General features: G+C 46.8%; 115 protein-coding genes and 1 pseudogene (1 of these 116 only partly in view). 38 read left to right on the top strand and 78 right to left on the bottom strand.

What is annotated here, in order from left to right:
* Window positions 1-178 precede the first annotated feature (178 nt).
* From DX130_RS21455 to DX130_RS21395, 15 genes are all read right to left on the bottom strand, one after another.
* Window positions 179-457: a hypothetical protein gene (locus tag DX130_RS21455; protein ID WP_133297964.1), complete on the bottom strand. Its 279-nt coding sequence runs from the start codon at window positions 455-457 to the stop codon at window positions 179-181.
* A 238-nt stretch (window positions 458-695) separates the two neighbouring features.
* Window positions 696-1,124, bottom strand: a complete 429-nt coding sequence (locus DX130_RS21450) for a hypothetical protein (RefSeq protein WP_240644645.1) — start codon at window positions 1,122-1,124, stop codon at window positions 696-698.
* Between the two features lie 81 nt (window positions 1,125-1,205).
* Entirely contained in the window at window positions 1,206-1,631 is a 426-nt protein-coding gene (locus DX130_RS21445; protein ID WP_116048856.1) for a hypothetical protein, read from the bottom strand.
* Window positions 1,628-1,774 carry a hypothetical protein gene (locus tag DX130_RS26595; protein WP_165861398.1) on the bottom strand — a complete coding sequence of 49 codons (147 nt, stop codon included), beginning with the start codon at window positions 1,772-1,774 and terminating at the stop codon, window positions 1,628-1,630. Before DX130_RS26595 ends, DX130_RS21445 begins: the two co-directional genes overlap by 4 nt.
* 49 nt (window positions 1,775-1,823) lie before the next feature.
* Window positions 1,824-1,973, bottom strand: a complete 150-nt coding sequence (locus DX130_RS26590; RefSeq protein ID WP_165861397.1) for a hypothetical protein — start codon at window positions 1,971-1,973, stop codon at window positions 1,824-1,826.
* 44 nt (window positions 1,974-2,017) lie between these two features.
* Entirely contained in the window at window positions 2,018-2,914 is an 897-nt protein-coding gene (locus DX130_RS21440) for a hypothetical protein (RefSeq protein WP_116048855.1), read from the bottom strand.
* A 5-nt stretch (window positions 2,915-2,919) separates the two neighbouring features.
* Window positions 2,920-3,855, bottom strand: coding sequence for a type II secretion system F family protein (locus tag DX130_RS21435; protein WP_240644630.1), 936 nt, complete (start codon window positions 3,853-3,855; stop codon window positions 2,920-2,922).
* 2 nt (window positions 3,856-3,857) lie between these two features.
* Window positions 3,858-5,213: an ATPase, T2SS/T4P/T4SS family gene (locus DX130_RS21430; protein WP_116048852.1), complete on the bottom strand. Its 1,356-nt coding sequence runs from the start codon at window positions 5,211-5,213 to the stop codon at window positions 3,858-3,860.
* Entirely contained in the window at window positions 5,210-6,076 is an 867-nt protein-coding gene (locus DX130_RS21425) for a P-loop NTPase family protein (RefSeq protein WP_240644629.1), read from the bottom strand. Before DX130_RS21425 ends, DX130_RS21430 begins: the two co-directional genes overlap by 4 nt.
* Window positions 6,054-6,881 (bottom strand): SAF domain-containing protein, encoded by an 828-nt coding sequence (locus DX130_RS21420; RefSeq protein ID WP_240644628.1) that lies wholly within the window; start codon window positions 6,879-6,881, stop codon window positions 6,054-6,056. Before DX130_RS21420 ends, DX130_RS21425 begins: the two co-directional genes overlap by 23 nt.
* Before the next feature lie 150 nt (window positions 6,882-7,031).
* A complete protein-coding gene (locus DX130_RS21415) occupies window positions 7,032-7,382 on the bottom strand; it encodes a type II toxin-antitoxin system PemK/MazF family toxin (RefSeq protein ID WP_087569551.1) in 351 nt (116 codons plus the stop codon).
* A gap of 3 nt (window positions 7,383-7,385) precedes the next feature.
* Window positions 7,386-7,667 carry a CopG family ribbon-helix-helix protein gene (locus tag DX130_RS21410; RefSeq protein WP_116048851.1) on the bottom strand — a complete coding sequence of 94 codons (282 nt, stop codon included), beginning with the start codon at window positions 7,665-7,667 and terminating at the stop codon, window positions 7,386-7,388.
* A gap of 223 nt (window positions 7,668-7,890) precedes the next feature.
* Window positions 7,891-9,078 carry an alanine racemase gene (alr, locus tag DX130_RS21405; protein WP_116048849.1) on the bottom strand — a complete coding sequence of 396 codons (1,188 nt, stop codon included), beginning with the start codon at window positions 9,076-9,078 and terminating at the stop codon, window positions 7,891-7,893.
* 157 nt (window positions 9,079-9,235) lie between these two features.
* Window positions 9,236-10,411 (bottom strand): LolA family protein, encoded by a 1,176-nt coding sequence (locus DX130_RS21400; RefSeq protein WP_116048848.1) that lies wholly within the window; start codon window positions 10,409-10,411, stop codon window positions 9,236-9,238.
* Window positions 10,412-10,636: 225 nt separating this feature from the next.
* Complete coding sequence (locus DX130_RS21395; RefSeq protein ID WP_116048846.1) at window positions 10,637-11,659, bottom strand: DUF3137 domain-containing protein; 1,023 nt, start codon at window positions 11,657-11,659, stop codon at window positions 10,637-10,639.
* 624 nt (window positions 11,660-12,283) lie between these two features.
* On the opposite strand from DX130_RS21395, the gene DX130_RS21385 reads away from it, so the two are divergent.
* Window positions 12,284-12,781, top strand: coding sequence for a hypothetical protein (locus DX130_RS21385; protein ID WP_133297963.1), 498 nt, complete (start codon window positions 12,284-12,286; stop codon window positions 12,779-12,781).
* Between the two features lie 394 nt (window positions 12,782-13,175).
* Here DX130_RS21385 and DX130_RS21380 read toward each other — a convergent pair whose 3' ends face one another.
* Window positions 13,176-13,526, bottom strand: coding sequence for an ArsR/SmtB family transcription factor (locus tag DX130_RS21380; RefSeq protein ID WP_116048840.1), 351 nt, complete (start codon window positions 13,524-13,526; stop codon window positions 13,176-13,178).
* Between the two features lie 112 nt (window positions 13,527-13,638).
* Here DX130_RS21380 and DX130_RS21375 point away from each other — a divergent pair, with 112 nt between their 5' ends.
* From DX130_RS21375 to DX130_RS21360, 4 genes are all read left to right on the top strand, one after another.
* Window positions 13,639-15,003, top strand: a complete 1,365-nt coding sequence (locus DX130_RS21375; RefSeq protein WP_240644627.1) for an MFS transporter — start codon at window positions 13,639-13,641, stop codon at window positions 15,001-15,003.
* 182 nt (window positions 15,004-15,185) lie between these two features.
* Complete coding sequence (locus DX130_RS21370; RefSeq protein ID WP_116048839.1) at window positions 15,186-16,298, top strand: metallophosphoesterase; 1,113 nt, start codon at window positions 15,186-15,188, stop codon at window positions 16,296-16,298.
* A gap of 158 nt (window positions 16,299-16,456) precedes the next feature.
* Window positions 16,457-16,663, top strand: a complete 207-nt coding sequence (locus tag DX130_RS21365) for a helix-turn-helix transcriptional regulator (protein WP_116048837.1) — start codon at window positions 16,457-16,459, stop codon at window positions 16,661-16,663.
* Window positions 16,664-17,149 (top strand): hypothetical protein, encoded by a 486-nt coding sequence (locus DX130_RS21360; protein WP_116048835.1) that lies wholly within the window; start codon window positions 16,664-16,666, stop codon window positions 17,147-17,149.
* A gap of 273 nt (window positions 17,150-17,422) precedes the next feature.
* Here the strand turns inward: DX130_RS21360 and DX130_RS21355 are convergent, their stop codons facing one another.
* Both DX130_RS21355 and DX130_RS21350 read right to left on the bottom strand, forming a co-directional pair.
* Window positions 17,423-19,078, bottom strand: coding sequence for an FAD-binding dehydrogenase (locus tag DX130_RS21355; protein ID WP_116048834.1), 1,656 nt, complete (start codon window positions 19,076-19,078; stop codon window positions 17,423-17,425).
* An 82-nt stretch (window positions 19,079-19,160) separates the two neighbouring features.
* Complete coding sequence (locus DX130_RS21350) at window positions 19,161-19,874, bottom strand: DUF4163 domain-containing protein (protein ID WP_116048832.1); 714 nt, start codon at window positions 19,872-19,874, stop codon at window positions 19,161-19,163.
* 297 nt (window positions 19,875-20,171) lie between these two features.
* Here DX130_RS21350 and DX130_RS21345 point away from each other — a divergent pair, with 297 nt between their 5' ends.
* Window positions 20,172-20,393, top strand: a complete 222-nt coding sequence (locus DX130_RS21345) for a PspC domain-containing protein (RefSeq protein ID WP_116048831.1) — start codon at window positions 20,172-20,174, stop codon at window positions 20,391-20,393.
* 39 nt (window positions 20,394-20,432) lie between these two features.
* On the top strand, window positions 20,433-21,110 hold the full coding sequence (locus DX130_RS21340) for a PspA/IM30 family protein (protein WP_116048829.1): 678 nt from the start codon (window positions 20,433-20,435) through the stop codon (window positions 21,108-21,110).
* 54 nt (window positions 21,111-21,164) lie between these two features.
* Here the strand turns inward: DX130_RS21340 and DX130_RS21335 are convergent, their stop codons facing one another.
* A complete protein-coding gene (locus DX130_RS21335; protein WP_116048828.1) occupies window positions 21,165-22,922 on the bottom strand; it encodes a sensor histidine kinase in 1,758 nt (585 codons plus the stop codon).
* Between the two features lie 9 nt (window positions 22,923-22,931).
* Window positions 22,932-23,669 (bottom strand): response regulator transcription factor, encoded by a 738-nt coding sequence (locus tag DX130_RS21330; RefSeq protein WP_116048826.1) that lies wholly within the window; start codon window positions 23,667-23,669, stop codon window positions 22,932-22,934.
* Window positions 23,670-23,887: 218 nt separating this feature from the next.
* Between DX130_RS21330 and DX130_RS21325 the strand changes: the two genes are divergently transcribed.
* Window positions 23,888-24,919 carry a M23 family metallopeptidase gene (locus DX130_RS21325; protein WP_240644626.1) on the top strand — a complete coding sequence of 344 codons (1,032 nt, stop codon included), beginning with the start codon at window positions 23,888-23,890 and terminating at the stop codon, window positions 24,917-24,919.
* Between the two features lie 69 nt (window positions 24,920-24,988).
* On the opposite strand, the gene DX130_RS21320 is transcribed toward DX130_RS21325, so the two are convergent.
* Window positions 24,989-25,759 carry an SDR family NAD(P)-dependent oxidoreductase gene (locus DX130_RS21320; RefSeq protein ID WP_116048825.1) on the bottom strand — a complete coding sequence of 257 codons (771 nt, stop codon included), beginning with the start codon at window positions 25,757-25,759 and terminating at the stop codon, window positions 24,989-24,991.
* Between the two features lie 183 nt (window positions 25,760-25,942).
* Here DX130_RS21320 and DX130_RS21315 point away from each other — a divergent pair, with 183 nt between their 5' ends.
* Both DX130_RS21315 and DX130_RS21310 read left to right on the top strand, forming a co-directional pair.
* Window positions 25,943-26,719: a TSUP family transporter gene (locus DX130_RS21315; RefSeq protein WP_116048823.1), complete on the top strand. Its 777-nt coding sequence runs from the start codon at window positions 25,943-25,945 to the stop codon at window positions 26,717-26,719.
* A 214-nt stretch (window positions 26,720-26,933) separates the two neighbouring features.
* Entirely contained in the window at window positions 26,934-28,265 is a 1,332-nt protein-coding gene (locus DX130_RS21310) for an FAD-dependent oxidoreductase (protein WP_116049037.1), read from the top strand.
* Between the two features lie 483 nt (window positions 28,266-28,748).
* On the opposite strand, the gene DX130_RS21305 is transcribed toward DX130_RS21310, so the two are convergent.
* Window positions 28,749-29,279: a type 1 glutamine amidotransferase domain-containing protein gene (locus tag DX130_RS21305; protein WP_116048821.1), complete on the bottom strand. Its 531-nt coding sequence runs from the start codon at window positions 29,277-29,279 to the stop codon at window positions 28,749-28,751.
* 223 nt (window positions 29,280-29,502) lie between these two features.
* On the opposite strand from DX130_RS21305, the gene DX130_RS21300 reads away from it, so the two are divergent.
* The 5 genes from DX130_RS21300 to DX130_RS21280 all read left to right on the top strand — a co-directional run bounded on the left by DX130_RS21300 (window position 29,503) and on the right by DX130_RS21280 (window position 33,045).
* Window positions 29,503-30,741: an SPFH domain-containing protein gene (locus tag DX130_RS21300; protein ID WP_116048820.1), complete on the top strand. Its 1,239-nt coding sequence runs from the start codon at window positions 29,503-29,505 to the stop codon at window positions 30,739-30,741.
* Between the two features lie 7 nt (window positions 30,742-30,748).
* The gene (locus DX130_RS21295) at window positions 30,749-31,471 is read left to right on the top strand and encodes a hypothetical protein (RefSeq protein ID WP_116048818.1); all 723 of its coding nucleotides are present in this window, start codon (window positions 30,749-30,751) and stop codon (window positions 31,469-31,471) included.
* Between the two features lie 18 nt (window positions 31,472-31,489).
* The gene (locus DX130_RS21290; protein WP_116048817.1) at window positions 31,490-31,945 is read left to right on the top strand and encodes a hypothetical protein; all 456 of its coding nucleotides are present in this window, start codon (window positions 31,490-31,492) and stop codon (window positions 31,943-31,945) included.
* Between the two features lie 133 nt (window positions 31,946-32,078).
* Complete coding sequence (locus DX130_RS21285) at window positions 32,079-32,543, top strand: hypothetical protein (RefSeq protein ID WP_116048815.1); 465 nt, start codon at window positions 32,079-32,081, stop codon at window positions 32,541-32,543.
* A gap of 64 nt (window positions 32,544-32,607) precedes the next feature.
* Window positions 32,608-33,045, top strand: a complete 438-nt coding sequence (locus tag DX130_RS21280) for a hypothetical protein (RefSeq protein WP_116048814.1) — start codon at window positions 32,608-32,610, stop codon at window positions 33,043-33,045.
* Between the two features lie 748 nt (window positions 33,046-33,793).
* On the opposite strand, the gene DX130_RS21270 is transcribed toward DX130_RS21280, so the two are convergent.
* A complete protein-coding gene (locus DX130_RS21270) occupies window positions 33,794-34,480 on the bottom strand; it encodes a M50 family metallopeptidase (RefSeq protein ID WP_116048811.1) in 687 nt (228 codons plus the stop codon).
* A gap of 233 nt (window positions 34,481-34,713) precedes the next feature.
* Here DX130_RS21270 and DX130_RS21265 point away from each other — a divergent pair, with 233 nt between their 5' ends.
* On the top strand, window positions 34,714-35,586 hold the full coding sequence (locus tag DX130_RS21265) for a DUF4358 domain-containing protein (RefSeq protein ID WP_116048810.1): 873 nt from the start codon (window positions 34,714-34,716) through the stop codon (window positions 35,584-35,586).
* 52 nt (window positions 35,587-35,638) lie between these two features.
* Here DX130_RS21265 and DX130_RS21260 read toward each other — a convergent pair whose 3' ends face one another.
* The 8 genes from DX130_RS21260 to DX130_RS21225 all read right to left on the bottom strand — a co-directional run bounded on the left by DX130_RS21260 (window position 35,639) and on the right by DX130_RS21225 (window position 44,036).
* Window positions 35,639-36,985: an LLM class flavin-dependent oxidoreductase gene (locus tag DX130_RS21260; protein ID WP_116048808.1), complete on the bottom strand. Its 1,347-nt coding sequence runs from the start codon at window positions 36,983-36,985 to the stop codon at window positions 35,639-35,641.
* 96 nt (window positions 36,986-37,081) lie between these two features.
* Window positions 37,082-37,906 carry an ABC transporter permease gene (locus DX130_RS21255; protein ID WP_116048806.1) on the bottom strand — a complete coding sequence of 275 codons (825 nt, stop codon included), beginning with the start codon at window positions 37,904-37,906 and terminating at the stop codon, window positions 37,082-37,084.
* Complete coding sequence (locus tag DX130_RS21250) at window positions 37,903-38,667, bottom strand: ABC transporter permease (protein WP_240644644.1); 765 nt, start codon at window positions 38,665-38,667, stop codon at window positions 37,903-37,905. The genes DX130_RS21255 and DX130_RS21250 overlap by 4 nt, the downstream gene beginning before the upstream one ends.
* A gap of 128 nt (window positions 38,668-38,795) precedes the next feature.
* Window positions 38,796-39,800, bottom strand: coding sequence for an aliphatic sulfonate ABC transporter substrate-binding protein (locus DX130_RS21245; protein ID WP_116048803.1), 1,005 nt, complete (start codon window positions 39,798-39,800; stop codon window positions 38,796-38,798).
* A gap of 30 nt (window positions 39,801-39,830) precedes the next feature.
* Window positions 39,831-40,607 (bottom strand): ABC transporter ATP-binding protein, encoded by a 777-nt coding sequence (locus DX130_RS21240; protein ID WP_116048802.1) that lies wholly within the window; start codon window positions 40,605-40,607, stop codon window positions 39,831-39,833.
* A 207-nt stretch (window positions 40,608-40,814) separates the two neighbouring features.
* Window positions 40,815-41,423, bottom strand: coding sequence for a TetR/AcrR family transcriptional regulator (locus tag DX130_RS21235; RefSeq protein ID WP_116048800.1), 609 nt, complete (start codon window positions 41,421-41,423; stop codon window positions 40,815-40,817).
* 41 nt (window positions 41,424-41,464) lie between these two features.
* The gene (locus DX130_RS21230; RefSeq protein ID WP_116048798.1) at window positions 41,465-43,207 is read right to left on the bottom strand and encodes an ABC transporter ATP-binding protein; all 1,743 of its coding nucleotides are present in this window, start codon (window positions 43,205-43,207) and stop codon (window positions 41,465-41,467) included.
* Complete coding sequence (locus tag DX130_RS21225; protein ID WP_116048797.1) at window positions 43,197-44,036, bottom strand: MerR family transcriptional regulator; 840 nt, start codon at window positions 44,034-44,036, stop codon at window positions 43,197-43,199. The genes DX130_RS21230 and DX130_RS21225 overlap by 11 nt, the downstream gene beginning before the upstream one ends.
* 215 nt (window positions 44,037-44,251) lie before the next feature.
* On the opposite strand from DX130_RS21225, the gene DX130_RS26735 reads away from it, so the two are divergent.
* The gene (locus DX130_RS26735; RefSeq protein WP_240644625.1) at window positions 44,252-44,560 is read left to right on the top strand and encodes a hypothetical protein; all 309 of its coding nucleotides are present in this window, start codon (window positions 44,252-44,254) and stop codon (window positions 44,558-44,560) included.
* Between the two features lie 116 nt (window positions 44,561-44,676).
* On the opposite strand, the gene DX130_RS21215 is transcribed toward DX130_RS26735, so the two are convergent.
* The 5 genes from DX130_RS21215 to DX130_RS21195 all read right to left on the bottom strand — a co-directional run bounded on the left by DX130_RS21215 (window position 44,677) and on the right by DX130_RS21195 (window position 51,069).
* Window positions 44,677-45,264, bottom strand: coding sequence for a hypothetical protein (locus tag DX130_RS21215; RefSeq protein ID WP_116048795.1), 588 nt, complete (start codon window positions 45,262-45,264; stop codon window positions 44,677-44,679).
* Window positions 45,265-45,379: 115 nt separating this feature from the next.
* Window positions 45,380-46,360: a CobW family GTP-binding protein gene (locus DX130_RS21210; protein WP_116048794.1), complete on the bottom strand. Its 981-nt coding sequence runs from the start codon at window positions 46,358-46,360 to the stop codon at window positions 45,380-45,382.
* Window positions 46,361-46,384: 24 nt separating this feature from the next.
* Window positions 46,385-47,719: an extracellular solute-binding protein gene (locus DX130_RS21205; RefSeq protein WP_116048792.1), complete on the bottom strand. Its 1,335-nt coding sequence runs from the start codon at window positions 47,717-47,719 to the stop codon at window positions 46,385-46,387.
* A gap of 39 nt (window positions 47,720-47,758) precedes the next feature.
* Window positions 47,759-49,294 (bottom strand): response regulator, encoded by a 1,536-nt coding sequence (locus DX130_RS21200; protein ID WP_116048790.1) that lies wholly within the window; start codon window positions 49,292-49,294, stop codon window positions 47,759-47,761.
* Window positions 49,291-51,069, bottom strand: a complete 1,779-nt coding sequence (locus tag DX130_RS21195; RefSeq protein WP_116048789.1) for a cache domain-containing sensor histidine kinase — start codon at window positions 51,067-51,069, stop codon at window positions 49,291-49,293. The genes DX130_RS21200 and DX130_RS21195 overlap by 4 nt, the downstream gene beginning before the upstream one ends.
* A 180-nt stretch (window positions 51,070-51,249) precedes the next feature.
* On the opposite strand from DX130_RS21195, the gene DX130_RS21190 reads away from it, so the two are divergent.
* From DX130_RS21190 to DX130_RS21175, 4 genes are read left to right on the top strand one after another with little or no spacing between them, the layout of a single operon-like run.
* On the top strand, window positions 51,250-51,882 hold the full coding sequence (locus tag DX130_RS21190; RefSeq protein ID WP_116048787.1) for a helix-turn-helix transcriptional regulator: 633 nt from the start codon (window positions 51,250-51,252) through the stop codon (window positions 51,880-51,882).
* 24 nt (window positions 51,883-51,906) lie between these two features.
* Complete coding sequence (locus DX130_RS21185) at window positions 51,907-53,031, top strand: alanine racemase (RefSeq protein WP_116048786.1); 1,125 nt, start codon at window positions 51,907-51,909, stop codon at window positions 53,029-53,031.
* A 27-nt stretch (window positions 53,032-53,058) separates the two neighbouring features.
* The gene (locus DX130_RS21180; RefSeq protein ID WP_116048784.1) at window positions 53,059-54,669 is read left to right on the top strand and encodes an N-acyl-D-amino-acid deacylase family protein; all 1,611 of its coding nucleotides are present in this window, start codon (window positions 53,059-53,061) and stop codon (window positions 54,667-54,669) included.
* A gap of 36 nt (window positions 54,670-54,705) precedes the next feature.
* Window positions 54,706-55,170, top strand: coding sequence for a RidA family protein (locus DX130_RS21175; RefSeq protein WP_116048782.1), 465 nt, complete (start codon window positions 54,706-54,708; stop codon window positions 55,168-55,170).
* Between the two features lie 123 nt (window positions 55,171-55,293).
* On the opposite strand, the gene DX130_RS26255 is transcribed toward DX130_RS21175, so the two are convergent.
* The 4 genes from DX130_RS26255 to DX130_RS21155 all read right to left on the bottom strand — a co-directional run bounded on the left by DX130_RS26255 (window position 55,294) and on the right by DX130_RS21155 (window position 58,498).
* Window positions 55,294-55,473, bottom strand: a complete 180-nt coding sequence (locus DX130_RS26255; RefSeq protein ID WP_133297962.1) for a hypothetical protein — start codon at window positions 55,471-55,473, stop codon at window positions 55,294-55,296.
* 119 nt (window positions 55,474-55,592) lie between these two features.
* Window positions 55,593-56,210, bottom strand: coding sequence for a hypothetical protein (locus DX130_RS21165; RefSeq protein ID WP_116048779.1), 618 nt, complete (start codon window positions 56,208-56,210; stop codon window positions 55,593-55,595).
* A gap of 52 nt (window positions 56,211-56,262) precedes the next feature.
* Entirely contained in the window at window positions 56,263-57,213 is a 951-nt protein-coding gene (locus DX130_RS21160) for a M23 family metallopeptidase (RefSeq protein WP_165861396.1), read from the bottom strand.
* Window positions 57,203-58,498 carry a TolB-like translocation protein gene (locus DX130_RS21155; RefSeq protein ID WP_116048777.1) on the bottom strand — a complete coding sequence of 432 codons (1,296 nt, stop codon included), beginning with the start codon at window positions 58,496-58,498 and terminating at the stop codon, window positions 57,203-57,205. The genes DX130_RS21160 and DX130_RS21155 overlap by 11 nt, the downstream gene beginning before the upstream one ends.
* A 384-nt stretch (window positions 58,499-58,882) precedes the next feature.
* Between DX130_RS21155 and DX130_RS26585 the strand changes: the two genes are divergently transcribed.
* Entirely contained in the window at window positions 58,883-59,020 is a 138-nt protein-coding gene (locus DX130_RS26585) for a hypothetical protein (protein WP_165861395.1), read from the top strand.
* Between the two features lie 1,214 nt (window positions 59,021-60,234).
* Here the strand turns inward: DX130_RS26585 and rodA are convergent.
* Entirely contained in the window at window positions 60,235-61,365 is a 1,131-nt protein-coding gene (rodA, locus tag DX130_RS21145) for a rod shape-determining protein RodA (protein WP_116048774.1), read from the bottom strand.
* A gap of 113 nt (window positions 61,366-61,478) precedes the next feature.
* A complete protein-coding gene (locus DX130_RS21140; RefSeq protein WP_240644643.1) occupies window positions 61,479-62,540 on the bottom strand; it encodes an LCP family protein in 1,062 nt (353 codons plus the stop codon).
* Between the two features lie 187 nt (window positions 62,541-62,727).
* Here DX130_RS21140 and DX130_RS21135 point away from each other — a divergent pair, with 187 nt between their 5' ends.
* Complete coding sequence (locus tag DX130_RS21135; RefSeq protein ID WP_116048771.1) at window positions 62,728-63,375, top strand: DUF1232 domain-containing protein; 648 nt, start codon at window positions 62,728-62,730, stop codon at window positions 63,373-63,375.
* Here the strand turns inward: DX130_RS21135 and DX130_RS21130 are convergent.
* Window positions 63,326-64,018, bottom strand: coding sequence for a helix-turn-helix domain-containing protein (locus DX130_RS21130; RefSeq protein ID WP_116048769.1), 693 nt, complete (start codon window positions 64,016-64,018; stop codon window positions 63,326-63,328). The two genes, DX130_RS21135 and DX130_RS21130, sit on opposite strands and share 50 nt — an antisense overlap.
* 215 nt (window positions 64,019-64,233) lie before the next feature.
* Here DX130_RS21130 and ytaF point away from each other — a divergent pair, with 215 nt between their 5' ends.
* Together ytaF and DX130_RS21120 are read left to right on the top strand one after the other, a co-directional pair.
* Complete coding sequence (ytaF, locus tag DX130_RS21125) at window positions 64,234-64,872, top strand: sporulation membrane protein YtaF (protein WP_116048768.1); 639 nt, start codon at window positions 64,234-64,236, stop codon at window positions 64,870-64,872.
* A 184-nt stretch (window positions 64,873-65,056) separates the two neighbouring features.
* Window positions 65,057-65,872 (top strand): DUF368 domain-containing protein, encoded by an 816-nt coding sequence (locus DX130_RS21120; RefSeq protein WP_116048766.1) that lies wholly within the window; start codon window positions 65,057-65,059, stop codon window positions 65,870-65,872.
* 483 nt (window positions 65,873-66,355) lie between these two features.
* Here DX130_RS21120 and DX130_RS21115 read toward each other — a convergent pair whose 3' ends face one another.
* Complete coding sequence (locus DX130_RS21115; RefSeq protein WP_116048764.1) at window positions 66,356-67,096, bottom strand: hypothetical protein; 741 nt, start codon at window positions 67,094-67,096, stop codon at window positions 66,356-66,358.
* A 193-nt stretch (window positions 67,097-67,289) separates the two neighbouring features.
* Between DX130_RS21115 and DX130_RS21110 the strand changes: the two genes are divergently transcribed.
* The gene (locus DX130_RS21110; RefSeq protein WP_116048763.1) at window positions 67,290-67,778 is read left to right on the top strand and encodes a hypothetical protein; all 489 of its coding nucleotides are present in this window, start codon (window positions 67,290-67,292) and stop codon (window positions 67,776-67,778) included.
* 156 nt (window positions 67,779-67,934) lie between these two features.
* Here DX130_RS21110 and DX130_RS21105 read toward each other — a convergent pair whose 3' ends face one another.
* The 7 genes from DX130_RS21105 to DX130_RS21075 all read right to left on the bottom strand — a co-directional run bounded on the left by DX130_RS21105 (window position 67,935) and on the right by DX130_RS21075 (window position 79,244).
* A complete protein-coding gene (locus tag DX130_RS21105; RefSeq protein ID WP_116048761.1) occupies window positions 67,935-68,291 on the bottom strand; it encodes a hypothetical protein in 357 nt (118 codons plus the stop codon).
* Window positions 68,292-69,011: 720 nt separating this feature from the next.
* Window positions 69,012-70,187, bottom strand: coding sequence for a DUF3644 domain-containing protein (locus DX130_RS21100; protein WP_116048759.1), 1,176 nt, complete (start codon window positions 70,185-70,187; stop codon window positions 69,012-69,014).
* Between the two features lie 288 nt (window positions 70,188-70,475).
* On the bottom strand, window positions 70,476-73,559 hold the full coding sequence (locus DX130_RS21095; protein ID WP_116048758.1) for a type I restriction endonuclease subunit R, EcoR124 family: 3,084 nt from the start codon (window positions 73,557-73,559) through the stop codon (window positions 70,476-70,478).
* 15 nt (window positions 73,560-73,574) lie between these two features.
* Window positions 73,575-74,837, bottom strand: a complete 1,263-nt coding sequence (locus DX130_RS21090) for a restriction endonuclease subunit S (protein ID WP_116048756.1) — start codon at window positions 74,835-74,837, stop codon at window positions 73,575-73,577.
* Window positions 74,834-77,398: a type I restriction-modification system subunit M gene (locus DX130_RS21085; RefSeq protein ID WP_116048754.1), complete on the bottom strand. Its 2,565-nt coding sequence runs from the start codon at window positions 77,396-77,398 to the stop codon at window positions 74,834-74,836. Before DX130_RS21085 ends, DX130_RS21090 begins: the two co-directional genes overlap by 4 nt.
* 260 nt (window positions 77,399-77,658) lie before the next feature.
* Window positions 77,659-78,585 (bottom strand): hypothetical protein, encoded by a 927-nt coding sequence (locus DX130_RS21080; protein WP_116048753.1) that lies wholly within the window; start codon window positions 78,583-78,585, stop codon window positions 77,659-77,661.
* Window positions 78,582-79,244, bottom strand: a complete 663-nt coding sequence (locus DX130_RS21075; RefSeq protein WP_116048751.1) for a hypothetical protein — start codon at window positions 79,242-79,244, stop codon at window positions 78,582-78,584. The genes DX130_RS21080 and DX130_RS21075 overlap by 4 nt, the downstream gene beginning before the upstream one ends.
* A gap of 245 nt (window positions 79,245-79,489) precedes the next feature.
* Between DX130_RS21075 and DX130_RS26250 the strand changes: the two genes are divergently transcribed.
* The 11 genes and pseudogenes from DX130_RS26250 to DX130_RS21020 all read left to right on the top strand — a co-directional run bounded on the left by DX130_RS26250 (window position 79,490) and on the right by DX130_RS21020 (window position 88,373).
* Window positions 79,490-79,894, top strand: coding sequence for a DUF932 domain-containing protein (locus tag DX130_RS26250; protein WP_133297961.1), 405 nt, complete (start codon window positions 79,490-79,492; stop codon window positions 79,892-79,894).
* A gap of 134 nt (window positions 79,895-80,028) precedes the next feature.
* Window positions 80,029-80,637, top strand: a complete 609-nt coding sequence (gene radC / locus DX130_RS21070; protein WP_116048750.1) for a RadC family protein — start codon at window positions 80,029-80,031, stop codon at window positions 80,635-80,637.
* 563 nt (window positions 80,638-81,200) lie between these two features.
* Window positions 81,201-82,280, top strand: coding sequence for a copper amine oxidase N-terminal domain-containing protein (locus DX130_RS21060; protein ID WP_133297960.1), 1,080 nt, complete (start codon window positions 81,201-81,203; stop codon window positions 82,278-82,280).
* A gap of 126 nt (window positions 82,281-82,406) precedes the next feature.
* The gene (locus DX130_RS21055; protein ID WP_116048745.1) at window positions 82,407-83,690 is read left to right on the top strand and encodes a hypothetical protein; all 1,284 of its coding nucleotides are present in this window, start codon (window positions 82,407-82,409) and stop codon (window positions 83,688-83,690) included.
* Window positions 83,691-83,696: 6 nt separating this feature from the next.
* The gene (locus DX130_RS21050) at window positions 83,697-83,960 is read left to right on the top strand and encodes a hypothetical protein (RefSeq protein WP_116048744.1); all 264 of its coding nucleotides are present in this window, start codon (window positions 83,697-83,699) and stop codon (window positions 83,958-83,960) included.
* A gap of 153 nt (window positions 83,961-84,113) precedes the next feature.
* Window positions 84,114-84,767 (top strand): hypothetical protein, encoded by a 654-nt coding sequence (locus tag DX130_RS21045; RefSeq protein WP_116048742.1) that lies wholly within the window; start codon window positions 84,114-84,116, stop codon window positions 84,765-84,767.
* Complete coding sequence (locus DX130_RS21040; protein ID WP_165861393.1) at window positions 84,760-85,509, top strand: hypothetical protein; 750 nt, start codon at window positions 84,760-84,762, stop codon at window positions 85,507-85,509. Before DX130_RS21045 ends, DX130_RS21040 begins: the two co-directional genes overlap by 8 nt.
* Window positions 85,510-85,536: 27 nt before the next feature.
* Complete coding sequence (locus DX130_RS21035; RefSeq protein ID WP_116048739.1) at window positions 85,537-86,295, top strand: phage/plasmid primase, P4 family; 759 nt, start codon at window positions 85,537-85,539, stop codon at window positions 86,293-86,295.
* 212 nt (window positions 86,296-86,507) lie between these two features.
* On the top strand, window positions 86,508-86,897 hold the full coding sequence (locus tag DX130_RS21030) for a hypothetical protein (RefSeq protein ID WP_116048737.1): 390 nt from the start codon (window positions 86,508-86,510) through the stop codon (window positions 86,895-86,897).
* On the top strand, window positions 86,894-87,097 hold the full coding sequence (locus DX130_RS21025) for a helix-turn-helix transcriptional regulator (protein ID WP_116048736.1): 204 nt from the start codon (window positions 86,894-86,896) through the stop codon (window positions 87,095-87,097). The genes DX130_RS21030 and DX130_RS21025 overlap by 4 nt, the downstream gene beginning before the upstream one ends.
* A gap of 64 nt (window positions 87,098-87,161) precedes the next feature.
* A pseudogene (locus DX130_RS21020) lies at window positions 87,162-88,373 on the top strand (site-specific integrase).
* Between the two features lie 32 nt (window positions 88,374-88,405).
* Here DX130_RS21020 and DX130_RS21015 read toward each other — a convergent pair.
* From DX130_RS21015 to DX130_RS20965, 11 genes are all read right to left on the bottom strand, one after another.
* Window positions 88,406-89,302: a PIN domain-containing protein gene (locus DX130_RS21015; protein ID WP_116048734.1), complete on the bottom strand. Its 897-nt coding sequence runs from the start codon at window positions 89,300-89,302 to the stop codon at window positions 88,406-88,408.
* Window positions 89,303-89,451: 149 nt separating this feature from the next.
* A complete protein-coding gene (gene groL / locus DX130_RS21010) occupies window positions 89,452-91,089 on the bottom strand; it encodes a chaperonin GroEL (protein ID WP_116048732.1) in 1,638 nt (545 codons plus the stop codon).
* 44 nt (window positions 91,090-91,133) lie between these two features.
* Window positions 91,134-91,415: a co-chaperone GroES gene (gene groES / locus DX130_RS21005; protein ID WP_116048730.1), complete on the bottom strand. Its 282-nt coding sequence runs from the start codon at window positions 91,413-91,415 to the stop codon at window positions 91,134-91,136.
* A gap of 188 nt (window positions 91,416-91,603) precedes the next feature.
* Complete coding sequence (locus DX130_RS21000; protein ID WP_116048729.1) at window positions 91,604-92,197, bottom strand: TetR family transcriptional regulator; 594 nt, start codon at window positions 92,195-92,197, stop codon at window positions 91,604-91,606.
* Window positions 92,198-92,223: 26 nt separating this feature from the next.
* Entirely contained in the window at window positions 92,224-93,393 is a 1,170-nt protein-coding gene (locus DX130_RS20995) for a YhgE/Pip domain-containing protein (protein WP_116048727.1), read from the bottom strand.
* Window positions 93,394-93,542: 149 nt separating this feature from the next.
* Window positions 93,543-94,343: a twin-arginine translocase subunit TatC gene (gene tatC / locus DX130_RS20990; protein WP_116048726.1), complete on the bottom strand. Its 801-nt coding sequence runs from the start codon at window positions 94,341-94,343 to the stop codon at window positions 93,543-93,545.
* A 53-nt stretch (window positions 94,344-94,396) separates the two neighbouring features.
* Entirely contained in the window at window positions 94,397-94,633 is a 237-nt protein-coding gene (gene tatA / locus DX130_RS20985; RefSeq protein WP_116048724.1) for a twin-arginine translocase TatA/TatE family subunit, read from the bottom strand.
* Window positions 94,634-94,708: 75 nt separating this feature from the next.
* Window positions 94,709-95,767 (bottom strand): molybdopterin-binding protein, encoded by a 1,059-nt coding sequence (locus DX130_RS20980; RefSeq protein ID WP_240644624.1) that lies wholly within the window; start codon window positions 95,765-95,767, stop codon window positions 94,709-94,711.
* Window positions 95,764-96,258 (bottom strand): MogA/MoaB family molybdenum cofactor biosynthesis protein, encoded by a 495-nt coding sequence (locus tag DX130_RS20975; RefSeq protein ID WP_116048723.1) that lies wholly within the window; start codon window positions 96,256-96,258, stop codon window positions 95,764-95,766. The genes DX130_RS20980 and DX130_RS20975 overlap by 4 nt, the downstream gene beginning before the upstream one ends.
* Before the next feature lie 38 nt (window positions 96,259-96,296).
* Window positions 96,297-96,764 (bottom strand): cyclic pyranopterin monophosphate synthase MoaC, encoded by a 468-nt coding sequence (gene moaC, locus DX130_RS20970; protein ID WP_116048721.1) that lies wholly within the window; start codon window positions 96,762-96,764, stop codon window positions 96,297-96,299.
* 28 nt (window positions 96,765-96,792) lie between these two features.
* Window positions 96,793-97,401 (bottom strand): 5-formyltetrahydrofolate cyclo-ligase, encoded by a 609-nt coding sequence (locus DX130_RS20965; RefSeq protein ID WP_116048719.1) that lies wholly within the window; start codon window positions 97,399-97,401, stop codon window positions 96,793-96,795.
* A 138-nt stretch (window positions 97,402-97,539) separates the two neighbouring features.
* On the opposite strand from DX130_RS20965, the gene DX130_RS20960 reads away from it, so the two are divergent.
* Complete coding sequence (locus DX130_RS20960; protein WP_116048718.1) at window positions 97,540-99,477, top strand: ATP-binding cassette domain-containing protein; 1,938 nt, start codon at window positions 97,540-97,542, stop codon at window positions 99,475-99,477.
* A gap of 198 nt (window positions 99,478-99,675) precedes the next feature.
* Here the strand turns inward: DX130_RS20960 and DX130_RS20955 are convergent, their stop codons facing one another.
* From DX130_RS20955 to DX130_RS20895, 16 genes are all read right to left on the bottom strand, one after another.
* Entirely contained in the window at window positions 99,676-100,326 is a 651-nt protein-coding gene (locus DX130_RS20955) for a response regulator transcription factor (RefSeq protein ID WP_116048716.1), read from the bottom strand.
* On the bottom strand, window positions 100,304-102,700 hold the full coding sequence (locus tag DX130_RS20950; RefSeq protein ID WP_116048715.1) for an ATP-binding protein: 2,397 nt from the start codon (window positions 102,698-102,700) through the stop codon (window positions 100,304-100,306). Before DX130_RS20950 ends, DX130_RS20955 begins: the two co-directional genes overlap by 23 nt.
* Before the next feature lie 30 nt (window positions 102,701-102,730).
* A complete protein-coding gene (locus tag DX130_RS26580; protein ID WP_165861391.1) occupies window positions 102,731-102,898 on the bottom strand; it encodes a competence pheromone ComX in 168 nt (55 codons plus the stop codon).
* A 134-nt stretch (window positions 102,899-103,032) separates the two neighbouring features.
* Complete coding sequence (locus DX130_RS20945; protein ID WP_116048713.1) at window positions 103,033-103,965, bottom strand: polyprenyl synthetase family protein; 933 nt, start codon at window positions 103,963-103,965, stop codon at window positions 103,033-103,035.
* 39 nt (window positions 103,966-104,004) lie between these two features.
* Window positions 104,005-104,172: a hypothetical protein gene (locus tag DX130_RS26575; protein ID WP_165861390.1), complete on the bottom strand. Its 168-nt coding sequence runs from the start codon at window positions 104,170-104,172 to the stop codon at window positions 104,005-104,007.
* Window positions 104,162-104,905, bottom strand: coding sequence for an ABC transporter ATP-binding protein (locus DX130_RS20940; RefSeq protein ID WP_116048711.1), 744 nt, complete (start codon window positions 104,903-104,905; stop codon window positions 104,162-104,164). The genes DX130_RS26575 and DX130_RS20940 overlap by 11 nt, the downstream gene beginning before the upstream one ends.
* A 423-nt stretch (window positions 104,906-105,328) precedes the next feature.
* Window positions 105,329-106,156 (bottom strand): class I SAM-dependent methyltransferase, encoded by an 828-nt coding sequence (locus DX130_RS20935; protein WP_338068653.1) that lies wholly within the window; start codon window positions 106,154-106,156, stop codon window positions 105,329-105,331.
* Window positions 106,157-106,169: 13 nt separating this feature from the next.
* Window positions 106,170-107,723, bottom strand: a complete 1,554-nt coding sequence (locus DX130_RS20930; protein WP_116049029.1) for a 2-isopropylmalate synthase — start codon at window positions 107,721-107,723, stop codon at window positions 106,170-106,172.
* 110 nt (window positions 107,724-107,833) lie between these two features.
* Window positions 107,834-108,034 (bottom strand): hypothetical protein, encoded by a 201-nt coding sequence (locus DX130_RS26245; RefSeq protein ID WP_133297958.1) that lies wholly within the window; start codon window positions 108,032-108,034, stop codon window positions 107,834-107,836.
* Between the two features lie 583 nt (window positions 108,035-108,617).
* Window positions 108,618-109,688, bottom strand: a complete 1,071-nt coding sequence (gene tsaD, locus DX130_RS20925) for a tRNA (adenosine(37)-N6)-threonylcarbamoyltransferase complex transferase subunit TsaD (protein ID WP_420818548.1) — start codon at window positions 109,686-109,688, stop codon at window positions 108,618-108,620.
* On the bottom strand, window positions 109,685-110,179 hold the full coding sequence (gene rimI, locus DX130_RS20920) for a ribosomal protein S18-alanine N-acetyltransferase (protein WP_116048708.1): 495 nt from the start codon (window positions 110,177-110,179) through the stop codon (window positions 109,685-109,687). The genes tsaD and rimI overlap by 4 nt, the downstream gene beginning before the upstream one ends.
* Window positions 110,176-110,988 carry a tRNA (adenosine(37)-N6)-threonylcarbamoyltransferase complex dimerization subunit type 1 TsaB gene (gene tsaB / locus DX130_RS20915; protein WP_116048707.1) on the bottom strand — a complete coding sequence of 271 codons (813 nt, stop codon included), beginning with the start codon at window positions 110,986-110,988 and terminating at the stop codon, window positions 110,176-110,178. The genes rimI and tsaB overlap by 4 nt, the downstream gene beginning before the upstream one ends.
* Window positions 110,988-111,476 (bottom strand): tRNA (adenosine(37)-N6)-threonylcarbamoyltransferase complex ATPase subunit type 1 TsaE, encoded by a 489-nt coding sequence (gene tsaE, locus DX130_RS20910; RefSeq protein WP_116049028.1) that lies wholly within the window; start codon window positions 111,474-111,476, stop codon window positions 110,988-110,990. Before tsaE ends, tsaB begins: the two co-directional genes overlap by 1 nt.
* A gap of 13 nt (window positions 111,477-111,489) precedes the next feature.
* A complete protein-coding gene (gene thiL / locus DX130_RS20905) occupies window positions 111,490-112,578 on the bottom strand; it encodes a thiamine-phosphate kinase (RefSeq protein WP_116048705.1) in 1,089 nt (362 codons plus the stop codon).
* 152 nt (window positions 112,579-112,730) lie between these two features.
* Window positions 112,731-113,813, bottom strand: a complete 1,083-nt coding sequence (locus DX130_RS20900; protein WP_116048703.1) for an HD-GYP domain-containing protein — start codon at window positions 113,811-113,813, stop codon at window positions 112,731-112,733.
* Between the two features lie 173 nt (window positions 113,814-113,986).
* Window positions 113,987-115,343 carry the 3' portion of a histidine kinase N-terminal 7TM domain-containing diguanylate cyclase gene (locus tag DX130_RS20895; protein WP_240644642.1) on the bottom strand. It continues 323 nt past the right edge of the window, so the window shows 1,357 of its 1,680 coding nt (coding positions 324-1,680); its start codon lies beyond the right edge, outside the window; the stop codon is at window positions 113,987-113,989.

Genomic DNA, 115,343 nt, shown 5'->3' with positions numbered 1-115,343 from the left:
GTGATAAGTTTGAAATCATTTCTTTAATCATATCTAGATTCCAATCATTAATTTCTGAAGAAAGTTTCGGATTAGATTGCGGTAAAGAAGAGATTAATTTTTGATCCTCACTTATCTTATAATGTCCTTGATACATTCCCTTACTAACATAAGCATCTTCCTTTGTTACTGGGCCCTCCTATTTTTCAAGGAACAGCAGCACTCTATCATTCTTACCAATGATAGGATCCATCTTAACTTTAGTCTGTAAAAGCCAGATCTCTTTGTCCTTTTCCAATCCACCTTTTAACACATCTATTACTAACACTTTTGTTTCAACAAAACGTACTCCTTCTAAAGTGATACTATTTTTTATGTTTGTTGCTACACCTTCAATAATCGTATCTGTATCTTTAATTAATTGTTCGACATTATCGGAATAATAGCCTATTTTCACACTGCTTGATGATACATTCATACCGAACCATACAAGAGCACTTATGATCGCGATTCCCAAAAATAGAACGACCGTGATGGCATACTTGATTTCATATCCCCCCTCTATTTTTGAAAAGTCTTATTATACCACTGAGAAAATTATACCATGTCAGAGTCATCTCTCTATCCAAACATGGTGGTAATCCCTTGAGGTTGTTTACATTCATTCTCGCAAAGGTGCCCGACTCTAAAGCCTTATTTCCTATTATGTTCAATTTTCAACCAACAACCAGCTCCGCCGCTCCTCTTATTTCCCATTTGATCGGCTCCAACACGGCAAACGCTCGAGGAAAAGTCACTCTCGCAATCATGATTACACCTGGACTTCTTAGTTCCACTTCATAGTGATAAGTTTGATTTCGGTACCGGTAGGGAAATGTCTCCCCGGAGTTAATGACTTCAAAAACAAGCACCTCTACAGGCTGACGCAGGAATGAATTCGGAAGCGGGCGGCCGTTCGCATCCAATTGCAAGTTCTGCTGCAAGTATAGCGCTGCTTCCCGGGAAGCAGCAGATTCGTCTATCCGTACGACGCCTTCGCTTAACGCAATCTTATCTACTTGCTGCGCTGCCGCATGAGCCGCGCGGTTGATTGCACGCTTGCCTTGGGTGAGCGTCTTCATAGCCAACTCTTCCTCGACCTGCATCAGATGCACAGTAATCCACACCGACAGCATGGCAAGGATAAGCACAAGCTTGTACAGGGATCTTCCTCCTTCCTCCGCTTCTTATGGTACATACTCGCTCATCTTCATCCCGAATGCTTTCATACGCTCATAGGGAGCAATAGGCTGTATGCCGATAAGGGAATCGATAACAAACAAATTTTCATAGGGATAGCTTATCGTTAAAGAAATCCCTGTTCCTCTCAGCACAGGATTGCTGGAATCGGTAGCTGATACGCCCGACGTTGTCGCATACTCATAATAAATATCCTGCTCTCGCAGTCCAAAGCTTGCGAGTCGCTGCATAGACTGTCTCTGCATAGCAGGACTAATATAGCCGTAAGTGCCGCTTGCCCCAACTTCCAGCAAATAATCGACTTCTTGCTGAAGAACAGCCTGCCTCACGATAACAACATGCTTATAGATTGGAGAAAACATAATCCAGCACAACATAGCGGCGAACAAAACGAAAATCAGCAATTGCTTCAAGGGCTCATCCCCTTAATGTACTCTCCCATTGCCCCGCCCGTACGAGCAATGCCCTCGTTCAAGCCGTCATCGCCCTCCGCGACGGATGTATAGATGACAATGGCTGTAACAATAAGAAGAAGCATCATTAATATGGCTCTCATTCTCCCTCGCACCTCCACATTCATCGCTATGCTGCACCACACATTCCAACTATGGCAGCAAACTGTTGATTCTTGTATTTGCAGCGTTGCCCTGCGATTGAATTTGGCTCCTTGTGCCCGTAGAATCCTGTGCAATAATCGCATTGAACAACACGACTACAACCACGAGCATCATGACGGTCATCAAAATATTACGCATCCTTGCCACCTCCTCCCGTTGCAAGCTTGATCTACAGTCGCCGCCTATCCCAATGACTGAAACAGCTTCTGACCTTCCCTTACCCATGGATAGATAAACACCTGGAATGTATACAGGATCGGAATACCCGCAAGGATGAACAATCCGTATGAAGTGGATTCCTTGCGACTTTCCTTGGCAAGCTCCAGCTTCTCCTTGTAGTCCGAGATTCTAATACGGAGCAATTCGTAATATTGGCTGCTCTCATGCTGCCGTATTGCATCAATCGTCTCGACAAAGCTCATCCCGTCATCCGTGCCGATACGCAGCTTGAACTGTCGCAAAGCAAGAGCAGGATCGTGATACCATTCCGCCAGCAGACGCTCCATATCCCCACGCATCGCTTTCGTATAGGACATACATCGCATGAGCTTGGCATGAATATTAAGGTTGGAGTCCGAGAAATAAAGCAGCTGATTGCTGATCACATAAATCTCCTTCGTAAATTGCAGGGATCTCATCTTCTGAGCCGCACGAAGCCATGCTCGATCCAGATGCAGGGCTCCAACCAGTAATAACGGCAACGCAACCAACGCTTGGAACCAAATATACATCAGATTTCCTCTGAATATCACGATAGCTAATGTCCCGATTAACAAGCATACCGACATAGCCAGCTTCCGAAAAAGCATGTACCATGCAGGATCAAACGTCATGCCGCAGCCTGCGAGAAGGAGTTCCCTATCTGCATAATCAGAATGATCCCGCTTAATGCCGAACACGCGCAGCCAGCGATCCGGAGCTGTAGAACTCCGTAATTTCAGAAAGGACAGCCTCTTCCATCTGAGCGGACGCTCGGGCAATAGACGCAACAACATATACAAGCCTGTCCCTGCAAAAAAGAATTGACCAACAACAGCGCCTACTCCAATTAGTCCCGTCATCCAATCGTACAAAGCCATCACCCTTACATTTTTTTGCGTGAGAGCCATAGGCCCATAAGAAAGGATCCAAAAATAAGCAGGAGAGCATTCAGGATCATATCCCGTCCTTGCGGGTCCTGCAAATAGTAAAAGTAAGCATTCGCTTTGTTGTAATGCAAATTAATGCCGATAAACAACACCAAAAACAAGATCGGCGTGAAATTCGCAATTCTGATCTCCAGTAAGCGGTGGCGCTCTTGTTCATTCGCCCGACGCGCCTTCCTCATATCCGCCAGAAGTTCTCTTAAGCTCTCCGAGACGGGAACGCCCTCCGACAGAGCGACGCGCAAAATTTGCACAAAATAATCTGACCACAAATGACCTAACGAAGCTCCCATTATTCGAAGGCTTGCTTCATCATCGCCTCGAACCGAGAGATTGCGGTACAATTGTTCGAATACAGCTTGCATCGGCCCAAGCAGCCTCTTCTCTTCGATCGTTCGCTGCAAAGCGATTCGAATGTGGCGTTCTCCTGTTACCAGATAACATTGATAAAACAGCTCCACAGCAGGCAGAAAATCTAGCTGGGCACCCATCCGCCGATGGAGCAGCAAACCTCTCAGCCATAGATATGGGGCGAATCCGACAATCAATCCAAACAGCAACCCGCCCTTCGCCGTCTGAAAAAACAGTCCGCCAGTCACAACGCCTCCAACGAGCAGCATGCCGGATGTGCCGAGGAACGTATCGGGAGCAAGCCTCATTCTGAGCGTCTCCAGCAGCTCCGATATATGACTTCTAACCCTGCCATACGACTTTAGACGGTCAGCCAGCATCCTCCTTAAGCTGTATGGCGATTCGTAGGTCAATCGGCTGCGAAGCTGCCGCTTGTCTTCAACAGAATCAATGAGGGAGCGAACGACGATAAACAATAGAACAAAGAGCAGCAAGCCCCCTGATAAGAAAACAACATGAACCACCCTTACACCTCCTGGTCCAACCACGCAGCAGCACGCTCTGATGGAGGGTTCGAGTATTGCCATTCATTCTCCACTTCCGAGAAGACCGCCCACTCCCGAATATGTATATCCCCGTCCTGCCATCCGATCTCCCCTATTCGGGATACGATTCTACGCCCGCCAATCAGCTTCATCTCGATGCCAAGCTCCGTTACATATTCTGCGATTCGTTTCGTTAATCTCTCAGGATTCATACTTCTGCCATCCAGCATGCACATATCTGTAATCGCCTCGGGCACATCCTCCAGACGGTTGGCATGAACGGTCGTCATGCTGCCGGTATGTCCTCTCGTACATGCCCGCACGTAGATATTGGCGTCCTCGTCTCTAATCTCGGCATGGATTATGCGCTGAGGCGATTGACGCAGAGCAAGCTTGAAAGCCTGGGACGAGCGGTGAGCTTCGTCATCTTCTGCAGCTTCGTATTCAATAATGTTTTTGCTTGGGAAGTCCCGGCCCAGCATCATCTCATATCGGCCTTCGATTGTAATAATCCGCTCGACATCCGGCAGCTCCGCAATTAACGCCTTCATCAGATTGGTCTTGCCTGAATTAGTTGGTCCGATTATGACCAGATTGTATCTAGCCTTCAGCGAGGCAAGAAGCAGCTGCACCATTCGATCGCTAAGTGAGAAATATGGAGCTGCGGCCAAAGCCTCAAGTCGGAAGCGGCTGACAGTATAGAAGCGGATTGTTAGCGTGGGGCTGGATGTGAACCCGAAGCCGGTCATCGTCACGCGGGATCCATCCTTCAGCATAACCTCCGCCCAGCGTTTGCGCGGGTTGATCCGATCATTGTTGTACAGCACCAAATTTTGCTGAATGCGCTCGACGTCGCGGATGCTACCGAAGCAATAATGGGACATCGCCGCCATGCCGCCGCGAACCTCGTAGATTCTTGTGCCAACCACCTGCAGCTCTTCCAAGTCAGTACGGCTAGCCAGCACCAGCTCCAGCACATTCAGTCCCACTACTTCCGCGAATAAAGCTTCCGCCAGCGTTGCATATGGATGCTTCCATCCCGGCAGTGTATGAATACGCAGACGTATGAGTCGATCCTCGATGACAGCCAGCACTTGCTCACGCTCTTGCGAAAATCCCAAGACAGCCCGATTAAGCGTCTCGCTATACTGTCTCCTCTCTTCTTCCGTCATGCCCCTTGGCGCGCTCAGATAGGACCTGATTTCACCGGCTAGCCGGTCAAAATCCTCCGATCCACTGTCTTCCTGTACTGGCGCGGCAGCTTCCCGTTCCATTCCTTGGCTCTGTACTCTAGCCGCGAACTCCGCAGTTGAAAATTTGTCCTGCACGCTCTTCATGAGGAGCCTACTCCGTTCCGATGTACATTCAACCTGCGATACCATGGCTGCCTGACCATGGAAGGGAAGGCACCCCGCACGTTATGGCGTTCCAGCAGCTTGGCGGCTGGTTTCCTCATTGCTGATCTTCCCGTAGGATCTTCTCTGAGCCAATTGTCATAACCACCTTTGTCAAGACTGGCAAACATCGAATCGTCCATTCTGAACTCTCCCATCGGAGCCGTCCCCAGCTCCTTGCAAATGTCGTTCATGCGATAACCTCCCTTTCTCCAAGGATAGTGGGCGATGATACAATCGTACTGATTCGGCTGGATTTGAAAGATCGGCGATACATTGCCAATCCAGCGTCTCCCGTCTTCCTGAAAGTGCGATAACGCCGGCGTCGTTACCAGTACCCGTGAGTCTGCGCGCCGAATGCTGCATATCGTTGCGGCATTATCCCAATACGCGCCTACATCCAAAACAATAACTCCATATGTTTTCTCTGCAACATCCAGCAGATGATCAATTTCTTCCGTTCCGACAAATTCGGCTCCTTCCCGATTCATATTGCCGAACAGAACATGCAGATTAGATCTGCCTCTTACCTCATAATCCGCACTGCGCAGCATGCTCGACGTTAAGGAAGCCGAGCGCAACTCCGGCTGCAGCCTGTCCAGTGTTACTTCCGGCTCGTCAATCCCCAAGAAGCGGTGAAGTTTCGCGCTCTTCAAGTTCAGGCACAGATAACCAACCTCCGTGCTGCTAAGTTCCGCAAGTCTGTATGCGGCCGCGAATGCAGCCGTCGTCGTCCCGATATTCGGTGTTGTTCCCACAAAAGCCACAACCGGAGCCGCTCCGTTACTCACGCCCACTTCTCTCACCGCTCCCCTCTTCTCCCTGCCTATCCTTCATTCGATCGTAGGACTCCGGGCTATACGCGATGACCACTTTGACACTCCCGCCTTTGCAAAGCTGATCGATTAACAGCCACTGAGCCTCCGTCAAATTGAGATTGACATATTCGATCATCGCATTGGCATCCCGTCTGGCGACATACATGCCGTCCTTATTGCCTTCCGCAAGCGACATCAGATGCGATTGCTCCAAGCTGTCAACTTCTACATTGGCCGAACTCTTCACCGAGGCGACCACAACCGATTCCGGGAAAATTCGCGCAGACTGTTCCTCTGCGCCAGACGCATAGAGGAGGACCCGATCGCCAGCGCGTATCCCGTTCGAGATGGAGCGAATGTACTCCTTCGGAATTTGGAAGGTGGATTCTCCCGTTCGCGGATGCAGATAATGCTCATTCAGCTTCCAGGATAGCAACGCCTCGCCTTTCCCGAGCGGCATTGCCGCTTCCATCCCGAATGCCGAATCAAGCGCTGCAACCATCTCATTCGTATAAGCGGCGACCGGCAGCCGCGCCATCTCCAGATCAGTTCTCTCCAGCCTTTCACCGGCTGCGATGAACCGCTTAGGCACGACAACGGCGACTGTCTCCTGCTGTTCCAATTGATCGCGCTGCAGTACATAAAGCCCATATACCAAAGCCGCCGACAGCATTGCCGCCGCCAAGCTGAGCCATAAACTCCTTCCCCTTCGCATCGCTACCTCTCTTCCGAGCAACAAAAAAAAGAACGCATTCAGCAGCCGTCCCCGGCTTACTGATTGCGTTCTTCGCAATAGATTGCTCTTCTATTAGTTCAAATATGAATTTGAGCCTATAATAGCAAATACAACCTTAAATTGTCTACCCTTAATTTCGAAACCTGTCCAATTCTGTCGAAAAACAAGCCGGTGCTGGTTCATACAGGTTGCCGGCTTATCCGTTATTTAAAAGTCGATCAGGCCTACACTGATCAATAGCGCATCGTCTACTTTACGCATCGTTTCGTCATCCAAATGCGTAATTTTATCCGTCAAACGCTGCTTGTCGATGGTGCGAATTTGCTCTAGCAGCACGACCGAATCCCGGTCGAAGCCATGAGTTGCCGCATCCATCTCGACATGCGTTGGCAGCTTTGCTTTCTGAATTTGAGCCGTAATGGCAGCTACGATTACAGTAGGGCTGAATCGGTTGCCAATGTCATTTTGAATGACGAGAACCGGACGGACTCCGCCCTGCTCTGAGCCGACGACAGGGGACAAATCGGCAAAAAACACATCTCCGCGTTTTACGATCAAGCTCTACACCCCGCTTACGAGACGGCCTAACGTATGGTCGGCTTCTTCCTCCGCTTGAAACGCTTCCGAGGCCATATTCAGGTTAATTTTTGCCATTTCCATATATCCACGCTGCATGGATTCACGGATTTGGCGCTTTTTGCGTTCCACCAAATACAGCTTCATGGCTTGCCGAATAAATTCGCTGCGATTAGAGTTCTCCTTGGCTACGATACCATCGACCTCCTCGAGCAATTGATCGGGCAAGCTGATCATGATCCTTTTCGTATTGTGCACATTGGCCACCGAACTCGCACCCCCAAGACTTTTCCAAAAAACCTTATTACACATTATGACAAATTTATGCCATTACTATACTTCATCATTTGTATGCCTATCGTATATCAAATATGCTATATGCAGATTCTGCCCCTTACAGGGCTGCATGATTACATTCGATCTCCATATGCCTATTCCCTGCACGAAAGGATAATTTGTACAATTGGAATAAATTTCATCCATTCCTGATCTATGCCAATTGATTGTGCGTGCTCACAACCGCTCCGCCTTCAAGATATACCCGTGGAACGCGGGCTGCTAGCATACATATAATCTCATAGTTGATTGTGCCAAGCTGATCCGCCACTTCTTCCGCCGTAATGGTGGCATTCCGTTGCGAACCAATCAATACCACTTCCTCGCCAACCTCCACAGGACCTTCTCCGCTCTGATCCAACACAGGGTCCAGCGCGATCATGCATTGATCCATACAGATCGTTCCCAAAATCGGCGTCTTCACACCGCGCACCAATCCATGCGCCTTGCCGCTCAGCATCCGGCTATAGCCGTCTGCATATCCGATTGGCAGTGTGCCGATCCACTCTTCCTTCTCTGTGAAATACCGCGTGCCATAGCTGATTCCCCACCCTGGAGGCGCTGTCTTCGTCCAGACGATCTTGGACTTCAATGCAAGCACCGGTCTCAACTCGATGCGTTCCTTGTTCACTTCCACGGAGGGATACAACCCATACATGGCAATGCCCAGTCGCACCATATCTCCAGCCCATTGCGGCGTATCCATGCCGGCGGCGCTGTTCGCGGCATGAACGATCGGGATCGTCCAGCCGCGTTGCTTAACCGCGTCCGCAATTTGTTGGAAGCGCTCGTATTGCTGCTTCGTGTATGCCTTATCCGCCTCATCAGCCCTCGCATAGTGGGTGAACAAGCCCTCTACCTCAATCTGCGGAGTATTCAGCGTTCGTTCAATGAAATCAAGAGCCTCATCATACCCCAGTACGCCTAATCGCCCCATGCCTGAGTCGACCTTCACATGCACCTTCAGTTGGCGGCCATCCTCGAGATCAGGCAGTTGTCCGGCTGCCTCGCGCACATCATCCCTGAACAAGCTGATTGTAATGTTCTTCTCTCGAGCAAGCGCAAGTGCATCCGCCGGGACAAAGCCCAGCACAAGAATAGGCGACTGAATGCCAGCCTTGCGCAACTGTAGCGCCTCGTCCAGGAACGCGACACCCAAATAATCTACGCCAAAGCGTTCAGTCGCCTCCGCTATTTCTGCCGCTCCGTGACCGTAGGCATTCGCTTTCACCGATGCCATCAGCTTGCAGCCTGCTGGCAACGCTTTCCGTACAGCCTGTAAGTTATGCCGAAGCGCATCCAACGATATCTCTGCCCAAGTCGGGCGATAATACGATTCCAAGTCGCTCACCTTCTCCTTATTGCAAAAACCATAACAGTCCGAGCAGCAAACATTATAAAAATAATGTTAAACGTTGCTGCTGGGACTGTCAATGAAATGAGTTCCATAATGAACTAGTACGTCTTGGAAATTGATGAGCGGCTTGGCAAGTCGCAGGTTATTTATCCATTTCTCCTTGAACCGACTGAGCTACTTTCCGCATCTCGACATCTGGCAGATCAGCGCTGGAGAGACGGAACAAATTGCCTTGATAGGTCCAGGTTAGCGTCTGCAGTGAATTGTCTTCATTCGTCGTCAATTCCCCTACCGTCGTGCCCAGATCGACCAGAACGCCCGGTACTAACGTAGTTGCAATATCTTTCGGCTGGGTCTGAATGATCGTAAAGTTATATACACCGTCATATCTGGAGATAAGCCCCTTATTGCCGCCGTAATCAATATCCATGCTGTCCTTGAACGCTACTCCTTTAGGCAAATGCGAAGGCGCTAGAGCTACGAAAGGAAGAGCTTTCGCTCCCTCATTTCCTAAAGACGCGCTTTCATCCGGATTACTGGCTTCTTCGTCGTCACCGGTGTTCTCTTTGTCCGGATTCGCTTTATCGTCAGGTACCGTTGCTTCATCCGTTTCTTGCTCCGGTGTCGCATTCGTCGGTTTATCCCCGTCTTTACCCGTCTCGCTTGAGTTATCCGATGACGGAGGCGTTGAAGCCATATTTGCTTGCGTCTCGAATACGCTCTTATCGAACTTCTCACCGAATTTGAAGGAATCGAACTTCACGTCCACCATTACAGAAGCATTCGTGTCACTCACTTCCACTTGAACCGGGCTCAGATCGTCTTTGTTCAACCAAATTTTTTGGCGGGCTAATGAGCCATTATTGTAATTGGCCATCACATCAAACACGTATGCGTCATTGTTAACTGCGAACTGTCTGGAGCCGTCCACGATAATGCTTTGAATGAGGGTCTGATACAGGTAGACCTGCCCCTGATTTTGCGGCCAGTCGCTTTGGAAGCGGAATACCTTATTCAGCTTTGGCGTCAATACGAAAACGCCGTCGTCGTTGCGGAGCACGATTTGCGTAATATCCTTCTCTTCGTTCGTCAGCTTGATGCGGTAATACGTCGGCTTCTGGTAGGAAACCTCCACCTGATACTCCAGCGGCTGCTGACCGGTATGAAGCGTCATCGTCCCGCTTCCTTGATAGCTCTCCATGTTATTGACTACCTTGTCGAGCTCCTTCACCACGGACTCGGCGTCCTTCGTACCGCAAGCAGATAATAGTAGTGAGAAGCACACAATAATTGCCGCGGTCCATGTCATGCGACGCATGAAATCATCCCCTCTGCACACATAGTATTTTACTGGCTGATACCATGCTTATGAGGGGACTTGGACATTTATGCGGACTAGTTGTGAGCTTGGTCATAAGTTTTTGCAGTCTTGTATTAGTAATATTAGCGGTAGAGCTGCAGCATGGACTCGATCGAGGATGGTGTTGCTCTGGACGAAGCAGTTTGTCCTTGGAAAAGAAGTACTCTGTCTATTTATCGAGAGCTATTCCTCGCTCCATACTTTGGTATTCAACTCAAACTTCTCGATGATTCGAAAAAAAACAGCCATCTCCTCATAAACATTTCTCAAATCGTACTCGCCGTGTTTCTTTTTCAAACCACTATCAATAAAATTTTTATGAGACCATACGGCAACAAACATATAGGAATGATGGAATGAAATCATGATCGGATTTGGATAGCTTTTGCAGAAATCAAGCAGATGCTGCATGAATGCGGGACTTAAAATATTTCGTGCATTCATTTCGTTATCTGTACGAACAGTAAAATGTCGGTTAAATTCAGCATTCTCAAACTCAATAACATGGTTCGCTCGCTTACTGGTTGTTGTAGCCTCATTTTGCAGCATTTTTGCAAAAAAACCACCAACAGCGCTGTTCGTTTTTATGTAATTGGTCTCAATAACCGTCAAACCGGTGAAGTCCTTTTTGAAATCAGCAATGAATAGTACTCCATTAAAGGCAACTTTCGTTCCGGTTGAACTATAGCCTTCAGAATCAATGATTTCCTTTGTTGTAATCTTCAATTCAGACATATAAAATTCGGTTAAACCATATTTACCTTCGAAATAATCCTCTCCTGCTACCCGTCGATCTTCTAGCATGAACAGTTCACTTGCATCAATCCATTCATCACTAATTCGAGCATCATGCTCATAATGACAATATTTTTCATACTGTTCAGATTCAAATGGCAGCTTTGCGAACTTGAGCATGTTGTCTGCCAAAGCCCCTACTACTGCATGCTTTAGCTCCGCATTGTAAACAGCTCTTCCCTTAATAAATACTCTAACTGAGTACCATATGGAGAGAATCCATATACCAATAACGAAAATAGTCAGCAGGGAATACTCCACATTCAGAAAGGTAGCAACCAATATAACCGTGCTAACCAAAAATACCGCCACTGTTCTGATCCATTTTTTATTCGATTCCGCTTTAGTTTTATTCAACTTCTCATAAGGCAGGTTGATATTAGAACTCGCTATTTCATATGAGGGTAGCATTGATTAATTCCTCCTCTTTGTAATACCTATTTATATCGACTTTTTCAGCTTTAATTTTAATCCAAACCATCCAAATGGAACCATTCTCTCGAAATATATCCGACGATACCATGGATTTCTCCAACAATACGATTGCGTTCTGCATAAATCGTCGCTTCAGCAATGTCTTCGAAAGTGGCTTACATAATCGTACGACTGTCGAATTGAACAGCACATTATTCAGTTGGAAACGTAAGCGTAATAGAACGAAAATACAAATATACATATTAAAAACTTGCTGTAAGACAATTTATTACACTTGCACACAAAAAAAGTACAAATGAACTATTCATTTATACCCATCATTTTTGTTACAATATATTTGGATTTAAATATATTAAATGTAAATAAATATGACAGTACCGATACAAAAACGGACACATTTCACAATACCTCAGCCAGACTCGCAACAAGTTCTGAATATAAACTCGAGCTTTCACATGAAGATATTCAAAAAGGCGTGCAATTGAAGGAGCATGTGCTGGCTGAATTGAACCAGTCTTCATTCTCTTCGTTTACTCCAGATCAAAAAATTTCACTTGTTTCTAATGAGGAGGGATTTCAATTCAAAGGTTGATTATTTTTTTGGGACTACTTGGGCTTTTAACGGGTTGCGCTTCTGGTTCTCCTGAGCAAAAAGGTAACGCTTCAGTTGAATTTGAGCAAAAGGAAAGCTCCGCCGCAATTGTACAACTTGTTCAGGAACAAGAAACACTTCTAACAGTAGAATATAAAATTCATAATCATACCAACGAACAAACAAAGCCGCTATATGCAAAAATAGTAGTACATGATACCAGGTTATCTTCGCTGCTTGGCTTTGAACAATATCCCGAAAGGGAAGTTCAGGCGAATTTAATCATGCTGAAACCAAATGAAACTCAATTGGGAGCCCAAACCTTTTCACTCAAGCTTGAAGAATCCCAAACAGAGGAGTTTTATAAAGACTCCATTGTAGAAAACAAAGGTATTGAACTCGTATTGGTGGATTCGGAAAGCGGACATCAATTAGCAAGCAGCTTTATTCATAAGGTTTCTTGGATCGAACAACAATCCAGAGAAGTCATCGAAAATGTCAACTGACTCAACCAACTAACTTTGTAATTTATATGTATAGAACACCTGAGAAGAGAGTATGGTTGCAATAATGAAAAGAAACCGTTCTTGTCTAAATGGCGGAATAACGCCGTTTGCGACAGGAACGGTTTCTTTGTTTGTTCTATACGAATACTCCGCTTCACTATACAGCTACCTATGCAGCTTATGCAGCCGTGGGATCTTTGATGCGACATCTGACGATTCAATAGTACTCTCACGACTCCAAGAGCTGCAAAGGACATTATGCAGCCTTAGACAGTATGCCAAAGGGACGCAGTCCGCTTGACCCAATAAACCAGCCGGCAAACTGCGCCTAACGATTATTTAATCGATTCGTTTGAGCCGAATCTGTACAAACTATAGTGGATCCATCATGAAATCAGTCTGATGAATGATCTGGAGCGATTATGCGCTCCTTCTCTCCCGAGGTTTCGTAAGCTTCCAGAATCGAGGACAGCAATCCTGGGAATCTGGCCTCCATGTCTTCAGTGCGGAGCGAAATCAGCCGCTGCGTACCGGCGCTGCGTACATTAATAATGCCTGCTTCCCTCAATGTACGAACGTGATGGGATTGTGTGGACTTGGCGACAGGCAATTCGAATTCCCCGCAGGCGCGTTCCGATACGCCGCGAAGCTGAGAGACGATCATTAAGCGGAGAGGATCGCTCAAGGCATACAGCACGGAGGATAAATGGATATCTGCACGGTCGGGATGCACTAATATTTTCATGTCTATAGCCCCCTGTAAAAATTTAATGTAGATGATTGCATTATACCATAACGCATGCTATGATTCTATTGTTCGATAACAATCGAACTTTAAAACTTGGAGGTGAAACCCCTTGACTAAACCAACTCATGATTCGGCTGAGCCACAATCGATGAAAGAAGGCGTTGTGCTTGGATTGCTCGGCGTAACGATCGTTATCGTCATTATGAACACGATGATGTTCAATTTGGCCCTGCCCGATGTAGCGGAAGCCTTCCAGCTCTCGGCATCCTCGACATCGTGGATCGTAACGGGGTACTCCATCGTATTTGCGATCTCATCCATTACGTACAGCCGTCTGGCTGACTTCGTTCCGATCCGCAGACTGTTCATTATCGGCATATTGTCTCTTAGTCTGGCCGCTATCGCAGGCTTGTTCAGCAATAGCTTTCTGATGCTTATAGGCGCACGCATTGTTCAAGCTTCAGGGGCTGGCTCGATTCCTGCACTATCACTGGTGCTCATCTCTCGTTACGTGCCACTGGAGCGTAGAGGCAAGGCAATGGCGCTTATTATGTCCTCAGTATCCTTAGGTCTTGGCCTTGGTCCTGTGGTCGGAGGCGCAGTCGTTGAATATATGGGGTGGCATATTTTGTTCGTGCTGACTGCTGTTACGATTGTGCTTGTTCCCTTATTTGTAACCTATATCCCGAAAGAAGCGATGAAAAAAGGCTCCTTCGACGCGCTTGGCGCCATCTTTATCGGAGTTGGCACAACAGGTTTGCTTCTGTTCCTGACCAACCAATCCATTATTGCGCTGGCACTCGGTCTTGTTTCTATAGCCTTGTTTATTGTACGCATCCGAACTGCAGCCAATCCGTTCGTACTGCCGTCGCTCTTCCGCAATCGCTCGTATTTGATCTTGGGCGGAGTCGGCATCGCGGCTTATCTATGCAGCTTTGCAACGTTGTTCTTGATGCCGCAAATACTCGTGAAGCAATACGGACTAAGCGCGATAGAAGCAGGACTTATTATCTTCCCGGGTTCCATGCTAGCCATGTTCGTCTCCAGACGTGTTGGCCAATATATCGATACGAACGGCAACAGTTCTATCATTCGGTATATCCCACTATTCCTGCTGGCTGCGGTCGTGCTCTTCGCTCTGTTCGAAGGGTTGTCTTACTGGGCTATTCTGTTCATCTACATGCTGCTTAGCACAAGCTTCACCATCTTGTCGAGCAGCGTCTCGAATGAGATGTCCCGTATTCTGGAGCCAGCTCAGATTGGCTCAGGTCTCGGATTGTTTCAGCTCTTGCAATTTTTCAGCGGCGCGTTTGGTGTAGCAATATCAGCCAGCGCGCTAGTGTGGCAGAAAGATTTATCTCTCTCCCACGCTTACAGCAATATCTATTGGGGACTGACCGTTGTCGTGCTGGCTGCTATCGTGTGCTCGATCTTATACTACCGGAGCACATATCGCAAAGCGCAATTACAATAAGGATACAGCGACCCAGATGTCTGGATCAAAAAGCCCAAGGAATTCGCAGTCAGCGATTCCTTGGGCTTTTAATGAGGCACGAGACAATAGCAGCGTAACCCATCGTTTACTAAGAACAGACAGATTTTTAGTTCCTGCGTGCCAAATGCTATAATGGGACTAACATCCTAAAGGAGGGCAACATGTTTATCGTCATTGGACTTGTTTTTCTACTGTTGTATGGGCTTATTGTGTTCTACATTGGTTGGAGCGGATGGTCCTGGATGAGACCCGCGGTGTCGCGGAGATTCAGACTGCTCTATATCGTCGCCCTTATCTTTCTTGCCGCTTCCTTCATTCTCGCTAGAGTATTCGCAAGTTCGACCATTCTGAACGTTATAGGCTCCTATTGGCTGGCCATATTCAGTCTGCTCGTTCTGCTTCTGCCAGTTGTCCAACTTATCGTATGGCTCACCAGGCTCACTTCCCTCCCTCGACATCATGTGCAAAAATGGGCGGGAATTATTACACTGACGGCTCTTGTCCTGCTTATAGGCTATGGCAGCTACAATGCTTATACGCCTACTGTCCGTTCCTATGACATACATATCAACAAGCCGGGTCCTCCGAGTGGCGAACTGAAGATTGTGATGGCATCGGATATGCATTTCGGCTACCTGTCCGGCAAAAATCATGCTGTCCGACTCGTCGAAGAAATAAATGCGCTTCAGCCGGATATCGTTCTGTTCCCGGGAGACATCATCGATGACGATATCGTTCCCTATGTAAACAAGGGAATCGGACCCATATTGTCACAAATCAAGGCTCCTTATGGCGTCTACGCTTCGCTTGGCAATCATGACCGGTTTAAGGGAGAGATTCAAGAGTTGATTGATCTTCTGGAAGAGAGCGGTATGAGAGTGCTCTACGACGAATCCATCGAGCTTGAAGACTGGCTTACCTTGATTGGCCGCAAAGACCATAGCGACAAAAACCGGGCCGAGCTCGCTGAACTAACTGAAAGCGTAAACTCATCCAATACCCTGTTCCTGCTGGACCATCAGCCTTACGGCTTCGATATTGCACAGCGGCAAGGTATTGACCTGCTCGTCGCCGGTCATACACATCGCGGTCAGATCGCTCCCGCTAATCTGATTACGAAGCGGCTGTTCGAGAATGACTGGGGCTACCTGCAAAAGGGGCAGCTTCATACGATCGTATCCTCTGGCTTCGGCTTCTGGGGACCCCCGATTCGTATTGGATCGCAAGCGGAAGTGGTACTGATTCAAGCTAGTTTCTCGAACAAGGCGAATTAAACGCCTGCCATATGAACGGGATGCCTCTATGCGGGGCATCCCGTTATTTGTTTCCAGAGTGCAATTGTACGAGGAAAACATTGACAGCATCAATAATGTAAGGTACACTTTACGTAAAGCTAGCTTTACATGTAATTGCCACATTTGGAGGGGCTCGTATTAAAAATCATATTCGGACATTACGGAACGAACATGGCATGACGCAAGAGCAACTGGGAGAGATCGTCGGTGTATCCAGACAATCAGTCATAGCGATTGAAACGATGAAATACAATCCTTCGTTGGAACTTGCTTACAAAATCGCAAAAGCGTTCAACATGCAAATCGAGGAAGTATTCGTGTTTGAAGACAAGGAGGAAAAGTAGATGGTATATCTAGGCATTTATGGTGGGCTGCTATTCGGGATTGCAGGCTGGTACTTCGGCAGGCGCAACGCGGCGAAAAAAAACGAACTGGATGAGATGAGGGCCTATATGTCAGCCAAGTCCCGCTCACTTTCATGGTACTTCACAATTGCGACGATCTTTGTGTTGATGTCGTTGGAAATATTAGGCCACTCCATCGGTACGATTCCGTCGCTGGGCATTCTGCTGTTTGTTCATCTAGGCATATGGGGGCTGACTTTCATCATCCTGCAATCTCGCATGACAAATGATCCAGACGACACCAGCAAAGGCAAGATCCAGCTCTTGCAGGGCATTGCAATCGGCGTGTCGATTCTGATTATTTTCGCCACCATCTCCTTTCTTACAGTCGACTGGCGCTTCATGCTTGTCGCTATTCTCCCTGTTCTGCTGAATATTCTTATTATGAGAAAGAAGCAAGCCAGAAACGATAATAAGGCAGGATAAATGACTGAATAAGCTCCATACATGCAAAAAGACTTCCGCTGACGGAAGTCTTTTTCGCCTATTTTTGTTGTTCTGCTCATCCCTTATGAAATCCTTATTTTATTCTGTAGCCTTATTCGCAGAAAAGATGATGTGATAGGAGTGATTTCATACTGGAAACGAAAGAGCTCTGCAAAGCGTTCAGTAGGCAAAAAATCAGTGTCAGACGTCAGCCTGTCGGTGTCGCGCAATATCGATTATGGCTAGCTGGGTGCCAAGATTTCCGCGTCTCTTCTACAGCTCTGACGCAGCAGAACGTCCAGCCGCTCTCCCGGAGAATAGACAGCCTCCGAGGAACGTTCCTTCCAGCGCCCGGTATCCGTGCAGCCCGCCGCCACCGAAGCCAGAGGCCTCGCCTGCGGCATAAAGGCCTTGAATAGGCTCTCCTTCGGCATTCAGCACACGTCCGGACAGATCAGTCTGAAGTCCGCCCAGCGTCTTGCGGCTTACGATGCTTAGCCTGACCGCGATCAACGGACCGTTCTTCGGATCGAGCAGCTTATGAGGCTTGGCGGTGCGAATCAGTTTGTCGCCAATATAGTTACGCGCTCCGCGGATTGCCGTCACCTGCAAATCCTTGGTGAACGTATGGTCCATCTCTCTGTCCCTAGCAATAAGCTGGCGTTCGATGACTGACGCATCAAGCAAACCGCTGCCCGCCAGCTTATTCATGCCATCGACCAGTTCATGGATGCTGCGGGCAATGACAAAATCCTCTCCCTTATCCATGAAAGCCTGTACAGGCCCCGGGGCGCCGGGCAACACTCGTGACAACACTTTACGGACGCTCTTCCCGGTCAAATCAGGATTCTGCTCCGAGCCGGACAGGGCAAATTCCTTCTCGATAATTTTTTGCGTCAGGATGAACCAGGAATAATCATAACCGGTCTTCTGGATCGCTTCCAGCGTGCCAAGCGTGTCAAAGCCCGGGAAGTTCGGCGCAGGGAAACGATTGCCGGTCGCATCGAGCCAGATTGACGAGGGTCCAGGCAGGATGCGAATGCCATGATTATCCCAAATCGGATTCCAGTTTTTCAGTCCCTCCGTATAATGCCACATCCGGTCGCGATTCACGATTCGTCCGCCCGCATCTTCCGTAATGCCCAACATCCGACCGTCCACATGCGCCGGAACGCCGGAGAGCATTCGAGCAGGGGGCTCACCTAGCCTGCTCGGCCAATTGCGACGCACCAGCTCATGGTTGCCGCCGATGCCTCCGCTCGTGACCAGCACGGCTCCCGCTTCATACTGGAACTGCCCGACAACTTCTCTTGAGCTTGCTTCGCCGCGCGCCGCATCGCTGGGCGCAAGAATGGAACCGCTTGCACCAATGATCGCGCCATTCCGCTCAACAAGCCCATCTACGCGATGGCGTGGACGGAATTCAATTCTTCCTTGTGCCATATGCTCACGAACGCGTCGTTCGAACGGTGCCACGATGCCAGGTCCGGTGCCCCATACGATATGAAAGCGCGGTACGGAATTGCCGTGTCCCTCTGCCAAGTAACCGCCTCTCTCCGCCCATCCGACTACCGGAAAGAACCGAACGCCCATGCCATGCAGCCATGCCCGCTTTTCACCCGAAGCAAAATCTACATAAGCCTCCGCCCATTGTCGGCCCCAATAATCCTCGTCCGCCTCGCGGTCGAACCCGGCTGAACCAAGCCAGTCCTGCCAGGCTAATTCTCTGGAATCCCGAATGCCCAGCCTGCGCTGTTCCGGGGAATTGACCAGAAATAGTCCCCCGAACGACCACCAGGCTTGGCCTCCAAACGAAGTCTCGGGCTCCTGATCAAGCAGCATCACCTTTTTGCCGGAATCGGCAAACTCAGCCGCTGCAACTAGCCCTGCAAGTCCAGCGCCTATTACGATCGCGTCCGATCGATGCATCCTAACCCCTCCACACTAGAGATTTTTCCCACTTATCCCTATCATCATATGTGCGGATAAAAATTACAATAGCTTATCGCATCTAATCGAGCTTTTCTCTGCTTATCTCCATCTCGAAATGATCGCCTAAAGCATGTGCAACCGGCAGGCTAATCCCGATGGAATCTTGCGTAACATAACTGAATGCACCGCCGATTTCGGAATCCGCATTAGAAAAATAACTTAACAACTCTTCATCCCCAAACTGCTCCAGCGTCTCCTCCAATAGTCCTTCTTGGGCTAAATCAAGTTGTTGGTCATGCGTTTGATACACGCCCGTTCTGAACGCTTCTATAAGTTGATGATCCACCTTGACCAGATCCTGCAGCCTTAATTTCTGTCCATGCTCGATATCCACGTTTGTAGTCTGAAATAAGTTTACAGGATGAGCTGCCCCTTCTGAATTGGCATATCCGGGATAGACGATACTTAGAATTCTCTCGTCGCGGAGTTTGATTTGAAAGTCCATTTCTATCGTGTCTTTTTCCCCATCAAACGTATCCAGGATGGTCATTGCTTCCTGTTCGATAAGCTTATTAAGTACATCCTCTCTATCCTTGTCTTTCATTCCCGTAATAGCTGGGTACTTAATCTTGACGTTATTTTTGTTGTACGAGACGCCTGCTATGTCATACTCCATTTGGACATCCGATCTCTCTGAGTTTGCTGGCACGCTCAAGCTTTGATTCGAATTTGAACCACAAGCGGTTAACAACAAAGAGACCATGATGATCGTATACCACCATTTCAATTTCAAATTTCATTCCCCCGCATTTCTTTTTTGATTGCTGAACGCCGCCTGACCTTTCACTTTCCCTATAAATGTCCATTATGACTTTAACTATCCAATTATTATTATCGTTGTTTCCACTCCATTTTATTAATAGATTGTGACGATGTATCCCCGAACTTGCTGTCACACTTCCCCCCGCCGTCCGTCGGAGTCCACCCCCGACTCAAGGCCAGCATCAAGAATAGACCCTGGACCGTTACCAGGAAGCTTATGGCCAGGTAGAATAAAGACATAGATGAGCGACAGGAAAGGATGAGGAACATGAAAAAACTATTTCGATCTCACACGGACAATAAATTGACTGGACTTTGCGGAGGCATTGGCGAATGGCTCAGCATCGACTCCACAATTGTAAGGCTGCTGGTTGTCATCGCTGGATTTTTCAGCTTCGGAGCGGTTATTCTGCTATATTTCGCAGCTACGCTACTTGTACCTAAAGCCCCGGTGGGCGATATGTCTTTCATGAACCGCTACCATTACTAATAAATGATGACAAAAAACTTTTAAGGGAGAGATTAAGATATGGGAATTTTGCAACGTGTAGTAAATATGACGAAGGCGGCGGCCAATGAAATGCTGGATAAGATGGAAAATCCGGTGATGATGCTGAATCATTACTTAAGAGATTTGGACGAGGAAATTGATAAGGCTGAACGCGCCCTGGTGCAGCAGCAAGCACAGGAGCGAATGATGAGTTCCAAATTCGACGAGCTCAACGCACAAGCACGCTATTATGAAGACAAAGCTATTCAGGCAGCGTCTGAAGACCGCGAGACAGAAGCTCGAACAGCCCTCGAGGCGAAGCTGCTCTACCTGGAGCAAGCGGAAGATACCGATAAGCTTCGCGGCATCGCCAAGCAAGCTGCCACCGACTTGCAGCTGCGAGTCGAATCGCTTAAAGAAGAAAGAACACGCCTGCAAAGCAAGCGCGCTGAGTTAGCTGCCCGCGTTCGCCAGGCATCCCCGCAAAGCAGCGGCAGCAGCTTCGCCGGGTCTCATCTGCAAGGCAGCTCCGCTGCACGCGGGTTCGAGCGAATCGAGCAGAAGGTGATGGAATGGGAGGCAGCCCGGGAACTTTCCAAAACGGCGACAGGGGGCAGCTATTCAAGTCCAGCCGTAAATGATCAGAAGCTGGAGCAGCGCAATGCGCTTGTTGAAGAACAGCTTCAAAGCCTGCTGCAGAAGAAATCCGGCAGCTAGCCTTCCTATAGATAAAGAACGCCTCGCTTCCTAAGCCGGGCGTTCTTTCTTCTGTTATCCCCTCGGCCAGCTAAGGCGAACAGTCGTGCCTTGATCCGGCATCGTATCGATAGTAATCTGACCGCCCATCGCTTCCACAAGATCCTTGGCTATCGCCATTCCAAGCCCTGTACCTTCTGTCATCGACATACTGTCGGTCCCTCGGTAATAACGCTCGAACAGCCTGCCTGCTGTCTGCTCATCCATTCCTTGACCGTTATCGGTGAACAGAATGAATATGCCATCCTCTTGACCATCTATCATGACGCTAACCGTCAATTGCGTCTCGGGCGGATTATGCAACAAGGCATTAGCCGTTAAATTCATAACCACACGATCCAGCCACGGCCCATACAGTTTAATCGTTATATCCTCTCCCCAAGGAACAAAACTTACCCTGTGAGTGTCAAAAGAAGGATGGGAAGCTGCTTGTTCGATCGAACGGCGAAGCCAGCTGTTCAGCTCAATTACTTCTCCTTCCGGCGGCTGCACACCCGCACTTATTCGATATGTGATAGCAAGATCATTGATTAACCTATCCATATGAGCAGATTTCTCCAACATCGTTTGGGAGAAACTGCGAACTTCTTCTGCGCTCCATTCATACCGTTCTTCCGATAGCATATGAGCATAACCTTTGATGGAGGAGAGCGGTGTCTTCAAATCATGAGTGATACCCGATATCCACTCTTCTCGCAGATTTTTATTCTGCAAACGGAGTTCCCGGTCTCTCAGCAACGTCGTAGTCAATCGCTCAATAGAGTGAAGGAAGTCGGAAAATACACGGTAACGCGACCTCGTGCCGCCTTGAGACCGACGGCTCCTTGGAATTCCTTTCCTGTCTGTGGGTTCCTTATATTCGCCTTTGGCCAATAAATCAAGCCAAGCCAGCATATGAAGCATAGGGGACCCGAACCGATGGGCATTCCATAAAGATAACAAGAAGAAAACGAGGACCAAAGCCAAGAACATAGCCACGACGGCAATCAACAGCACTTTGGCCTCCGGCGGAAACGAGCTCCCTTCCGATTGCGTGCGTTCACCTGGATTCGGTATAGCAACAATCCATGTTCTGCCCGTGTCACGCTCATAGATCGAATCCATCAAATAACCGTAACGTACATTGTAAATGGATCGCAGAACCAACTCATCAATGTTATAGAGTTTCGTGACATTATGCGGTTTATTATAGGAACCAAGCTCGACTCCATCTCGATTGATCAACTGTACAAATCCGCCAAGCATCTGCAGACGCTTGGCCATTTCATCCGGCAAGTACAATTGGTCATGCGAATCAAGTCTTCCCTGAGACGCAACCATGTTCAGAATCGGTCCTATCTCATTCTTTACACCGTAGACTACAGTGTAAACTCTCCCATGCTTCTCCTGTACCCACAAATACAAATGATAAGGGAACGGGCTTTTTCCCAGCCAATAAGCTACTAACTCGCCTGGTGCATACTTGAGTGGCACATCCTTGGGCGCGTTATAGGACTGCTCCACACCTCCGGTCTCATCCAAGCTTTGCAGCCAGCCATTGTTCGCTTTCACTTGTTCCAGCAGCTTCGGATCGAACCGGATGCCCTCAGGTGTCAACTTGGATGATTCCACCAATCTTTCCATGCCAGCAGATGCAAAATCCTTCGTGATGCTGATTTCCGCATACCGATGCGTAATCCATAGGATACCGGCAGCAACGATAAGCAAGGCGACAACGCCAGCAATCGACAGCTGGAGCGTAAATCGCCACATAAGCCGTCCCTTCATATTCATGGCTATTCCTTACCCCTGTCCCGGCTTATTCACGAGCTTATAGCCCATTCCTCTTACATTCACAATAAACTTCGGTCTGGAAAGATCCTCTTCGATTCGTTCACGGATACGGTGAATATGCACCATTACCGTATTATCGTCATTCAGCGCATCCTCGCCCCATACTTTCTCATATAGCTCGCTTTTTCCAAATACCCGATTCGGATGTTTACACAAATAAAGGAGCAATTGAAAAACAAGTGCAGGACAAGCTACGGATTGGCCGTTTACGATCAGCTCACCCGCTTCTTCGTGCACTTGAAATCTGCCATAATCGTAGACTGTACCTACATTTCCGGAACTCTTCCCGAGTCCTGCTGAATGATGGATCGCAGTCGCCATATATCTTCGAAGCTGAGACCGGATACGGGCTACAACCTCCATCGGATTGAACGGCTTGGTAATATAATCGTCTCCCCCTACGGCGAAACCGGAAAGCTTGTCGAAGTCCGAGATGCGCGCCGTCAGAAACAGGATCGGCGCATCCGTTAATTGCCGAAGGAAGGGGGCGATCTCAATCCCGCTCCGCCCCGGCATCATCACATCAAGCACGATGAGATGATACGTCTTGGCGGCGCAAGCATCCAGAGCTTCCTCAGCAGAGCGAACGGCATCAATATGAACAAAGCCTTCTTTGCGCAGCACAGTGCGCATCAATTCAAGGATAGACAGTTCGTCGTCGACGAGCAGAATAGAAGCGTCGTTCAAGGTGGTGATCCTCCTTTTGCCATTTGCTTGGCTCTATTTTAACACGACTTCTATAAGCATCATGCAGCGCTATTCTTAACGGAGCCTTAATTTTTTCCGGATTATGGGTTGGAATCCTTAAGACTCCGTTCATATTCCGTTACGTGTTACTTCAACTGGCGATGCTACGATAAGGATAACGCCAAAAGCACAGGCGATATAAAAAAGGAGTGGATTCAATGAGTAAACCAACGCCACGTCGCTACAAAACGATCGGAGCTATCCTCGTAACGGGGGCAATAACAGGCATGTTAACCGCTTGCGGCGGAGATGCAAAACCCGCTGCCACACCTCAGCCAACTGAGCAAAGTTCAGGAAACGGCCAAACAGAGACAGAGACAGAAAATACCAAGATTAAACCCGCTGACTTGGCAAAAGCCATTATGGATGGTGAATATAGCCTCATCTATAAACAATTAAGCCCAGACTTTCGGACACAAGTAAGCGAAGCGGATTTCACGGCAATAGCCGCTGACACCTTAGCCGGAGTCGAATCCTTACAGGAATCGAGCATTCTAAAACTGAACGGATTGGAGCAACGATTATGGTTGAGCAGTTCCAATGGAATAGGGATGTTTGCCGCATTTGGCGAAAATGACGTGATCGCAGCCCTTCAATTCCAGATGCTTGAACAGCATGTCGAGAGTGACAAGCTCTACACAAAAACTGCCTATGATTTTCCTATGCATGGAGATTGGTTTGTCTTCTGGGGCGGAACGAATGTATTCGACAACTACCATTACGCACATCCATCTCAGCGATATGCCTATGACCTCATTCAAGAAAAAGATGGCATGTCCTATGAAGGAGATCCAACTAAAAACGAAAGCTATCATGCATTCGGACAGGAAGTGGTCGCGCCCGCTGACGGAACCGTTGTCGAGGTTGTGAATGATATCGCAGACAATGAACCTGTTGGGGTCATGAACGAAAAAGCCCCTGCCGGCAATGTCGTCATCATCGATCACGGAGGCGAATACAGCTATTTGGCTCACTTGAAGAAAGGGTCCGCTATTGTAAAAGTAGGTGACCAAGTCAAACGCGGAGATAAAATTGGCGAGGTCGGCAACTCAGGCAATTCCAGTGAAGCGCACATGCACTTCCAGGTATCGGACGGCAGCGACTTATATGAGTCCTCCTCGATTCGTGTCAAATGGTCGAATGATCTGGAACCAACTCGCGGAAAAACCGTTAGCATCGCAGGAAAATAATACGTATGCAAAGACTGCCGTAGAGAAAAAATGGCAGTCTTTGTTAAACTCTTGAAACCGCGCCGAGTGCTACTCTTCATAAATCATGCGTCTGGTCATGCCGCCATCAACAGTAAGATGAATACCCGTTACGAAGTCGTTGTGCGGATCACTTAAATAGAAGCACGCCTTCGTGATATCTTCAGGCTTTCCCACTCGTCCTGCCGGATGCTGAACATGATCCTCGGTACGAAGCGCGCTGTAATCGCCTGTATCAATCCACCCCGGGCATATCGCATTGACACGAATACGGTCTGGCCCAAGGGAAACGGCCATCGCATGGGTCAAGCCCAAAATGCCGGCTTTGGATGCTGCATAAGCTTCCGAATTGGCCTCTGACATGAGCGCGCGTGTCGAAGACAGGTTCACAATAGATCCGCCGCCCCGCTTCTTCATCCCCTTCGCAGCCTCGCGTGAACAGAGGAAGGTGCCCCGCAAATTCGTATTCAAGACACAATCCCATTCATCCAGTTCAAGGTCATATGGTGATTTCCAAATGCCGAATCCGGCGTTATTAATCAAGATATCGATACCGCCAGTTTGTTCTTCCATTCTCTCGAACATTCGGGAGATATCATCAGAGAGGCTCAGATCAGCCGTGATCGAGATGGCTGCATAGCCTTCCCCTTCCAGTTGCGCTGAAGTCTCTGCCAGCCCGCCCTCATTGCGGTCAGCTATTGCGACGGTTGCTCCGCTTCTGGCGTAAGCCAGTGCAAGCGCTTGTCCAATCCCCGCTCCCGCCCCTGTAACAAGGACAACCTTTCCCGTAAAAACCGCATCATCCCTCTTTGAACCGATCATGATGAACCTCCTCCTTCAACTATCTATGATGGATGACATGATTGTAGTTTTCATGAGTTATTATAGCTCTTCTCTCTACCGGTGCAAAATAGGCAACACATCTGGCGAATCGTTGAAAAATGCGATATGATTTGTCGGCATACATCGAATGATCAGACTGATAAAAGAACGGGATGAAGTACTATGGGCATAGAATGGGAATGGACTTGGCAAGTTATATGCATAATCGTCGCAGGCGGCTTTATTGCAGCATTCGTAGACTCCGTCGTAGGCGGAGGCGGTCTCATTGCAGTACCTGCATTGCTCGCCGCAGGGTTGCCGCCGCATCTGGCGCTCGGAACGAACAAGCTTGCTGGATCAATGTCTTCGCTTACGAGCACAATCGCTTTTTTCCGGTCAGGGCATGTGGATCTCCGATTATCCGGCAAGCTGGTACCTTTAACCGCCATCGGCGCAGTCGCGGGTACGCTGTTGCTGCAGCTTGTCCCCTCAGATTGGCTGCGTCCACTAATGATTGTCATGCTTCTGCTGGTGACGCTATACACCTTCTTCAAGAAGGACTGGGGATCAGTCAGCACCTTGCGCTCGTTATCTCGCAGAAGCTGGCTTGCTATGGCGGTTGCCGCTCTGCTGCTAGGCGGGTATGACGGATTTTTTGGACCGGGAACGGGATCTTTTCTAATCTTCGCTTTCCTGTTAATTGGTCTGGACTTTGTGAAGGCAGCGGGCAACGCCAAGCTGCTGAACTTCACCAGTAATTTGTTCTCCCTGATTGCTTTTGTCGCGCTTGGCTCAGTGGCTTACGGAGTAGGACTGTTGATGGGTGGAGCTATGGTGCTTGGTTCTATCGTAGGTTCAAGAGTAGCGATTAAACAAGGGGCAAAGTATGTAAGGCCGCTGTTTATCGGGGTCAGCGCATTGTTGATTGCGAGGCAGATATGGGTGATGACGGTAGGGTAAAGGGCCTGCCGTCATCTTTTTGTCACATGTTGTGAAAAAAATCACATAATTACTTTCGAATCTATTGCCTTCCCGTTCCTGATCACATATGATAATAACAAAGATGAGTTGTGAATCATTTCACATATCGTTGTAGATTGTGAAAACATTCACTTGATGAAGGGTGAACTTAGCGTCCTTCGTCCCACACAAGGAGGAGATTGGAATGAGAAACATGAACATTGCTGTTATCGGATGCACACACGCAGGCACGGCCGCCATTACTGGAATGGCTAAGCAATACCCTGACGCCCAAATTACCGTCTTCGAACGGAACGATAATATCTCCTTCCTGTCGTGCGGCATTGCGCTTCACGTTGGCGGTGTCGTGAAGGATTCGAAGGGGCTGTTCTACTCGTCGCCTGAGCAAATGGAAGAGCTTGGCGTTACGATGAAGGTTCGCCATGATGTATTGGATGTAGATACGGACGCCAAAACGCTAAGAGCCAAAAACCTGCTAACCGGCGAAGAATTCGTTCATTCGTTCGATAAGCTGATCGTCACGACCGGATCGTGGCCGATTATCCCTCAGTTGGAAGGGATTGATCTGGAAAACGTCGTTCTGTGCAAAAACTATAACCACGCTCAAGCCATCATTCAGAAAGCCAGACTTGCCCGCCGCATCGCCGTCATCGGCGCAGGCTATATCGGAATCGAGCTCGTTGAAGCATTCGAGATGCTTGGCAAAAATGTAACGTTAATCGATAACATGGACCGTGTGCTCTACAAATATTTGGACCGCGAGTTTACAGATGTTGCGGAGCGCGCATTCGAGGATCAAGGCGTGAAGCTGGCGCTGGGCGAGACGGTCACTTCGTTCCAAGGCAGTGCAAAAGGTGAAGTCAGAGCTGTCGTAACGAATACCGGTGTACACGAAGCGGATATGGTCGTCCTGTGCATGGGCTTTAAGCCAAATACGGAGCTGCTGAAAGGCCAAGTCGATATGCTCCCGAACGGTGCGATCATCGTCGACGAATATATGCGCACCAGCAAACCAGACGTATTCGCCGCCGGAGACAGCTGCGCTGTCAAATACAATCCAACCGGTCAGCATGCCTATATTCCGCTTGCCACCAACGCCGTTCGCATGGGAACGCTCGTCGCCAGGAACCTTGTTGAACCTACCGTCAAATATCTCGGCACGCAAGGCACTTCGGGCATTAAAATCTATGACTACAATATCGCTTCGACCGGCATGACCGAAACGGCAGCAATTGCCGCGGGATTGAATGTGAAAAATGTCACAATCATTGATAATGACAAGCCAGAGTTCATGCCGACGTACGAGAAGGTTACGCTAAAGGTTGTCTATGGAGCAGATAGCGGCAAGATTCTCGGCGCCCAGCTGCTATCGAAAATCGATCTGACGCAATCGATCAACACGCTGTCGGTCTGCATCCAAAACGGTATGACCATGGATGAGCTCAGCTTCGTCGACTTCTTCTTCCAGCCACATTACAACAAGCCTTGGAATCTCCTGAATCAAGCGGGCTTGCAGGCTGTCTAAGTCGCGACGGGAAGTGACGATATGACTTAATTGCAGGAAGTGGGATGGTGCGTGTTTTCGCGAAACCCTGTATAGCGCACGGCAATGTAAGTCGATGATATCGACTTAGTCTGTTACCTGCACCATTTCCGAGCAATTAAGTCGTTCTGATCGACCTATTGGCCGGATTCGGCTGGACTCAGGGACTTAAATCGATGAAATCGACTTATTCAGTCGCCTACACCATCACCAAGCGCTGTAAGTCGATCTGATCGACTTATAGCGCTTGAATCGGCTGGACTCGTAGCAATAAGTCGATCAGATCGACTTATTAAGTTAATCACGTCCGTCCTCCCTACACTCGTCCATTGCATATTGGATATAAGGAGCAGCAGCATGCAAGATGTGCGCAACCAACAGCAAAACGAGGTACGCCCTAACTATAACAGGCGACGCGGGATTCATCCCGGCGTCGCCTTGTTATATCCATATAGTGCTTAACTCCTACCACGCGTTCACGCCGATCTGCTCCAGTATCTCGCTAATAAAAGCAGGCTCGTCCTCCGGTGTACGCGATGTAATCAGATTCTGATCGACAACCACTTTTTTATCGATAAAGCGACCGCCTGCTTTTTCCATCTCGGAAGCGATACCCGGATATGATGTTAACGTGCGTCCTTCCAGTATTCCGGCTGCCGCCAAAATTTGCGGACCATGACAAATCGCGGCGATTGTGATGCCGGCAGCGTCGGCCTCCTGAACAAACTGCTGGAACTTCTCGTTGTCCATCAGCTTGCCCGGAGAACTTCCGCCTGGAATGATGACGGCAGCATAATCGCTTGCTTTTGCTTCATTAATGGATAGGTGGGACGTATAGGTTATCGTTCCTTTTTTGCCCTGCAGCTCCTCACCTGCCCGCTCACTGATAATGACGGTCTCATGACCGTTTTTCACCATTTCATCGAACGGATTGCTCATTTCCGAATCCTCGAATCCCTCCGCAAGCAAAAATGCAACCTTCTTTGCGTTCGTCATTGTTAATCGCTCCTCTCAAGCCTGGAATACATTTACTGTACCCTTTTTATCCCGATTTGAAGCAATTGGCTGCCTTCTCCCAAAAACACCGCACCCATATCCTCCTAATTCCGTATATCAAATTGGGACAAACTTCTAGCCCAATCGACCTTTATCTATTAATATAGGTAGAGATAGTTACAGGGACATTTTTCCCATATTACATAAAAGAGGTGATGACGCAATGTCCTTGATTGATATCGTCAAATATGACGGCACGCCGGATGTGTACGCTTGGAAGTTTCCGCATCAGGAGCTGGGCACTTGGACGCAGCTGATTGTCAATCAATCGCAGGAAGCGATCCTGTTCAAGGGAGGCAAAGCGTTAGACAGCTTCGGACCAGGAAGACATACGCTTAGCACGGCCAATATTCCGCTTTTGAACCATATTGTCAACCTGCCGTTTGGCGGCAAATCTCCGTTTACAGCAGAAGTATGGTTCATTAATAAAGGCAGCGTTCTGGATATTAAATGGGGAACAGCTACTCCGATTCAGGTGAAGGACCCCCTATATCATATTTTGGTACCCGTGCGCGCTTTTGGTCATTTCGGACTAACTGTCGAGGATAGCCGGAAATTCATGATCAAGCTAGTCGGAACGCTCGGTGAGTTCTCGAAGGAAGCGTTAACGAAGCATATTCGCGGCGTAATGATGATGAATATTACCGAAATTTTAACGTCGTATCTAATCCATAAAAAAGTAAGCTCTCTGGAAATTAACGCGTATATCAGCGAAATTTCCTCGCATGCGCAAGCTAAGATCGCAGAAGTGCTGAGTGAATTTGGGATCAAAATCCATCATTTCTACATCGAAAACGTCAGCGTGCCGGATGGCGATCCTTCCATTGAGAAGCTTCGCAATTTGCTGAACAAGAGACTGGAGATGGAAATGGTCGGCTTCTCCTATCAGCAGCAACGCTCCCTCGACATCTTGGAAGGCGCTGCAAAAAATCCCGGCAGCGTTCATCCTCTCTTTGTCGGCGCAAATCTGGGGAATACGCTTGGCGGCACATTCAGCGGCCAAATGGATCGTGTCAGCGATGCCATGAACGCCTCGCCTCCTCCAGCCCTTGCGAAATGTCCACATTGCGGGGCGGGCGGCTCGGTTGGCGTGCCATTTTGCAGCAATTGCGGCAAAAGCATGCGTGAAAAGCAGCCAGCGGCTCCGGAAGCCTCGGCCAAAAAAGTCCCACATTGCGACAAATGCGGAACCGCAATAGCCGAAAACGCCAAGTTCTGCGCCAACTGCGGCGACAAGTATCATGCATGCCCGTCGTGCGGAGCCGATACGGCAGAGGATAGCGCCAAATGCCATGAATGCGGAACGGCGTTGCCGAAGTCTTGTATAAGCTGCAAAGAAACGATACTCGGCGGATCTGCGTTCTGTAGTCATTGCGGTGCAAGCCAGAAGCAAGGAGGTTGATCATTTCATGATGAAACGTCCGCTAGCTATAAATATACTCATCTTCGTGTTTTTTGTAGGACCTACGTTGAACATTTATTTCGGCCTTAATCCAATTAACACCTGGGATCTGCGCCAAGTCATTGCGATTTCGGCTATTCTGCTGGCGGAACTGACAGCTTGGCTAATGATATCCCGGCTAATCAAAGGAACCCGCAGCAGATACCAAAGCTCCTACATCACATACGGAATAGTTGTCGGTCTTTATTTCATTGCTGCTGTTGTTGCGGCATTCCTGGCTTTTCTTCCGCTCCGCGTGTATATCACGCTCCATAGCATACTGCTGCTTTTTGTAATCATTGCATCTGCGCTTGTACGCGTGTCTTACTCTCATATCGAGAACGTCGAACAAGGGGATACTGACCGGACCGCCAATTGGAAGCTTATGGTCTCATCCGTACGGAATACCAAGCTGTCGCTTCAACGATGGGATCTGCCAGAGCGATCGAAGGTGGCTCCGTCTCTCGATTCACTAATTGATGATATCGCATATAGCGATCCTGCATCCCTTCCCGCTCTTGCCGAGCTAGAATACACGATACAGTTGGATATCCAATACATCAATGGCGTGATCGAGTCGGCAAAGCAGCCAACTGCGCAAAACGAATCCGCAGATGAACTTATCCGTTCCATTCATCATCTGCGAGAACAAGTCAAAGCCCGCAACCTGCAATTGGTTGCGAGCAAATAACGGAGGGTACGGAACGTTATGCGTGTTTTAAGTTATATTTTGACCGCTTTCGGCATCCTTTTCCTACTATTTACTATTGTTGCTACTACAGATATGCCACAATCCGTTTACGATCCCAAACATCCGGCCCCTTCGATAATCGCTTTGTGTTTTGTGTTATTTGGCGCTTTCTACTTGCCTACATTCCTGCTCTTATACTTCGGACACCGAATTCGGAAGAAGCAAAAGTTGAAGGCAATGGCAGCAGCACCGTTCAATCCACAATCTACCCCCGTTCAGGTCAGCCCGCCCGTCCAACAAAGAGTGGAGACTAGGACGGTCAATCGAATTGTAGAAGCTCCGCCGACATCCACCCCGAAAAAATCAGTATCCGTATCCGTGGAATGCAGGGGCTGCGGCGCACGAAAAGCCGTAGTAGCAGGTGAAAGCTCAGAATGTGATTATTGCGGATCGCCTTTAATAGCTAAAGTTTAAGTGAAATTATTGAGATACAAGGAAACTCGACGAGTAATAGGCCTTTGCAAATGACTCGTCAAGTAGACTTTCCCTGTTATTTTTTATCAAAGTTGTGAAAATCAATTGCAAATAGCGGAGGGTATTAAAAGCCATGCGTGGTATCGGTTATGTCATGTCTTATGTTTTAACAATTTCTGGTATTATCTATTCTTTAGTCTCCTTTACATTCACTCTGTTTATCATTCCGAGTGCGCTTGCGGAGGAAAGAGATGTTGCGCTAACCGTCACCGTCTATTTCATCGCATTGTTCCTCGTTTTCTATTTGCCTTCTTTCCTGCTCATATACTTCGGACATAGAGTACGGAAGAAGCTGCACTTAAAAAGAGGGGCAGAGGCTATGGTGCAATCCAATCCAGTATATGTACGCCCTCCAGTCCAGCAGCCGATTGAAACAAGGACGGTCATTGTGGAGGCTAAGCCAACTCCAGCTCCGAAAAAAGCGGTATCCGTATCCGTGGAATGTAAGGGCTGCGGCGCGCGGAGGGCTATTGTATCCGGCGAGAGCTCGTCCTGCGAGTATTGCGGGTCGCCTTTAACAGCAACGCTTAGGGCATAATGCCGAGCAGTAGGTAAATCTAATTGACTAACTATCAGCAAATAATGAAGGGTTGAATGAAGCTATGCGTTTTTTTAGCTATATATTGACTATTACCGGTGTCTTATATCTCATTCTCTCTATTCAATCAACTATAGAAATCAAACCGTGGGAAGTCAGTAATGATACCTATTCTCTTGCTACAATACTTGGTCAATTCATAGGTCTATTCTTATTTTTCTATGGCCCCACCTACTTGCTGCTATACTTCGGGCAACGCATTCGAAAGAAGCAGAAGTTGAAGAAAAAGGAATTGACTGTGGCGCAAGCTATTCCGCCAGTCCAACAACAGGTGGAGACGAAGACAGTCATCAATAACGTGGAGACCAGATCAACTCCCGCTCCGAAAAAAGCGGCAGCTGTATCCGTGGAATGCAGGGGCTGCGGCGCGCGAAAAGCTGTAGAATCCGGTGAAAGCTCGACATGCGAGTATTGCGGATCGCCTTTAACTGCAAGAGGTTAAGGAAATGCGGCAGCGAAAAGGTCGGATCAACATAGGGTGCGTCAAAGCAATCCATTCTTATGAATAAAAAATGATCAGATTAATAACGGAGGGTATTGGAATTTATGCGCTTCCTATCATACATTTTAATAATCCTAGGGATCATCTACGCAGTCATTTCATTGATATTCACACTTGTAATGACACTATCAGAATTAGGTGACTCGGATTTCAGTATCATAATCATCGTGCTTATTTTTGTCTTTTATATACCCACCTTCGCCCTGTTGTACTTTGGCTATCGCATTCAGAAAAATTTGAGATTAAAGATGACTACCTCTCCCCAACTTGTACCACAGCCCAATTCAATCCAAACCGTTTCCCCCGTCCAACAGCGCGTGGAAACACGAACGGTGAGCAGCGTGATAGAGTCCAGGCCAGCGCCCCCTCCGAAAAAAGCAGTATCCGTTTCTGTAGAGTGTAAAGGTTGCGGTGCACGGAAGGCTGTCATAGCCGGTGAGAGTTCGACATGCGACTATTGTGGCTCGCCATTAACGGTGAGAGGATAATGATAACCATCTCAAGAGCCTGCGCGCAGGCTTTTTTGCTTTTTCCGAGAAATAGCGGTATGTGGCACAACTATCCATTGCAACAGCTTTTCACCGACCGTCATATTGAAAAGAACTGGCTCCTACACAAACCAGTATGACTCTCTATCAAATAGCCCCCTGTTATCCCTATCAATCTCACTAGCTATAAATACTCGTTGTTACCCTTGTTCCATCTGCCGCCCTCTTCTTCTCCCCAACAACCGGCTAAGCGAGACGCGTGTGCACCACAAAGCGATAGCGACGAATACGAAACCCCATAACAAAGCAGGAACACCTGTCGCTTTGGCCAAGTTGGTGGCGTCGCCCGCAGAGCCCGGACTTTGCAGGGCCAGATACAGAATGACAAATGCGGAGACCACCGACTCTACCAAGCACAGAAACGCAATCAGCAAGTAATAGCCCTGCTGCAGCCATCTTGGAGCCAAGAAAGCAACTGCCGCTGTCACAGCCGCGAAGCCGGCGCTCCACGCCAATCCGTAGCCGTTGCGGACAAACAGAATAGCCGCAAGCCCAGCCATCAATGCAATGATGGTCAGACCCGTCTTCAGGCTATCCTTGCGATAGAGCACAAATAATAGCATCGCAAATAACGACGCCCCCACGTAACCCGCCAGACCGATCGGAATGATCATCCAGCCCTCTTGAAACTGCGTCCACGTCACTCCGCTCTGATCGGCATACAGATGAATCTCCATCACCCGGCCTTGCAGCAGAAGCGCAGCCAGCCCGTGAGACAGCTCATGCACAAGCGTATTCACATTGCGAAAAAACTCCGAAAACGGAATGAACCGCGTCAACACAAGAACAACAATAAACAACAGTGCCGTACGAAACCATGAAAACAATAAAGCTCCCCCTCTATGTTGAAAATAGCCTCATATTCCTTCCTTATCATCCTCACAGAATGCCAATATCTACTATACCACCATCTGTATTCATGTGCTGTACATACACTTTAACTTATTCCAAACATGGAAGTGTACGGTCCCCATCCTCAAAACTGCAACTTTTACTCTTATACAAGCGTCTTTATGGATGACAAGTTTACATAACCCATTACATTCAAGGGGAGAAGAGAATGCCCAACAACAAGGAACGTTTCAATCTGTCCGTGCTTGCGCTTGCACTCTCACTCGCGCTGTCCGCTTGCGGCAGCGGCAATTCGAACCCTGATTCACATACTCAGCCTAATGTCAGTGGAGACCCGGCAGAAACAGCGGCGCCATCCCAGACACCTGCACTTGATGCAACTACAACCCCTCATCCAGGAGAAAACGATTCGTCAGCGAATGTAGAGCAACCGTCCCAAGCACCATCGGAGTCGCCAACTTCATCGCCGAAGCCGGTAGTGACGCCTGTCGCTACAGCAAAACCGAGCGCTAAGCCTACTCCTACAGTCAAGCCGACTCAGCCGCCGTTGGTCAAGCCAACCGGGAAGCCAACCCAGCCGCCTTCTCAGAAGCCGAGCGCTAAGCCTTCCGCTACGCCAACCCCAACACCGAAGCCGACATCTCAGCCATCGCAGCAACCAACGGAAAAGCCGAGCCCGGCTCCGACGGTTACCGTCCAGAATATCGTGGACAAAATTACTGCCGATCTCGAATTTGTAGGGCAGGTAACGGTAGAGGAAGCTATGGTGCCTGACTTCTACAACGATATCGATCCGAACAGCCTTCTGGAGGAAGGCGTCTTTCAACAAGCAAGCTTTATGATATCAGCAAGCGAATTTTCAGTCGTGAAGCTGAAGTCTCCCGATCATTACAATACGATAAAGGAAGCATTCGAGTTCCGTGCAGCGGCCGTGCAGAAGACCTTCGAGGAGTATTTGCCCGATCAATACGAGCTGGCCAAAGATTACAAGATTGTGCAGAACGGCCATTACGTCCTCTTCTGCATCTCCAGTAAGCAGGACGAAGTGCTCGATATCTTCAACAGCTTCTTCAACAAATAATCTATCCATAAAAAACAGCGGCCGACGATAATGCGTCAGCCGCTGCTTTGATTTAAGAATGCGAGGCGCGAGCCAAGCGAAAGTGATGCTCCGCCGGACGCTCAAGACCCAGATGCTCCCGGAGCGTATGGCCGGTGTAATCCTCGCGGAACAACCCGCGCTTTTGCAGAATGGGAACTACCTCATCTACAAATTCCTCTAGGCCGCCAGGCAGGACAGGAGCCATCATATTAAATCCGTCACAGGCGTAGCTCTCAAACCAGCGCTCTATCAAGTCAGCCAGTTGCTCCGGCGTGCCCACGAATTGCAAATGTCCCCGTGCCCCCAATACGCGCCGTCCCAGCTCCAGCATGGACAGCTTCTCCTCTCGGGCCATGTTCATAATTAACTGAATGCGGCTTTTCATACCGTTGAATTTCTCGACGGGGTCCGGAATATCCGGAAGCTGGTCATCCAGCGAATGTTCACTCAGGTCAACGCCAAGCAAGCTGGATAGGAACATGGTAATAGCAGCATGAGGAATAAGCTCCTGCAGCTCGCGATGTCGCCGCTGCGCCTCCTCCTCCGTCGAACCCAGAACAGGCGATAAGCCAGGCATAATCTTAAGGCTTCCCCGCTTGCGGCCGTAGCCCGCCAGCTTGCCGTTGACGTTCTCGTAGAACGTCTGTGCCGCCTCCAGCGATTGCTGAGCGGTGAAGATTACCTCTCCGATGCTGGCTGCGAACTCCTGACCGGGACCAGAAGAGCCCGCCTGAATAAGTACAGGATAACCCTGCGGCGACCTTGGCACGTTCAGCGGTCCCGCCGTGCTGTACCATTGTCCCTTGTAATCGACTGGTTTCACCTTCGTCCCATCCGCGAATTGCCCCGTCTCGCGATTCAGTACCAGCGCTCCATCCTCCCAGCTGTCCCATAGTCGAGTCACCACATCTACGAATTCATGCGCCATTTCATACCGTAGGCTATGCTCCGGATGTTTTGCCTTGCCGTAGTTATGCGCTTCAATATCGAGCTGAGAGGTGACGATATTCCAGCCGGCTCTCCCTCCGCTAATATGATCCAGCGTAGAGAACTTCCTTGCCACATTGAAAGGGTCGTTGTATGTCGTCGACACCGTTGCCGTCAGTCCGATCTTCTCCGTTGCAGCAGACAAAGCCGAGAGCAGCGTGATCGGTTCCAGCATACCGGCTACTGCTTGTTCAACATTCGTCGCATATAGCAAGTCCGCAAAAAAGATCATATCGAATTTGCCGCGTTCTGCCGTCCTCGCAAGTCTGCGATACCAATCGATATCGAACATCCCTTCCACACCTGAATCCGGGTGACGCCAGCCCGCATGATGATGCCCCGCATAATAGATGAATGCTCCCAAATGGAGTTGCTCATGCCGTTTCCCCATACCTGCCTCCACCTCTCCTTCTATGCTGTGAATGATCTCTTTCTTTCGTGCATAACATGCCCCTGGCGCCACGCATAGTGATGCCTTTCTTGCAGCTTATCCCCTATACGTATCGCGCCAGAGCAGCCATCTGGCCTCCAGCAGCCGGACAGCGGAGTCTGACAGCTTACCGACCAAGGCGAACAGGACGATACCGACGAATACAATCTCCGTCTCCGAATACACTCTGGCATCTTGAATCATATAGCCGACTCCACGGTTCGTCGCCATCATTTCCGCTACGACAAGCAGCAGCCACGATACGCCGAGTGACAGCCTGACGCCTAGCAAAATGTTCGGGAGAGCTGACGGAATAATCAGCTTCGTCACTTGCTGAAGCTTCGTGTATTGAAAAATTCTCGACACCTCGTACAGCTTGGCGTCCGTCCCGCGTATACCTAGAAAGGTATTGACATAGACCGGGAAAAACGCGCCTAAGCCAATAAGCAGTACTTTCGAAAATTCGCCGTAGCCGAACCAAAGGATGAATAGCGGTATAACGGCAAGCAAAGGTACCGTTCGAAGCATCTGGAGTGACGGATCCAGTGTCTTTTCTGCCAATTTGCCAAAGCCTACAGCAAGCCCCAACAATAGACCCAGCGTTCCTCCGAGCAGAAAACCAAGCATCGCCCGGTACATGCTGATCGCGATATGTTGGAACAACTCACCGCTTGCAGCAAGCGTGAAGAAGCTCTTGGCAATTACACTAGGTGCAGGGAGGAACGTCTCCGACACATAGCCCATTCCGCTTACGAATTGCCAAATTGCGATAAGCACGACCGGAAGAATCCAGCCATGCAGCGGCTTCGGAATGCGGCTAAGCCAATCCGGTGCCTCTTCGCTAGCTGTGACCGACTTAACCTTCCATGCAGACCTGCTCATCGATTGTCACCTCCTTGATAGCCCTCCTGCCAGCGCAGCAGTCTCCGCTCCAGCAGCTTCACGAGCGAGTCTGTCAGCTTGCCGATGAGGGCGAACAGGATAATGCCTACGAATACAAGCGATGTAATCGATAAGTATCTGGCATCGTTAATCAGGAAGCCGATGCCTTCGCTGGAGCCCATCATTTCGGCAACAACCAGCCCTAACCATGCCACGCCAATGGATAGCCTCAGGCCAAGCAAAATGTTGGGCAACGATGCCGGCAGTATCAGCTTCGTGATCAGCTGCCAGCGGTTGAACTGCAGCACTCGCGCCACATCGAACAGTTTGCCGTCCACCGATCGAATGCCAAGAAACGTATTCACATAGAGCGGGAAGAAGGCGCCTTTGGCAATGAGCAATATTTTCGAAGTCTCGTCAAAACCGAACCATAGAATAAACAATGGCGCTACCGCCAAGTGCGGCAGTGTGCGAAGCATCTGGAGCGACGGATCAAGCAGACGCTCGATCTTATAGGAGAAACCAACCCATAGACCTGCGGCTAAGCCAAGTCCCCCGCCAAGCAGAAAGCCGAGCAGAGCTCTCCAGGTCGACACTTCCAAATGTCTGAGTAGCTCGCCCGATGCGGTTAAGCTGACAAATTCCTCTACAATGACGCCCGGAGTCGGCAACAGCGTAGCATTCAGCATACCCATCATGCCGGCCCCCTGCCATACCGCCAGCAATGCGACGGGAAGCAGCCAGCCAAGCAGCACATTCATAGACCGGATCGAGAGCCGTCTCCGCTTCTGTCCCCTGCTTCCCTTGCCCGCTGTCAGCGGAGCCAGCGCTCCTTCCGTTCCTGCTTGCATATCGAACGCCTCGTTTCTGCTTAGTTTTGTTGCTAGTCCTATTCCTTCAACGCTGCTTCAATATAGGAGTTATCGAATACTTCCGATACATCGATTTTTTTGCGAATATTCTCGATCTCGTATTGGAAGTCAGCCGTCTTCTGTTGCTCCGCAATAATCGCATCTGACACTGGAATGCTGATTCCTTTCGACCGGGTATAGATCGCCTCGATTACGGCCGACGGAACGTTGCGCTCTCCGGCATATCGCTCAAGTGCCTCGTCCCAATGCTCATTCTCCCACTTGAGCGCTTTGTTCAGCACCTTCAAGTACAGTGTGACCAGCTCCGGATATTGGTCAGCGAACGCCTTGCGAGCGATATAGAAGGACGGGGACAATACGCCTAGCTGCTCGCCGTCAGCCAGCACTCTGGCTTTGTCCTGAAGGACATTCAGCGAAATCGTAGGGTCCCATGTCGACCAAGCGTCAACTTTGCCCGTCTCGAACGCCGGCTGCGCTTCATCGGGCTGAAGCGGAATGATCTCCAGATCGGAAGCGGCAAGCCCCGCCCCCGCCAAGCCGCGGTACAAGAAATTAAAAGCATTGCTTCCTTTCGCCACCGCTACCTTCTTACCTTTTAAATCTTGTACGGACTGGATGCTGCTGTCTTTAGGCACGATAATCGCAACGTTGTTTTTCCCTTCCAGCGATTGCGAGATCACCTTGAACTCAATACCTGCCGCTTGCGCAGCAATAATCGGCATATTGCCAAGTCCTGCTGTATCCAGACGCCCGGACGCCATCGCCTCTGTCATCGGAGGACCGCTCTGGAATTGGGCGAATTCCACCTTCACGCCAAGCTTGTCGAACTCCTCTTCAAACCACTTTTCTTCAATGATCTTGCCGAACAAACCGCCGCTGCCTTGATAACCGATTTTTATCGTAACCCCGTCATAGCTCTTCTCTCCCTTGCCGTTCTTGCCGCTGCTCGAACCATTGGCGCAGCCGCTTGCCAGAATGGCAAGCAATAGAAGTATTGTCGTTAACCAACGAAATGATTTCATCGTATCTCTCTCCCTATCGATTCTATTGGACTAAATGCCGGCGCCGTGATCGATAGCCGGTTCTTCTACCTTTTCGAATTCCTTCAGCACATGATGGCGAAGCTCCTGGAAAGACTGGCTTGCCCGCTTCCTGGGATAAGGCAAGTCAATGGTCAGCACTTTGCGGATATGGCCCGGCCGCGGATTCATCATCACAACACGGTTGCCCAGGAATACCGCTTCATCCAGATCATGCGTCACGAACAGCATCGTGGTCCGGTTCTTCTGCCATATGTCCAGCAGCACCTCCTGCATATGCGACCGGGTGAACGCGTCGAGTGCGCCGAATGGCTCGTCCAGCAGCAATACATCCGGATTGCGCAGCAGCGCTCTTGCAATGGCAACCCGCTGAGCCATTCCGCCGGACAGCTCGCGCGGGTAGGCTTTTTCGAATCCCGTTAGCCGGACCAGCTCGATCAGCTCGGTTACCTTCTCCCGTATATCCGGCTTTTTCAGCGACAAATTGCCGGCAATGTTCTTCTCCACGGTCAGCCACGGGAACAAGCGGGGCTCTTGAAAGATAAAACCCTTCTCAATGCTCGGCCCATCGATCTGCTTGCCGTTAAGCCGCACTGATCCTTCGTAGTCCGTATCCAGACCTGCCACGATCTTAAGCAGCGTGCTCTTGCCGCATCCGCTTGGCCCGATAATCGTAATCAGCTCCCCCTGCTTCACTTGCAAGCCGATGCGATCAAGCGCGATGACCGTACCAGAGGGGGTGGAAAATGTTTTGTTCAGCTCCTGCACGACTAGCATGTCAGCGGCCATCCCATTACCTCCAAATTTTATTATTCTTACCCGATTACTTGGTTTTTGGATAAAATAAAAAGACTTAACGCGTATGTCATTCATACGTACGTTAAATCTCCAGTTGTCTGGTCGATTGTCGTTCAAGAACCGTCTACAGATTGAATATAAGTTCGGTTTGTTATGATGATTATTTTGCAGCATCCAACCCCCGTTGTCAATCCTTTTTTACCGTTGCTCCTTAACCTCGAACAATCCGATAATCGCATCAACATTCATCGCTACCGGAACCTCGTAATCCGGCGTGCGCTGCATCGTCAAGCCTTGAATGAGGCTTACAAAATAAAACGCCAGCTGTACGGAATCCCCTTCCACAATCGTCCCTTGCCGCATGCCTTCCTCCATAATGGAGGCGACAGGCTTCAGATTCGCTGTGAATCGTTCCGTAATAGCCCTCTTAAGCTCAGGCGGCGTTGACTTCGACAACCTCGCCGTATGCATCAGAATGGTAAAGGCCCAATTCGTCGAGCTGGCAGCCAGCCACGTCGACGCGATCACTCTAAGCTTCTGCAGTGGCTCCACTTCCATAACGGCTACGGCAGCAACATTTCTGCCATAGTTCGTCTGGCCCTTTCTCAGCACCTCGCTGAAAATCTCTTCTTTTGATTCGAAATAGTGATAGACGGTGCCTACGCTTACCTTCGCTTCCTTCGCAATATCCTGAATACTTGTCAATTGAAAGCCATGCACCGCCATCACCTTTAGAGCCGAATCCAGAATATGCTGCATCCGCTTCTCGCGCATTTGTCTGTCCTTCTCTGGATTTCTCGGGGACATGCCGACTCCTCCTTCTCTAGCATTGTCCCTGACATTATACACTAGTGAGCTTGGTTGTTGATGAATTGCTGCTCCACCAGCTTGGCGTACAGCTTATGATTTTGCAACAGCTCATCGTGTGTCCCTTGACCGGTCACTTCACCCTTCTCCAGAACAACAATCTTATCCGCGTTACTGATTGTAGACAGGCGATGAGCGATGACAAGTGTCGTTCTGGCTTTCATCAGCTCGTTCAAGGCCTCTTGAACCAGCTTCTCGGAGTCGCTGTCCAGATGCGCCGTCGCCTCATCCAGCAATAGAATATCGGGATCGCGCAGCAGCGCTCTTGCGATGGCCAGACGCTGGCGTTGACCGCCAGAGAGCTTGACGCCTCGCTCCCCCACTTCCGTCTCTAAACCTTCTGGCAGCGAAGCCATAAATTCGGTCAGGTTGGATTGTGCGAGCGCCTCTCTGATTCTGGACTCTTCTACCTCATCAAGACCGTAAGTGAGATTATGGCGAATCGTTCCCGCCATCATCGGGCTATCCTGAGACACATAAGCGATGCGGCTGCGCCAGTTATCCAAGCCGATATCCGCAATCGGCACATCACCGTAACGTATAACCCCTTCATTGGGGTTATAGAATTGCTCGATCAGGGAGAATAGCGTCGTCTTGCCGGTTCCACTGGGCCCTACAATAGCGGTCATACCGCCGGGCTGGGCGTGGAAGGTCAGATTTTGGACAATGGGCCTATCAGCCGAATAAGCGAAGCTTACTCTATCAAAGGCCAGCGTCAGACCTTTATCCAGCGTCAAAGACTGTCTCTTCACGCGGGAAGCCGATGCGTCTGCCTCCGCCGGCTCATCCATCAGCTCAATGATCCGCATGGATGCGCCCATCGCCTTCTGGAATTGCGTAAAGAAGGACGCCATCTGCGTGAACGGCATAACGATTTGGAACATGTATAATATAATGGCGACCAAATCACCTGTGGACAAAGAATCCTGCGCAACTCTCACACCGCCGTATCCAATGAGTAGAACGAGGATGAGCAGCATGACCGTCATCATAAGCGGCGTTACGATGGACATGATTTTGGCTTCCTGCAAGCCGAAGCGGAACAAGCTCTTAATCCGCCCTTTGCCTTGCTTGTATTCCACCTCTTCCGCCAGTGAAGCCTTAACAAGCCTAATGTCGGACAATACCCGCCCAAGGTCGCCCTGAAACAGCGCCGTCTCGTCCTGCATAGACTTGGAGATTTTGAACATCTTGGTGCCGAGCGGCCAAAGAATAAGCATCGCGAATGGCACAGCGATGAACATCAGTACTGTCATCTTCCAATCGATATAGAGCAGAATAGCGACTCCACCGATAATAGAGACGATGCCGCCGAGGAAGGAAATCACATGACTGATAATAAAGTCCTTAATGATATTCGTATCGTTCGTTACACGGCTCATCGTCTCCCCGGATGTGTTCCGATCGAAGAACGGAACGGGAAGGCGAAGCACACGCTCCCAAAGCTCCTTGCGTATGCCTCCGATAATGAATTGGCCGACATAGGACATCGTATAAACCGAAAATCCGGACGACGCCGTCTGCAAAATAAATACGGCTGCGAGCGATACGATCGTAAGGGTCTCCAGTGCGGATGACGAAAGCTGCTCCACGACGTTTTTCGTTAACAACGGTATAAGCAGCGACATCACGGTCTCCAGCAGTCCCAGTGCGATAGCCGCCCCAATAAGCCACCTTGCCGGTCTATGCTTGCCAATCAGTGAAAAAAACGGTTTAACTTCCATCGCTATTCCCCCCGTCTACCCTATTTTCCAATTCTCTATTTTCCAGCTCTCTCTTCTCCAGTTCATTCATGACAGCTTGTACAAAGGCTTCCTCCTCCTTCGATAGGCTGTTCTGGAACAAAACAGGGTCCAGAAACTGTTCCATCTCCTGCTCCAGCTCCAATATCTCTTGCTCGCTCAATTGACTAATAGCGGAACCAAGCGTTTCTTCCACAATTTGCGCCATCCGGCTGCCTGCAGCCAGCACTTCCGGATCAGTCGGGCTCTTGCCGGCCCTGCAATGCGACAATAGCTCGACGAGCGAACTGGTTATCTTGCGATCCCGCTCCAGTCCAACCTCTTTGGATACTCCCTCATGATAGATTGCATCTACGAGTACAGCGGGCATGCGCTCTAATAAATATTTCTTTTGAACCTCTTCATTCTGAATGTTGTGGATGAACATCAACAGCAAGGCGCTATCTACTTTTCCCGTTCCATCTACATAGCTTCTCAGCCGCTCTATCGCTATAATCGCTTGCTCCAACTGCTGACGCTTCTTCTTGAGCAGCTCGTATTGAGTCGAAAGCGAATGCTCCAGATCAGCCCCCGGCTCTGCGAAGTGTTCCCCGATTTCCTCCAAGCTGAAATCCAAATACTTCATCGTCAAAATTTGTTGCAGCCGAAGCAAGTCATGCTCCATATAATAACGATGTCCCTGAGCGTTCCTGCCAGAAGGTGTTAGCAGACCCTTCCGATCATAAAACCTCAGTGTACGCTCTGTTACGCCAGTCAGCTTGGCGAATGCCCCGATAACGTACGTTTTTTCCGAATTCGATTTCATCTCCATCCCCTCCGCCTCCTCTCTCTATACTACGAGCATAGCACTTGACGTAACGTCAAGCACAAGTCTTTTTTTGAAAAAAGTCCAGTCTTGCAAAGCTTGTCTTCATCAGTCGAATAATGGATAAGCGTTCCGAGAAATTTGGTTTTAATTGCAGGATTCCTCTATATAATGAAATGTGGCTCTCAAGCTACCTATCCCATTCGGAAGGAGCGATTGATGTGGAGAACAACCCGGTTCCGCCGTCATTCGGCGAAGGAAGCCCTCAACATACTTATCACCAATATTCTTTGCAGCAGTCCCAGGAAACGGCGCCCATTGTATCGGTAAAGGAATGGATGCTCACGATGCTGCTCATGATCATACCGGTGGTCAATATTGTGTTGATGTTCATATTTGCTTTTGGAGAAGGCAATCCTTCGAAGCAAAATTACTTCAAGGCTGCGCTAATTTGGGCAGCCATCGTTCTTGCCTTCTATCTGCTCATTGTGGTACTGCTGTTCGGCACCATTTTTACGACTACCTTTTAGCAGATTACCTGTAGGCATGGACCTGCCATCCCTCGTTCCCATGGCTAGCATCATAAAAAAGGCATAGGAGCCTGCCAGAATCACTCTGGCAAACTTCTATGCCTGTTCGCATACGGTTAAGATTTTTCCCCTTTAGGCGCTGCCTTCTTCGGCGTTGCGATTGGTTCAGGTGTCGCTTTCTTCTCCGGTGCGGCGGTTGGCTGAGGCGTAGGTTCCTCTTGCCTTTGCTCATTTCTTTCCTTCCAATGATGCTTCTCCTTATCGTTATGAGCCTTCTCCAGCTCCTCGCGCAGCTGATCCTCCGTTTTTCCCTTCGTCTCAATGCCATGCTTATCTGCGATCTTCTGCAGATGCTCCAGACGCTTCGCCCTATGCTCGGCTTTGAAGGCTTCCCACTTCTCCTTATTCGCTTCCTTCGCGACGAGGAGCTCCTTCTTCAATTGATCCGCAGTCTTGCCCTCTGTCGAGATGCCGAAGTAGACGGCCATTTCCTGTAATTTCTTCAACCGGTAAGCCTCGAATTGCTCCTTGGACATCCCGCCGTGATGATGCCTGATGTTCTTGTCGTCCTGAAGCACCGGCCCTTCCAGCATCTCGGATACGGATTGATGCTCCGCATAGATCGCAGTTTGGGACGTGCCTACGGAAGCTGCAGCGATACTAATTGCCGCGGCCATAATCAGGTATATGTTGATCTTCCTCATGTGCTGCTGCCTCACCCTTCTGTCGCAATATATGGCGAGTCGAACGCGATAACGCATTCCCCTCATTTGGAATATTGTTCCCATACACGCGACCGGGTAGACATCATTCGACTATTTAAGACTCCGCTACGACCTCTTCGATCATCTGGAGCAGCTCCTCCTTGGAGAAATGCTCGCCGATAAATACCGCAACATCGTTCACTTTTCCTTGGGGCTCGATACGGATGAAATCAGATTCCTTATAAGCATATTGGAACAGATAACGGCTGCCGCTGGAGGTATCTGAGAAGGATACGACACCTTTCGCACGATAGATCGAATCTGGCAATTGCTGAAGCAGTGCCTCGAAAGCGTCGCTTTGAACAGGCCCGTCAAAATAATGGGTGTACGCCATGACATGCCCGTGGCTGTGGTGATGTTCTTCATGTCCGCCCTGCTCATGCTCATGTGCATCCGTAGCCTTGGAGACAGCCGTCTCGCTCAACCACTCCCAATCCACGATCCCACCACGAACCGTGGGCACAATGACCGCATGAGCATTGAGCTCCCTGAGCAATTGCTGGGCTTCCACCAGCTGCTCCGGCTCCAGCTTGTCTGTCTTGTTCAACAATAGGAGCGTAGCGCATCTGATCTGCTCCACCATAAGCTTATAGGTCCGTCCCTTGCCCAGCTTTCTCCGCTCCAGCAGCTCGGGCCCGTCTACAACCGTAATGACAGAACGAAGCTCCAGAGAAGTATACATCGCTGCGTCAGTCACCCCATCCAGCGTCTCCATCGGATTCGCCGCGCCCGTCGATTCAATAATGATCGCATCGGGATGATGCTGCTGAATCAAGGATGCGATCTCTACACCGAGATCGCCGCGAATGGAGCAGCAGATGCATCCGCCCAGCATCTCAGCCATGGGAACATCACGATCCAGCAGTTCGCCATCCAGATTGATATCGCCCAATTCATTCATAATGACAGCCGGACGTTTGCCCTCCTGCTTCAAATGAGACAGCAAATTGGATAAAAATGTCGTCTTGCCGCTGCCCAAAAAACCAGACAATAAATAAATAGGCGTTTTCGTTGCTTCCCTATTAGGTTGACTCATGATCCAAATCTCCTCATTCCGTTTCTAGTGCATGTTGCCAAGCAATTGTCCCAGCGCCTTCGCCTGCGCTTCCTGAATACTGGCAGCTATCTTCTCCGGATCTCCTCCCTCCAACAGCTCACGCAGCCCATTATTGACCGCTTCCGCTCCTTCTGTCGTCAGCACCCCGTCATATACAGGAGTCAGACTGACGCTATTCACCAAATCGTACACTTCCGCAAAGATCGGGGATACTTTGCTCTTGTCGAGCTCAAGCTTATAGCTGACCAGTTGATTGCTCTCCAGCGTACGCTGCTGAGCATCCGGGCCGGACATCGCATAGATAAGCTCATAAGCGGCTTCTTTGTCTGAACCTTCCGCATGAATGCCCAGCGCCATGCCGGAACCGACAACGCCTGCTAATGTATTGGGATCTCCCTTGCCATCCGGGATGGCTGGAAGCAGCGCCGCTCCCATCTCGCTCATCGCTTCCAGGCTCGCGTTTGCTGCCAAATTGGTGAGCGCCCATCCGCCATCAATCATCATAGCCGACTCGCCTCGGGCGAACATCAGCTCCATCTCTATGTTATTCATGTGTTGATAGCCCTTCTGGAAAGCTCCCACCTCGCCAAGCTGTTTCATATATTTCAGCGCCTCAATAAACGTGGCGTCTGTGAATTTGGCCCCTTTTTCCTGGTTCGCCGCATTTATCAGCCATTCGGTCCCCGTCACACGGTCGGCAATTGAGCTGAAAATGCTGGATTGAGCTGGCCATCCCGCCTTATTGCCGAGAGCAATGGGCGTAATACCTTTGCTATTGAGCTTTCCGACCATGTACATCAGCTCGCCCCACGTCGTCGGTACGCGCAGTTCGTTCTCTTCGAATATCCGCTTGTTGTAATACAAGATGGAGGTAGGTGACAAACCCATCGGCGCGCCATAGACAAGCCCGCGATCCTTGAACGCTTCCAGCGAGTTCGGCAGGAAGCCATCCCTCCACTCAGGGTATGCGTCAACCAGATCATCGATCGGTTGAATCAGAGATGCCGCTGCGTACTCACGAGTCATCGCCCCGCTCCATAAGACGAACACATCCGGGATATCGCCCCCTTCGGCGCTCTTCTTCAGTCGGGCGCGATATTCGTCCGGCGGTATCGCCTGTACGTCAACTTTAATGTCAGGATGAGCTTCTTCGAATTCCTGTATGATCGACCGCATCGTCTGCGCGCGCAGATCATCACCGGTGAAATTATGCCACAACGAAATGGTTGCCTTTTCGCTGCCGGTCTTGCCAGCCTCCCATACCTTCGAGATGCTGCAACCTGCCGACACGGCAATAAGAACGGTCAAGGCAATGACAGCCGTTACAGTCCTTTTCATCCCGCGTTTCCTCCCACATGATAGATTAACACTCTCCCCTTAACCCCTGCGACGGTATTCCCATGGCGTAAAGCCTGTATGATTTTCGAATAATCCGCTAAAAAACTCCACATCTCCATAACCCACACGACTGGCAATTTCGCTAAATGACGCATCTGTCTCCTTCAACAGTTCCATTGCCTTCTCTACTCTGGCCTTCGCGACGAACTCCGCATAGGTGTGTCCGGTCTCCCGGCGGAACACTTCGCTGAAGTGATGCAGCGTAAGCTGGACCCGTTTAGCGACGAGCGACAGCGACAGGTCTTCTTCGAGATGTTCATGTATGTAGGCGATCGCCCGATTCATAGGCGGCATGCTGTGATGGCCCGATGCTGTCAAATAATGCTTCAATAGCTCCAGCATACGGCTCAGCATCTCCTCGCCTCCATTCTCGGCTGCGAGTTTTAAAGAAATAGGCTGCGCTTTTATCGCCTCAGGTGACTCAGCACCCGCCTCTTGCAACAAGCGACGGATCGCTTCCTCCCCTGCTTGCAAGACAGAGTTCAAATAAGCTTGATACGATTCCGGGGTCGTCTCCTCATCCGATTCCATTTCCTTGACGATACCATCCAGCCAAAGATGAAGAGCTTGTGCGTCTCCATCCACCAACAGTTCGCCCAGACGTTCCTTCTCCCATGGCGTACATGCTCTGCGGCTCCCCTTGCGTCTGCTGACGGCACGACTGTCGATCATTCTGACTTCGGGCAGAAGCCCCTGATACAGGAACGTATGCAGCGCGCTGTTGATGGAGTGCTTCAGCTCATCCAGGCCGCCTACTTCTTCGCCTATGGCCACATGCAGCTTGCATTTGAGCTTGATTTCGATTCGCTGCAGCATAGCCTCCAGCTTGATCAAGCTGTCTTGCTCCCCCTTCATCAGAGGAAGAATCAACAGAATGTGATCCTCCCGCAAAGCGGCCTCTCCCTCGACCAGCTCATCAATGACATTGTGGGCAGCGAATAACAGCAGCTTGCCATATCCATTCTCCGTTCCCCAGCCGGTAGCTCCAATGCAGCAGACCACATAACGCGAGGCTGTGTCCATCCTCAGCCTGGGCAGCAGCCGCAAGCTCTGGCGCATCGTCGTATAATCCACCTCACCGCCCTGGATCAGCGTCTCAATGAGCTTCTCACGCAATTCATCCCGATTGCCGCTCTCTCCCCGCATAACGATTCTCTCACGCGCAGCGCCGACGGCACCCATAATTTCGTCAGGACGGCTAGTCTTGAGCAAATAGTCGCTTACGCCTTCTGTAATGGCCCTTCTCGCATACTCGAATTGATCGTAACCGGTCAAAATAATGACTTCCGTGCTAGGGAGCAGCCTCTTCACTTCTCTGGCCAAGTCGAACCCGTTCAATCCCGTCATCTGTATATCGGTCAACACGATATCCGGTCTCTCCGATTCCAGCCTTGCGATCGCCTCCTCGGCGGATGCTGCTGGCCGAAGCAGCTCATATCCGTATTCCGACCACGGAATCACCGTGCTGAGGCCTGTGCGAATAATGACTTCATCATCTACAATTAATAGTTTCATTCCGACTCCGCCTCCTCTTTCCGCGCTAGAGGTATAGCGAAGGATACCTTCGTCCCCTCTTGGTAAGCACTCTCAATGCACAAGCCCGATTCTATGCCATAATGCAGCTGCAGCCGCTTGTGCACATTGCGCAGACCGTAGCTTCCTCGCTCCAGCTGTTCCCAGTCCCGCTTCTGGTCTTCGGGACCTTGGAGCTCTCTCTTGATGTCCGCCAGCTTATCGGACTTCATGCCTACACCGTTGTCCTCCACGCCAAAGAGCATCCGTCCCGCTGCTCGCTTCGCGGTCACTTTGATCTCCCCAGCCTCCGGCTGCTGCTGTATGCCATGAATAAGCGCGTTCTCGATCAAGGGCTGAAGCAGCAGCTTCAGCATTCGCTCCGCATTCAGCTCCGGATCAATCTCGAGCTTGATCCAGAACTTGCCTGGGAAGCGTATGGATTGAATATTGGCATAGTGCTTGGCATGAGCTACCTCTTGCTCTACGGAACAGAATTCTTCGCCCTTGTTCAAGCTGAATCTAAGAAAATCGCTCAAACTTCCGACCATATCGGCAATTTTGTCATCCCTGTTCATCAAGGCCATCCAATGAATAGAGGATAAGGTGTTATACAAGAAGTGAGGATTGATCTGCGCTTGCAGCGCTTGCATATCCGCTTCCTTCTTGCTTGATTCCTCATGCTTGACCTGCTCCGTAAGATGGACAATACGGTCACTGAGCTGATTGTAGCTCCGAACGAGCTGGCCGACCTCATCCATCGATTCCACCGGATACGTCTGAAGGGAATCCTCAGGATTGGAGCTTTTCAAGAAACTTGTAAGCATCATAAGCGGATTCGTAATTCTTTGCACAAAATAAAGGACAAGAACAGAAGCAATAAGCATAGACACGCCAATAACGGCAACCATCAGCTTCAGCACATAGCTGTTTTCATTGCGGAAATCTTCCATTGGCATCGTGCCCGTCAACGTCCAATCCACGCCTGTGACCGTGTCATAGAGCACTGTCCGCTTATCTTCCCCAGTCCCATCATATAACCAGCCCGCTGCGTTCTCAAGCTGCGCATCTGTAAGCTGATCGCTAAGCTTGCCGTCCTGATAGGGAACTTGACCCGCTCTGGCCAAAATCATTCCTTCACTGTTGGTAAGCGATACCTCACCGTTCTCAGAAATACTCGCTTCATTCAAAATTCGTGTCAGCGCACGTTCGTTCAAACTAATGACTATCGTTCCTAGCTGCTTGTAATTGGTTAAGCTGCGGATAGGCCGAACCAATGAAATCACATGATTGGTGCCAGTTGCCGTATCCGTCTCATAGTTGCCTGTCCAAAACTTGGTTTCCGATTGAAAATGTGTGATCCGTTCATCTACGCCAGGCAGGTCTGTATAAAATATCGTCGTATTCGATATCGGCGGAGAAGAATGAACCGGATATATAGTAATATCGGAAATATATGGCTTGGAATAGACCAAATTAGATAAAAACTCAATCATTTTTGTTTGTTGAACAGGATCCGTACCCGATCCGCTCAAAAAGTGCTGCACATCCTTTTGTCCGATCAGAAATAGCGATAAATTTTCGGCGTCCTGTACGATGAACTCCATATTGGTCGCCATTTGCCTCAATATTCCGGTACCGGACTGCTTGGCCTTCTCTTCCGTCGCGGTCGCCGCCATATGATACGCGAACAAGCCCAGGGCAAGTAAGGGGATCAATACAGCTAACAATAAAAATACGGACAGCTTACGTTTCAACGAGCTGCTAATCCAACGCATGTGATCTCATTCCTCCCACCAAAAACCTCTATTTAGAATGACCAATCCGGCCAGTCGCTATCTGCACTACTGCCTGTCATACTTTTTTTTAGTATAACAAAATTTTAGTTTGATTTTTGGGTTGTGTAGGTGTACCATGTGGACTAGATAAAGGTTAGAGGTATGGAAAGGGGGCGTACGTTGGAGACTATATCCCAGGAATTTATATTTTTTGCCGAGCTTGCCAAAGGCATGGCCGCTCAGTTCGGGGACAATTGCGAAGTGGTCATTCATGACTGGTCCAAGCCTTACGACAGCACCATCGTCGCGATTGAGAACGGGCATGTAACCGGACGCAAAGTCGGCGATCCCAGCACCAATCTTGGACTGGAGATTATGAGGGGTACATCCGACGGCGACAATCGCCACAATTACATCACCCAGACTTCGGACGGACGCATACTCCGTTCTACCTCGATGTACGTGAAAAACAAAACAGGCCAAATTATTGGAGCTGTATGCATTAATCTGGACATTACCGATCTTATGATGGCGGAGAAGACGCTTCAGTCCATTACGGGCAGCGGCCTCCAGCCTATCCGCGAATCGTTCGTCAGCAATGTGAACGAGCTGCTGGATACGCTCATCATGGAGGCTCAGGAGACGATCGGCAAACCGCCGGCACTCATGACCAAAGAGGACAAGATCCGGCTGATCCAGCTCCTGGACCAGAAAGGCGCTTTCCTGATCAAGAAATCGGGCGAGAAAATATGCGGGTACTTAAGCATCTCCAAATTCACACTATATAACTACTTAGAAGAATCTAAATCATAAAGGAACATAGGAGGTTATTACACAATGAGCCGTATCGCAAGCACAATCGCTGCAGCCGTCGAGACACCTAGCGTCGTGATTTCCCTGCAAGCGGTTGAATCCAACATTGCCAGGATGGCAGAAGCGATCAAGAAGACCGGTGTTCAGCTTCGTCCGCATGCGAAGACGCATAAGCTGCCGCAGATGGCCCAGCGCCAGCTTGATGCCGGTGCTATCGGCATTACGGTAGCCAAAATTGCCGAAGCGGAAGTGATGGCAGCGGGGGGCATTACCGATATATTTGTCGCTTATCCGATCGTCGCACTATCCAAGCTGGAGAGAGCCATCAAGCTCGTACAATCCGGTGTTCGCCTCATCATTGGCGTGGATAGCCTGGAAGGAGCACTGCGCATCTCGCAAGTCGCAACCAAGCACGGAGTGCAACTGGAAGCCAGAATGGAGATCGAATCCGGCTTGAACCGGACGGGTGTGGATGCGGCAGCTGCACCAGCTCTCGCGCAGCAAATCTCCAAGCTCGATGGCGTCTTGCTGAGCGGAATCTTCACTTATCGGGGTGCAATGCTAAGCGGCTCGGCAACGATGGATCTTAAGGCAGCAGGCCATGAGGAAGGTCGCCTCATGGTGCAGACGGCCGAAGCCATTCGCGCTGCCGGCGTGAACATTCGCGACATAAGCGTCGGCTCCTCGCCAACAGCTCTGTACGCAGCAGAGATCGAAGGCATTACAGAAGTCCGTCCCGGCACTTATATTTACCAGGATGTCATGCAGGCGGCATTCGGATTATGCGAGATTGACGATTGCGCAGGCGCCGTTATAGCGACTGTCGTCAGCCGCCCTACGCCAACCCGAATTGTCATCGACGGCGGCAGCAAGACGTTCGCTACGGACGTGCAGCCGGACAAAGCGCCGCTTCATCTGAAGGGCTTCGGTCATATCCTCGGCGATCCCGATGCTGTGTTCGAGCGCATGAACGAAGAGCATGGCGTCATCTCCGTCCAAGCCGACAGCCCTTATGAGGTCGGCGACGTCATTGCCATTATTCCCAATCACATCTGCAGCACGATTAACTTGCATAACTTCGTCTATCTGCAGCATGCCGACGGCACATTGGCTCAAGCGCCTGTAGCCGCACGCGGTCTGCTGGAGTAGCGTCATACGAGAGGAGATTGGCTAACTATGCTTGACTTAGTATTAAAGAACGGTAAAATTGTCGACGGAACCGGAAATCCTTGGTTTCGGGGAGATATCGGCGTGAAGGACGGCATTATCGTATCGGTAGGCAGCATTGATCAAGAAGCGCATAAAGTCATCGACGTCGGCCGTCAAATTATTTCCCCGGGCTTTATCGACGGCCACTGCCACTCCGATCTAATGATTCTGGACCATCCGGACAGCGACATCAAGCTGCAGCAAGGCGTAACGACCGAAGTTGTAGGCAACTGCGGTCTGGCTCCGGCTCCGCTTGTGCCAAGCAATGCGGAACTGCTGAAAACCTACATTCAGCCGGTAGTCGGCAATACAAGCTGGGAGTGGCCTTGGGAGACGGTCGGTCAGTATATGGACCATGTCGCCAAATCCTCCATCTCCGAGCATATCGCTACTTATGTCGCGCATGGCGCGCTGCGCATCGCCGTTATGGGCTTCGAGAACCGCCCTGCTACAACGGCCGAGATTGCGCGTATGAAGGAATTGCTGGAGGAAGGTCTCCGCGCAGGAGCTATCGGCTTGTCTATCGGTCTGCTCTACGCACCAGGCAGCTATACCTCCCGCGAAGAGCTGGCCGAGCTTTGCAGCGTTCTTCCGAAATACAACGGGCTTCTGTCCACTCATATTCGCGGCGAAGGCAATAACCTGCTTCCTTCGGTAGCGGAAGTCATCTGGATTGCCGAGAAAACAGGCATCTCTCTGCACATCAGCCATTTGAAGGCAGCAGGCAAGATCAACTGGGGCAAAGTCATGGATGCGCTTGAGCTTGTCGAAGAGGCAAGAGCGCGCGGCATGGATGTGACCGTCGATGTCTATCCGTACAATGCGGGATCCACGACATTGACAACGGTTCTTCCTCCATGGGTGCTGGAGGGCGGCATTGAGGCGACGCTTGAGGCTTTCCGCAACCCAAGCCTGCGTGCACGCATTAAGGAAGAGCTTAGCCACGAGCAGACAGAATGGGATAATCTCGTATGCTCCACCGGCTGGAATAGCGTTATTGTTTCTTCCGTCAATTCGGACAAAAACAAGCATCTTGAAGGCAAGCCAATCTCGGAGATCGCAGAACTGCGCAGCCTGCACCCTGTAGACTGCATGATGGATCTGCTGCTGGAGGAAGATGGTCAAATTGCGATTGTCTACTTCCATATGTCCGATGATGATGTGAAGCAAGTCATCTCCTACGAGAAATCGCTTATCGCATCCGATAGCTTGAACTGTGAGATCGGCAAGCCGCATCCTCGCACATACGGCACATTCCCTCGCGTCTTCGCCAAGTATGTGCGCGATGACAAAATTTTGTCGCTGGAACAGGCGGTACGCAAGCTGACCTCCTTCCCGGTTCAACGCTTTAAGCTGGGCAAACGAGGTCTTCTTGTGCCAGGCTATGCTGCGGATATTACCGTTTTCGATATGGAAACAATCCAGGATACGGCTTCTTTCGCCGATCCGCGCCAATTCCCAACTGGGATCTCTCATGTCGTGGTCGGAGGCCAGCTGACTTTGTCGCATGGCGTCCATACACATAAACGCGAAGGCTCGTTAATTCGGGCTCAGCACTGCTGCTCTCATCACCATTAATGCAGCAACCAAATAAGATTTAAAGGAGAAATGAACATGTCTAAAATCGAACAACGTCTAGCTGAACTAGGAATTACTTTGCCGGTATTGGCAGAACCCAAATTTCTGTACAAAACCGTTAACCAAACGGGTAACCTGATCTACACATCAGGCTTCGACTGCCGTATCGACGGCGTACTTATGTATGAAGGCAAAGTAGGTTCCGACCTGACGATCGAGCAAGGCCAAGAAGCGGCTCGCCAAGTTGTCATCAACCTTCTTGCTGCTATGAAAGCTCACCTGGGCGATCTGGACCGCGTTGTAAAGATAGTTAAAATCCTGGCTTTCGTCAACAGCGCACCTGGCTTCGGCGACCAGCCTTACGTCATTAATGCCGCTTCCCAGCTCCTGATCGACGTATTTGGTGAAGAAGGCCGCCACGCTCGCTCCGCGATCGGCACAAGCGACCTTCCATTCCATACTCCAGTTGAGATCGAGCTGATTGCTGAAGTTCGCGACTAATACGGTTTTCAGCCCACGAAAAATCCCCAAGCGAATGGTCGCTTGGGGATTTCTTTGTCGTTATCATCAGCATGTGGACACGCTTACGAGTTGGTTCGTTGTAAGATCAGAGCCTTATGTGGATTAGTAGAGAATAGTGCGTGTAATGATAACCAACAGAATAAATAGAACAAGGATCGCTCCAGCGTTGTTTGAGCAAGGATTGCCACAAGCTACGCCTGCTACTGGGTAGTGGGCGTTAGCACCGCCGGATACGTTTGCGCCAGATACGTTGGCTGCAGACATGTTTGCCGCGTAATTCAAGATGTTCAGCTCCTTTTTTTTGAAGGTACAGTATCCTATGTATTCTCCCCCAAGATGTATAGGCGAATCGGAAAATTGTGCGTTTGCCCTATCCCTTCCATTTCCCCAACACAAACGGCTCATTTTTCAAATTTAAACGTACTCATAATTTCCTCATATTCTTCCTTAGTGAGAGGTGGTGATGCAGTATGAAATGCAAATATATTATGATCATCTATAATAATCGTATGTCTGAGTAAGGTAGAGTTTTTTTCAACTGATGACTCGATAACATATTTATGAATGGTATACCCGTCTCTCTCCTCACTTGACGGTCCTTCAAATAGTTTGTTATTCGTTTCCGTCGAGGAGAGCAATCTCTTCATTTCAACTTTCAGCCACCAATCTACTCCTTCATCAGGAATATCAAACGTCCGAAATTCTATAAACTTCCCAGAATTCTCCTCTAATATTAACCTTTCGTTACTTCGATTCCATGATGAGGGATACATAATCGACCAATTGTATTCGCTTGTATGCTTTAATAGCCCATCCACTATCTCCGAAGGCTCAGCTATTGGTGAGGGTTCAACTGTTGGTGAAGGAGTAAGGGAAGGACTTGTTGTCTGTGTAGCAGGCTCTTCATATTGGTTCGTTATTAATGGTGTCGAAGTTGGCTTCTCTTTATCAACATCTGTACATGCAGACAGAAGTGACATCATTATCGTTACAAGAAGTGCAACACTAACTCTCTTCATGATTGGCCTCCCAGCTATTCCTAAAGTCTTATCACTTATTTGAAAGAGATAATTATGGAGTAACTATTGCGTTACATCCCCCGCCAGCTGAAACAATTGTACACTTATAGTAATCGTAATTATTAGTTGTCCCATTTGGATTGGTGCTCGGCTGCTCGTATTTAGGAATCATGAAAGCAGATTTGTAAGTGGCACTAGTATTGGGATTATCAACTCTCACCATCCAGTTAATTACTTGAAGATTACTATAAGCTTTACTAAAATCATAGCTATAATAATCCCCTGATTTAACCATCTGAACACTCGACCATGTAGAAGTACCATCTATACGGTGATATAACGTTGCAGAATTGGAATTCAAAGAGTTTTTTATTCCCAGGCTCATATCATAAGCGACAATTTTTGCAACATTATTACTCCATGATACAGTCGAAATAAAATCCATATCTCGGCCGTAATTATAACTATTATTCCAGTTATAATACGGCTCAGCTCTAACCCATACCTTGGTACCTAGTCGATCTGTTCTAGGACCAAAATGTAGATGTGGATCAGTCTTTCCACCCTCGCTTCCCGATTCTGCTACTTTAGTTCCGCTAGCAATAAAAGTATTATTTGCAACAAATCCAACAGCAGATAAGTGATCATAAAAAATTTGTAGGTTATCATTTTTCAACCCATCTCCATTAACATCACATTCAAATATTAAGTCATAGGTAGAAGTAGCATTTTGTGATGTTACCCACCCACTGCATATAGCTCTAACTTCAGTACCACTTACTGCACGAAGATCTACACCTTGATGAGGATTAGAACCAGTAACATTCCTTGGTTGATTAGACTTTGAAGTAACTACTGGATTTCCTGAGATAGGATACCCCAAAATATTACCCGGTCCTTCTCCTCCAAACCTTATGGTATAAGGAGCCGCTGAAATAGAAGTGGTGAAAAGTAAAATCAATAGACCGATATTAATTGATAACAAAATCATTTTATGCCTCAATATTCCCACCTCCAACATTTGTTTCCACGACCTTTGCTTTACTTTTATTATCTTCAATACTATTAATTAATATATCTACGTTATTGATCCATGATATATCTGAATAAAACATTTGGTTCTTAGAGCTTGCGAAAGTTTGATCACTTTTAGACTGAATATTTACAACACAAACCTCGCGTTCCCCATTCACTCCTGTATATTTTAGTGCAACGATCTTTTCTCCATCAGGCGAAAATGTTGCAGTAGGATCAAACTGAATGGCGTTTCCAACGTCCAACGTATAAACATCTTCATTGGAAATCAGATCAAAGACCCTGAGTTCTGTGCTTGGTCTATTGGGAGAGTAGAGTAATTTAGTTCCATCCGCCGAAATATCAAGTACATCAACACTCTTTAAAAGTTCTGCAATCCTTTCTCCACTTATGGATATTTTTTCGATAATATCTTCTGAATTATTATCATTTGTACGCTTAATCAGGATCTCATTCCTATTCGTCCAACCGATAACCCTTAATGACTGACTATGACTATATATCTTTGTCTCACTTCCGTCTCCCACATCAATCTTCCATATATCCATTCCTCTCCCATTCATATGAGAGCGATTGGAAACATACACTATAGATTCCCCATCCAGACTCCATTTAGGATCCCATGCCCAAAAAAGTTGCTGACCCTCTATAAGGGAATCTATTATTTTTAATTTATCATACCCATCCACATTATCTTTTGAAATATGAGATACCTCTAAGGATTCGGCATCAATCATGAAAATATTACCATCATCTGAAAAAAGATATTTCTCTTCATTTGGCGATGGTATTAATTCAGGAGTTGCAATTGTATGATCCGGTATTAATACGATTCCCTGATTTGAAATCACTTTGTGAAGATATAGTTGTTTTTCTGTTGTCACACCTTTTTGATAGGTTACATTATAGTACAAGACTACTGGTTCACTTTTCACTTCATTTGCTTCTTTTAATTCTTCATTGTAAGAGTAAAATTTCTGAGGGGAATAGAGTGGATCTGGTTTTAATGTTGCCAACTGATCGAACTCTTCTCCTTTAGCAATAACTTCTTTTCTTTGCTGACTTATAAGTATTTTTTCTTCAATTGATGGTGTCGTTGATATAAGATTTGCAGCAGCAACAAAGTATTGACCCCCAGCTAGCTTATTTCGAGACAAACCGCTTTCCTGTCCCGAAACCATATTTACTGTCAATCCAACTAAAAGCAACATTGACAATGCACTCAAAGCCACTAATACCTTACGTTTATCCAACTAACTCACTCTCCTCAATTTAATGTTTATTCAAACCAATCTAATGCATCACCTCCTCCTTAATTGATTATATTATAGTATTATTTTCTAGTAAATGATATTTTTATCTTTTTTTAAACTTTAAGGGTTATCTTAAATTCTACGAATGTTCGATAAGCAGAACATAGACAAGCATGAGCTAATCAACTGTTATCAGTAAAATAAAGACGCCAACTTTTTACAATTAGTTGCACCAATGCTCTGACTCACGTATTTGAAGAACAGATACGCCTAGTCTCTAGGCGATAGCCGAAGTTTAATGTCCCCCTGTTACTTGCCCAGTCACATTGAACCAGAGGCGAATAACATACAGAGTACTCAAAACGTAAGGAGGTGCATGTAACAATGTCCGGTTGCGTTGGTGGTGCTTACGGCAACAACTCCGTTGGAGCGATCCTGGTACTCTTTATTCTGTTGGTGATTATCGCTTGTAGCTGCTTTGGCTTTGGCGGCTATGGCGGTTTCGGCGGCGGTAAATGGTAATCTGACGTCTGATATGTATCCTCCATGCATGCAGACATGTTCGATGCCCTTAGCGGATTAGTTCACTCAGAAAGACTCGCCTCAGCGGGTCTTTCCTTCGAGGCATGAATGGACAAGACCTCCAAATCAGACTGATTATAGAAACGAATCCGCAGCTAATACGTACATATGAGTACCACACTTGAAAGGATGATCTCCTATGAGATACTCCATGGGCAACAACCCGATCACATGTCCCTGCTGCCGACATGACTCATTCCAGAAAGACTACAGACAACTCAACTCAAGAGGAGCTACATTTTTCGGCATCGATTGGGCCAATCGCAATGCGATCATCTTGGTTTGCGAGCAATGCTCCTACATTTCCTGGTTTTTGAATGAACCTGATGAGCACAGACGTTAGTAGCTTTGGACAATAAATGAGAGCTGCCGCTGGCAGCTCCTTCTAAATGTCGATAAAGTCCAATGGACTTTTCGGCATTTTTATTTTTATGTGGTGGCTCGGCTCGCAGAAGATGAATATCTGCTTAGAGCGCTAAATTTTGCAATTACTTTTATCTGTCATTTTTTTAGAAGCAATGCTTCTCATAAGACTGAAATCGGCAAAACCGCTTTAAGGCGGTGAGAACGACTTAATGCGGACTAGGTGCGGCTTTCATAGGCATTAGAGCGATGAGAACGACTTAATGCGGACTAGGTGCGGCTTTCATGGGCATTAGAGCGGTGAGAACGACTTAGAGCGGACTGGGTGCGGCTTTCATGGGCATTAGAGCGGCGCGAACGACTTAGAGCGGACTGGGTGCGGCCTTCATGGGCATTAGAGCGGCGCGAACGACTTAGAGCGGACTGGGTGCGGCTTTCATGGGCATTAGAGCGGTGAGAACGACTTAGAGCGGACTGGGTGCGGCTTTCATGGGCACTAGAGCGACGCGAACGACTTAGAGCGGACTAGGTGCGGCCTTCATGGGCATTAGAGCGGTGAGAACGACTTAATTCGGACTAGGTGCGGCCTTCACCTACATCAGAATGGCGTCCACCTACTGTCGGCGGCTGTGACGATTTGGAGTCGCCAGACAACTTTGAACTCTAAGAGATGGCTTCTTCAGAGGGACTCTCGGCCTGTCGAGACTTACTTGACAGGCAAAGAGAGCTGCCGCTGGCAGCTCTCTTTTTCATATTCGTATTCATTAGCTAGTTAATCAGTCCCGCTTGTTCTACTCTTCCAATACATGATCATTCTGGTGCACCTGAATGCTAAGCACGAGTCCAATCGACAGCATGTTCGTTAACAGCGAGCTGCCTCCGTAGCTCACGAATGGCAAGGCAATGCCAGTCAGCGGCATTAATCCGGTATGCATGGCAATATTTTCGAAAATTTGCAGCACCAGCATCGCAATAATACCAACGACAACATAAGAGCCTGCAAGGTTTCGACACTTATACGAGATGATAATCATTCGATAGATGAGCAAGAAATAGAGCAAAAGCAGCATCGTCGAGCCGATAAAACCAAATTCCTCGCCTATCACAGCGAATATTGAATCTGCATAATGGTACGGAACATATCCGCCCTGCACAAGATTACCCTGCTGAAATCCTTTTCCATACAGCTCACCCGAGCCAATCGCCGTCTTGGCATTTTTCACATGCCAGCTATTCTCCGGATCAAGCGTCGGATCGATGAACGTCTGTATTCTCTCAAGCTGATGCGGCTTGATGACCTTGGAGAACAGATCAAATTGCACAAAATATAAGGCCGTGACTCCAGCAGCCACAATCAGTAGGGCAGACAATCCGATGACTACCTGCTTCCAGCTTATATTGGCCATCCAGAGGATGCTAACCAGAATGCTGATAAACACAATCGACGTACCCAGATCGGGTTGCTTGAAGACAAGGTAAAACGGAATAAAAAACATCACGAGCGCTGGTACAATATCCTTCCATATACGAAGCGCTTGACCTTTGCGACTCCCTAGAAAGTGGGACAACGTCAAAATAAAAGCAATCTTCACCAATTCAGATGGCTGAAATTGCTGTGAGCCGATCTCAATCCAGCGTGTAGAACCGTTCAGGTTGACGCCAATAACTAAGACTAGGACCAGCAAGATGATGCCGATAACATAGGAAGGATAAGACAAATAACGAACAATAATTCGATAATCGATCATGGCGACGAGCAGCATCGGGACGAGCATGATGGCGTACATCTCGATATTGGCGACATGCAGTCCTTCGTAGCGTGTGCCCATCGTGGCACTCTGAATAACCATCGTGCTAATGCCCGCAAAACATAATACGATACCGAGAATGACCCAATCCAATCGTCTAGCTTTTTGAATCATAATACGTGATAGACCTGCTTTCCGACCGATCCATAAGTCGATCTGATATCCGTACAGCTCTATTGTACAAAAATGTAAGTCCTCCATTCAACCAGAACGAGACTGTTACCCCATCAGCTTGCCAAATCGGGAGGCTCCAATGAGGTCAATTGCTTCTGCAAGGCGTCCAAGCTCTCATCGTCTACCACGACGAATGGACTTTGCCACTGCCCTGGGAACGGCAAGCTGTATATATCTTCTGTTGTAATTTTTCCGTAATAGGCTTTCACCATAGAGAGCATCGTGCCGGGCGCCATATCGGTCTTCAAGTTAGAGGTGACAATATCCATCATGTCAAAGGTTTTGGGGAGGCTGTTCCAGGAGTTCAGCTTCTGTACCAGCGCGGCGATGACCTGCTGCTGCCGCATGCCACGCTCAAAGTCATTGGAATGGTAGGCTTCCCCTCGATTGTCCTTGCGAAACCTTGCATATTGCAGCGCCTGTTCCCCATCAAGCACTTGCAGCCCGGGATAGAGCCTAATGTACATGTTTTCGCTGGGCGCGTCATATTCCATACGTCTTTCTACATCGATTTCAATACCGCCTACTGCGTCAACCAACGATGTCAGCGTTTCGAAGGATACGAGAAAGGTATACCCGATATCAATGTTGAAGTAACGCTCAATCGTCTCCCTTGTCGTAACCATCCCAGAGCTTATGTATTCCTCCGCAACCTTTAGCTGGCCCAGCTTTACTTTTTTGCCGGAAAGCAGTTCCGGATGCTCCCGCGCTTCACGCACCGCATATTGGTATCCGTTAGCGAACGTAGAATTAATTTTGGCACCTGTTCCGCGTGTATTGGTAATGCGAAGGTCTCTTGGAATGGAAACTAGCTTGATGCTGTTCGATTGCGGAATAACGTGCGCTAACAGCAGCGTATCCGTATTCATACCGCTATGGCTGTCGCTATGATCCAGACCAATAACCAGCATGTAGAAATCTTCCTTCGTTGCCTCTATGTCATACCCGATGAACTCTTCCTCATCATCTTGGTTTCCTATCGTCTCCAGCATTTCTCTGTCCAAGATCGGATTGTTCAAGTTAATAGTCGTGCCTGATAGATGCTTATACACGGCGAAGCAACCAGTCAATATGAGCAGCAATACAAATAACAACACAATGTGCAATCGATTCATTCTCAAACGAAATACCCCTCCTGAAGCATGCCGCAACAAGTGTAAGGTGGGTCGCGACGTTGTCATTAATATATCGATCTGTTGACAAATTGTCAACAGATCGATATATTAATTGAAATCAAAATGTACTTTGCCGCATAATGATAAGAACGAGGGTATTAACAGAAGAAAGGATCGTGCGTATACCATGATCGATCAAAACAACAGGAGTCCGCTGGGCGAACTGATCAAAAGCAAACTCAAGCAGCACGCTTATTCTCTGCGTAAATTCAGTGAAATGACTGCTGTCGACACCGCTACCATCTCCCGAATTATTAACGGGAAGCGAAAAGCGACGCCGGAGCATCTGCAACGATTTGCCGAATGCCTTCAGGTTCCGGTCTCGGATTTATTCCTGGCCGCAGGCTACCCTGTTGATGCACAGCAGACTGAGCTGCAGTCGTCCGTATCCGATATTCAAGACATTCTTGCCTCGTTCAATCTGAATACACAATCCTACAGCCTCGCCAATGTGGAGCATGAATTGTCCAAGTATGAGTTGTTCTCCCAAACCGAAGAAGGACAAGCAACGATCCTCAATAAATTTCAAGAGAAGCTAACCAAAGCAGGAAGCACCGGACCCTATATTCAATTTCTGAAGGATATGCACGAAAAGTTTCGTACCAACAAAGGAACATGGTTCGAGCGCGCCTTGATTGGAAGCGCATTGATATACTTTATTATTCCGACTGACTGCATTCCGGATTATATCTTTCCGCTTGGCTATATTGATGATGCTATTGCTGTCAATTATGTGGTTCAAAAGCTGCATCTTCGAAACTCATCGTTGATTTAGACACTAGCTTCAAACGGTCGAGCCCAATTCGAATCGCGATAGCATCGTCCAAGTATCCGATCGGGAACAGATAATCCGGTATGACATCCGTAGACAAAATAAAATATAAGAGAACGCCACCCAAGATGGCTCGCTCCCGCCGCTGAATCGAGATGTCCGAGAAGGCTGCGTACATCTCCCGCAATTGCATGATAAACGGACCTGTGCCGTCAATCTGCTGCGTCTTTTTATGAAATCTCTCATAGATTAGCTGCTCTCCTTCCTCCGTCAGTGCATACCGCTCATAATTCTCCAATTCCCGCTCCACTAACGACACGATATTTCCATGCCCGATCTCATCCAGTCCCATCGTCTCCTGAATCATCCCAATGTAAGCACCATAAGAGGTTTCCGTTCCTTCTTCCTCTTCGCCTATCTCAATTCCGGCAGCCATCAGCCATTGCTTGAGCGGTATTTGAAATGTTTTTGCAAACAGCTGGAGATGCTCAGGCTTCGCCATTTGTTTGCCATTGATCATTCGAGAAATCGTGGAGGCATGAATGCCGGTAAGCTCTGCCAGCTTGCGCAAAGACAGCGAATGCTCCTTCAGCAACGACTTCAACATCATCCCTATATTGCAATGAGACGGATTGTTGTCATTCATATAATCTCCTCCTTCCTTGCTTCAAATTTCGTTTATGCACTTTATTCGCGGATAGCAGGATAGGTGTGGATCTTATGCTTTCTTAGAAGCAGTTGTTGCTATATCAACAACAGCCGTTACTTTTTTGGCAACAAAATGTTTCACGTCCAGGCACTTCAACGAATATCCGCAATATACATGTATAAACCATCCGACAAAGGAGAGAGATTGACAAAATGACAACATGGCTTCTGATTGCTGCGCTGACCATTTCTTCAAGCATTGATAACCTGGGGGTAGGCCTATCCTACGGTATACGCCAAATCCGCATCCGTATTCTATCCAATCTGCTAATGGCCGCCATCTGTTTCGTGTTTAGCTTATCGGGCATCTACTTCGGACTTTGGGTATCGGATATTTTGCCCGGCATCATTCCTGTACTGCTTGGCGTCTTTATTCTGATCGTATTCGGCCTTCGCATCCTATTGTTGACTGTGCCGCGCAGCCCATCTCCAGCTGAGAATTCTTCCACTCCACCCCCTCCTCGCAGCCTCAAAGACATCTTGAAAAATCCAGCATCTGTTGATTTCGATCGATCGATGAGTATCGGATTGTGGGAGGCCGTCATCCTCGGCATTGCTTTATCGGCGAATGCATTAACGAATGGGATTGGCGCCGGCTTGCTCGGTCTCTCTCCGCTAATCATTTCGCTGCTTGCCGCAATAGGGGGTTTTGTCACCGTCTGGTTCGGTGTTACATTCGGAATGAAGCTGTCCCACATCCGGATAGGGAAATATTCGGTAGGACAATTCGGGACCGTCATAAGCGGTGTGCTTCTACTCCTCATTGCGTGTTCTTTATTGCTGGAAATGTAGGGAGCCCTTTAATGGAATAGCCAAGAGAAAACGCTGCTTACTGCGGCGTTTTTTCTGCTGCTCATACTTTCTTGCTTCATAGTCTGGATCATTCGCGTTCAATCTCAGAAATCCCCTATGGCTTGATCGACCATCCAAAATAGGATACGATTAGTCAGATAAAAACTGGAGGGAGTATCGCATAGTGGAGTGGAGGAATTTATATCGAGGGGTACTGATGGGTATTACCGATCTCATCCCCGGAATTAGCGGCGGTACCATTGCCGTCATGTTGGGCATTTATGAACGATTACTTACAGCAATCAGCGGATTTTTCAGCAGCAATTGGAGGCGCCAAATTGGATTTCTGATCCCGCTAGCCCTCGGCATGGGATCGGCATTGCTCATTTTTAGCCGTCTCATCAAATATTTATTGGAGCATCATTATGAGCCTACCCAATTTTTCTTCATCGGCCTTGTAATCGGCGTACTGCCGCTGCTACTCAAACAGTCTGATGCTAGACGAAATTTCCGACCAATTCATGTTATTATGCTAATCATATCCGGTGCGCTTGTCGCTTCTCTTGCCTTTTTTAACGCGGATAAAACAGGCTTGCCGATTGACGACCGTTCAGCATTAACGCTGCTCGGCCTGTTCTTCTCCGGCTGGCTCGCCAGCATGGCAATGCTGCTTCCCGGCATTAGCGGTTCGTTCGTCCTGTTGATGCTGGGCGTCTATCCAACGGCTATTCATGCGTTGTCTTCGCTGGACTTCCTGCTGATCGCTGTCATTGGTGCAGGCGTCATGATCGGATTTGTCGTCAGCAGCAAAGGCATTAAGCTTCTGCTGTCTCGTTATGCCAATCTTACGTACGCCCTAATGATCGGCATGATTATGGGCTCTGTAGCGGTGATGTACCCGGGACTTGCAGGCGATACAGCTACCATCCTCATTTGCGTATTGACCTTTGTACTAGGACTCGCAACTACACTAGTATTTGGCCTTAGAAAAAAAGCATAACAAACCACATCAAGAGGCTTTGTCCAGTTTTCTACATGGATGCAAAGCCTTTTTTGTTTCGATGGAAAACCCACACAATTCCCAATTTAATCAAAAATTCCACTAATATCAAATGTACAGTGTTATAGGCGATTGGTTTGTGAAAAATTCAATCATTTACCTATTAATTGCGGCCATTCTATTCATAGCATTAGCATGCAACACAAATAAAACAACTGCTGTTGATGGGACTCGTGCAGTGAGCATAGACTTCCACCGTAAAGTATGACAAAGACATGTTGGTCCATGATTCCGATGCCATCATACGCGGGGTCGTGAAATCACAAGAGATTCAATCCGATTTTATGGGTTTTCCTTCAACAGATACTTTTATTAGTGTCACCGAAGTCTACAAAGGAACTCCCTAGGATGTGGTTGAGGTAAGAACAACAGGGGGTACGACCGATGTAATAGAACTATCATAGACCCAACTGTCTTTCAGAGTTAAATCTCTACCTTTTTGAAATGAGTTTGAAAGAAAGCCTCCACCTCATCTTCTGAGAACGTATGGGCCTTGCCCTGATCCAACAGCTCCTTTAATTGATCCCTAGTTGTTACTGCTGTTCCGATGTCATAAATCTCTACATAAACTTCATTAAGATCAACAATTCGGGCTAAGGCAAGCTGCGCTGCATATATACGGTCTTCCGCAGTAGCTTCCGGAAGGAATTTGATCGTTACGGCATCCTCTCCACGGAAGCTTATCTTAGAAAAAGTTTCGATATTGTTTTGAAGTACAGCGGTTAATCCCCCGTATGTATGAACTGACCAATACCTGTTTCCATCTTCATCTTGTGAAATATTAAAAGTACCCGCTTTAACCATTTCTACGTTGGTTGCTTCTTCTTGCTCGATAACAACCTTCTGTTGCGAAGTCAGTTCCAGTTGCGCCACCTCCATGTCTTCTTTATTAACGAACGCTTTTTTCTCTATATCTATGAGTTCACTGTTGATGCTGGTTGCCGCCATAACAAAGAAAGCTATACTAATTAGTCCAATTCCGCTAGAGATTAGCCATGTTTGGCATTTCATTTGAAACAGCTCCTTTGAATTGATAAATATATTGTAAGTGAGTAAAATCACTTTAATGGTAATAGAGATAACTTTTACTATAAACGCAAAACGCAACCAAAATGTTTCGACATGAAAATCAGACAAAGCATTTGCATAAACCAATTCTTGCAATAGGGGGCCATTCCTTGTCTATCAATCGTCTGATCAGGACAGAGCGAATCATCCATATAAACTTATGTTAAAGTTACTGATGCCTTTACTATTTGGGGTTTGAGCCTTAAAGTAGCCCGTACCGGGCGCATAAAAAACTTGAAACTACTCTTACTCTGCTCCGTAATCAGAAGAAACATGAGGGGGGACGTAGATGGAATTAATTATTCAATCTGGAGGTGCAATAGTGGTAATTGGAATGATTATAAAATTAATCATTACTGTCATTAGTGTCACAAAATTAACACGATTCGAAAGAATATTCATGACTGAATATAAAAAAATTACCATTTTTCTTACGGAAGTGATAACTGCCATATTAATTATAAGTACTTCAGTTACTTTAATATATTCTGTGACTGAAGATAACCCACGTTTAGAACAAATAGCAGCATTCTTTTTAGTAGTATTTATTGTACTTTCTGTTTGTCTAACGGTTATGTATAAGTTGATTACGATATTTGTAAAACAATCATTTCGATTTTTCTTTATAGATGAAAATGAAACCAAGCTCTATATTCACAAGATGTTAACTGAAACAGAAGTCATCGTAAGTGAAGATAGTAATTATAATGATCATTCCAAAAACTTCAGAATAATAAAAAGAGAAGATATCTATAGAAAAAATATAGAACAAGAATAAGCTGAGGTAATAATCTCCCTAACTCATCCAATGAACAAGAAACTAACGACGTAAGACCTAACGATTACTTAAGATAGAAACAATAGACAAAACCTCACTTCCTTCCGACACAGATAAAAGGCCTCTCGAAATCGAGAGGCCTAACTGACATATTGATTACTGAACGTTTTTGAATACGTCTGCTGCTGCATCATTATTTGTTTCGAGAGCAAAACGACCATTAGTCGGCCACTCCGAGAAGCCCGATTCTTTCAATGAATCATTGAGCTTGTCTGTAGATTCATATTCATATATTTTCACAGGGGATCCGTCCATATTAAAAATAACTCCGTCTTTAGCCTTAATCATTTCAAAAAATGGTTTTTCATTGGGGTCGACTTCTACTCCTGCCTCAACATACACAGAAATAAAATCCTGTAGTGTTCTCTCATCCTTTTTACTGTCTCCGCCATTCGAACAAGCCGAGACAACCACCATCGCTAATAAAAGCATGCACATTATAACTTTCTTCAAAACTTTCTCTCCTCATTTCTAATATTTTTCACAAACTTCCACATAATACGAGAATTTTCCTATTTACGTTTCATTTTTGCGTTTCTTTCTTCTCGACCTCAAGTAGTTTATTAATAGTCATTATTTTTTGGAGCTCCCGAGCGTATTTCTAATTTCTGTAGTATCAAAGCGCTAGTAACATTTTGCTCATGATAGTCGGTTATTGCAATAACTTTCCAATAAAAAACGGGACCCCTAAAGGTCCCGTTTTCCTACTGCATGGAGCGGTTTCCAGCTCCATCAGCGACCGCTAAAGCGCGGTCGCCCATCATCGAATGACTTCGATAATGCTTTTATTACATCATACCGCCCATGAGACAAATACGTTTTTATGCGTTTTTTGAGTCTTTTAGTGGCGATTTTATCCGATATTCTTCAGAAATCAGTTCGATAAATCCATGTGAGTAAGATGTGTGGGTAGAGTTTGTGGGCAAGATGTGGGCACGTTGTGGGTATTCGTATATCCTTCCAGTCGGTAATCGGTGCAATATTATAATTTACCAACGGTCGCGAGAATGTGCATTCATTCCCGACTTACAGGTCACGACTGCTTGTCATGTTTCTGACAGTATGCCTTCAAATCACTAAGATCATATATTTCTTTTTCATCGATTGCAGCCCTAAGTGAATAAGAAGTTAATTTTAGGAAGGATATCAATTAGTGCCGTACATTGACACATATTATGACCATTTTTTCTTGCAATAATCCTCGATAATAGGGATAAAATCCTTGCTCCAAACAAACCTTTTATTCCTATCAAAATAACCGTAAGTCGTATTATCTCTGTCGATTTCCAATTCATATTTCCATACAGATTCTAACCAAAAGGTGCTGAATTTCGTATAACCCTTTTGTTTTATAAGTTCCACTAAATTCTTCGCATATAATGGTTTTTCCTCAGGATTAAGCAATGAAGTACGAGCGCTTTCTTTCTTACAGTATTCTTCTACAACAGCAATCCAATTTTCATACCACATCCACTGTGTTTTTGTAATATATAGTCCATATTGATCTCTACTCCCTAATTCGTTTTTCCATAATCCTGTCATAGTTCCTGTTGTAAACCATGTATACCCTTTAGAGTGCATTAGCTCCACGATTTCTTTAGATAAATACTTTTTCTTTTCCGTTTCTTTTATGAGCATATAGGTTTTGTTCAAATTTTCAGCACCTTCTGTGCCATCTGGAACAAATTCAATAACTTGATCTGCTTGTCCTTTTCTTTTTGCATTCAGACGAGTAAATAAAACTCGATATGCATATCGTGGGTTTGTAACATCTTGGTCTGTTAGAGTCTCTTCAAATGAACATATAAAACTACTGACGTTTGAAGCAACTTTGATATTATTTTGTAATGCCTCTTTTTGAGAAGGCTGAATTGGAGAAAATTGAATAGCTAATCCTAATTGCCCATCAACGCCGTATTCAACACCAAACAACTCTTTTATGTAGTAATTGTAATTTATTGAGCATGCTTGAATTTTCGCACTAACAGTATGATCAATGTTTTGCGTCATCTGATGTTCTATTTCATGGCGCAAGCCAATCAAAAACTTCAAGTTCTCCGTAGTATCTTTATCAATCGGAGATTTCTTTTCGTCCAAGCATCTCTGTAATTCCCAGTGCTTAAACGCACCATATTTTGTTCGGTCATATACTTTCTTTTTGCCTGTCATATGCCAGTATCTATATTCAATAGATTTGTTTGCATAATAGCAATGAAGAAGATATGTCCATGCAATTACTGATAATGTAATGTAGTTTTCGGATTTAAATGTAATTTGGGGGTTATTATATATTTGAACTGCTGCAAGCATAGCTTCTCTTGACTTTATTAACAATTCCTTTTTTTTCATAATAAGCCCCCATTAATTAGTGATAGGTTATCCAAACTGCTCTGGCCCACAATGACATCTAATCCACTCTGTTCACTACAAAATCCGACCTATGGACTTATCCTTTTAAATTTTTACGAAATACTGCCTACGAGACAAATGCGTTTATATGTGCTTTTGAGTCTAAATATGGCGATTTCATCAGATGATCTTCGGAACTTATATCGATAAATACGTGTAAATAAGATATATGCTCAGAGTTTGTGGGCAAGCAATGTATCCCCATGACTCTAATAAACAAAACATCAACTAATTATACCTCTGTTTGATTTCAGCTATCCACTTTGGAAGTGTAGCAGTTAGTAGCATGTTATGTTTCAATTTATTACCGGCTATTTGGTTCATTGCTTTACTAAAATCAACACTACTAATGAGGTCATTAATATAAGGAACGATGGCAGGTTGTGCAGTAGAATAGGAAATTACAGATTTATAGAGTAACTTATTATCTATTCCCCACTCAGTGGCAAATTCATCAACAGCAAACTGTAGTTCATTTGCTTTCCAATTTTCAAATGCCACATCAAAGTTCATATTGCTTGATAGGTTTCCTGGTACAAGCTCAGTATCGACAAACTCCTTCAATAATTTGGCTTGCTCATACTCCCCCATATTACTTAACTCTTGAATTTGTTGATAAATAATGCGAAGTGTTTCATTATCCACTGTTTGTATACCATTCGATGTAGTAACTTTAGAACCAACTAAATTAAGAATATGGTTTGCATCAATGACTTGTGTTCCTGCTAATTTAGTTTTTCCAACAAGCGTATTGATTGGTCTTGGTTGAGTTGGACCTCCTGGCGTCCAAGTTAAGTTTCGATAAGCACCAACATACTGTAACCAAGTATGTTCATTAATACCAAATGCAATATCGTTCCACTTAAACTCATAATATTGCTCTACCAAATTCAGCTGCTCAGCAGCATCTTTAAAAGCAAGGATAAATGCTTCTTTTTCCTCATCATCATTTTCAATGCTTTGCCATTCAGTAGGATTAGGCAAGGTCAGAATCATTTCCTTGATTTTTATTTCCAACTTTTTCACAGCAGTATCATATGTATCAACAATTGCTTTACTGCTCTTACCGCCACTTCCATACAGTTTCAACGCAGTATTTACAATTTCCTCGGTAATTCGCGGATATTGAAAGTTAACGATCGTACCAAACTCTTTATTGAAACCAAACACGCGATTAGTTCTTGAATAAGCTTGTATCAAACTTTGAAGCTCAAGTGAACGGTCAACATACAACGTATTAAGACGTTTAGAATCGTAACCTGTCAGCAATTGGTCTGCCACAATCACTAAGTCTATATTTTTAGGGTTACGTCCGCTACCACCTCGAGTGGCACGTTCTACGAGATCTTCAAAGTAAGCATCCTCACCATGTTTTTTATCACCAGCAATAAACTGAATGCCCGCAAATGCTGCATAATCCTTAAACATAGCTTCTACAATTTTGGGATCTATTGGCGTAGGATCATTTTCATTTCCGAAACTAAATGTCATGGCTATGTTCAACTTTTCCCCACGTAACGTCAATTGCTTCTTAAATTCATCATAATAAGCTATAACTCGATTTTTATACTTAACTGTCAAAATAGCGTTGAACTGTCTACTTTGTGATTGTGATTCCCAGTTATTCAAAATCTCTTCAACTACACGCGGAATATGGGTTTCATCCTGGTATTCAAGCAGAACTCTTTTCTTAGCTTCCCTTTCAACATCAACCTCTGACAGCGCCTGAACTTTACGTTCAATTTCTTTGTCAGTTAATTCGGGGTGTTCTGCTTTCATTTTTTCAACTATTTGATCCCTTAAATCATCATAGTTTTTAAATTCCCCAGTATTGATGTAATCAACATGAAACCCCAATACGTTTTTGTCTGCAATTGCCTCATCAATCGTATATTGATGTAAATTAGGACCAAATAGCTTTTCAGTCGTATTAATAACCTCGCTTTTTTCATTGACCTTGCCTTTGATTTTATTTTCATCAAATAAAGGTGTGCCAGTAAAGCCGAAGAAAAGTCCATTTTTTTTGAAATAGCTTTTAATCGTTCCCATCATCTGTCCCATAGTCGTACGATGGGCTTCATCGATAATGAATACTATTTTTTTATCTGCTAAACTACTATCCTTCGAATCTTCTAGCTCCTTAACTAGCACATTCAGTTTGAATGTCGTTGTTACCACAATTCCATTTTTTGCAGACTTAAGTATCTTTTTTAGTTGGTAGGTATGTTTCGTATCATCAACAGAAACAGGCTCATAAGAAGCATAAGCCTTAAAGTTTTCACTGGTTCGATTGTCCAATTCACGTCTATCAACAAGAAAGACGACATTATCAAATCCTGCTCTAGTTGATAAGAACAAAGCGGTCTTGAAACTCGTGATCGTCTTTCCCGAACCAGTAGTATGCCAAACAAAACCACCGTGAGGTTGTTTGGCATCATTATCCCAACCAAATGCCGCCCCTTCAACGGCTTGTAAAGCGTGAACTTGATAAGGACGTAATAACATATGCCGTCGATTTTCCTCATCACGAGCTTCATCAATGACTAAGTAATCTCCAACCATCTGATGTGCCATTGGAATCATTAAAAATTGACCAATCACTTTTTCCCAATCGTTTACAACATGATTTACTTTATCCGACCAATGAAAAACAAAACTAGGGTTAAAATCTCCTATTTTTTTCGGAGTAGCGAAATAGCGAGTAGCAATTTCCGAGGTAATCACCATCATCTGTGAAAAAGCCATGAAGTTATTACTATATTCTCCATCACGATAGTAGCGCATAAATTGTCCAAACGCCTCATCTAGCGTTTTGTCTGTTCGTTTTTGCTCGATATTAATTAACGGTAAACCATTGATAAGCAAGACAATATCAAAACGGTTGTTGTTTGATGTTTGAACTTCTCGAGCAATCCTATAGCTTGAGTCACCGCCGCGTACTTCAGCTTTCTTGAAGATTGTCAACGTAATTTGTTTCCTAGTAATATTGGGATGGTCATCACGGTAAATGCCATCTATTTTCCCTTTTGATTCTTCAATGGCTAGAATCTTGGCAGCCTCGTAACTATTATGAATCTGATTGACTTTTGCCATAATCTGACTAAATTCGTTATCCGTTAACGCTACACCTTCAAGTTGATCAGCATTGATACGGTTAAGTTCACTCCGCCAATGAGTAACTAAATCAGCAACAGTTACTTTTTGAATGTTTCCATTTAGAAAGTCAGGCGCTTCCCATTTATACTTTTTCAATTCACTGACGAACTTCTCTTGAAAAGTCTTCTCTGCTGCGCTTTTTGGTGCATTACTCATAACTTACACTCCTTTCTAGACAAACATCTCGTTAAGGTAAGCTTTTTTAATGCTTTGTAGTTTTTCTAACTTACGCTGATGAAGGGTGATGAGGTGGTCGAGTCGTTTGAAGAACGAACCGATTCGCTGCTGTTCTTCAATTTGAGGAATACTTACCTCGAATTTTTTCATTTCCGAAGCAAGAATATGTTTTATGGTATTTCCTGTAGTTATATTTTCTAATTTCCGTTTGGCTTCTCTCGTTTGAAATTGAATATTTAAAAAATATGGGTCTACCTGTTCTTTATATTCCTGAAACATAATAAGTGCATGAGCAGCCGTGCCGTCTAATTCCTCTCCTATTACGGCCGTATGACCCACATGTCCTGATTGCACCATTACTAAGTCACCGGTATGCAACCACTTATCTTTCTGTTTCTCATAAAATTCATCGTTTATAAAAATCTCTGTTATCCTATTAATTTGTCCGTCTTTTACATTATTAGATTCCAGATAAAAATTACCGGAGTCTACATAGTATGGAGTAGCTGTTCCAACAAATGCATTTCTGATTTTCTTATATATTGAGTCCAACTCACGCTGTTCCCAAGCGCCAGTAAATCCTGCAAATCTCCGTTTTGGCTCACGCTCACCTTCAATTGGAAACATTTCAGAAAGACACGCAGATTTTAATGCTTTCGTCTTTTCTAACTTACGCCGATGAATGGTGATGAGGTTGTCAAGGTTGGCAAAGAACTCTCCAATTTTTTTCTGTTCTTCAATTTCTGATAGTGTGATTGGTAGTATTTTCACTAGTTCAGCATTATAACTTTGCTGTTTTGTTCCTTGTGTGTAGTTAATGCCATACTCCTCACCAACTTTTCGATACCACTGGAATAGAAATTTTGTATCTAACACTTTTGATTGTGGAAACAGAGCCATACACGATTGATTTAAGGTTGTATCAATTCCAAGTATAGCGCAGTTTCCACGTGTTCCCGCAGCCTCCAGACCAGTAATTGCCATGACAAATATGCCTTTAGGAACAATCTTTAAATTAGCAACTTTTCGACCTATTTCAGTGATTTTTTCTACCGTTTCCGTTACAACTCCACGATTTAATTCGCCACTAGATAACCAATTAATATCACCGTTCCAATTGTCATCATTAAACCGTGATGGTGTCTGTCCGTTGTACATCTTTTCAATTACGTCACCTAACTTACGCTGTTTCCAAGCGTCAGTATTGTGAAACTCTTTAAATCGCCTTTTGGGTACTAAACTTGTTTCTTCAGTCATGATCCCACCACCAATTCACTCATCAAGGCTTCAAAAGCTGATTCGAAGCTACTAATTTCTTCATCAACAGCTGACAAAGTATCTGAATAACGAGTATACAACACTTGCAGTGTGTTCAACTCTATCTTTAATGGTTTCTCTACCAAACTAATCATAGCGTCCACAGTACTATCAAACCATTTTTCATACATCAAGCTGTCGATTTCTTCATCTGCTAATACCAAAATTCTTTCCTGAACGGCATCTCTTAGAGCTTTCTCATCAGCTTTCACGGCTTTGCTAAGCTCTGATTTATCTGCAAATAAATGCTCAACGTTTTTCAGTAAATCAAACTCAACTGTTCCCTTACTTACCTTTTTCAACTCTGCTTTGACTAATTTGTTGTCAAAAGCCTCTCCAGCTTCATTTAACGTATCACCTAAAGCATTGGCTTCATCACTGTCATCTACTTTTGCTGCTTCAACCAACTCTAATAGCTCTGCTTCAATCTCTTGAATGCGAGTTCTCTTTGTTTCAATTTCTTCTAACTCGTTACTATATAAACGTTTCGCTATCAAGTCATTCGGTATGATACTGCCAACCCAACCGTCCTGCTCTTCACGTTTCTTATCCCCAGTGCCTTTCGTTAGCATATTGGGTTCACGAGTACGTCCTGCCGTATAGAAATCACTTAATGAGATAATTTCTGTATCCTTTATCAGTGAACCTTTCCAAATCTCGGCCACAATCTGATATCCGTCATAAATATCAATATAATTGAATTCTGACAAAATCGATTTAATTTCAATAAGCATCTCATCCATAAGCTGATTCAAATTGCTATTGTTGTCTACGATTCTTAAAATGTCCCAGTACTTATCAATGTAAGTTTTTGCTTTGCTTTTCATATCTTCTGATATTGCAACAATACGTGAGTCGCTCAATATATCATCAGAAATTTCATTAATCGGTTTGACAAGTTCTACATAACCTTCACGAATTTTGCTCAAAAATCGTCCCAAAACATCAGGTACTATAGACTGTAAAATCTTTAAATCGTCAATATTCTTTTGTGGAATCCCACCAAGAAGATGAGCATCCACATCATGAGGAATTTCTTCATTAATCGCCTCAATATAGCGAGGAATGTTGAGGTTATACTGATTTTCAAGTATGTCATTACGAGTTGCTAAGTGACTATACCCTGCCTCCACCCTACGTTCAACATATGTATCGACGATTTTAGCGATATCTTTTTCTTGTAATACATTTTGCTTTCCAACTTTAATAAAGCTACGAGAAGCATCAATGATTAAAACTGGTTCATCAATTTTACGATTTTTCTTCAAGATAATGACGACTACAGGAATACCTGTATTCGTGAACAAATTATTCGGCAAACCAATAATGGCATCAATATAGTTTTTATCAATTAATCGTTCACGAATTTGTCCTTCAGATGATCCACGGAACAGTACACCATGTGGCAATACAATCGCCATCGTACCATTTTGACCTAAGTGGAATAGTCCATGTAAAAGAAACGCAAAATCCCCTTTGGAATCTGGCGGTAATACCCCAGCAATTTCAAAACGAGGATCGCTGACTTTCAACGCCGCCTTGTTCCAATTTTTAGCAGAGTATGGGGGATTCATAACGACCGCATCAAACTGTACACCTTCGTTTGGACGTTCAGGATCTTCTGGCCAGTCATGTGACAGCGTATCTCCATTTTTAATGGTCATTTTTTCTGGACGAACACCATGTAGTAATAAATTCATACGAGCTAAATTATAAGTTGCTGTATTCTTTTCTTGCCCGTAGTAGCTCAGATCCTTTTGAACATCTTTATTTAAATGCCTTTTAACCGTTAACAGTAATGAACCTGAACCCACAGTCGGATCATAAATGGAGTTGATATTTGACGTTTTTGCTACAATTTGTGCCATAACTTCACTGACCTGTTGAGGTGTGTAGAACTCTCCCGCCTTTTTCCCAGACTCCATTGCAAACTGACCGATGAGATACTCATACGCATCACCAAGTACATCACCTTTTTGCAATGCCACCATGTTTAAGTCTGCAAACAATAAAATCAGTGCCTTAATACTCTTATTACGTTCGTTTAAGTTGCTTCCAAGAGCGGTGTCAGTTAAATCGAGTGTAGAACTCGAGAATAATCCTTTGAATTCATTCGAATCACTAGACACAGCAATCGTACGTTCAAAGTTATTTAAGCTCTCCGTTACGTTTTGAACTTCAAAATTACCTGAATTAATGTCTATTAACCAAGTCTGATAAAGATATTCAGGACGTACATAATAACCAAGTACCCCTTGAATCATCTTATCTAGTTCTTCTCCGTATTCGGCTCTTGCTTTTGAATATTCCTCAACCATTTCGGATTCAGTTAGTTGCCCTAAACCGCTGGTCACTTTAAATGCCTCTAAAGTCTTATCACTCAAAAACTTATAGAACATCAATCCAAGCATATAATCTTTGTAACGGCTGGCATCCATTGAACCACGCAGTTCATTAGCCCCGTCCCATAACCTGCGTTTAATTTCTTCTGATGTAATCATTTCGTTCCTCCATTGATTTGTTTTGAGACTATAAATTAGTAGAAGTTGTTTAAAGAGTAAATTATGGATAACAATACTACACAACTTAAGTGGTACTACGACATATTAGTACGAGATTCAACAGCAAACTCGTTAAGTAATAAATAGAGTGTCGTTCTTACTAACCCCAGTCTATACAATTCTAGGTTATTACTTTATTCTATCATTTTGTCGAAACACCTGCCTTACTGCTCATTACCAAAACCATAAATATCCGTAGTTCAATCAGTCCATGATGGAAACTCGACATCAAATGCCCTACATGTCCGCTTAATTTTCTGCTTGTATGGGTAACACCAGTCTCTGAGCTCATAAATCACAATTTGTCGCTCACCTTCATTCTTCTCGTAATACCGCAGTTCTCTCTCCAGTTCTTGTGGAGTAAATATTCCGTGATCACCAGATTCCTTGCATGAATAGCAATAAAACCAATCATTCATATAATTATCCGCATTAGTCTCCAAAATATCCCCACAATGAGCCTCACATTTGTAAGACTCTATGATTGATAATTCTACTTCGCACTTATTACAATAAGGCTTTAGTATTCTAAAGGCCTCTTCAGCCATCTCTGCATGATTGAACACATAATTTAATCCCCAATGATAGGGATGCTGATGATGTTTGATTACATAGAGAATAAGATCCTCGTAACCGGCCAAATACAAGTCCTTGCCTATTTTATTGTAGATTCCCTCTCTCTCCTCATCTAAACTTCCATAATTTGCACCAGAGCCCTCAAGCCAGTACCATACCTTTCGTATTGGCCTCCAAGCAAATATTCGCTTCTGAAGCTTGCTAAGCTTCAACGTATATTGGTAAATCTCCCAAGCATATGGTCCATCATCGCCATCTACACGAATAAAGTCAGAATGTTCTTCAATCAACTCGTCGATTTCTTCAAGAAGCTGGTCAACAGCATCTTCTAAGTTTCTGGGGGTTTTATCCAGCGTTTGTTCCCAGTTATCCAGATGCTCAATATAAGCACGACGAAACAGCAGATAAGTATCCTCGTAAGGATGAGGTTCGAATGAAATATCGCGCTTATCATGATACTCCTCCATACAATCTTCAGAACAGTACTCAGTTCCTCTGGAATCAATGATATACTTCTCATCGGATTCTTTTCCACATTGAATACAACTCATCTTAGTTCCTCCTTAGTCTTTTCATTCACAAACATCGGTGAACGACCCAACAACGTCAGTCGCCATTCCAAGAAATCTGCATCTCCAGCTTCTAATCTGTATTTCTCTTCGATAATATTCATCGTGTTAATATAGGCTTCGCGTGAAACCAATAAATCTGATGGTTGCCTTGGAATCGAGCCGAATAATAGCACTAAGAACTCTTTATAAGCTAGGCTAATTCGATCAGCAGCGGAATCACCAAAAATAGTTTGAACGATTTCCTTAACAGCTGATTTTGCACTCTTTCTCTGTCCAACTGTCGAATAGGTTCCTTCGAAAATATCCGCGTGCACCGGGACAAATGTCATTAGCTTTTGGTGGAACTTCCCTATGTTCGTGCCGCGATAACTGAAATTAATGATCCTTTCCTGAAGATCCACGTTAATCTCAATATTTCCATCCCAGTATTGGCCATTTAGAATAGCAACCATCACCTGCTTTGACCGCAATTTCCGCAGTAGCAAGTCAAACAGCCAACCCTTTTTGTCTAGTGGTAATTGCCAAAAATGAACTACTCTTTCCCAACGTATGTCGCTGTTGGAGATAGATTTCAAATAAGCATGAGGCTTAATCTTCTCCTCGCCTTCCAACCCTTTCAATTTGAACCGCTCATCCATATTCAACTCTCCTCCAGTCAGTTATTTTCCATAATCAATCTGAAACGTGAGTAGGAGCTTTTGCTTTCCGAATATTAATATACACATGCATTCCGCAGAATTCTAATAACGTGAAAACATAGCCTATTGTTCGTATAGAGCAGAAATACAAATCTATATTATTACATTGATATAGACCTCAGATCATATAATCCCCACCTTGAAACACGTTCGGTTTATATGATTTGTATCGAAGTGCGCTAAGTATGTTTAAAAATTCCACTAGAAGAGGAGATGGCATTAATGCCAGCCAACATCGAAACCATGTTTTACGTAAGGCAAGCCCGTGGCACGGACTCAGAAATCGAGTCGAACACACACTTAGTTCAAAAGAAGTTCTACAAGCTGCCGAACTGGTTTGGGAAGTGATTCAGAAATCAATACAAACCGAGGGTTTCGTGGAAATCCACGGCTACAAAGCAAAGATCCGAGCAACCGCTGATCGGTTGCTCGGTATCGTTTCGGACAGGTACAAGATCGTTCAGAACCATGTGGCGTTTGCTTTCACCGATGAATTACATGGCGAAGGAGTACGCTTTGTACCCGCTGGGTTGCCAAGCCGCTTCGAGATACAGCTTCCTTCAAGGAAAACTTGTTCCTCCGAAAGATAGAGTTTGCCAGTGAGTTTCTCCGCTACGAATGGGGTAATGCTACAAAAGTTCTTATAGAGTTAAACTGATTCATTAGGGTTGGCTCTTTTTGTTTTGCATAAAGTATCACTTTATTTGAGAAGGAGATAAGGACCATGATAAAAACCACTTCTGAGGATCTTAAATCATTATTAGCATACTTGCTTCGCGAAAAGCCGGGGAGTTATATCGTCGAAGAAATACTTCACCGATTTCCTACGTTTGCTGAGCTGGTAGATATCACAGAGCAAGAACTTCTATCTATTGAAGGAGTTGGGAAAGCAAGAGCAAGGCAAATTGTAGCCACGCTCGAGCTTTCCCGCTTCATTTCAGCGCCGTTGCCTTCTATAGATACAATTCGGTCCCCCGAGGACGTTTACAAGCTGCTGGAACCAGAATTTCGACATTTAAAGCAGGAACAGTTCGTTTGTCTATTTCTCAATACAAAAAACGGGGTAGTTGCAAAAGAAGTTATATCAATTGGTTCTTTAAATGCCTGCATTGTTCATCCAAGGGAAGTTTTTCGTCCTGCCATAAAAAGAAGCTATGCATCGATAATATGTGCGCATAATCATCCGAGCGGTAATCCAGATCCAAGCCAGGAGGACATTGCGATTACTCAACGTCTAGTTGAATCAGGAAACATTATTGGAATTGAGTTGCTTGATCATGTTGTGATTGGCAGTGGCACATACGTAAGTTTAACAGAGCGGGGAGTTATATGAAGGGAAATTTCAAGTCGTACAGCAAAGTTAAACAATAAATTCTAATTGTATCGGAATAGCAAGAACACTGGTAGCTTCGCATGATTCGAGTATTAATTTATATATTATAGTTGTAGACGCTATGCTAGATAGCGATCATTGATCACACGGAACATACCAGTGTTTCGAGAAGGCTGTAACTATTATTTTAGATCTCTAAATGCTTAATAATCTGATATAGTGAATCCTGCTCTTCTTGGGAGCGGCCGTGAAGCTGTATAGTAATTTTCTGTGCAATAGTATAGTCAACTGTGTTTGTTAGATCAGAGTCAAAACGGAATAACTCCTCGAACGATATGTATTTGAAGATGTGGATTGTGGCAGTGGCGGTCATTGGTTTGATACGATAGAAATCGCTCCCTCCCCTGTTGTCATCGGCACGTCTTCCACAGGTGTGCCGTTGGATTACTTCATCTACGATATTGGACTTTCCGTCGCATGGGACGAGAAACAAGGAGTCATTCGTGTAAATACACACGCTTCCAAACCCCCAAATTCCGGATGGAAGTGATCAAGGTGTCTATTTGAAAATCAGTGACCCTCGTATGATGCTCTCCAACTATGAAGCGATTTATGAAGCACCAGTCGATGCATCTGGCAAGGTAACTCCTATTGTGCGGGAAGGACGTACCTTACGCCCTATTTCTGCCCTTATCGGAGCGCTAGGCGGAACAGCAAATTGGGACAACACGGAACGGAAAGTCACGATTCAACTCAACGGTAATACCGTTGACGTTTGGATAGATAAGAAAAACGCAGTCGTCAACGGAATAGCAAATGAGTTGGAAGTAAGTCCAACCATCTTAAACGGCCGCACTATGCTCCCCCTCCGATTTGTAACGGAAAATCTGGGTTTAGAAGTCTTATGGGATAATGAAAACAGAATCATCGCAGTATATCAGCCTTGGTTTAAACGAGAATTGATTATGGACGCAGATATATACTCTGAATTTTTCCCGTTGCTCATCTCAGAAGATGTTATTCCGGAAAAAGTTGCCCCGATATCCTCTAAACCAATCACTGGTTATGTAGAAGGATATTATCCATTAGAAACAGATGGATTTAAAGCACAGGTGCCCGAGGCTTGGACGTTCATGTATAGTGAAGTGAAATATAAAACAAATCCTTCCGATATGTATAGCATTGATACAAAAGCAACACCTACGGAAGAAGAGTACGAGTTTAATCCTATTTCTGAATACATGACCTCTCATGGTATTTATTCAAAAATGAGAATTGTCCCTTATGACCAAAATATACATCATACTGATTTTCTTAAACGAGTAATATTTAATTTCAAGCCAAACGAATTTAGCCCTGTTAGTGTAAGTAGCTCTGACTATGCATTAATGAATAAAAGTTATAGCGATTCAATTTATGATCGTTCATCTTGGGATCTTATTGTCTTTAAAAATGACGTTTGCTATATCCTGACTTCGGGTCACGAGATTAATTCAGCAGGTATCTGGCCAGCCGAGGTGCACAGATCAAATATAAAAAATTTCAGAGCCCAGCTCGAAATCTTATACGGATCTTTTGAGATAACTAATCCGAACATTGTATTTACTGAAGTAGTCAAAAATTATTTACCTGTTTCTAATTAAGAATCCCAAAAAAACATCAGCTCGACGAACTTGTCGAGCTGATGTTTTTGTTTAAAATAAGTTCACTGTTCATCTTGTGAATAGTAGTATTATAGGAAATAATTATGTAAAAAAGGAGTTGACTAAATGAAAAAACATGAATTCATGAAATTCATGGCTGAAAAATATGATATTTGGTGTGAAATCCACAACCGTGAGATCATTATCGATACAGGGGGAGTATTCCAAATTATTTGTAGATCCCTTATGTGGAATCATGAAATTATGAGTGTAAAGTTTCAGCAAGCAGCTTTGAGGAGAATCAAAGCTAGAGCGAACAACTTAACTAAGTTGGAAATTAAGCAGATAATATCTCAAGATGCGCCATTTTACGTGGAGCCTTTTCAAGATCTGCTTGATAAGAATTACATAGCCCATGAAGGGGACAAAGCTTGGGAAACTATTAAAGCTGATTTTCTTGAGTACTCTGATTTTTGGTCCTCAGATTCATTTTCTTCTAAGGCCCCCGGGTACTTGAACAACGAGTTTATTAAGAAATATGGAATTGAAGTTGATGGAATTGAGGGAAACAAAACCATTTTCTTCAAGAAAACCGAACTGATTCCATCATTTTTTTTGACGTGCTGTCAAAAGTATACAAAGGTTGTCAATAAAGATATCACAATTAAAAGTAGAAGCATCACTGGGGATTACAAAGGGAGTCCCAAAAACACCTTAAATGATATGGCTGATGTAGCAGGCATTTATTTAAAAGTGATTCGCAATAGTGAAGACTATTGGGAGAATCTCCATATATTCGAGAGAGAAACGAGTCTCATTTCATTATTTGGTTTGAGAGATACACTAACTGACTTGAAGAGTTTAGACAAAGATGGAAGTAAATCCATCAAGAAATTCACTAATATACTAGCGTATATGGGAGCTATTGATGACTTGGATGTCAGAATCACAGCCTCCAAAATGATATTGGATAACATAAAGCCATATTCTAAATACAAAAAAACCTGGGTAGAAGCAACCTATTTCAATTTAACATCATTTTATCAGATTGTAACCCTTTGGGAAGCATATATGAGATTACTAGAAGAAGTTATTGAAACGGAAATATATGAGTACGGATATAACAAATTCAATTTAAAAGATGCAGAGCCTAAAGATAGTGAGACTAATGCATCTAAAGTATTTAAGGAATTGGAAAGGAAAGTAATAATAAGCAATACACTTGATGAGTTAGAGAATGACGTGGTAAGTACAAGGTTACCTATAAATTCATCAATTATAGAGGACAATAGTAGTTGGACGACAATTGCTGTGTTATTTCAAAAACGAAATAAAGAATTTCCGAAAAAAGAACCATTCAGTTCAGCATTTTCTTATGATTCGTGGCTTAAATATGAACGAGAATATTAAAGTCCAATGGACGCAGAAAAAAAAGAAGTCGCAAGCATTGATAGCGCGGACAAGTTGTTAGATGAGGACAATAGTACCGAGTTTTCCAGAGAAGATTTTAAGGAATTAATCGGAAATAAGAAAACTGCAGAAGATACGGTTGAGACTAACCTCTCTCTTCAATCAGATCGTCAATCAGATCCTCCATCATTAAAGATACTGATGACATTTATAAATGGAATAGATATTGAATCTGGAGAAACATTTTTTAATCGAGTTCTCAAACTCTAATAATTTTTTTTAAAGGAGAGACCCTTCATGCCGTCTCTCTTCTTTGTTTTATAAGGCCTCCACCCTATTTAATCTGACAATTCCAAAATTATTGGGTAGCAAACGCATGTTACGCTTCTCTTGCACTTCTCAAATACAAGGGAGGAAATTGGAATGAAGAATGAAAATGTTAGTTTGATGAACTCAAAGAACGATGCTGTCAAGGAGGTGTTGTCAGCGGAATCTACGCGTATTTACAAGAAGATGCAGAAACACTTCGAAAAAGCTATCAAGGGTGACAATCGTTATTCCGCACTATTAGTTAATCCTACTTCTGCTACGCTAATAATCAATGGAAAAGTAATCGACTTTTCTAAGGCAATAGCAGCAGTTGTGACCGACTCTTCCATCTTTCTCATGGGTAAGGTTGGCGAAAAAATTATCAGTATCCGTAAACCAACGGGCACGTGTAACGAGCTATCGCTCCTGATTCGTCATAGGCCGCTTGGAGATACGGAGTTCATGGTGTCAACCGGAGAACAATTTTACGAACGAGTTGTTAGGGAACAACAAGTCGACAAGGAGAGAATCAGAATCTTTTTATATGCCGAATATGGACATCTCCATCCTGGGGCAACGTTTGGGATGTATGACAGCCTATTTCATCCTTTTAGTGAGGCGCGAAATTTCACACTTGGATCTAAGGAAGTTGCTACATTACGGGTGAGCGGATTCGGATATCTAAGCGAATTATTCCCCGAATTGATACAGCTGTGGAGCGCTGAAAGCATTAAACAGCTTGATGAAGGTAAAAAAGAAAATGAGTGATATCGAATTTGAACCATTCATCAATGAACTAACAGAAGATGGAAAATTTGTTTATCATCAGATGATCAACAACGAGTACGAGGCTGTTGGTGGATATCCTGAACATCTACCGGATCAAATTATCTCCGAACCGTTTGTTGAACCGATTGCATCGTTAGATGAGCAAGCGAAAGGTTCGCGAAGTCCCATTGCCTATGAAGCGACGCAGATGTTACTTGCCAAATGGACGATTATCTGCGTGAATGACAGTTTTTTGGTCTACAATGAGCGCTACGGTTTTTTTGGGGAACATACCGACCGGCAATTGGAGATTCTGGTCCGAAAGAGTGTATCCAAGACTGTTGACAAGCATCTCAATGCCGCTTCAATGAGGGATGTGCTTCATCGGCTGCGGAGCACCCCTGTTCTCCAAGTAGATCCGTTAGATCTAGACTCTCATAGATTAGTGGTGAATTTCCGTAATGGCGTCTACGATATCGTTTTCGATCGTATGGAGTTGCATAGCCCTGAATGGCGCTTTACCAGCTTCATCAATGCCGATTTTCGCCAAGATGATGACAATAATGGACGACAGTTTCTTCAGTTTCTGGAGGAATGTACAAATGGAGACACCAAAAAAATCAATTCCTTGCAGGAGGTCTCTGGCTACGTTATTGGCAATGAGTGGCGTGCGAAGAAATTTTTTGCGTTGATTGGCGTGCCCCACTCGGGTAAAAGCGTCTGGTTAACTATATGGAAATAACTGGTTGGGGAACGATTTACCACTTCCATGTCACTACAACAGCTTGGAAAAAACAGATTCATGAGCGCCGAATTGCTAGGATCGAAGCTGGATCTAAGTTCTGAAATGGATGAGCTTGGAGACTTGCGCGGGGTTGCTTTAATTAAAAGCATTACTGGTGGTGACATGCTAACTGCGGAGAAAAAAGGAAAAGACCCTTTCCACTTTTATCCGAAAACCAAACTCGTTGCCGCAGGGAACCATATGCCGCTACCAGAAGGCTCGGATGGAACGGATGCATTTGTCGATCGCCTCTTGTTTCTTATCTTTGAACATTCAGTTCCTGAGCATTTGCGTGACAAAGAACTCATCTCCAAATTGTTGCGAGAGAAAGATTTCATCGCTACATGGGCGATTGAAGGACTGCGCAGCTTAATGAGGACCAAACTGGTTTTTACCGAGAGTGACGCAGGAATAGCGTTCCGAAAAGGGTACAAAAGTGAGAAAAACTCTGTGGCGGCTTTTATAGAAGATTGCTGCGATGTCGACTTTGGCGTAGAAGACTATCGTGAGCATCGAAGGAATCTTGTGGATGCGTACAAGAGATACTGTCAAACAAATTGTATCAAAATCATCAACTCCACTGACTTCTTCAATCAACTAACGAATGCCGGATTCAAGACCCATAAATTCCGAATGCACGGATCGTCCCCTCTTCGCGGCTTTCTCGGCATCCGTTTAATCCCAGAAGTCCAAGAAATCCATAAAAAATCTTTACATGAACCTATATGGAATGATGATGATTGAGGACTCAATTTAAACGTCTACAACGGCTACGTGAAGCCTAAACCTTGATTTGGTAGGGTTTTCTGCCACATCTGACGAAGTCATCGACGGCTACAAGCAGCTTCGTCAGACTTCAATCGCATTAACCAGTATATTCAACTATATATTATTAGTCTGAAGAGATAGTAAATTGTATTCCGTAAAAGATAAAGATCAAATAGGAGGAGTCATCAATGTATTTCATTAACGACATTCATAACCAAAATTATATCGAATGCATGGAACAATTCAATTGCAACAACCGAGAGTATATCTCGGCTTGTTATATAGCTGCTTACCCAGAAATATTTAAGTGCTTTTCGTTATCATATCAATTCAATGGACCGTTTGATTGGTTCTTCGAGCATTTATACACCGTGGACATTCCAAATGCTAATGATGCACAAAAGAATGGCGACGCCGCTCCATTAACTGGCCAAACGACAGCCCTAGTACATCTTGGATTGAATTTATGGAATGGACATTCATTTGATTTAGCAAGTGGACTTTCGATCTGGGACTCTGAGCTTTACTCAGTGGCTCTTCAAGCGATTAATTTACGATGGGAGGATCGTAATCAATGAATAAATCTGACTACCCATTAATTCTACAAATCAAGAACGTACAAGAAATTCTGGGCATCTCGCGCTCAACAGCTTACGAAATTGCTAAGGCACCCGATTTCCCGTTACTCGTCATCAACTGTAGAAAAATCGTATATAGAGACGACTTTTTCAATTGGCTGGATTCCAAGCGCACCAATCCCAATGTGATATCAGCATAACGGAAACTTCTACGTCGAGATGGCACAAAAGCCATCTCTACACTTTTAGAAAGGATGATCATTTATGAAAGGTTACTTTAGAAAACGAGGTTGTAAATGTAGCGGTAAACGGTGTACTTGTGAAGCTACTTGGTCATTCACCCTGGATATCGGTAGAGATCCATTCACAGGAAAACGAATCTAACGACAAATGGGCGGGTTTAAAACTAAGAAAGAGGCTCAAGCTGCATGCGCAGCAATGTATACGGAGCTTGAAGAGGGAACCTACATTGCAGAAAAAGAAATGTTATTCTCCACTTTAATTGAAGAATGGCTGAGACTCTATGAAACCACTGTAAAAATTAGTACAGTACGTGTTCGAAAGCATGAATCATCTCGACTTCTCGATTATTTTCAAAATCATCAAGTAAAGACCATTACCAGGAAAGCTTATCAAAATGCCCTGCTAGACTTACACGAACGAGGCTTTGCGTTAAATACGATTGCAGGTGTTCACTCAACAGGGAGAATGCTTTTTACCAAGGCAATAGAATTAGAAATTATCAAAAACGATCCAACACAATACGCAAAGTTACCTCGCCCACAAAAGACAGTTGAGGAAATTGAAGCGGAAGAAAATGCAGGAAAATACCTTGAAAAGCATGAACTAAGCTTTTTCAATCAGCGAAAGAGGAAGGGGTTAACGAACGACTATATAATCTTCTTGATCCTTGCCTACAGTGGGCTTCGAGTCGGTGAACTATGTGCATTGAAATGGAAAGATTTCAATTTTAAGGAGCATACACTCTCCGTAACGAAGACCTATTACAACCCTACAAATCGAGCGACTGAGTATCATTTGCTGACACCTAAGACAAGCACTTCGAAACGAACCATAGAGCTTGACCCACTGGTTTTTAAAGAGTTAGAAAAGCTAAAAGCTCGCCAAAACGAGCTTAAAATGCTCCATCGAGATGTGTATTACGATCAAGACTTCGTATTTGCCAAAACAGCGAAGGATATGGGATATCATGAGTTCATTAAAACGATCCAGAACCGTATGAGACGGCTTCTACGAATCGCTGGCTTGAATGAGGCATTAACCCCTCACTCGTTACGTCACACACATACATCGTTGCTTGCTGAGGCTGGGGTCGGCATTCATGAGATTATGGAAAGACTGGGTCACCAAGACGATGAAATTACAAAGCGTGTATACTTGCATATTACTAAAACAATGAAGAAGGAAGCTTCTCAGAAGTTTAGTGAGCTGATGAGTAGCATACAACAACTATAGAGTAAGAATATCAAGAGGATTTACATTCTATTTTAATATGCAGGATGTAATTCTTCTGTTTCATATCTAGTATTACACATCGGACAAGAAATAATCCAACGCATGCCTCCTGGATCAGGTAAGTACGTTCCATTCTTCCTATAGTCTAAATGTTTAGCACACACACCACATTCTATATCACTGTTATCATGGTATACCAGACTAGGTCTAGTATTAAAATCATTAATTAAATCCTCTAATTGTTTATTAAACAAGTCTGTGTCAATTTTATTCAAAGTTTCCACTAGATTAATTGAATAAATTAATTCTTCGTTATTCAATAAACCAGATAAATCCGAATGCAATAATCGTTGATCTGTGTCACTAAAATCATGCTTATTATTAGTCACAAAATACACTGTCTGATTATTATTTCTAGCAAACGTCAAACAACTAATAAAATTTACAGCATCACCAATACTATTTTTATTTTTCTGGAATGGTTTCTTATTTTGCAAAGCTAACTCTGCACTCTGACTAAGAATTTCATTATTGATATTGACTATATTTGACTTAGATGAGGTGAGAATCTTATCAATTCTTTCTATTCTTTGTGTAGCATCTGCTATTACAGTATCCATTGTATTAAAGTACTTGCTTAAGATATTCTCCAGTTGACTGTAATCTTCTAGACTTAGGTACTTCTTAATATCTTTAATACTATTTACTTTCTTTGATATTGTAGTTTTTAAATAATCAATAACTTTTAATTCTTTATTTCTATTCCATTCATCAAGGATATTATATGGTACTACTAATTCTAATTTAGATGCTTCTAAAAGAAGTTCTAATTGTTGAAGAATGATCTCTTCATATGGTGGTTCGTGAAGTGCTAAAAAAATTAAAACATCGGTGTCAATACATAAATACACAATCTCAACCCATTTCATTAAGATATAAAAAACACCTTAGAGAATCCAAGGATCTCTAACTCCTGAATTCTATAAGGTGTCTTCATTTTACACTATGTGGGCAAAAAGTGGGCAATCAGTGTTGCTCCGAGAAGAATCCCTTGCTGCGCAAGGGATCAGCCCTCAGTTTACATCATACCGCCCATGCCACCCATGCCGCCCATGTCAGGCATGCCAGCGCCGCCAGCGCCTTTTGGTTCTGGCTTGTCGGCAACAACTGCTTCAGTTGTCAGGAACATAGCTGCAACGGATGCTGCGTTTTGCAGAGCGGAACGCGTTACTTTAGCAGGGTCAACGATACCCGCTTCGAACATGTTCACCCAAGCGCCAGTAGCTGCGTTGTAGCCTACGCCGATTTCTTCGTTTTTCAAACGCTCAACGATAACGGAGCCTTCTTGGCCTGCGTTCGCTGCGATTGTACGGATTGGCTCTTCCAGTGCGCGAAGAACGATGTTAACACCAGTTGCCTCGTCGCCGTCTGCATTTACAGCCGCTACCGCTTTATATACGTTCACAAGAGCTGTGCCGCCGCCGGATACGATACCTTCTTCCACTGCTGCGCGAGTGGAGTTCAGGGCATCTTCGATGCGAAGCTTGCGCTCTTTCAATTCTGTTTCAGTAGCTGCGCCGACTTTGATTACTGCTACGCCGCCAGCAAGTTTCGCCAGACGCTCTTGCAGCTTCTCTTTGTCGAAATCGGAAGTGGTTTCTTCCAATTGAGCTTTGATTTGATTTACACGAGCCAGGATGTCAGCGGAGTTGCCAGCGCCGTCAACCACGATCGTGTTTTCTTTTGTGATGCGCACTTGACGTGCGGAACCAAGTTGTTCTACTGCAGTCGATTTCAGCTCAAGGCCGAGCTCTTCTGTAATGACTTGGCCGCCTGTCAGAGCAGCGATATCTTGCAGCATTGCTTTGCGGCGGTCGCCGAAGCCTGGAGCTTTAACCGCTACGCAAGTGAATGTGCCGCGCAGTTTGTTGACGATTAGCGTAGCTTGAGCTTCGCCTTCTACGTCTTCTGCGATGATCAGAAGCTGCTTGCCGGATTGAACCACTTTCTCCAGAACAGGCAGGATCTCTTGAATGTTGGAGATCTTTTTGTCTGTGATCAGGATATAAGGATTATCCAGGACTGCTTCCATTTTGTCCGTATCCGTAATCATGTACGGGGATACGTAACCGCGGTCGAACTGCATGCCTTCAACCACTTCAAGCTCCGTATTGAAGCCTTTGGACTCCTCAACAGTAATAACGCCGTCGTTGCCGACTTTCTCCATCGCTTCTGCAATCAGTTGGCCTACTTCTTCGTCAGCGGACGAGATGGAAGCAACTTGGGCGATCGATTGTTTGCCTTCGATTGGCTTGGAGATAGCTTTCAGCTCTTCAACAGCAGCTTTAACGGCTTTCTCGATGCCTTTGCGGATAACCATAGGGTTAGCGCCAGCTGTAACGTTTTTCAGACCTTCGCGAATCATCGCTTGAGCCAGAACAGTCGCCGTAGTTGTACCGTCGCCTGCTACGTCGTTTGTTTTTGTTGCTACTTCTTTAACCAGTTGAGCACCCATGTTCTCGAATGCATCTTCCAGCTCGATTTCTTTTGCGATGGACACACCGTCATTCGTGATGAGCGGGCTGCCGAATTTTTTCTCCAGAACGACGTTACGTCCCTTTGGTCCAAGCGTAACTTTCACCGCATTTGCCAAAGCGTCAACCCCGCGGAGCATGGAACGGCGAGCGTCTTCGCTAAATTTGATTTCTTTAGCCATGTTCAATTACCTCCCGAAAATTAGATTAGTATGTGTACGCGAATTTATTCGAAAATCGCGTGAATGTCGCTTTCTTTCATAATCAAATATTCTTTGCCTTCATATTTGATTTCTGTGCCCGCATATTTGGAGAACAGAACGCGGTCGCCTTCTTTTACTTCCAATGCAACACGAACGCCGTCTTTCAGCGTGCCGCTGCCCACAGCTACTACTTTGCCTTCTTGTGGCTTTTCCTTAGCCGTATCCGGCAGCACGATGCCGCTCGCAGTTGTTTCTTCCTTCGCGATTGGTTCGATCAATACGCGTTCACCCAAAGGTTTGATCATTGAAAATAGCCTCCTTCTAAATTTGTCGCTTATTGTAAATTCGTTAGCACTCATAAGCGTGTAGTGCTAACAACCATTTTTATCATACTTTTTTTTGCGATTGATTTCAAGTGCCTGGCTCTATTTTTGCAGGATTTTTACACCCGTCTTACCACGTGCTTGTCCAGCAATCCTCTGAGTCCGATGCGTCACTCCCCGTTATAGCGCAAGCCATGCAGGATAAAGTCCGTCAGATCCTCGGCCAGCATCTCTATGTCAGGTTTCTTGTCCTCGCGAAGGAGCATCCAATACTCCTGATCCCGTTGGAACAGCAAGGTCCCTGTGACCGACATGAATGCCGAATCGAGCGAACGAAAAGCAAAGTAACCCTGCCTCCGCCCTTCATCCATCCAATGCCTCAGCATCTGCCACATCGGCATGACATGCGCACGGATTTTCATAATGCGCGGCGTATTCAGAATGATTTCTTGCTGAATAATACTTATCAGCTGCGGCTCCACATGCCGATACATCGTGACCTCGCGAATAACCAGCCTAACCCCTTCAACGGGATGAAAGCTCGGATCGATGGAAGCTATTTTTTGATTTGGAAAAAAATTCTCGAACAACGCGCCGAACAAATTTTCCTTCCCGCCGAAATGATACGAGACAAGCGCCACATTGGCGCTTGCCTCCTCACAAATCTGTCTAATTGTTGTGCCATCGAATCCTTGCTGCGCAAACAACTTTTTTGCGGCAAGCAGAATCCGGTGTTTAATATCTTGTTCTTCGGCTAATGTCATAATCAACCTCCGATAATCATTGTCGCTTACTTTTCTTTGCGCTGGCTCGCTATCGCAACCTCAGGCTGGCGAACCGCCTGCCGACCTTTCACCAGTACGGCAACTGCGCTGACTGCAATGGCCGCCAAGGCGATGGCTGCAAGCATCCCGGCATCCGAGCTTACGCCCGGACCGCCAAACAAAATATTCATCGTCCCGTCAACCGCGTAGGTGGCCGGCAGAAACTCGCCAAGCCCTGTATAGAAATCCGAAAGCAGCTCACGAGGCACGATTGCACCCGAGGAGACGAGCTGCGCTGACAGCAGCATAATGTTGAACAGCATGCCAGCCATGCCGAACAGGAACAGGAACATTTGGGAGACGAACATAAAGGTTAACAAGAACAGACCCAGGAAGCCCCACAGATACAGGAACCCATGATCAAGCTGCCCTCCTAGAGCTACAAGCAAAGTGGCTCCAACCAACGAAACCAGGACAGCAGACACCACATTGATGATCGCTCTTGCTCCGAATCTTCTCCATTTGCTCACGTTTGCTGCCGTTGCCATGGAGGACTGCTCCAGATTCATACCCATAATCATCGCGCCAACGTAGGAAGCCAGTACCAGCATCATAGGCACCATCTGATTGTTCATGCCTTCTACTACATTCGACGACTCCACAACGCCCTGTACCCGCTCAGACAGCAGCGGCGCTACTGTCGCGGCCTGCTGATCCGGCATCCCCATGCCGCTCAATGTCTTTTGGACGCCTATGGCGACAGCCTGTCGATTTACTTCGGATGTAATTTGGGAAGCTGCGCTGCTCATGATACTTTTAATCAAGGCAGGATTGGATTCATTTAAATAATAGTGCAGGTCCCCTTGGCTCTCGGAACTGCCCGCTTGATCAGTGAAGCCTGCCGGAATGTGCAGCACCATCTGAACCTCACGCTCATTCAGATCGGCTCTTGCCTCCTCCAGAGAAGGGCTCTGAACGATATGGAATGGAAGCTGCTGCGCCAAGTTGGCGGCTATCTGCTCTCCCATAGCCGTATCTTCGTTCACAACTGCAATACGGAGCTGATCGACACGATCTGTTACTCCATTATAACCTGTCATCCATATCACCGCGAAAATGATTTGGAACATAAATGCAGTAATAATGCCAACCCAAGTTGTTGGCCGCTTCATAAAGGCTTGTAAAGCTGATTTCATACGAATCCACTCCTATTTCTGTATGTTAAACGTTTGTTTAAAACATTTGTTTAAATTATGCGCCTGCCTTCTCCTTCTGTCAAGAACCAAAAAAAAGACCTGTCGCAATCACGACAGATCTTCTGTAAGCTATGTCGGGCTCCGCCCTATTATTCTTCCTCTTCCCGCCACTTCGCATCCGCAATCTGCTGCTTCCGGTAGACGATGTCTGACATGAATAAGCTTAGCTCATACAAACCAATAAGTGGAATGATGACCAGCAGATCCGATATTAAGTCCGGCGGCGTTACCAAGACACCAATGACAGCCAAAATGAAATAAGACAATCGACGCATCTTGCGTAGACGCTTCGGATTGAGAATTCGGATTGCCGTCAAAAACATGATCAGAAGAGGCAGCTCGAACAATAACGAGATTGGAATTAGTATTCCGAACATAAAGGAAAAGTATTGAACGATTCCGAATGTCTCCTCCAGATTCAAATTTCCCGCGATCATGCGGGTAAAGTTAAACGCAAGCGGGAAGACGACAAAATAAGAAAAGGCCAGCCCCGTCAAAAACATAAGAAGAGCGAATGGCACGTATTTCAGCGTAGAGCGCTGCTCATGCTTCTTCAGCGCCGGCTTCACGAAGGACCATAGCTGATAGGCTATAAATGGAAGCGTCACAATAAGCGCGATCACGAACGCTATTTTCATATACATGCCGATACCGTCCCATAGCGAGAACGTATGTAGACTAAGCGTATTGGCCGGCTTCTGGCTCATCAGGAAGTTGTACGCCGGCTCCGCAACAATAATCCCCAGCACAAGACTTAGCAGTAGCACGATCATCACATAGATAAGACGTTTCCGAAACTCTCCCAGATGCTCTAGCAGGGGCATCAATCCCTCTTCGCGTATCACCTTCCTGCGCGATATCGCAGCCCCGTCGGTGTTCTCTTTCGTCATGCCAATAGCTGCTCCCTTCTTCCCGGTCTTGAACAAGAAAAAAGCGGGTCCGATTAGTCCGGAAGCCGCTTATTTTCCTTCTCGTTATGTTCCGAACGGTTCACTTCGGTGCGATTCTTGTCCGAATCCTTGCGATCGTTATCGTCCATAATATCACGAGCGCCGGCTTTGAACTCACGAAGCGTCTTACCGAAAGCGCGCCCCAATTCAGGCAGCTTGTTCGGTCCAAACAATAGCAGCGCAAGCAACACTAGCAGAATAATGCCAGTAACGCCAATACCTCCACCCATAAGTCAAACCTCCACATTATCATTTCTATACTAGTATAGGCCATAAAAAAAGCTCATTCAACCTTACTGCCTATCTCAACGGACAAGCAATCCACCGTAACCCATCCCTACGATATCCTCGCGTACAATTCGATCGCCTGCCAACAGCTTGGGCAGCAATACATCAAAGGACGTATACGGGTCATGCATGACACAGCCAGGCAAGCCCATGATCGGCACGTCGCCTATGTAACCCATCAACAACATAGATCCCGGCAGCATTGGCGTTCCGTAACTTACAATATCGGCTCCGGCCGCCGCAATAGCGCCCGGCGTGCGGTCATCCGGATCAACGGACATACCGCCAGTTACCAGTATCATATCATACCCTTGGCTCAGCAAATAGTGTATTTCCTTGACAATTTCTTGTCGATCATCAGGTGCGAATCGCTGCTCGGCCACTTCAGAGCCTAGCGCATTCAACTTCTCAGCAACAGCCGGACCGAATTTATCCTGGATTCTACCGTGATACACTTCGCCGCCTGTTGTGAGCAGCCCTGCTCTCATTTTACGGAACGGACGAACTCCAAGCGGCGCTCTTCCTTCATTCTGCTCCCTGTAGGTGGCAGCAATCCTCTCCACTTCCTCGATCTTTTTCTTCGAGACAACAAGCGGAATAGCCCGAGTTGCCGCTATCGGACCGCCCTCTTGTACGAGAGCATCCGTCTTCACCGTAGCCAGTGCGATCTCGCCAAGCCCGTTGATCGCTTCGACGACCTCCTTGGCAATATACGTGATACCTACGATTGGGGACTTCAAGCCCACTTTCCCCTCATGCGGCTCCGTCAGGCGAAGCGACTCATCCGCAAGTGCCTTAGCCATACGAATTGCCGCATCATCTTCATGAAGCTCTGCATCATCCAGCTCCATAATGTAGATATGTTCTTTCCCGATATCAAGCAGGCTAGGAATGTCCGTTTCCGTAATCACATGTCCGCGCTTAAATAACCTTCCCTTGAATGTACCGGGAATAATTTGAGTCAAATCATGAGCTAGTCTTAATCCGATCGCATCATGAACGCTTACTTCCTTCAGCTTCGTTCTCATCCTGGAGGAAGTCCTATCTGTCTCGATCGATGCCTCTCTCTGATTCATGCGTTATGATCTCCATGCTGGCCCGATAGAATAGCAAGCGCGTGAGGCAGCTGATCCATAATGGCCATCAGGCTCTCATGAACGCCTTTGGGACTGCCTGGGAGATTCACGATCAGCGAGCTGCCGCGAATGCCGCACACGCCTCTGGACAGCATCGCTCTTCTCGTCTTATGCAGGGCGCCCATCCTCATCGCTTCCGCAAGTCCGGGAACTTCCCGGTCAATGACCTTCAGCGTCGCTTCCGGCGTAATATCGCGCGGCGCAAGCCCTGTTCCTCCTGTGGTCAGCACCAGATCGGCTTGATAATACTCCGTCATTTCGATAATCGCCGCCATAATTTCGTCTTGCTCATCCGGCACGATTCGATAGTCTACGATCTGGCCGCCAAGCTCTTCCTCGACAAGCTCGCGAATAACCTGTGCGCTCGTATCCTCTCGCTCACCCCGCGAGCCTTTGTCGCTGGCTGTCAACAATGCAACCTTCCACTGCATATCCCATTCCTCCCTCTCTATTTTCTTCAAGGGTATGCCTAGCGTTTATAATCCCCGCTCTTCCCCCCGGACTTTGCCATAAGCTGCGTCGGTCCGATTACCATATCCTTCTGCAAAGCTTTGCACATATCGTATACGGTAAGCGCCGTAGCGGATACCGCTGTTAAAGCTTCCATTTCTACACCTGTTTTTCCTTTTGTCTTCACAGTTGCTTCTATGTAAAGTTCATCCGCTCCGTTATCACTGAATGCAATATTCACACCCGTTAACGGCAACGGATGACACATGGGTATCCAATCCGATGTTTTTTTGGCAGCCATAATACCGGCTACCTGCGCGACAGCCAGGACGTCGCCTTTGCCGATACTGCCTTCCTTAATTCGCTCAAGCGTTGTGGTCGCCATTCGTACGGTCGTCTGGGCAGTCGCTTCCCGCACCGTAATATCCTTCTCCGAGATATCGACCATCTTGGCTCGTCCCTGATCGTTGAAATGGGTTAGCTCCATCCTTATCGCCCTTTCGTCCGTATTCATGTTATTGCCCGATTATCATTAATCCCCGCTCCGTCACCAGCCCGTCCAGCTGCAGATCATGCGAGTCACTCGGCACAGGCGCTTCCAGTACTTGCGCTTCGTATCCGGCTCCTATCCAGAGGGGAGGAGTTCCTGTCGCCAACATCGCTTCCGCGAATCGGTCATAGTAGCCGCCGCCGTAACCTAATCGGCCGCCTCTCCGATCAAAGGCCAAGCCTGGCACGATAACGACATCCGGTACGGTCCCCACTGGCTTGGCAGACGAGCGTTCCAGATCAGGCTCCATAATGCCGTAGGAACCAGCCGTCAGCTGTTCCCATCCTGTTATGCTATGAAGAGTCATAGAATGATCGGCCTTTACGCAGCGTGGAAGGAGCACTTCAATATTCTTCTTCCAGCACCATTCTATGAATTCGTTTATATTCAATTCGCTTCTGAACGATACGTAAGCCATGACGGTCCGACAGGAATGTGCATCCAGCCATTGCGCCAAATGTCGGCAGGACAGGCTCGACCATTCATTCCGAAGTGCCTCGGACAACCCGTTGCGCAGACCCGAGAGCTTCGTCCGGCTAGCCGACTTATCATGCCCCGCATATTCCATTGGCATCGGTCTTCATCCATTCTGCTTTCATCTTATAATCTACATGTAGTGTACCATTGTTATACAACTTTCGCCAATGGCGGCGCGAGTTTGTGGTACACTATAGGGTAATAATTGATGCCATTTAGGAGTGGAGGTTTCATCATGTTGTTGCAAGTATCGAATATTTCCAAAAGCTACGGCGTGAGCGCCATATTATCTCATATATCGATGCAAGTTCTGGAGAGAGAGCGCATCGGACTTGTCGGCGTCAACGGCGCAGGCAAATCGACTTTACTCAAGATTATCGCTGGCGAAATGTCTGCCGACTCCGGCGACATTCATAAAGCAAAAGAACTGAAGCTCGGTTATCTCGCCCAGAATAGCGGCTTGCAGTCCGAACGTACCATAATAGAAGAGATGCGTGCAGTTTTCTCACATCTGATCGAGGCCGAGCAGGAATTGCGCGACCTTGAAGTGAAGATCGCCGATCCGGAGCTTCATGCCAACGAGAAAAAATATGCCGAGGTGCTCGATCGTTATGCCCATCGTTCCGATTGGTTCCGTGAGCAAGGCGGCTTCGAGATCAACACTCGAATCAACAGCGTCCTGCACGGCATGGGGTTTGGCTCATTCAACCTCGACACCATCATTTCGACGCTTAGCGGCGGGCAAAAAACACGTCTCGCGCTTGCTCGTATTTTGCTGCAAGCACCCGATCTGCTTATGTTGGACGAGCCTACCAACTATCTTGATATCGAGACATTAACATGGCTGGAGTCTTATCTTCGCGGATATCCCGGCGCCATTGTCGTAGTCTCTCATGACCGCTATTTCCTGGACGCGCTAGTCGACACCATTATCGAGATCGAACGGCATTCCGCGAAGCGGTATACAGGCAATTATACCCGTTATCTGGAGCTGAAGACTGCAGAATACGAAATCCATCTCAAGCATTATGAGAAGCAGCAAGAAGAGATCGAACGGATGGAGCAATTCATCCAGCGGAATATCGTGAGAGCCTCCACCACCAAGCGTGCCCAAAGCAGACGCAAATCGCTGGATAAGATGGAACGGATGGACAGACCCGCCGGCGAGCTGAAGAAGGCTCACTTCTCATTCGAGATTGAACGAATGACAGGCAAGGATGTCCTCTCGGTTGATCATCTCTCGGTTGTTTTCCCGGGAGGGGATAAGCCATTATTTCATAATGTGAAATTTGATCTGACCAGGGGCGAGACCGTTGCCTTGATCGGCCCGAACGGGATCGGCAAGTCGACGCTTCTGAAGACGCTGGTTGGACAGCTAGAGCCCACGACTGGTACTATTCAATTCGGCTCACACGTTAAACTCGGCTATTACGATCAGGAGCATACACGACTCAATGGCCAAAACACGATACTGGAAGAAGTGTGGGGCTTGTACCCCCACATGGAGGAAGCGCGAATTCGTACCGTATTAGGCAATTTCCTGTTCAGCGGCGAAGATGTGCTGAAGCGCATATCTTCTCTTAGCGGCGGAGAGAAAGCTCGCGTCTCGCTCGCCAAGCTAATGCTTGCTCAAGCCAATGTGCTGGTACTCGATGAGCCGACCAACCATTTGGACCTGTTCAGCAAGGAAGTGCTGGAGTCTGCTCTGCTGGATTATGAAGGCACGCTCTTCTTCATTTCTCATGACCGTTACTTCCTGAATAAAATGTCTGACCGTATTGTCGAACTAGGGCCGAACGGCGTAGAGCATTTCCTGGGAAATTATGACGAAATGTTGGAGAAGAAACGTGAGATTGAAGATGCCAGACTCGAAGCAATTGCAGCAGCGCAGAGTAAAAATCAAAAACTAAACGAAACCGCAAATGCTGTCCCTGCAACCTCATATGAAGCCGAGAAGCAAGCCAAGCGCGATGAGCGTAATCGCCAGCGCAAATCGGAGCAGTTGGAGGCCGAGATCGCTTCGCTGGAAGAACAGATCGGGGAATTGGAGCAGCAGCTTGCCGATCCAGAAGTTTTCAACAATTATATTCGAATTCAGGAACTCCAAGCTGAAATCGACCAATTAAAGGCGAAGCTTGCTGTAACCTACGAGCAATGGGAGCAATATATGTAAGTTCAAATGAATGGGGCTGTTCCCATGTCTTAGATGACTACAGGACAGCCCTATTTCTATTTTCTCTTCACAATATCAACAAAAAAAACCGTTCCTTTCGTAAAAGGTAAGCACGGCTCACCGTTTACGAAAAGAGCGGTTTTCGTTACATTCCATCAATTAGGAAGCGAGACAACCCTTCCTGCCTCGAAAACCCTATTAATACTGCTCCATGCTAATCAAGCCCAAGCGCTTGGCTTCCCTTATCGCCTCTGACCGCGATCTCACATTCAGCTTTTCGAATATTTTCGTCAACTGGTATTCCACGTTCCGCTGACTGACATGCAGCATCGCCGCAAGCTCCTTATTGCTTACGCCAGCCGCTACCTCATGAAGGATCGTCATTTCCTTCTCATTAATCGACACGTCCTCAATGGACAGCTCCGAGCGCGAGATCGCCACCTCATGCCTTCTGAGCTGTTTCAGAAGCGGAATCGGAATGACCGCCTCTCCTCGAAGCGCACAACGTATGGAATTATGCAGTTGATCCCTGGATGCCGTCTTCGAGATGAAGCCGGATACGCCCGACTCTACCAGCAGGTTGAAGTGTGTTCCGATCTCGTAACCGGAGTAAATAATGACTTTCCGTTCCGGATCGATCTGAATCAGCCGCTTCGTCAGCTCCAGTCCGCTAATGCCTGGCATATTCAAATCGCATAATATAATGTCGAAGGTCTCCGAGTGAACCTTATCCAACGCTTCCAATGCTGACAGCGCCACTGTTACTTTCATATCGCTGTCTTGCTCGATCATCGTTTTGGTTCCTTCACCGACCGACGGATGATCATCAACTAATAAGATACGAATCACGCGATATACCCCTCTCCGAAAGTCCGCTCGACACAATGATCGGCATTAAAATAATGACCTCCAGGCCTTTACCGCGTTCCGAATAGAAGGAGATGTCTCCTTCAAGGCTAGCCACACGCTCTTTTATCCCCGACAGGCCCATATGCTCAAACGTCTCTACCATATAATTCACATCCAGGCCGACTCCATCATCTTGATAACGGAAATAAATCGTACCCTCGCGCAGCTCCAGCTCGAGCTGGACAAGCTTCGCTCCGGCATGCTTATCGGCATTGCGCAGCAATTCCTGCACAATTCGATAGATGGCCGTAATTTGCTCCTCGTCCATCTGTTCATGGATCGCTTTGGAGCGGAATTGCACCTCAAAATTAACCCTCATTTGGGTATGCTCGATAATCGATTCAACAGCTTCTACTACGCCCATTTCCTTCAGCAGAGGCGGACGCAGCTCATTGCAGGTTTCCCGAATTTGATGAATGACATCAAGCAACCCTTCCTTAATATCCTCAAGCTCTCGCCCAAGCTTATCCGAGATGGGATGATCCATCATCACAGACTCCAGCTTCCGATACCATAACAGCTGGTCTTGAAGCGCGGAATCATGCAAATCAGCAGCAAGCTTCCTTCTCTCATTCTCCGACAAGCAGAAGAGAAGGCGAAGCACCCACGGCGAAGTCGTATGCTCCTTGCGAACCTCAGACTCCAAATCCTCGATCAATCCTTCGATCAGATACAAGTTTTCGAACACAATACTGGAGTAGTTAGCCATCGTCTTCAGCCATCGGATCTCATCCGAATTGAAGCGCGTGTGATTGGTCTTGAGGCCAATCCACAAGATATGATAACGGGAGCGTTGTCTTCCGATAATAAGGCCCAATCCATACGGCAGATCGATAAGCTCACCCAACTTGAACGTATTCATCACGCCAAGCAGGAAATCACCTGTTACTCTCTCCTCATGATCGTCGCCCATCGGAAACACCGCATGCTCCGCCTGATCCACAATGAGGAACTTGATGCGACTAACCGGCAGCAGCGAGTCGATCTCTTGCTTCAATACGGCCTCCAGATCAGCCTGCTTCATGACGCGGGCAATACTTCGGGAGAAACGATCCAGACTGTCTTGATAGCTGTACATCGCTTTGAACAGCTTCGGACGGAATCGCTGATCAATCTGTTCTTTGGCATAAAGGAATAAGGTCATGACCACAAAGATCACCAAAAATATACCGATCCAATTCGACCAATAAATTCCTATATTGTCCATCAAAACGACCGATATCGCCATGGTCACTAATATGGAAGGAATAAGCGAGAGTGCCGTATAATATTTGAAGCGCGTTAAAATAAAATCGATATCGAATAGCTGATTCGATGTCGACAAATAAAAGTACACAACGGGCAGTATGAACAAAAACAACGCCGTAAATGCCGGCGGCAAAATTTGGCCAGCCCCGAACAGCTGCGGCAATAGATTCAGCATCGCAAATGGCGAAAATGCGACGAGATGCGAGGTCAATGTAATCGTGAAAAGTGATTTCAGCTTCGTTCGGCGATGCTTCATAAACTTCCCGATTAGCTTGAGCGCACATATCAAATTGCCCATTAGTACGATTGCACTATAAGCACCTTTAATGTACGAAAACACTTCAATCGATAACAAGTCCGTCCATATATAGATTAAGCTAACTAAACTCTGCGCTCCTACAATAGCATAGAGCACAGCCAGCGCTTTTGTCCCAATTAAATAGGTATCGAATCGCTTCAAATAGATATTCATAAAGCTCAGGAATAATAACGGAATATTAGGCAATACGACATAGATAATAGAGATTCCTATGGGGTCTCTCAAGATAGACGCTGAGGAGCTGTAATAGGATAGACCTATAGATAAAAAAAAGAGAATAAGCATGATAACAGCAGGATCATGCCTTCTTTTCACATAGAGAAAGACGGAGAATGCACAAAATATAATTAACGAAATTCCTGGTATATAGAGTTGAAGCAACAGCTCTAACGTGGAATGGTCACCTGACCATGCTTTTGAGAATGTGACAAGCTCGGTCGAATTGTCACGATGTGTAACGAGGACATTATCGGCATATTCCAATGAATAATATTTGGTAACATTCTCGAATTCTTCAGCGGGCCTATGATTAACCTCCAAAATTCGGTCGCCAATCTGTATGCCCATCATCTTCGCTTGGCCTTCCGGCTCAATCGACTCAACGGTATATCCATTAACCGGATCATGAGTTAGAACAGCTCGAATGGAGGGAGCTCTCGTAATGACCAAGGTCAGATATAATAGTAGTCCAATAAATACTGCCAGGAAGATGGTTGTAATGGTGCGGTTAAACATAGTGGATTTCATACAACCTCTTCCTTTCAGCCGGTTAGTCCGTTAGTTCCAAATGAATGCGTAACCATTCTTTTCTTGTTTGTTGTTCATTTCACCCAGCAGAGCTTGTTGTTCTGCTGCGGAAATACCAGCTAGTTGCGGTTGTCCTCCCAAAGCCAGTGACATTTTCTCTGTGCTGCTGACCAGTTGACGAATTGTTTCTTTCAACATTTGAACTCCTCCGCCTCTCTAAATCTTATAATATGTAGCTAGTACATTTATACTATAACAAGATTTGATAGGTTCGCCAACGCAAACCTCATTCGTATTTACCGAAATGGGTTTTGCGCGATTGTCGAAAAGTCTTATGCTGACTGGTCTCCCGCAAGCAGATGAAGCAGTTTGTCCTTCCAAATCGCATCCGCCTGCAGCTCCGTAAGCAGTTCTTGAAATCGATTATAGTGCATACGGCTTACGACAGAACCGTATAAAATCACACCGGATTGCTCGCATGCCTGCAAAAATAATTCTTTTTTCCCGGTTACGTCATCCTTGGTTGCGCTGCCGGTATAATAATCCCGGATCCACCCGACTTGCTCATCCGGTCCCTCAAGCAAATACATCGTCAGCAACGTATGCTTGCGGTTCAGAAAATCGCTTTTCTCATCCCACCGCAACAGGTCCCGGCTATCGTTCCGAAGCTGAGCGGATATGCCCAGTTCAGACGCATATTCCGCTACCGTCTCATGCCAGGGGCGACCGGCAAGCAGTACGCCGGCCATACATGCGATGACGAGAAGCGATGCCGACTTGTCCCTTACCATCCGGAAGTAATCCTCATCAGAGCGGACCTCATTCATAAGATCCAACATCTGTCCGTTGGCGGATTGAATCAGCCCCGCATTCATCATAACCGCAAGCTCGCCGCGCAAACCGGGATCACTCGTTGCGTGGAGAAGCGCCTGCTGGGATAGCGTAACCAGCGACGTGGCAACGTGCAGAGCTATCGGCAGCGGAACCTTCATCCATGGTTTTGACGGCGCATCACCGTCCTCCAGATCATCCAAAATGTCGGAAGCCAGAATGAAGAGTTCGATTGCTGCCGCAGCCCCGTCGATGTCAGCCCCCTTGCCTCCGAACATATGATAATGGATGACCGTAAGTTCTCCGAACAACATCGTCTCTTCCAGCTTATCATCAATAAAAGAGAGAGAGAAACGGGACAAGGGCTCTGCAGTAAACCACTCTGCGGCATACTGCTTCATTCGCATGCCGATATGTTCCTTCACAATTGACATGAGTCATCCTCCGATCCATGCAATAATATTCCAATTATACTATGAATGCCGGATCGTTTCATCTTTAATCGGTGTTCTCTTAATTCCCCCCTCGCTTCTCTTCATTAGGAGATGTGCGATCATCTCCATTCGTTTCTCCACTAGGCTCTTGCGCTCATTGGCCGGATCGTTGCCGCGATTGCCGAGTTTCGTGGACTTAAACTCCAACACCTCCCGCGTTGCTAACGGCGTAGTGCATATATACAGCTTCCATGGTCAATCCGCCTCCAGGAAGTTCTGCAATCAGTTTTGTCGGGCTGTCACAAGCAACTAGACTCCCCTCCCTCATGACACCAACACGATCGCAATGGTACTGAATCTCGGTCATATCATGCGACACAATAACAATCGTCTTGCCCTGTAGTTTAAGTGCTGCCAGTATGGCCCAATATTCCTTCTTCGCCTGGGCGTCCAGTCCTGTCGTCGGCTCGTCCAGAAAGACGATAGACGGATCGTTCACAACGGCAATCGCAAGAGTCGTACGCTGCCTGAGTCCTCCGGACAGTCTTCTTACGACCTTATCCTCATAAGCGGTAAGTCCGAATTGCTTCAGAATGCCGTCAACGTTGTTTTTCTGATGGTAGAACCCTTGGAACATGTCCAATGCCTCGCGCACGGTAAGGCGGTCAACAAGCGATGTGCTTTGCGAAAAAATATTGATATGCTCCTTCAGCTTGTCTCCCTCCGTGCCCATATCAAAGCCCATAACTTTTACTGCGCCTTCATCAAGAATCTGATTGCCGGACAACAGCTCTAGCAGCGTCGTCTTGCCTGCTCCAGTCTTGCCAATTAAACCGAATATCTCGCCCTTCTTCACCTGAAAGGATACTTGCTTAATCGCATTATTCGTCCCATAGTGCTTGCTGACTGTGTCCACCTGAATAATCGCTTGCTTATCCATTCGGTCTGCCTCCGTAAATATTTTATTGATTCTACGATAGCGCATTCATAGCTTGATTTCACCGAAAATCTCAATAGTAATTTACGCAAAACGATTGCGTCCCGAAATGTTATGCACAGAAATATCCACAGACGTGAATAAATTGTTAGTTAATTCTGTCTTCATCTATAACGAACATGCTCCTAAAATGACCGATTTGACGGCCCCTTGTTTCTTCGCAATAAAGAACGTGGATCGTTATCCACATTACACACATTATCCACAGTGTATAAGTGAAAAAACTATCCACGTTTGCATCATTTATTTAGAGATTGTAAACCCGCATAATTGCACATATTTATTAAAGTATTCACACTATTCTGTAGATATGTGGATAACTTTGTGCACAATTCAACTCATCCACAGCTTTTTTGCTAAAAATAATCACAATCGTCGTCCAATGTACAATACATGAGTTGAGACGCCCAACATATAAGGATCATCCGATGACCCTATGATCAGCTCCATCAATTGACGATAGGCTTCATCACCCTGACTTCGCCAATATTCGGCGGCCTGGGGATCATGATCCAGAACGGACGCAAAGCCGTCCGATCCGATTAGTTGCAACGTTTCGAAGCCCTCCTCCTCCATTTGAGGGATGATGCGGTCGACTTGTTCATAATATACACCGGTGAAGCGACCTGGATCACTATGATTGAATACCCCCGTCTTCACGAACTCCGACAAGGCTTCAATTTCATGATGCGGCTTCCACATCCAGGGCTGGCGAATGGATTGCTGTATAAACTTGGCTCGCGGCATAAACGCCGCGCATACGATGCCTCCTGGCTTGGTTACGCGTCGCAGTTCCCGAAGAGCCTGCTTTCTTTCCTCTTTTTCCTGCAAATGATAAAGCGGCCCCATCATCAATGACGCATCGAATGATTCATCAGAAAAGCATGACAGCTCAATTGCGTTGCTGACATGAAAGCCAGTGAATCGACTCTCTACACCAGCTGACCTTGATTTATCCCTAGCCTCCGCTACGAATCTGGGCATTACATCCGCGAGTCCTATTTGATAACCCCACTGCGCCAGCTCAATGGCATACTTGCCAGGTCCCGAGCCGATGTCGGCAATATGCCCGCTAGCGGGCAAATATTTGCGCAAGTAATGCAGGTTAACATAAAATTCAAGCGGCTCTCTATCGAGCCGCCCCCATTCGTCGAATGCTTCATAAAAATCCTGTATCGTCGATCCCATCGGCATCCTCATCCTCCGCTTATTCGTTTGCCGTACGTTTCTCCTTTACTCTGTTTCGCGCTCCAGCGGTCATAATCGCCTGATTGCAGGCCGAGATATAGGCCTCTGCCGCTGCCAGAATAATATCCTTATTCGCAGAGGTTCCACGATACCGTGTCCCATTATGAACAATGCTTACCACCGCTTCGCCATGCGCGTCTTCTCCGGTAGACAGCGAGTGCAGCTCCAGATCCTCGAATTCCACAGATACCGGAATCGCTTGGCCGATTGCATGAATGACCGCTTCCAGTGGACCGGCTCCCATAGCCATATAAGATTCCTCTACGCCTTGCTCATTCTCGCGAATCGTGACCGTCGCGCTGCGTGAACGTTGCGTCCCGGCATGTACTTGCAGATCGATAAGCGCAAAGGGATCAGGCTGCGTCTTCGTCATTTCGCCCGCGATTCGGATCAATTGATCATCCGTTACAATCTTCTGGCCATCCGCAACCTCCTTGAAGCGGCTAAAGACGTTTTTGAATTGATCATCCGTTACTTCCACGCCGTATTCAGCCAAACGATGCTTAATGGCATGGCTGCCGGAATGCTTGCCAAGAATAATCATATTACGGGAAATCCCCATCGCTTCGGGGTCCATAATTTCATACGTATTACGGTTTTTCAGCAAGCCATCCTGATGAATGCCCGACTCATGCTGGAAAGCATTGCGCCCGACAATTGGCTTGTTGTACGCAATCGGGAAGTTCATTGTACGGCTGACCAGACGCGAAGTCTCATAGATTTCACGTATATCCACATTTGTCTTCGCCTGCATCGCATCTTTGCGCGTCTCAATCGCCATGACCAGCTCCTCCAGCGAGCAATTGCCTGCACGCTCGCCAATGCCGTTCACCGTAACCTCGATCTGTGTCGCTCCTCCTTGAATCGCCGCCAGGCTATTCGCTACAGCCAGACCTAGATCGTTATGACAATGAGCGCTGTAGCGGACCGTCTCGCCGCCTCTTGCTTCCCGGCGAACCGCTTGGAACAGATCGATCATTTCATGCGGCATGGCATAGCCAAGCGTATCCGGCAGATTGATAACCGTTGCGCCTTCGGCAATGACCGCTTCCACCAGTTGAATGACAAAGTCGCGTCCCGACCTTGTAGAATCCATCGCCGAGAATTCAATTTCATCGACGAATTGTTTACCGTAAGCCACCATCTCGCGCGCAATCTGGACGACTTCATCACGAGACTTACGCAGTTGATGATTCAAGTGAATATCCGAGGAAGAGATGAACAGATGCAATCTGCGCTTCGCAGCATCCTGGGTAGCTTTCACTGCAGCATCAATATCTACCTTCACGGCACGCGCGAATCCAGCGATCTCCACATTTTGCAGTTCACGAGAAATTTGCTGCACGGCTGCGAATTCACCCGGGCTGGACACTGGGAATCCCGGCTCGATCACATCAATGCCAAGCTTGGCCAGTTGCCTCGCAATGACAATTTTGCGCTCTGGCGCAATGGAAGCTCCTGGCGATTGCTCGCCGTCTCTCAGTGTTGTATCGAAAATTTGGATATTTTTCATCGTATGGGTCATGGGTAATTCCTCCTTGGAGTTATGAGTTATGGGTAACAAAAAAAGCATGGCGTCTCGATGAAGAGACGACATGCCTTCGCATATGCCGTGGTACCACTCTACTTGGCAGCATCTACATGGAACGCCTCATGCATAATATGCATGCTGATTCGCGTTCCTGGACAACTGCCCGCTTGGAGCCGAATGACGACGGCTAGCCGTAACGAAGTAATAGCGCCCTTCACCCTATTCGGTGAATTCTTCCTTCCCCCGCTCCGCTCCCAGGCGAGTTTCAAGTCAGGCGTTCGGCTGCGTCGCACCAACCCGCAGCTCTCTGATCGAAGGCGACAGCCTCTCCAATCGGAGGTTGGCTATGCTTCGTATTCCTGCACTGACTTTACTTACTCCTGTTCATTGCGTTTGTTGCTATAGAAATTGTCAATTACTGTACATTGAATCTACTTACATCTTCCAGACAACAAGAAAAGCCTGTCGCCTCTATTCAAGAGACGACAGGCTATAATGACCCGCGCGGTACCACCCTTGTTGACTGTCTCACGTTTATTGAATTAAACGCAGACATGCCCACCTTAGTCATAAGACCGACTCCGGATGCCGATGCTTATGTACCCCGTTACGGAGGTTAACCGTAGCGATGTACGCAAGCTCGCCTCCATGCGTAAGTCCGCATTCAGGCCGCCTGTTTCCATTGCTCCGCTCCCAGGTGAGCTTCGAACCCTTCTTCGACTGCGTTGCACCACCCCGCAGCTCTCTGTTTCCCGATCGGTTCTACTATTCCTGTTCTCAGCGTTTCATCCATATGTGATTGAAGTATTGTTGCTTATTATATCTATACTCCAATTATCTGTCAATTCCGAAATGAATATTCATTCGCTAACCATGTCATACGCCCGCCGATATGGACCATTCCTCCAGCGAAAGACCAGGATCAGCTCTCATGTCCAGCTCCGTGAATTGACCTCTTGTCAGCTTAAGATATGCAGCCGCACCGATCATGGCAGCATTGTCCGTACATAGCGATCCCGGCGGAATAAGCAATTGAATTCCTTCTTCCTTGCACCGTGAATCCAGCGTCGCTCTCAATCCGCGATTGGCAGCAACACCGCCGCACAGAAGCAATTGCTTTGTACCGTATTGCTTGAGGGATCGAAGCGCCTTCGTCACAAGCACATCGATGACCGATTCCTGGAAACCTCTAGCCAGAGCCGCTTCATCCAGCTCTTGACCTTTCATGCGCGCCTGATTGATGACAGCTAATACCGCTGACTTAAGTCCGCTGAAGCTGAAGTCGTAGCTATCCGCTTCGAGCCAAGCCCGCGGCAGCGCAATAGCTTCAGATGCCTCGCCAGCAAGCCGATCGATATGCGGTCCGCCAGGGTATGGCAACCGAAGCGCGCGAGCCACTTTGTCGTATGCTTCCCCTACCGCATCATCGCGCGTTCGGCCAATAATCCGGAATTCCCCTTCGCTCTCCAGCAGCACCAGCTCCGTATGCCCTCCCGAGACGACCAGCGCCATACACGGATATTCCAGTTCATGCACAAGCGCATTGGCATAGATATGCCCAGCAATATGATGCGTTCCGATTAACGGAATATCAAGCGCCAGCGCCAGGCTTTTGGCCGCTACGATCCCAACCAGCAAGGCGCCAACCAGCCCCGGTCCCTGCGTTACCGCAATAGCCGTCAGCTCGTCCAGCTTATGACCGGATTGACGCACCGCTTGCTCCATAATGACCGTAATAGTCTCCACATGCTTGCGGGATGCGATCTCCGGCACAACCCCGCCGAATCGCTCATGCACGTCAATCTGGCTGGAGACGATATTGGATAGAATGTGTTTGCCTCCGCGTATGACGGACGCTGATGTCTCGTCGCAGCTTGTCTCGATGGCGAGAATGAGCGACTCCTCATAAGCATCCGATGCAGTATGATGTTTTTGCCCCATAGTCAATTCCATTCCTCTCCCGTCTTGAGCTGCTCGGTATCAAGCTCCGCCCACATAATCAACGCATCCTCATCATTGTCAGAATAATAACGAGGTCGGATGCCGGCAGGCTGGAAACCGTATTTGCGGTACAAATGCTGGGCTATCTCATTGGATACCCGTACCTCAAGCGTCATGCGCGCCGCGCCAAAAAACACGGCCGTCCGCTGGAGCTGCTCCAGCAGCAAGTGGCCAAGTCCCTTCCCCCGAAGATCGGAGCGCACGGCAATATTCGTAATATGGGCCTCGTCCATAATGACCCACATTCCCCCATAGCCGAACACTTCTCCCTGGTACTCCATCACCAGATATTTGGCGAACATATTGTTCGTCAGCTCGTTCGTGAAAGCTTCAGCCGTCCAAGGGCCAGTAAAAGCTTCTTCCTCAATGGCGATAATAGCAGGAATGTCCGCCATCGTCATGGCACGATAAATCAGCTTGTCCGTGTCCATGCTCATGACTTGGCCTCTTCCGCTTCCCTCGCGTTCCACTTGACCTCCGCCTCTGTCAGCTGAGTATAATTCGGCGTAAATCCGTGTACATTCTCCCGCGCTCCGCTAGCAAAACGTTGAGCGCCGAGATAGGCAAGCGCACTTCCTTGAAGCACATGAGGTAACAAGCGCACTTTGACGCCTGCCCCCCCACATCGCTCTTGAAGCAAAGCAGCGGATTCCTCATGAAGCGACAAATCCCCGGTCAGCCAAATCGTCAGAGGACCTGACTTCGAATACGCTTCTGCCGCAGTTGTAATCTCGTCCGTCCATTCTCTCATCATTCGGACGCCATCGTTCAGCCAGCGGTGCCAGCCAGCGACGTTGCCCATGCCAAAGCCCGCACTATACACCTGTCCGCGGCGAGCATCCATAATGGGGAGCAGCCAGTGCTCACCGGACTGCTCTGGCAGCTCCTCGCCATAAGCTATATCTAATCCCGCGTGCAGCGCACCGTAAGCGATAGCCTCCAGGCTAGAGATACCGATGAGCGGCTTCTCCCAGGTCCAAGCCAGCGTCTTCGCCGCCGTCACCGCTATCCGCATGCCCGTATAAGAGCCGGGCCCGTTGCCTACCACAATCGCGTCCAGATGATCCGATTGCATGCAAGTCTCCTTCAGCATATCCTTCAGATGTGTAATGACATGGACGGAATGATTCCGTTCGGCAAGCGATTCAATCTGAGTCAGCACTTCTCCATTGCGTATAATGGCAGCCGCCATAGCAGCTGTCGATGTATCCAGCGCAAGGAAGGTTCCGTGTATTGTCTGTTCCATTAAGTCGTCGCTCCCATCTTGTCCCATTCATCGCACCAATCGGCGTAAGGCTCTCCGATACCCCTCGCGCGAATGAAGCGCTCTTCCCCGCTTACATGCTCGATATACAACTCCAGCCTATTCGCAGGAAGCAGCTCCTCAATGAGACTCGCCCACTCCACAAGCGTCACGCCGGAGCCGAAGAAATAATCGTCCAATCCAAGCTCATCCGCTTCTTCCAGAGAGATTCGATAAACATCCATATGATAGAAGGGCATAGAAACGCCCTCATATTCCTTAATAATCGTAAAGGTCGGACTATTCACGATTCCCGGCACGCCGATTGCGGCGGCGAATGCCTGAGAGAACGTTGTTTTGCCGGCACCCAGGTCGCCGTCCAGCGCAATAACCGTCCCTGGCCTCGCGTTTGCCGCGAGCCGGGCCGCTAGCTGTGCCGTTTCTTGTAAGCTGCCAATACGCCATTCAGCCCATGCAGTTCGTTGCTCCATCTTCTTCACCCGTTCATGTTCCAAAATGATTAAAGCCTCTCTTCGGCAGCGATGTCCTTAGCAACGCCATTTCATCGACCCCGGAATTTCGTCCATTCCATCCGTGAGGAAGCGGAATCCATTCCACTCCCGGACTGCCTTCCTCCGTCTTGCCGATCACATAGAAGGGCAGTCCATGCCGATGAAATTCAGCCTTCAGGGCAGTCACACCGCTTCGATCCATCGTGCCGACAAGAACGTAATCCTCTCCCCCGTACAGCATCCACTCCAGTGGATCAGAGCCAACGCTTGACGCATAGGCACTCATGCTCCCGCTCTTCGGCATCAATCGTTCCTCCAGTACAATCCGCAAGCCCGATGCCTCCGCAATTTCCCAAGCCTCGCTGGCCAGCCCATCGCTAACATCGTTAAGCGAATGGCAAATTCCAGATCGAAGCAGAAGGCGTCCCGCCAATATGGATGGGGCAGGCTGCTGATGGGCAGCTACAAGTGCTCGACAATCCGGATCAGAGACCTTCTCGGCATGCCGCTTGTTTGCCGACGCACCTTGAAGGACATGAAGGCCTCCCGCCGACAGACCGACCGGCCCCGTCACGAATACGACATCGCCGGGACGTGCGCCTGACCGCATTATTTCCTTGCCTGCCTCTACTGCGCCCGTTAACGATACCGATATAACCAAATGCGCCGGCGAGGAAGTAGTATCCCCGCCGACGATGGCTACCCCATACTGTTCCGCGCAAGCGTACAGACCGTCATAGATTGACTTCATGCGCTCTGGCCCCCAGGTTGCGGGTACGCAGACCGAGACAACCGCATGCAGCGGCACGCCGCCCATCGCAGCGATATCACTGACATTGGCTGCCAGCGCTTTGTATCCGATATGCTCGTCCCTCATGGTCTGTTCCGTAAAGTGTACTTGCTCAACCATCGTATCGGATACGAGCAGTTGCCTTCTCTCGCCCACGATGCCATCCTGTGCGGAATTGAAATCAAGAACAGCCGCATCGTCTCCGATGCCCAGCACCGTCCCGCGCGAGTGCTGCCAATGGGCCGACTGCCTCTCCGAAGTCCAATATTGAATGCGTGCAAACTCATCCATAAACGTCCAATCTCCTTCTATGGCGCCTTGCACGCTCTATTTCTCATCATTTTACCTCAATCATCACTAGAATCAAAGTCATAGGGCTTAGGCGGCAATCGAGCCCTTCTTGCTGGCACTCACTATGCCGGTACAAGAAGGGCTCGATTGTTCTACAATTCTTTGGTGATTGTAATATGAGGGGTATCTTTCAATTCAATCTCGTAAGGGGATGCAGGCGCTTTGCCGTCCATCTCCTTAATGACGCGAACGCGAGGGCGATGCACCGCCAGTTCACTGTTCTCTGATACTACGACCTCTTGACCTGTGCTTAGCAGCAGCGTCGTCGCCACGGGATAGACCGAGATGTGGCTGCAGAACAGCTTGATCAGCTCCAGATCGAAGAACGTTCCGCCAGCAGCGAACAGAAATTCGATAGCCTCGCTTGTCGTATACCGCTTCCTATGCGGTCTTGGAGATACCAATGCATCATAGGTATCGGCCAAACCAACGATTTGTGCATAGATGTGAATTTCGTCCTTTTGCAATCCGCGGGGATACCCCGAGCCGTTGTACCGTTCATGATGTTGAAGGGCGCAATGGGCGGATACAATTGAGATATCGTGATATTTTCTTAAAATATCGAAACCTTCCATGGGGTGGGTATGAAGAATCTTCTGCTCATCTGGTGTAAATCGCTCGGTCTTGGTCAACAGACTATGCGGCATCTTCGTCATCCCGATATCGAAGAGCAACGCGCCAATCCCGAGTTCTTCCAGCTGATTCCGATTGAAGCCCTTTGCGATTCCCATAATACCGGCCAGCACCGCCACGTTGAACGAATGCTGGAACAGATACGCGTCCCTGGAATGGATACTGGTCAAATTGACAAGCATATTAGGTCTAGTAGCCAAATCCTGCATAATGCTTCCGAATACCGCACGGAAATTGCGTCCCATATCCGGCGCAATCGTCCTGCCTCTCGTGACGATCTCTTCCTTAAAGGAATTCATCGTCTTATATATAACATTGACCGCATTCGACCGCGTCTCGTCCCTGATTGTATCCTCTGGAACGATATCGGTCGTATTCCCGTCTTCAATGTACAAGAAATCAATTCCTAAATTCTCCAGACGTTGAATATACCGCTCATTCAACTCTACACCTTCGCCAAGAAGAACGTTGCCGTTATCTTGAAAGATGGATTTTGCAACCTTGTCTCCAGGCTTGACCATTCCAAGTTGCACTTTTCTCATTAGATTTGTTCCCGCCTTTTAAACAAAACTTTGCACTTGCAGCCAGATAAAACTATATTAACAGACTGAGACCTATCTTACTATGTAAGGAGCAGGTAACTACGAAATGGCAACTTTCAACTCTTGCGAACGACCATTGCCACGCAAAAAATCCCGGACATCTCGTCGGGACCTTATGCCAATTTACGCTTTACGATACGATTGCGTCCACTGTACTTCGCTTCATACAGAGCAGCGTCGGCCTGGGCCATTAACTCGCGAAGAAATGCTTTCGGATTGTCCAGATCCGATGCATTGAACTGCTCAATTGAAATAACGCCCATGCTGATCGTAACCGTAATCGTGGCATCGCCTGTTCCTGTCGGTACCAGATTCTTCTCGACCGCCGACTTCACTTGTTCTGCCATAATCTCCGCCTGCTCCCGATTCGTATGGGGGAGATAGACGGTGAATTCCTCGCCGCCGAACCGGGCAAGCACATCCGTCAGCCGCAAAGCGCTGCGTACCGCATCGACTGTACTGCAAAGCACCTCATCGCCAATCAAGTGTCCGTAACGGTCGTTAATGGACTTGAAATAATCCAGATCGAAGATAAAGATAGAGAACGGAATGCCATACCGGATATTGTTAACGACCTCTTCTTCGAGCTGCTGCAGCAAATATCTGCGATTGTAGCAGCCGGTGAGACCATCCGTAATCGCCATATGCTCCAGCTTCCGGTTCGCCTGATATAATTCATCCTGCATAATCAAGAGCTCGCGGTTTCTCTCCTGAAGAAGCTCGTTTTGAGTGTTCGTCTCCTCCACCAGTACACGAAGCTCCGTCACATCGTGGAAAGTAAGGACGCGCCCCACAATGCGCTTCTTCTGGTTCAGAATCGGCGCAGACTGCACAATGACATGGCGAATATGATTCGTATCGAGGGACAGCTCCACCTCTAGTCGCTCCATAGGCCGCAGTCGCTGCCCTTCGAAAAAAGCTTGCAGCTGTCTGGCGGTATCACTTTTGAATTGGGACGCCAGCACCTCCGGATTAAAGCTGTCCCCGATGCGGATACGAAGAATCGGCTTAATCACTTTATTGACCTCAATGATTGTATCGTTCTCATCCATAACGATAATGCCCATCGACATCGTATTCATAATGTCCTTCTGGACGATCTGAATAATGTCGAACACCTTGTTCCGGCTAATCGCATGAACGATATAGATAGCGGTTACAGTCATGCCCACCGATACAAGCGGAATGTAACGAGCGAAATAATCGATATAAGCCACATTGACGAAAAAATCGGTAATGGAGAAAAACGACAGCACGAACACGCTGTTCAGTGCGGTTCGGACCATCTTGCGCTGACGGATTGATTCGTCCCGTCTTCCCAGCTTGTACAATAGAATAACTAAAGATACCGATAAATACAGGACGAGTTGAATAATCATAACCCAATAAAGCGAGCCATGCTGCAGTTGTTTAAGCGGTTCCACATTCTGGTTAATATCAAGAAATCCGCCGTCCGGATTCCATACAACG

Origin of the sequence: Paenibacillus paeoniae (assembly GCF_003388735.1) — a bacterium.
Taxonomy (GTDB): domain Bacteria; phylum Bacillota; class Bacilli; order Paenibacillales; family Paenibacillaceae; genus Pristimantibacillus; species Pristimantibacillus paeoniae.
The sequence above is the reverse complement of the archived record's forward strand: the minus strand, read 5'-3'. Positions and strand labels throughout refer to the sequence as shown.

Bases quoted from the DNA above. Each gene is read 5' to 3' on its own strand.
- DX130_RS21455 (WP_133297964.1), bottom strand. From the start codon at position 457: ATGAATGTATCATCAAGCAGTGTGAAAATAGGCTATTATTCCGATAAT.
- DX130_RS21450 (WP_240644645.1), bottom strand. From the start codon at position 1,124: ATGCAGGTCGAGGAAGAGTTGGCTATGAAGACGCTCACCCAAGGCAAG.
- DX130_RS26595 (WP_165861398.1), bottom strand. From the start codon at position 1,774: ATGAGAGCCATATTAATGATGCTTCTTCTTATTGTTACAGCCATTGTC.
- DX130_RS26590 (WP_165861397.1), bottom strand. From the start codon at position 1,973: ATGCGTAATATTTTGATGACCGTCATGATGCTCGTGGTTGTAGTCGTG.
- DX130_RS21440 (WP_116048855.1), bottom strand. From the start codon at position 2,914: ATGGCTTTGTACGATTGGATGACGGGACTAATTGGAGTAGGCGCTGTT.
- DX130_RS21430 (WP_116048852.1), bottom strand. From the start codon at position 5,213: ATGAAGAGCGTGCAGGACAAATTTTCAACTGCGGAGTTCGCGGCTAGA.
- DX130_RS21400 (WP_116048848.1), bottom strand. From the start codon at position 10,411: ATGCGTCGCATGACATGGACCGCGGCAATTATTGTGTGCTTCTCACTA.
- DX130_RS21395 (WP_116048846.1), bottom strand. From the start codon at position 11,659: ATGCTACCCTCATATGAAATAGCGAGTTCTAATATCAACCTGCCTTAT.
- DX130_RS21380 (WP_116048840.1), bottom strand. From the start codon at position 13,526: ATGAAAATATTAGTGCATCCCGACCGTGCAGATATCCATTTATCCTCC.
- DX130_RS21370 (WP_116048839.1), top strand. From the start codon at position 15,186: ATGTTTATCGTCATTGGACTTGTTTTTCTACTGTTGTATGGGCTTATT.
- DX130_RS21360 (WP_116048835.1), top strand. From the start codon at position 16,664: ATGGTATATCTAGGCATTTATGGTGGGCTGCTATTCGGGATTGCAGGC.
- DX130_RS21355 (WP_116048834.1), bottom strand. From the start codon at position 19,078: ATGCATCGATCGGACGCGATCGTAATAGGCGCTGGACTTGCAGGGCTA.
- DX130_RS21345 (WP_116048831.1), top strand. From the start codon at position 20,172: ATGAAAAAACTATTTCGATCTCACACGGACAATAAATTGACTGGACTT.
- DX130_RS21340 (WP_116048829.1), top strand. From the start codon at position 20,433: ATGGGAATTTTGCAACGTGTAGTAAATATGACGAAGGCGGCGGCCAAT.
- DX130_RS21335 (WP_116048828.1), bottom strand. From the start codon at position 22,922: ATGAATATGAAGGGACGGCTTATGTGGCGATTTACGCTCCAGCTGTCG.
- DX130_RS21325 (WP_240644626.1), top strand. From the start codon at position 23,888: ATGAGTAAACCAACGCCACGTCGCTACAAAACGATCGGAGCTATCCTC.
- DX130_RS21320 (WP_116048825.1), bottom strand. From the start codon at position 25,759: ATGATCGGTTCAAAGAGGGATGATGCGGTTTTTACGGGAAAGGTTGTC.
- DX130_RS21315 (WP_116048823.1), top strand. From the start codon at position 25,943: ATGGGCATAGAATGGGAATGGACTTGGCAAGTTATATGCATAATCGTC.
- DX130_RS21310 (WP_116049037.1), top strand. From the start codon at position 26,934: ATGAACATTGCTGTTATCGGATGCACACACGCAGGCACGGCCGCCATT.
- DX130_RS21305 (WP_116048821.1), bottom strand. From the start codon at position 29,279: ATGACGAACGCAAAGAAGGTTGCATTTTTGCTTGCGGAGGGATTCGAG.
- DX130_RS21300 (WP_116048820.1), top strand. From the start codon at position 29,503: ATGTCCTTGATTGATATCGTCAAATATGACGGCACGCCGGATGTGTAC.
- DX130_RS21295 (WP_116048818.1), top strand. From the start codon at position 30,749: ATGATGAAACGTCCGCTAGCTATAAATATACTCATCTTCGTGTTTTTT.
- DX130_RS21290 (WP_116048817.1), top strand. From the start codon at position 31,490: ATGCGTGTTTTAAGTTATATTTTGACCGCTTTCGGCATCCTTTTCCTA.
- DX130_RS21285 (WP_116048815.1), top strand. From the start codon at position 32,079: ATGCGTGGTATCGGTTATGTCATGTCTTATGTTTTAACAATTTCTGGT.
- DX130_RS21280 (WP_116048814.1), top strand. From the start codon at position 32,608: ATGCGTTTTTTTAGCTATATATTGACTATTACCGGTGTCTTATATCTC.
- DX130_RS21265 (WP_116048810.1), top strand. From the start codon at position 34,714: ATGCCCAACAACAAGGAACGTTTCAATCTGTCCGTGCTTGCGCTTGCA.
- DX130_RS21260 (WP_116048808.1), bottom strand. From the start codon at position 36,985: ATGGGGAAACGGCATGAGCAACTCCATTTGGGAGCATTCATCTATTAT.
- DX130_RS21255 (WP_116048806.1), bottom strand. From the start codon at position 37,906: ATGAGCAGGTCTGCATGGAAGGTTAAGTCGGTCACAGCTAGCGAAGAG.
- DX130_RS21250 (WP_240644644.1), bottom strand. From the start codon at position 38,667: ATGAATGTGCTGCTTGGCTGGCTGCTTCCCGTCGCATTGCTGGCGGTA.
- DX130_RS21245 (WP_116048803.1), bottom strand. From the start codon at position 39,800: ATGAAATCATTTCGTTGGTTAACGACAATACTTCTATTGCTTGCCATT.
- DX130_RS21240 (WP_116048802.1), bottom strand. From the start codon at position 40,607: ATGGCCGCTGACATGCTAGTCGTGCAGGAGCTGAACAAAACATTTTCC.
- DX130_RS21235 (WP_116048800.1), bottom strand. From the start codon at position 41,423: ATGTCCCCGAGAAATCCAGAGAAGGACAGACAAATGCGCGAGAAGCGG.
- DX130_RS21230 (WP_116048798.1), bottom strand. From the start codon at position 43,207: ATGGAAGTTAAACCGTTTTTTTCACTGATTGGCAAGCATAGACCGGCA.
- DX130_RS21225 (WP_116048797.1), bottom strand. From the start codon at position 44,036: ATGGAGATGAAATCGAATTCGGAAAAAACGTACGTTATCGGGGCATTC.
- DX130_RS21215 (WP_116048795.1), bottom strand. From the start codon at position 45,264: ATGAGGAAGATCAACATATACCTGATTATGGCCGCGGCAATTAGTATC.
- DX130_RS21210 (WP_116048794.1), bottom strand. From the start codon at position 46,360: ATGAGTCAACCTAATAGGGAAGCAACGAAAACGCCTATTTATTTATTG.
- DX130_RS21205 (WP_116048792.1), bottom strand. From the start codon at position 47,719: ATGAAAAGGACTGTAACGGCTGTCATTGCCTTGACCGTTCTTATTGCC.
- DX130_RS21200 (WP_116048790.1), bottom strand. From the start codon at position 49,294: ATGAAACTATTAATTGTAGATGATGAAGTCATTATTCGCACAGGCCTC.
- DX130_RS21195 (WP_116048789.1), bottom strand. From the start codon at position 51,069: ATGCGTTGGATTAGCAGCTCGTTGAAACGTAAGCTGTCCGTATTTTTA.
- DX130_RS21185 (WP_116048786.1), top strand. From the start codon at position 51,907: ATGAGCCGTATCGCAAGCACAATCGCTGCAGCCGTCGAGACACCTAGC.
- DX130_RS21180 (WP_116048784.1), top strand. From the start codon at position 53,059: ATGCTTGACTTAGTATTAAAGAACGGTAAAATTGTCGACGGAACCGGA.
- DX130_RS21175 (WP_116048782.1), top strand. From the start codon at position 54,706: ATGTCTAAAATCGAACAACGTCTAGCTGAACTAGGAATTACTTTGCCG.
- DX130_RS21165 (WP_116048779.1), bottom strand. From the start codon at position 56,210: ATGAAGAGAGTTAGTGTTGCACTTCTTGTAACGATAATGATGTCACTT.
- DX130_RS26585 (WP_165861395.1), top strand. From the start codon at position 58,883: ATGTCCGGTTGCGTTGGTGGTGCTTACGGCAACAACTCCGTTGGAGCG.
- rodA (WP_116048774.1), bottom strand. From the start codon at position 61,365: ATGATTCAAAAAGCTAGACGATTGGATTGGGTCATTCTCGGTATCGTA.
- DX130_RS21140 (WP_240644643.1), bottom strand. From the start codon at position 62,540: ATGAATCGATTGCACATTGTGTTGTTATTTGTATTGCTGCTCATATTG.
- DX130_RS21135 (WP_116048771.1), top strand. From the start codon at position 62,728: ATGATCGATCAAAACAACAGGAGTCCGCTGGGCGAACTGATCAAAAGC.
- DX130_RS21130 (WP_116048769.1), bottom strand. From the start codon at position 64,018: ATGAATGACAACAATCCGTCTCATTGCAATATAGGGATGATGTTGAAG.
- ytaF (WP_116048768.1), top strand. From the start codon at position 64,234: ATGACAACATGGCTTCTGATTGCTGCGCTGACCATTTCTTCAAGCATT.
- DX130_RS21110 (WP_116048763.1), top strand. From the start codon at position 67,290: ATGGAATTAATTATTCAATCTGGAGGTGCAATAGTGGTAATTGGAATG.
- DX130_RS21100 (WP_116048759.1), bottom strand. From the start codon at position 70,187: ATGAAAAAAAAGGAATTGTTAATAAAGTCAAGAGAAGCTATGCTTGCA.
- DX130_RS21095 (WP_116048758.1), bottom strand. From the start codon at position 73,559: ATGAGTAATGCACCAAAAAGCGCAGCAGAGAAGACTTTTCAAGAGAAG.
- DX130_RS21090 (WP_116048756.1), bottom strand. From the start codon at position 74,837: ATGACTGAAGAAACAAGTTTAGTACCCAAAAGGCGATTTAAAGAGTTT.
- DX130_RS21085 (WP_116048754.1), bottom strand. From the start codon at position 77,398: ATGATTACATCAGAAGAAATTAAACGCAGGTTATGGGACGGGGCTAAT.
- DX130_RS21080 (WP_116048753.1), bottom strand. From the start codon at position 78,585: ATGAGTTGTATTCAATGTGGAAAAGAATCCGATGAGAAGTATATCATT.
- DX130_RS21075 (WP_116048751.1), bottom strand. From the start codon at position 79,244: ATGGATGAGCGGTTCAAATTGAAAGGGTTGGAAGGCGAGGAGAAGATT.
- DX130_RS26250 (WP_133297961.1), top strand. From the start codon at position 79,490: ATGTTTAAAAATTCCACTAGAAGAGGAGATGGCATTAATGCCAGCCAA.
- radC (WP_116048750.1), top strand. From the start codon at position 80,029: ATGATAAAAACCACTTCTGAGGATCTTAAATCATTATTAGCATACTTG.
- DX130_RS21055 (WP_116048745.1), top strand. From the start codon at position 82,407: ATGAAAAAACATGAATTCATGAAATTCATGGCTGAAAAATATGATATT.
- DX130_RS21050 (WP_116048744.1), top strand. From the start codon at position 83,697: ATGGACGCAGAAAAAAAAGAAGTCGCAAGCATTGATAGCGCGGACAAG.
- DX130_RS21045 (WP_116048742.1), top strand. From the start codon at position 84,114: ATGAAGAATGAAAATGTTAGTTTGATGAACTCAAAGAACGATGCTGTC.
- DX130_RS21040 (WP_165861393.1), top strand. From the start codon at position 84,760: ATGAGTGATATCGAATTTGAACCATTCATCAATGAACTAACAGAAGAT.
- DX130_RS21035 (WP_116048739.1), top strand. From the start codon at position 85,537: ATGTCACTACAACAGCTTGGAAAAAACAGATTCATGAGCGCCGAATTG.
- DX130_RS21030 (WP_116048737.1), top strand. From the start codon at position 86,508: ATGTATTTCATTAACGACATTCATAACCAAAATTATATCGAATGCATG.
- DX130_RS21025 (WP_116048736.1), top strand. From the start codon at position 86,894: ATGAATAAATCTGACTACCCATTAATTCTACAAATCAAGAACGTACAA.
- DX130_RS21015 (WP_116048734.1), bottom strand. From the start codon at position 89,302: ATGAAATGGGTTGAGATTGTGTATTTATGTATTGACACCGATGTTTTA.
- groL (WP_116048732.1), bottom strand. From the start codon at position 91,089: ATGGCTAAAGAAATCAAATTTAGCGAAGACGCTCGCCGTTCCATGCTC.
- groES (WP_116048730.1), bottom strand. From the start codon at position 91,415: ATGATCAAACCTTTGGGTGAACGCGTATTGATCGAACCAATCGCGAAG.
- DX130_RS21000 (WP_116048729.1), bottom strand. From the start codon at position 92,197: ATGACATTAGCCGAAGAACAAGATATTAAACACCGGATTCTGCTTGCC.
- DX130_RS20995 (WP_116048727.1), bottom strand. From the start codon at position 93,393: ATGAAATCAGCTTTACAAGCCTTTATGAAGCGGCCAACAACTTGGGTT.
- tatC (WP_116048726.1), bottom strand. From the start codon at position 94,343: ATGACGAAAGAGAACACCGACGGGGCTGCGATATCGCGCAGGAAGGTG.
- tatA (WP_116048724.1), bottom strand. From the start codon at position 94,633: ATGGGTGGAGGTATTGGCGTTACTGGCATTATTCTGCTAGTGTTGCTT.
- DX130_RS20980 (WP_240644624.1), bottom strand. From the start codon at position 95,767: ATGAATCAGAGAGAGGCATCGATCGAGACAGATAGGACTTCCTCCAGG.
- DX130_RS20975 (WP_116048723.1), bottom strand. From the start codon at position 96,258: ATGCAGTGGAAGGTTGCATTGTTGACAGCCAGCGACAAAGGCTCGCGG.
- moaC (WP_116048721.1), bottom strand. From the start codon at position 96,764: ATGGAGCTAACCCATTTCAACGATCAGGGACGAGCCAAGATGGTCGAT.
- DX130_RS20965 (WP_116048719.1), bottom strand. From the start codon at position 97,401: ATGCCAATGGAATATGCGGGGCATGATAAGTCGGCTAGCCGGACGAAG.
- DX130_RS20960 (WP_116048718.1), top strand. From the start codon at position 97,540: ATGTTGTTGCAAGTATCGAATATTTCCAAAAGCTACGGCGTGAGCGCC.
- DX130_RS20950 (WP_116048715.1), bottom strand. From the start codon at position 102,700: ATGAAATCCACTATGTTTAACCGCACCATTACAACCATCTTCCTGGCA.
- DX130_RS26580 (WP_165861391.1), bottom strand. From the start codon at position 102,898: ATGTTGAAAGAAACAATTCGTCAACTGGTCAGCAGCACAGAGAAAATG.
- DX130_RS20945 (WP_116048713.1), bottom strand. From the start codon at position 103,965: ATGTCAATTGTGAAGGAACATATCGGCATGCGAATGAAGCAGTATGCC.
- DX130_RS20940 (WP_116048711.1), bottom strand. From the start codon at position 104,905: ATGGATAAGCAAGCGATTATTCAGGTGGACACAGTCAGCAAGCACTAT.
- DX130_RS20935 (WP_338068653.1), bottom strand. From the start codon at position 106,156: ATGCCGATGGGATCGACGATACAGGATTTTTATGAAGCATTCGACGAA.
- DX130_RS20930 (WP_116049029.1), bottom strand. From the start codon at position 107,723: ATGAAAAATATCCAAATTTTCGATACAACACTGAGAGACGGCGAGCAA.
- rimI (WP_116048708.1), bottom strand. From the start codon at position 110,179: ATGAGCATGGACACGGACAAGCTGATTTATCGTGCCATGACGATGGCG.
- tsaB (WP_116048707.1), bottom strand. From the start codon at position 110,988: ATGGAACAGACAATACACGGAACCTTCCTTGCGCTGGATACATCGACA.
- tsaE (WP_116049028.1), bottom strand. From the start codon at position 111,476: ATGGAGCAACGAACTGCATGGGCTGAATGGCGTATTGGCAGCTTACAA.
- thiL (WP_116048705.1), bottom strand. From the start codon at position 112,578: ATGGATGAGTTTGCACGCATTCAATATTGGACTTCGGAGAGGCAGTCG.
- DX130_RS20900 (WP_116048703.1), bottom strand. From the start codon at position 113,813: ATGAGAAAAGTGCAACTTGGAATGGTCAAGCCTGGAGACAAGGTTGCA.